Here is a 111459-nt window from a genome sequence, read left to right on the forward strand (position 1 = left end):
ACCCGGCCCGCGAGATCGATCGCGAGAAGATCGGCCTGTTGATGGCCGGCACGGCCGAGGAGCGCCCCCATGCGGCTTGAACTCGTCCCGCGCGGGGACGTCTCGCCCTGGGCCCGCGTGCTCGCCCCCGTGGCGGCCGTGATCGCGGCCGTGCTGATCGGCGGGGTCGTGATCGCCATCATGGGCCGCTCGCCGGCCGCCGCCTTCCAGGTCTACTTTGTCGACACCCTGTCGGAGAGCTGGGGCCTGCAGGAGATGGCCGTGAAGGCCACGCCGCTGCTGATCATCGCGGTCGGGCTCTCCTTCTGCTTCCGCGCCAGCCTGTGGAACATCGGCGCCGAGGGGCAATTCATCATCGGCGCGCTGGTCGGCTCCATCCTGCCGCTCTACACGGCGGGCTCCGGCGCGGGCTTCTGGGTCATTCCGCTGGCGCTCGTCATGGGCGCGCTGGGCGGGCTCGCTTATGCGATGATCCCGGCGATGCTGCGCGTGGCCTTCGGGGTCAGCGAGATCCTGACGAGCCTGATGCTGGTCTATGTCGCCGACCTCGTGCTCGACTATCTCGTGCGCGGCCCCTGGCGCGACCCGAAGGGCTTCAACTTCCCGCAGACCGTCAACTTCGACGCGACGTTGCCCTTTCTGGCCGAGGGCGGGCGCCTGCATGCAGGCGTGCTCGTTGGCCCCGTGCTGGTGCTGGTCGCCTGGTTCGTGATCAGCCGCACGCTCTTTGGCTTCGGCGTGCGCGTCGCGGGCGAAGCCCCCAAGGCGGCGCGCTTCGCCGGGTTCGACGCCAACCGCATGGTGCTGGCCGCCTTCGCGATCTCGGGCGCGGCCGCCGGCCTCGCCGGCGTGCTGGAGGTCCTGGGCCAGATCGGGCAGCTCAAGCCCGGCATCTCGTCCGGCTATGGCTTCACGGCCATCACGGTCGCGTTCCTGGGGCGGCTGCACCCGCTCGGCATGGTGTTCGGCGCGCTCGTGGTGGCGCTGACGGTGATCGGCGGCGAGAGCGCCCAGATCGCCCTGAAGCTGCCTCTCGATCTCACCCGCACCTTCCAGGGCGTGCTGCTGATGTGCGTGCTCGCCGCCGACGCGCTGGTGTCCTACCGCGTGCGGATCGTCACCATGGCGAGGGCCTGACATGGACATCTGGCAGGCCGTCCTCATCACGGTGATCACGGCGGCGACGCCGCTGCTTATCGCCGCGCTGGGCGAACTGGTGGTGGAGCGCGCCGGCGTGCTCAATCTCGGCATCGAGGGCATGATGGCGGTGGGCGCGGCCTGCGGCTTCGCGGCCGCGACCCTGAGCGGCTCCTCGCTGCTGGGCGTCGTCGCCGCCGTGGCGGCGGGCGTGGCGCTCTCGGCCGTGTTCGCGCTGCTGACGCTGGGGCTCGCCACCAACCAGGTGGCGACCGGGCTGGCGCTCACCATCGTGGGGCTTGGCCTCTCCGGGCTGATCGGCGCCGGCTTCGTCGGCACGAGCCGCGAGGCGATCCCGGCCATCCGCATCCCGGGCCTCACGGACCTCCCCGGCGTAGGGCGGCTCCTCTTTGGCGAGGATCCGTTCGTCTACCTCTCGCTGGCGCTGGCGGTGGCCGTGCTGTGGTTCCTGAACCGCAGCCGGGCGGGCCTCACCCTGCGCTCCATTGGCGAGAACCACACCTCGGCGCATTGGCTCGGGCTGCCGGTGATGCAGGTGCGCCTGCTCGCCATCCTGTTCGGCGGCGGCTGCGCCGGGCTCGCGGGCGCCTACCTGTCGCTCGTCTACACGCCGTTCTGGTCGCCCGGCATGACGGCCGGCCGCGGCTGGATCGCGTTGGCGCTCGTGGTGTTCGCGTCGTGGAAGCCCCTGCGGGTGCTGTTCGGCGCCTACCTGTTCGGCGGCGCGACGGTCCTGCAGCTTCACGCCCAGGCGGCGTCGCTCGGCTTCCCATCGCAGGTGATGTCGGCCTTCCCCTACGTCGCCACCATCGTGGCGCTGGTGATCATGTCGGCGGGCCGGCGCAAGGCCGCTGCCGCACCCGGGTCGCTGGGGACGTCCTTCGTGCCGGATCGCTGATCCGATTGATGTTTTCGGGAACGACCGGGTCGGGTACGGTCCAACCTGCTTATTGATTACCCGGGAGTGGAGACGAGAATGCGCACATTGTTCAAGGTCGCGGGCGCGATCGCCATCGCGGCCGGGCTGGCCACCCCGGCCCCCGCCGCTGACAAGCTGAAGGTCGGCTTCATCTATGTCGGCCCCATCGGCGATTTCGGCTACAGCTACCAGCACAACCAGGGCCGCCTCGCGGTCGAGAAGGCGCTCGGCGACAAGGTCGAGACCACCTTCCTGGAGAACGTGCCGGAAGCCGATTCCGAGCGCTCGATCGAGCAGCTCGCCCGCACCGGCCACAAGCTGATATTCACCACTTCGTTCGGCTTCATGGAGCCGACCGTGAAGGTCGCCAAGAAGTACCCGAACGTGCTCTTCGAGCACGCCACCGGCTACAAGCGCGAGAAGAACCTCGCGACCTACTCGGCCAAGTTTCACGAGGGCCGCTACGTCCAGGGCGTGATCGCCGGCAAGCTGACGAAGTCCAACACCATCGGCTACGTCGCCTCGTTCCCGATCCCGGAGGTCGTGTCCGGCATCAACGCCTTCATGCTGGGCGCGCAGTCCGTGAACCCGGCCATCAAGGTCAAGATCGTCTGGGCCAACACCTGGTTCGACCCCGGCAAGGAAGCCGACGCCGCCAAGGCGCTGCTCGACCAGGGCGCCGACATCATCACCCAGCACACCGACAGCCCGGCCCCGCTGCAGCAGGCCGAGGCCCGCGGCAAGCTCGCCTTCGGGCAGGCCTCCGACATGATCCGCTTCGCCCCCAAGGCGACGCTGACCTCCATCGTCGACAACTGGAACGACTACTATGTCGCCCGCGTGAAGGCCGCGCTGGACGGCACCTGGAAGTCGGAAGACACCTGGGGCGGCTTTGCGGCCAACCTGGTCAACATGGCTCCCTTCACCAACATGCCCGACGACGTGAAGAAGCTGGCGACCGACACGGAAGCCGCCATCAAGTCCGGCGCGCTGAACCCGTTCAAGTGCCCGGTCGTCGACCAGGACGGCAAGACGGTCGAGTGCAAGGGCGGCGCGAACCTGTCCGACGAGCAGGTGCTCGGCATGGCCTTCTACGTGAAGGGCATCGACGACAAGCTGCCGAAGTAAGGCGCGCTCCTCCGGAGGCGACTGGCTCGCCTCCGGAGATCATCCTTCCCGATTTCGATTCTGAGATGACACTGGCCCGCAGCGGGCTCAGCCGCTCAAGCGGCGCTGAGCGTCGGGATGGCCGAAACATCCATGCGCTGCGCGCGCCACTCGTCATGGGCCGCCTGCATCCGCAGCCAAAGTCCCGGCCCATTGCCAAACAGCTTGCCGAGACGCGCGGCCAGTTCGGCCGTGACGCTCTGCTCCTCCCGCAGAAGGCGATACAAGGTCTCGCGGGATATCCCGAGAAGCCCGGCGATCTCCGTTTTCGACTTGGCGACCGACGGAAGAATATCCTCACGCAGGAGAGCGCCCGGATGCGTCGGGCAGCGGTCGGGCGATCGTGCGCTAGCCATGGTAGTCCTCCAGATCGATATCCGCCGCGATTCCGTCCTCGAACGCGAAGGTGATCCTCCAATTGCGTGAGACCGTGACGGCAAAGCGGCCTTTCATGTCTCCCGTGAGTGCGTGAAATCCCAATCCGGGCAGGTTCAATTCGGCAGCCGCCTCCGCCTGGTCCAAGGCGTCCAGAATGCGCCCCACGCGACCGACCCAATCCGGCCTGAGGCCGCGCGAGCGGCCGTCTTCCCAGAACTGGCGTAAAATCTTGGAGCGAAAATGGCCGATCACAACGGCCGAAGCGTGCTACTCCGGCGCTGATCTGTCAACACAGTGTTGACAGCCTTACACCGCCACCCCGTGCAGGTCATACGCGTCCGCGCGCTCGATCTTCACCGTCACGATGTCGCCCGACCGCAGCGGCCGGCGGCTGGCCACGTAGACGTTGCCGTCGATCTCCGGCGCGTCCCACTGGGAGCGCCCTTTGGACACGGTGGGGCCGGGCTGGTCGATGATCACCTTGATGCGCCGGCCCACGCGCGAGGCGATGCGCTTGGCGCTGACGGCCTGCTGGCGCGCCATGAAGCGATCCCAGCGCGACTGCTTCACCTCGTCAGGCACCACCGCGAGGCCGAGATCGTTGGCGGTCGCGCCGGTCACGGGCTCATATTTGAAGCAGCCGACGCGTTCCATCTTCGCCTCGTCCAGGAAAGACAGCAGCGTCTCGAAATCCTCCTCGGTCTCGCCCGGGAAGCCGACGATGAAGGTGGAGCGGATGGCGAGGTCCGGGCAGATCTCGCGCCAGGCGCGGATGCGCTCCAGCGTCTTGTCCTGGTTGCCGGGCCGGCGCATCGCCTTGAGCACGGTCGGGGAGGCGTGCTGGAACGGAATGTCGAGATAGGGCAGCACCTTGCCCTCGGCCATCAGCGGGATGACCTCGTCGACATGCGGGTAGGGATAGACGTAGTGCAGCCGCACCCAGGCGCCGAGCTCGCCGAGTTCCTTGGCGAGGTCGTAGAAGCGCGTGCGCACCTCGCGGCCCTGCCAGGGGCTCGGGGCGTAGCGCATGTCGACGCCATACGCGGAGGTGTCCTGAGAGACGACCAGCAGCTCCTTGACGCCCGCCTTCACGAGCTTCTCGGCCTCGCGCAGCACGTCGCCCACCGGCCGCGAGGCCAGGTCGCCGCGCAGCTTGGGAATGATGCAGAAGGTGCAGCGATTGTTGCAACCCTCTGAAATCTTGAGATAGGCGTAGTGGCGCGGCGTGAGCTTCACGCCCTGCGGCGGGACCAGGTCCATGAACGGATCGTGCGCCGGCGGCACAGCCTCGTGCACGGCGTTGACCACGCTCTCGTAAGCCTGAGGCCCCGTGATCGCCAGCACGCCCGGATGCGCGGCGCGGATCTGCTCGGGCTCGGCGCCCATGCAGCCGGTGACGATGACCTTGCCGTTCTTGGCCAGCGCGTCGCCGATGGAGGCCAGCGACTCCGCCTTGGCGCTGTCCAGGAACCCGCAGGTGTTGACGATGACGGCGTCCGCGCCCTCATGCGTCTTCACCAGCTCGTACCCCTCCGCCCGCAGCTGCGTGATGATCCGCTCGCTGTCCACCAACGCCTTGGGGCAGCCGAGCGAGACAAAGGAGATGCGGGGCTGAGCCGTCATGTCGGTCCGCGATGTTGGAAAAGGGATGGGCCGGCATCGCGTCGCGCGTCCGGCCCTCGGGCGCTCTCATACTCCCGCGCGGCCCTCGCGGCAAGGCGCACGCGCCGCGCCGCCGAAACCGGCAAAGCCCGGCGACGATGTGCGCTGGCGCACATGCAGATGTCGCCGTGATGGATTGAACACGGTTCTCATCTTCTGACGAGAACCAAGGCTTAGATTCTTGACCGTGGGCGCTACTGTCAGAAAAGTGCAAAACAAAGCGGCACAGCCGATGCGCGTCTCATGCGCGACTATCCGTCTGTGCCGGCCTGCTCTTCGGGTTTCGCTGTTGAAGCCTGGCCGGGCGCTTGCGGGGTGGTGAACATGTTGCGTGGGGCTGTCACCCTGCTTGGCGCTGGTTTTGTTTTGCTTGGCGAACTCGATGTCGCCGGCGCCCAGCAACCGGCTCCGCGGCAAGCGTCCGCGCTCGGCTCCATCGTGGCTAACAAGGGCGGCGAGGAACTTCGCTTTGTGCGCGAGGATGGCTGGCGCCCGGCCGAGGTCAGGCAGGACCTGTTGGGCGGCGACACGCTGCGCACCAACACGATCGGCAATCTCGGCATCCTGTTCTCCGACCAGACCCAGATCCGCGTCGGCCCGCGCTCCACGCTGGTGCTCAACGACATCGCGTCCGGCGACAAGCCCACCACGGTGGAGCTCCCCTCCGGCAATGTCTGGGCCCGCGCGGCCCGTGGCGGGACGGGCGTGGTCGTGAAGACGCCGGCGGCGGCCGCGACCATCCGGGGCACCGACTGGTCGCTTGCCGTCGACGGAAACCGGACGACGCTGATCGTGCTCGAAGGCGTCGTGGAGCTGACGAACCCGCAAGGCTCCGTCACCGTGCGCCAGGGCGAAGGCGCGGTCGCGACGCTGGGCTCGGCGCCCACCAAGATCATCCTGGTGCAGCGCAAGGAGCGGGAGCAGATGCTCCTGCATCTCAATCTGCGCGACGCTTTCAACTGGATGCCGACGACGCCCCTCCAGGGCCCGGCGCTCAGGGCCGAGCGAACCCGCATCGTCGCGACCCCGCCGGAGCGGCGCACGGCTGAGCAGTGGCTCACGCTCGCGGAGGTCTCGCTGGGCCGCGACACCCGCCAGAACGCCACTCTGGCGCTGGAGCAAGCGAGGGCGCGCGGCCTCTCCCCCAGCCAGCGTGCGCGCGCCACCCTTGTGGAAGCCACGCTCGCCGCCATGGGCCGGCGTTGGGCCGAGGCGGCCCGGCTGTTCAAGGCCGCCGAAGCCGGCGTCTCCGGCCGGCGGCGCGTGACGGCGGCTTATGGCGCCTATATCGCGGGCTCGCTCGCCGATCCCCGCAAGCGCCTGCCCGAGCCGCGCATCGACTCGCGTGATGGCTACGGCGCGATGGTGCGGGCCTTTCTGTCCGGCTTTACCAAGGACTTGCAGGAGGCCGCCCGCCAGGGCGAGGCGGCCGAGCGGGACCACCCGGACGATCCGCTGCTCACCGCCTTCTCGGCGCAGGTCGCCTATGCGCTCGACCGGCGCGACGGCATGCGGGCGCGCGTCGATAAACTCGCCAGGCTGGATCCGGACGATCCGCTCGTGCTGCTCACCCGCGCCATGCTGAAGGGCGACGTGGACAGCGACCTCGAAGGCGCCCAGAAGGACCTTGAGCGCGCCGCCGCCGAAGCGCCCGGCGACGCCCAGGTCTGGAACGCGCTCGGCCTCGTGCACGACGCCCGCGACGCGCCGTTGGAGTCCGAGGCAGCCTTCCGCCGCGCCATCGCGGTCGACCCGGATGATCCTGTCGCCTACGCCAACCTGGCCATCCTGCTGCTCGACCAGAGCCGCGTGGACGAGGCCGCGATCCTGGTCGACAAGGCCCTGGAGATCGATCCCTCGCTCTCGGCCGGCTACACCGCCAAGGGGCGCGTGCTGCTGCAGCGTGGCGACAGCAAGAAGGCGATCGAGTATTTCCTGGCCGGCACGGCCGCGAACCCGTCCTACGGCAACGGCGTGCTGGCCGCCGCCGTTGGCTACTACATGGACGGGCAGGTCGACCTTGCCTTGCAGCAGTTCGACGCCGCCGACCGGCTCGACCCCAACGACCCGATTACGTCGCTGTTTCGCACCGCGATCGCGATCGACCAGTACCAGGCCGACGACGCCATCGAGAACGCGCGCGAATCCGTGCGCCGCTTCCGCGCGCGCGGCGGCTATTACTCGCCGCTCGCCGTCACCAAGTCGGGCGGCTCCTACATGGCGGACGCCTACCGGCTGATCGGGCTGGATGGCTGGGCGCGCTACTATGGCGACCGGGTTTTCGATCCCTTCACAGCGAGCGGCTATTTCGACGCCGCGAACGCCCGCACGCTGCCTTCCATCGCCAACACGGTGCCGGACCTGCGCAACGAGGCGTCCAGCGCCGACCCGCAGGCGTTGAGCCTCATCATGCAGGGCCTGCTGTTCGATCCGCTCGCGGTGGCCGGCCGGGCAGGGCGCATCGACGTCATTCGCCGGCCGTTCCTTGATACCGAGGTCACGGCCGGCACATTCTCGCGCGACGGGCGCACGGGGTTCCTGTCGGGCGTCACCGTGCAGGGTTTCTCGAACCTGCCGTTCCCGACCTCGTTCGTGGCCGCCGCCAACAGCTTGCGCACGCCGGGGCCGCGGGCCCGCGAGTGGGACACCGGCCACAGCGCCAGCGTCTTTGTCGGCGCGACGCCGACCCCGCAGAACCATGTCGTCGGCTTCGCCAGCTTCGCCGCGCAGGACCCGCGCTATGATTCCAGGCTGCAGGGCCCGAACGGTCGGCAGGTCGACTCGGCCGCGACCGGACAGGCTGCGCTGGAGTGGAGCCATGCGTTCTCACGCCGGAACGTCGTCAACGTCGCGGCCTTCGGCGGCTCGACGAAGACGACGGCCGGAGCGACGGTGAACACCGAGATAGACCTGTTCCGGGTCGGTGTTCCGCTCCCCGCCGTTCTGGCCGACGTGCAGCGCCGTCGGACGTCCTACGGAACGCTGGCCGTCAACCACGTGATCGGCACGGACGACTTCACGTTGCGCTATGGATTCGAAGGGACCACCGGCCGCGTGACCGGCTACGAGACCGTTGATGCGCGCATCGACGTTCTCGGCCTGGCGACGGTGGGCGGCGCCGGCGCATCCCGCGAGAATGCGAGCTTCCGCTCGGGCCTTGCCTATGTGGACGCCTTCTGGCGTCCGTCCGACCGCTTCGAGATGCAGGCCGGCCTTTATGGCCGGGCCACAACCACCCAGGCGCGCGGCGCCGGGGACGTGGTCGGCGCCACGATATTCGGCTCGCCGCTGGATCGCCCCTTCGTGGATCGGGATCGCCGCCTCGCCGCGCCGCGCATCGGCTTCGCGTTCTCGCCGATCGAGGGTCATTGGCTGCGCGCCGCCTACCGGCAGGACATGGACCCGCCGACCGCGCTCACGCTCAGCCCGGTGAACACGGTCGGGCTGTTTCCCCAGTCGCTGCCCACCAGCGTCGGCAGCCGCACCGACTCGGCGATCGCCCGCTGGGACGCCGAGTGGACCAAGCGCTTCTTCACGGCCGTCGAATACCAGCGCCAGAAGGTGACGGACCTCAGCTTCGACATCCCCTATTCCCAGAACACGCTCGGGGTGGAGCGGGCGCGGATCGATCGCGTCACCGCGACCGCCAACCTCTGGCTGGGCTACGGGATCGGCGTCTTCGCCTCGGTGGGCGGGGCCGACAGCGAGGTGACGCGCGGCTTTGGAACGGGCCTGCCCGTGCCCTTCGTGCCGGAGCGATTCGCCCGCGCGGGCGTCACCTTCGTGCACCCGTCCCGGATCAAGTTCACGCTGGCCGAAACGGTCGTGAGCCGCAGGCGCGGCGACCTCGCGGGCACGCGGCTGGACGATTTCGCCACCACGGACGCGACCCTGAGCTGGGAGACCCAGGACCGGCATCTGCAGGTGGGCGTCGGCGTGTTCAACATCTTCGACGAAAAAGCGGAGCGCGTCAGCGGCGTGGTCGGCGCGCGGCGCACCATCACGGCGACCGCCACGGCGCGGTTCTAGCGATGGTCCGATCCCGCCTGCCGCTGCAACGCATCCTGCGTCGGCGGGCCGGACCCGACAGCGCTGGCCGCCCGCATTTCCTGGCGCTCGCGCTGGCGGCCGCCCTCGGCCTCCTCTTCCTGCTGGAGCCGTTCCGGCTCGTTGAAAATCGGCTATTCGACATCCTGTCCACGGTCGCGCCGCCCATGCCGGACGAACCCGGCGTGGTGATCGTCGCCATTGACGAGCCGTCCTTCGCCGAACTCGGCCAACGCTGGCCCTGGCCACGCGCACTGCACGGAAAGCTGATCCGGACGCTGCGGAAAGCCGGGGCCAAGGCGGTCGCGGTCGACATCCTGTTCGCCGAACCATCGGGCGCGCAGGACGACCAGGCGCTCGCGGCCGCCATGGGGCCGGACGTGGTGCTCTCGGCCGAGGAGGCCGTGATCGCCATGCCGCAAGGCGTCCAGACGAGCCGCGTCGAGCCCCTGCAGGCGCTGCTCGACGCCGGCGCTCGCTCCGGCTCCACCTCGGTCGACCTCGACGCGGACGCCTATCTACGCCGCCTTCCCGAAACGCCGGACAGCTTCGCCGCCAGGGTTCTCGAGGCGGCAGGGCTGCGGCCCATGACGCCGCCGGAGGGCGCGCTGATCCAGTATTTCGGACCGGCGCGGACCTATCCGACCATTTCCTACTACCAGGCGCTGGAGCCGGAGCGCTTCCTGCCGCCCGGGCGCTTGCGCGGCAAGACCGTGTTCGTCGGCCTCAGCCTCAGCCATTCGGCGACGGCCAACAGCGGCGCGAGCGACGCGTTTCCAACCGCCTACACGGTCCGCGACCGGACGCTGACGTCGGGCGTGGAGGTGCAGGCCACCCTCTACGACAATCTCCGCACCGGCCTGTTCGTCACGCCGCTGCCCTGGGCGGCGACGTTTATGGCGGGGCTCGCCTTTGCGGCCGCGGCCTCGCTCGTGTCCGGCCAGCGCAGTTCGTGGCGCACGGCCCTGATCGCGGCCGTGTGGTTTCCGGCGATCGTCGCGCTGTCCTGGGTTCTCTTGCGCCATGGCCGCGTCTGGGCGCCGCCGGCGCTGCCGCTTGCGACCTCTCTGGCCGCGTTCGCAAGCCGCGTCGGCCTCGATTACGCGCGCGAGCGGCGGCTGCGCCGCGCGGTCTCGGACGCCTTCTCGCGTTATCTCTCGCCCGCCATGGTCGACGAACTGTCCCGCAACCCGCAGGCGCTGCGGCTGGGCGGCGAGCGCCGGACGCTCACCATCCTGTTCTGCGACGTGCGTGGCTTCACGGAGATCTCCGAGCGCCTGCGCGAGCAACCGGAGCGCCTGACGAGCCTCATCAACCGGCTGCTGGAGCCGCTGTCCGCCGCCGTACTCCAACAGGGCGGCACAATCGACAAATATATCGGCGACTGCGTGATGGCGTTCTGGAACGCGCCGCTGGCCAGCCCCGACCACGCCGTGCGCGCCGTGCGGGCCGGAGAGAGCATGCTCCGCGCCGTGGATGAGCTCAACGCCGTGCTGCTGGCCGAGGAGGGCCCCGGGGCGCCCAGCTTCGCCGTGGGCGTCGGGGTCAACACGGGCGACTGCGTTGTCGGCAATTTCGGCTCGCCCTGGCGCTTCGACTACTCGGTTCTGGGCGACCCCGTGAACCTGGCGTCGCGGATCGAGGGCCTGTCCAAGGCGTTCGGGGCGCCGCTGCTGGTTGGCGAGGAAACCGCAAGGGCGGCGGGCGCCGAGTTCGTGTTCATTGAGCTCGACCGCATCGCCGTGAAGGGCCGGCAGGAACTGTCGCCCATCCTGGCCGTGGTGGGCGAGCGCGCTGCGCTCGGTCCGGCGGCCGACGCCTTCGTACGCGACCACGCCCGCTTGCTGGAGGCGATGCGGGCCGGTGAATGGCGCCAGGCGTTGTCGCTGGCGTCGCGGCTGCGCGGCGAACACGCGCATCTCGCCGGCTATTTCGACCGGATCGAGGCGCGCGTGCTGGCGGATTTCGGCGGGGAAGCCTGAAGCGTCAGCCCGGCGGGATGGTGGCGACCATGGAGGGACGGGCCGCGAAGGTCTCGTACCAGGCCGCGAGCCGGTCGTTGCCGTTGCGCCAGGCCATGTCGCCGAAGCGGAAATCGAGATAGCCCAGCGCGCAACCGACCGAGATCGAGCCGATCGTGATCTCGCCCGTGAGCTCCTCGATCCAGCGTTCCTCGAGCTGCGCCACCGAGGCGACGATCTTGCCCTTGGCGCCGTTCAGCCACGCGTCCCAGCGCAGCGCCTCAGGCCGCATCGTGGTCTCGTAGCGGGCGAGCAGCGCCGCATCCGTCATCTCGTCCGCGAGGGACTGCAGGCTGAGCGCCGTCCAGCGCGCCTTGCCGGCGGGCGGGAACAGCTTGGGGCCGTTGATGGCGTCGATATATTCGGCGATCACGCGGCTGTCGAACAGCGCCGACCCGTCGTCGAGCACGAGCGTCGGCACCTTGCCGGCCGGGTTCTGCGCCACGATCTCGCGGTTGGGATCGATGGGGCTCGCCTGAGCCGGAACCAGCGTCAGCTGGTCGAAAAGCCCGCGTTCACGCGCGACAATAACGACCTTGCGCACGAAAGGGGAGGTCGCCGCAGAATAGAGTTTCATGGATGTCCCGAGTTCCCGAGGAAAGCGGCCGCATTCTCACGGGTTTGCGGACAAAGTAAATCGCCGCCAAGCGGATCGGCGGCGTTCCCCGCGCGTCCGGGACGCTCAATGCATCGAGCAGAGATCCGCCAGCACGATGTCGGTCATCCGCTCGTGCAAATGCGTCAGACGGCGCTCAAAGGCCAGCCGCTCGCGCTTGCGCTCTTCTTCGAGAAGCCGGCGCATCTGGCCCCGCGTGGACTCCGGCCCATCGAGACGCGCGAGGCGGGCGCGTTCCTGCTGGTAGCGCAATTCGATGTCGGCCAACCGGCCGAGCGTCTCCTGCACCTTCGGCAGAAGGTCGGCGGGATAAAATATGGCTTCCTTGGCGGCGCGCTCGGGGCCGCACGGCATCATCCGCGTCATTGGTGGCCTCCACGATTCTCCCTGTTTCAGCAGAGTACCGTGCGACTGTGACGCTGGAAAGACACGAACGCATTTTATTGCGAAAACGTAAGCCGAGACATCTTGACAGAATTGAAACGTTCAAAATCGAACGAGCGCTCCAAGCCAGAGCGGCGCGGCGCGCTTGTCGATCGTTTCAGGCGTTTTAGCCCGTTCAGGCCTGGTCGGAGGCGCGATACTCGGCTGCCCGGAGCAGATCGAGCGGCCGCCAGGGCTTCGGCAGAAACGTCACGGCGTCGTCGGGCCGGCGCGGCGGCTGGCGCCCGGAGGTGACGATGACCCGGACCCACGGCCAATGCTCTGCGCAGCGCTGCCCGAGCGTGAAGCCATCGAGGTCGCCCGGCGTGTTCACGTCCGTGAACAGGATGGCGATTTCCTCGGGACGCGAGCGCATGTAGTTCCAAGCTTCGTCGGCGCGCTCGAATTCCTGGACCCGCAACTCGGCCTCTTCAAACAACGTCGCGGCGAGCGAGCGAAGGTCGGCTTCGTCCTCGACGACAACGATGGTGTTCGGACGGATTGCGCGTCCCATGGTGCATCTCCTGTGCTTGTCCAGAGGTGAGGCAACGGGTCGCGGCACGGGTTGTTCCCGAGATGCTGAACTTTTCCAGCAGCCTTGAAGAAGCAAGGATTCAGCCCGGAATCGGCGCTGCGGCAGGGGCGCGATCCCGCTGGAAGATGGGCGTCACCCGCGCGAGATCGGCGACCGGGATATGGCACGCGATCATGTGCCCATCCGGCGCGACCTGCTCGGGCGGCGGAGTCTCGTCGCAGACGGGGCCGAGCTTGCGCGGGCAACGGGCCGCGAAGCGGCACCCGAGCGGCACGTTGATCGGGCTCGGCGGTTCACCCTCCAGCCGCAGGTGCTTCTGCTTGACGGTCGGGTCCGGCACCGGCACGGCGGCCAGCAGCGCCTCCGTGTAGGGGTGGTAGGGCGGGGAAAAGATCGACGAGACCGGCCCCATCTCCATGACCCGGCCGAGATACATCACCACCACCCTGTCGGCGAGGTGGCGCACCAGCGCGAGGTCGTGGCTGATGAACACGATGGTCGCCCCGTTGCGGGCCTGGATCTGCAAGAGCAGGTTTACGATCGCGGCCTGCACGGAAACGTCCAGCGCCGAAACCGGCTCGTCCGCGACCAGGAGCTTGGGGTCCCCCGCGAAGGCCCGCGCAATGGCGACGCGCTGCTTCTGCCCGCCCGAGAGCCGGCCCGGGCGCTGGCGCGCCAGATGCGGCGACAGCCGCACCATGCCGAACAGCTCCTTCACCCTCGCGTCGAGGTCCTTGCGCGACTGGGCGATGCCGAACTTCTTCAGCGCCCGGCCGATCGAGAAGCCGGCCGTATGCGACGGGTTAAGGGTGGCGTCCGGGTTCTGGAAAACCATCTGGACGGCGGCGAGCTGCTCCAGCGTGCGCTTGTGGGCGGGCATGCGCGACAGGTCGTCCCCGAGCACCATCAGCTTGCCAGCGCTGGCGTCCTGCAGCCCAGCGAGAATGCGCGCGAAGGTCGATTTGCCGGACCCGGACTCGCCCACGATGGCGAGGATCTCGCCCTTGTTGGCCTGGAACGACAGGTCCTCGTTGGCGATCAGCTGCCGCGACGAGCCGAATCCCATGAAGGCGTTGCCGAGCTCGTAGACCTTGGAGAGGTCGGCGGAACGCATCACCTGCTCGACGCCCGGCGTCGCCGGGGCGACATGCTCGGCGTCGGTCTTTTCGAACTGGTCGAGCTCGCGCCAGCGCACGCAGCGCACGCCATGGCCCGGCCCCGCCGGTTCTTCCGGAATGGGCGCGACCCCGCAACGCGGCGCGTCGAACCCGGCGCAGCGCGGCCCGAAGCTGCAGCCGCGCGGCCGGCCCGCGAGGGAAGGGGGCTGCCCGGGGATCGGCAGGAAGGTGGTCGTGTGCTTGTCCGTGTCGAGCCGCGGCACGCAGGCTAGGAGACGCCGCGTATAGGGATGGCGCGGGTTGGCGAAGAGCTCGTGAACGGGCGCTTCCTCGACGAGGTCGCCCAGATACATCACGCCGACACGGTCGCAGACCTTCGCGATCACGCCGAGGTTGTGGGAGATGTAGAGCAGCGTGGTGCCGTACTTCTCCCGCAACTCGTTGACGAGGTCGAGCACGGCCGCCTCGACGGTGACGTCGAGCCCGGTGGTCGGTTCGTCCAGTAGCAGCAGCTTCGGGTTGGCGAGCAGCGCCATCGCGATCACGACGCGCTGCTTCTGACCGCCGGAGAGCTGGTGCGGATAGCGGTCAAGCACGGCGTCCGGATCGGGCAGGTGCACGTCCGTGAGGATCTGCCTCGCCTTGGCGTGGGCCGTCTTCGCGTCGACGCCCTCGTGCAGCATCGGCACCTCGATCAGCTGCTTGCCGATGGTCAGCGTCGGGTTCAGCGCCGCATTCGGGTCCTGGTAGACGATCGAGCAGCCGCGGCCGCGGATCCTGGCCAGCAAGGCGGGGTCGGCCGCCGAGACGTCCGCCCCGTCGAACACGATGCGCCCGTTGGCGATGCGCCCCGTGGGGCCGAGATAGCCCATGATGGCCATCAGCAAGGTCGACTTGCCGCAACCGGACTCGCCCACGAGGCCGTAGCTTTCGCCGGCCCGGATGGTGATCGACAGATCCGGGATGGCCGTGACCGCGCCGACCGAGGACACGTACTCGACCTTGACGTGGTCGAGAACGAGGAGGCCGTCAGGGGCGGGCGGGGCGCTCATCTCAGTCCCTCAGCGAGAGTTCGCGCACGCCGTCGGCGAGCAGGTTGAAGCCCAGGATCAGGCTCACGATCGCGATGGACGGAAACAACGACATGTGCGGGCGCACCGAGATCATGGCCGTGCCCTCCTTCACCATCGTGCCCCAGTCGGGATCGGGCGGCGGCAGGCCGAGGCCCAGAAAGCCCAGGATGCCTATCGTGATGATGGTGTAGCCCACGCGCAGGCAGAAATCGGTGATCAGCGGGCCCCGGCAGTTCGGCAATAGCTCGATGAACATGATGTAGAGCGCGCTCTCGCGCCGCAGCTGCGCGGCCGCGATGTAGTCGAGATGGCGCTGCTCCAGCGTCAATCCGCGCACGATGCGGGCGATGCCGGGCGCGGCCGTGAGCACCACCGCGAGCACGATGTTGAGCGCCGACGGGCCGATATTCGCGATCAGGATCACGTAGAGGATGATGATCGGGAACGAGAGGATGATGTCGGAGATGCGGCTGATGATCGTGTCGACCTTGCCGCCATAGTAGCCGGCCGCGAGCCCCAGCGGGCAGCCGACCATGTAGGCGGCCAGGGCGGCGAGAGGCGCCACGCTGAGCACCGTCCGGGCGCCCCAGATCAGGCGCGAGAGGATGTCGCGGCCCTTGAAGTCCGTGCCCAGCCAGTGCCGCGCCGAGGGCCGCGGATCGGCGAGCGCCATCAAGTCCTGCTTGTTGGGCGGATCCAGCGGCAGCAGCGGGGCCAGCAGCGCCAGCGCCACCCAGAACAGGATCAGCGCCAGCCCCACCATGGCGACGCGCGACTGCGGCAGCCTCCGCAGCAGGCTCGGCGGCGCCTTGTCGACCGGCACGGTCGGCGAGGTTGCGGCGACGGTGTCGATGATCGCGCTCATGCCAGCCTGATCTGCGGATTGAGGACGGCGTAGCCGACGTCGCTGACCAGCTGGGTCAGGATCGCGATGGTGAGCGCGATCAGCGTGGCGGCCTCGATCAGCGCGATGTCGCCGAACAGCGACGCGTCCAGGATCATGCGGCCGAAGCCCGGATAGGCGAACACCATCTCGGTCACCACCACGCCGGAGATCAGGAAGTTGATCTGCAGCAGGATCACGGTGAAAGGCGCGATCATGGCGTTGCGGACGGCGTGGCGCACCACGACGTCGCGCATCGGCAGGCCTTTCAGGATCGCGGTGCGGATATAGGCCTTGTTCATGACCTCGGCCATGGAGCCGCGCACCATGCGCACCACATAGCCGGCGTCATACAGAACCAGCACCGTCACGGGCAGGATCATCTGGCTCCAGATCGGCCATCCGCCGCCCGAATCCAGCGGGCTGGTGCCGGGCAACCAGCCGAGCGTCACCACGAAAAACGCCACAAGGAACACGCCCGAGGCGAACTCGGGCACCGAGGTGGCGATGATGCCGAAAACCGAGATGGTTCGGTCGAGCCCGCTGCCCTCGCGCATGCCGGCCAGCACGCCGAACAGCAGCGACAGCGGCACGATCAGCGCGAACGCGATGCCGGCCAGCGCGGCGGTCGCCTTCAGCCGCGACCAGATCACGTCGTTCACGGGGGCTTTGTAGAGCGTCGAGTAGCCGAAATTACCGAAATACTTGTCGCCGCGCGGGTCCTTGAACTGAAGGCCCAACGCCGGGTCCTGCAGCGGATCGGCCTTGAGGCCCAGCAGCACGCCGAGCCAGCGGGTGTAGCGCACCGCGAGCGGGTCCTGCAGACCCAGCTTCTCGTAGAGGATGTCGACCTGGCTTTGCAGCGCGAAGGGGCCCAGCGTCTTGCGGGCCACGTTGGAGGGCGAGAACTCCGTCACGGCGAACACAAGGAACGACGCCGCGAACAGCGTCAGGATCAGGCTCGCCCCGCGCTTGATGATGTAGCCGCCCAAACCGCCTCCTGTGCCCGCATCCGGGTCGAATGGCGGCGGCCGGAACAACCCGGCCGCCACCGTTGAGGCTTTTAGGCGTCGACCGAGAGCTTCCAGGCGAACATGTAGTTCGTCGGATGCATCGAGAAGCCCTTCACGCGCTTGTCCATGAACGTGAAGGTCGAGCGGAACACCGGCTGCACCAGCGGTCCGTCCTCCTGCATGATCGTCTCGAGCTTGGCGACGAGCTCCTTGCGCTTGGCCATGTCGAGCGTGCCCTCGGCTTCCGTCAGGATTGCGTCGAACTCCTTGTTGGAATAGCCCGACTCGTTCCACGGCACGCCGGTGCGGTAGGCGAGGCCAAGGCACATGATGGCGAGCGGACGATGGTACCAGATGGTGGTGCCCATCGGCACCTTGGTCCACACGTCCCAATAAGCCGCGCCCGGCATCGGGGTCAGCTTGATGGTGATCCCGGCTTCCTTCCACATCTCCACGCAGGCCTCCGCCTGGCTCTGGAACCAGGCGTGGTCGTTGGGGACGATGAGCTCGGAGGAGACGCCGTTCGGGAAGCCGGCCTCGGCCAGCAGCTTCTTGGCGCCCGCCACGTCGCGCTTCATCGGCGGGATCTGGGCGTAGTCGGGGTGGGCGGGCGAGCAGTGGTGGTGCTCCGCCGCGACGCCGAGGCCGCGTAGCGCCACCTTCAGCACCACGTCCGGGTCGATCGCCATGCGCATGGCCTTGCGCACCTTCGGGTTGTCGAAGGGCTTCTGGTCGCAGCGCATGCGGATCACGCCGGTCTCGGCGGTGGGCACATCGTAGAAGTTGAGGTGCGGCAGCGCCTTCAGGGCGTCGTACTGGCCGGGATCCGCAAACACGAGGCCGTGGATCTGCTTGGACGCCAAGGCGGCGATCGCCGCGCTGGCGTCATCGCCGACGTCGATCTGCTCCATGGTGTCGATGCCGACGGCGCCGCCCCAGTAATCCTTGCGGGCCTTCAGCACGGCCTTCTTGCCAAGCTCGAACTCGGTGAGCGTGAACGGCCCGGTGCCCAGCGAGCCGACCTCGAACACGCCTTTGGAGTCCGGGTGCATGATCGCCATCGGGTAGTGGAAGAGGTGCTCGGGCACCGCCACCTGCGGGGTCTTGCAGTTCAGCCGGACCGTGTAGTCGTCGACCTTCTCGATGGCCTTGTCGGACCAGATCTTGGTGCTCGCCTTGCCGTCGACCGTGACGTCGTCGAGCATGTAGCCCTTCATCAGGCCGATCATCGAGGAGCCGACCGCCGGCTCCAGCACGCGCTTCAGGTTCCAGATCACGTGGTCGGCGGTGAAATCCTGCCCGTTGGACCACTTCACGCCCTTGCGGACGTTGAACGTCCAGGTCTTGAGGTCCGGGCTCACGGTCCACTTCTCGAAGAGGTAGGGCTGCGTCACGCCCTTCTCGTCCGTGAAGGTCAGGTATTCGAGCACCTGCCGCGACACGTTGGAATCGTAGCCGCCCCACGAATAGGTGTGCGGGCTCTTGATCTCCTTGACGCGGGTGCCGATGCGCAGAAGACCGCCCTTGGCGCCCTGCGCCTTGGCGGGCGTCGCCATCGGGACGCCGGCCAGCGCATAGGCGGAGGCGGCCGAGATGCCGACGAGGCACGCATGGCGGATGAACTCCCGCCGGTCCATGCGCCCGTCCGCGAGCTGTTTCGTCAATGTTTTCAGATGCGGATTGTCGCGATCGTCCGTCATATCCCCGCCCTCCCGACGTGGCTTCGCCACGGTTGCAACGTCCTTGACGAATGTTGCGCGTTGGCCGGGATCCCGCAATGGCGGAAGCGTCAACGATGCGGGAAGCCGCGCGCGGCCGCCGGCGTCATTCCGTTCCGTCGTCGCTCCCCGCCATGCGCCAGTCTCTCCGTTTCGGATCGGGCCCTTCGCGCCGGCGCCGTTCCCGCGGTCGCCAGCGCAACAGCGCCGTCACGGCATGATGCGGCTGCGAGCGACCGGCCCGCCAAGTCTGCATGCGACGCTAACGTGGCCAGCACCGACATCAGGCCGATCAGCGTCCGATCCTCGCACGCGCGAATGCGGCTTCGGCGGAACCATAAGGTTGGCATCCCCGTTCTTCTGCAACCTGAAGCTTGGGAGACCAGCATGGACAGCGATCGGATCAAAGGGGCCTTCAATCAGGCCAAGGGGAAGGTCAAGGAAGCCGCCGGCGAGATCACCGGCGACGCGAAGCTGAACGCCGAAGGCAAGGCCGACCAGGTCAAGGGCAAGCTCCAGAACGCGGCCGGCGGCGTCAAGGACGCCGTGCGTGACGCCGACGCCAAGTCCCGGGGGATCTGACCATGATCCGTTGGGCCATCATTTTCCTCGTCGTCGCCCTGATTGCGGCGGCTCTGGGCTTCGGCGGCGTGGCGGGCACCGCCATGGAGGGCGCCAAGCTTCTGTTCTACGTGGCGATCGTCCTGTTCGTGATCTCGGCCGTTGTCGGCCTGATGCGCGGACGCAGGCCAACGATCTAGCGTCTCCATTCTGGTGAGACCGCGCGGCGCCCTCCGGGGCGCCGCTTGCGTTTGGGCGTCAGCGCCGCCGCGGGAACGTTCTCGGATCAAACCCCGTTGGCCGGGTGCAAGGCACAAGCTGAAGGTTCGGGAAAGCACGATGGCGTCTGGGCATGCAGCAAAACCGGCAGTCTACGCCGCCCTGTTCGGCAACCTCGCGATCGCGGTGGTGAAGTTCATCGCGGCCGGATGGACGGGCAGCTCGTCGATGCTGAGCGAGGCCGTGCACTCGCTGGTGGACACGCTGAACGAGGTGCTGCTGCTCTACGGCATCCACCGCTCAGGCAAGAAGCCCGACCCCGACCATCCGCTCGGCCATGGGCGCGAGCTCTATTTCTGGAGCTTCGTGGTCGCGCTGCTGGTCTTCGCGGTGGGGGCCGGCGTGTCTGTGTACGAGGGCGTCATCCATATCCAGAACCCCGAGCCGATCGAATCGCCGCTCGTAAGCTATGTCGTGCTGGGGCTCTCGCTGGTTTTCGAGGGCATCTCCTGGACGGTGGCCTATCGCCAGTTCCGCGGCAGCAATCCGGATCGCAGCGTCTTCAGCGCCATCAGGCGCAGCAAGGACCCGGCGACCTTCACGGTGCTGCTGGAAGACAGCGCCGCCATGCTGGGACTCGTCATCGCGCTCGCGGCGACCTTCGCGGCCGACCGTGCCGGCGCGCCCGAACTCGACGGCGTCGGATCGCTGGCGATCGGCGGATTGCTGGCCGCCACGGCGCTGCTGCTCGCCCGCGAGACCAAGGGCCTCCTGATCGGCGAGGCGGCGGACCCGCAAACCAGCGAGCTCATTCTGCGCATCGCCCGCGAGCAGCCGGGCGTCGTGAACGCCAACGGGGTTCTGACGACGCATCTCGCGCCGGACCAGATCACGGCGTCGCTGAGCGTGGAATTCGATGACGATCTGCGCACGCCCGACATCGAGCGGGCGGTGGACGCGATCGAGAAGCGGGTCAGGGCCGAGAACCCGGCCATCACGACCTTGTTCGTGAAGCCTCAAACGGCGGGCAGCTTCGCCCGGGCGCGGCGGATCCGGTTCGGATTGCCCGAGCCGGAGGCGGACGAGCCGGCGTCGCGGCCGGCGTGAGGCGGCAGGCCGCCCGGCCGGCGCAGGGCGCTCGGCCGGGTTGGTCGCGGCAGATCAGCCGGCGTAGTCGCCAAACTTGCGCGAGATTTCACGCTCGAGGTCGTCCGTGAGGCGGCCGCCATTCAGCTGGATGTAGTTGGCGACGACCTGCTCGGCCTGGCGGCGGCGGGAGGCCTTGATGCCTTCGATGATCATGGACAGCAGTCCCGCGCGGGGCTGGCGATCCGAACCCACATGCGCGAGGGCGTTGAGGGCGAGAGCCGAGTTGGCCATTGGGTAATCTCCTGTTGCGAGATCCCCGAGCGCTTCCTGTTCTAGACGTTGAGCTTGGAATACACCCTTTGCTGCACTGCAGCATCGGTGATTTCAACAGCCCGGCCATGATCGCGCTGCATGCGTCCGGAAACGAATCAGCAAGGAACCTCAACACTCTTGGGCATGATGCTGATTATTTGGGCGATTGCGGCCCGATCTGCATTTTCTCTTCGCAACACGCCGCCGCGCCGCTACGGTCCCGTCGCATCGAGGGGGATTTTTGACATGGTCGTTTCGCTGGAAGCGCGGCTCGCGCGCGCCGTTGAGGTCGCCCGCGAGGCCGGCGCCGTGTTGCGTGAGCGCTTCGGGCGGCGCGAGGCGCGCGCCTACGTCATGAAGGGCAGCCAGGATTTTCTCACCGAGGTCGACGGCGAGATCGAGACGCTCGTCTCGCGCCTCCTCCAGGCGAGCTTTCCCGACGACGGGATCATCGGCGAGGAGCACGGGGCCACGGGCCGCCTCGATGGCGTGTGGGTGATCGACCCCATCGACGGCACCTCCAACTTCGCCCGCGGCATCGCGCATTTCTGCATCTCGATCGCCTATGTGGCGGGCGGCGAGCCCGTCGTCGGCGTCATCTACGATCCCATCAAGGACGATCTCTTCGCGGCCGCGACCGGCCTGGGCGCCACGTTGAACGGCGAGCCCATGCAGGTCTCGGCCGCGACCGACATCCGCGCCGCCTCCATCGAGTGCGGATGGAGCATGCGCCGCCCGGTCGCCGACTACATCGCGCTCTGCGGCCGCGTCATGGAGCGCGGCGGCGGGCTCTACCGCTGCGGCTCGGGCGCCCTGGGCGTTGCCTATGTGGCGGCCGGCCGGCTCGACGCCTATGTGGAGTTGCACATCAACGCCTGGGACGTGCTGGCCGGCGTCGTGCTGGCGCGCGAGGCGGGCGGCGTCACCAACGACTTCATGGGGGAGGGCGGCCTCCTGAAGGGCGCCCCGATCCTCGCCTGCGCGCCCGGCCTCGCATCCGTCCTGGCGGAGATCACGGGCCTGCGGCTCCCTGTCCACGGCTAGAAACCGCTACCGACCGCAACCGCAGTTGACGCGCCGCTCTGGCTCGGCGCAAACTCCCGTAAAATAATGGGTTTCGGGAGGAATATGACATGTTTCTGACACGCCGCGCGCTGGGCGTCGCCCTTTCTGCTGGCTTCGCGACCATTCTCGCCGCCGGCCCGGTCGCTGCGCAGGGTCAGCTCACAGTCTACTGCTCCGTGCAGGAAGAGTGGTGCCGCCCGATGATGGCCGCCTTCGAAAAGGAGACCGGCATCAAGGTCTCGATGACCCGCAAGAGCTCCGGCGAGACCTACGCGCAGGTCAAGGCCGAGTCGGCCAACCCGCGCGGCGATGTCTGGTGGGGCGGCACGGGCGATCCCCACATGCAGGCCGCCGAGGAAGGCCTCACGGAGGAGTACAAGTCGCCCAAGCTCACCGAGCTGAACGACTGGGCCGTCCGCCAGTGGGAAGGCTCCAAGGGCCGTACCGTCGGCATCTATTCGGGCGCGCTGGGCTTCGCCTACAACACGAAGCTGATCGCCGAGAAGAAGCTGCCCGAGCCCAAGTGCTGGGCCGACCTGCTGGACCCGAGGCTGAAGGACGAAGTCCAGGTCGCGGACCCGAACTCGTCGGGCACGTCCTACACGATGCTGGCCACCATGGTGCAGATCATGGGCGAGCAGAAGGCCTTCGACTACCTCAAGGCCCTGCACAAGAACATCAACCAGTACACCAAGTCCGGCGCCGCGCCCGCCAAGGCGACGAGCCTCGGCGAGACCACGATCGGCATCGCGTTCCTGCATGACCACGTGATGATGATCGTCGACGGCGCCCCCATGAAGGCGGTCGCGCCTTGCGAGGGCACCGGCTACGAGATCGGCTCCATGTCGATCATCAAGAGCGCCAAGAACCTGGAGAACGCCAAGAAGTTCTACGACTGGGCGCTGACCCCGGCCGCTCAGGCGCTGGCCGCGCCCGCTAAGTCCTACCAGGTGCCTTCCAACAAGGCGACGCCCATCCCCCCGCAGGCGCCCAAGCTGGCCGACATCAAGCTCATCAACTTCGATTTCGCCAAGTACGGCTCCTCCGACGAGCGCAAACGCCTGCTCGCCAAGTGGGACGCCGAAGTGAAGAACCTGCCGAAGTGAAAGCCGGATCGGGATCGGCCCGCATGGGCCTGACCACCACCCTGTGAAGGTTCACGCATGACGGCGATCACGGAAGCGGCGGGCGGTCCCTCTCGCCCGCGCTCGGCGGGCGAAGGACGCGGCAAACGCCGCACGGGCGCTGAATCGGTGCGCAGCGGCCCCTTGCTGCTCGCCGCCTGGATCGCCTACGCGCTCCTTCCCTGGTACTGGCTCGATTTCCAGGCTCCCGCCGGCGTGGCTGGCTATCCGCTGGGCCCGGCCGGCAGCGGGCTCGCGCTCGCTCTGTCCGGCAAGGCCTGGTGGCTGGCCCCGATCCTGATCCCGCTCCTCGTCGCCATGGTGGCGTGGCGCACTGCCGATCCGCTGCGGCGGAACGGCCTGCTCGTGTTCGCCGGCGCGCTCGGGCTCTGGGCGGTCCTGAAGCAGGGCTTCGTAATCGGCCTCAAGGGCTGGAACTTCGCCTGGGTGGCGGCCCTGATGGGCGGGCCGGGGCCAAGCCAGGCAGGCTTCGGCCTCGGAGCGGGGCTGCTGCTGCTCTGCTTCCTGCTGATCATGTGCCAGGGGCTCGCCGGGCGCGGCTGGTGCCGCGGCGACGCCTTCATCGTCAGCGCGGTCGGCGTTGTGGTGTCGCTGATCCTGCTGTTCGTGTTCTTCCCGGTGTCGACCATCCTGGCCAGCGCCTTCCAGGACAATGCCGGCCATCTCGACCTCGCGCTCTTCGTCGCCAAGTTCACCGACCAGTCTATCTGGGGGCTGGACTGCGTCACCGGGCAACTGCGTTGCGGCGTCGCCTGGAACACGCTGTTCCTCGGCGTGCTGGTCGGCGTCGCCACCACGGCGCTGGGCCTCGCCTTCGCGCTCATCGCGACGCGCACGGATTTTCGCCTCAAGGGCGCGCTGCGCATTCTCTCGATCCTGCCCATCATCACGCCGCCCTTCGTGATCGGCCTGGCGCTGATCCTGCTGTTCGGACGCTCCGGCGCAGTGACGGCCTGGCTGTCCGAATGGTTCGGCATCCCGCGCTCGCGCTGGATCTACGGCCTGCCGGGCATCTTCCTCGCCCAGGCGCTCGCCTTCACGCCCATCGCCTACATGGTGCTGGTGGGCGTCGTGCAGGGCATCGCGCCCTCGCTCGAGGAAGCGTCCCAGACGCTGCGCGCCAGCCGCTGGACGACGTTCCGCACCGTCACGCTGCCGCTGTTGCGCCCCGGCCTCGCCAACGCGTTCCTGCTCGGCTTCGTCGAGAGCCTCGCGGATTTCGGCAACCCCCTCGTGCTCGGCGGCAATTTCGAGGTGCTGTCCACCAAGATCTTCTTCGCCGTGGTGGGCTCAGCCACCGACCAGGGGAGGGCGGCCGTGCTCTCGCTCGTGTTGCTCGCCTTCACGCTGCTCGCCTTCTGGGCGCAGCAGATGTGGATCGGCAAGAAGGTCTACGTCACGGTCGGCGGCAAGGGCGACGCCGGCCTGCCGCTGCCTTTGCCGAAGCGGGTCGCGTTCGCCTGCTACGCGACGGCGCTGCCCTGGGCGCTGTTCACCGCCTCGGTCTATGTGCTGATCCTGGTCGGCGGCTTCGTTCGCAGCCTCGGGCGCGACTACACGATCACGCTGGATCACTACCTCTCGGGCTTCAGGATAGAGCAGGGCGCCGGCGGCCTGGTGTTCTCCGGCGGCGCCTGGGATTCCTTCTTCGCGACGCTGGAGGTCGCCGCCATGGCGGCGCCGCTCACGGCCGTGATCGGCCTTCTGACCGGCTACCTGCTCACCCGCCAGCGCTTCGCGGGGCTGCGCGCCTTCGAGTTCAGCACCATGCTGAGCTTCGCGATCCCCGGCACCGTGATCGGCGTGAGCTACATCCTGGCTTTCAATGTGCCGCCCTTCGAGCTCACCGGCACGGCGCTGATTCTCGTGATCTGCTTCGTGTTCCGCAACATGCCGGTGGGCGTGCGCTCGGCCGTCGCCACGCTGAGCCAGATCGACAAGTCCCTGGACGAGGCGTCGCTCACGCTCGGCGCCCGCTCCTGGACCACCCTGCGGCTCGTGGTGCTGCCGTTGCTGCGGCCCGCCATCCTGGCCACGCTGGTGTATTCCTTCGTGCGCGCCATGACGGCGGTGAGCGCCGTGATCTTCCTGGTCTCCGCCAGGTACAACATGGCCACCACCTACATCGTCGGGCGTGTCGAGGCCGGCGAGTTCGGCATCGCGATCGCGTATGCGTCGGTGCTGATCGTCGTGATGCTGGTCGCGATCCTCGGCTTCGACCGGCTGGTCGGCAAACGCAAGCTCGGCCGCCGCGAGGCGCCTCCCGTCACGGTCGCGGCCGGCGGCTGAACCCCAGGGATCCATCCGCATGTCCAAGGCGCCGGCCTCCGTCACCTTCCGCAACGTCAGCAAGCGCTACGGCCTCGTCACGGCCGTGGACGCCGTCAGCTTCACGATCGAGCCCGGCACGCTGGTGACGCTGCTCGGCCCCTCGGGCTGCGGCAAGACCACGACGCTGCGCCTCATCGCCGGGCTCGAGATGGCCAGCGAAGGCGAGATCCTGATCGGCGGCGCCGACGTCACGCGCCTGTCGGCGGCGGATCGCGACGTCAGCATGGTGTTCCAGTCCTACGCGCTCTTCCCGCATATGAGCGTGATCGAGAACGTCGCCTATGGGCCCACCGTCCAGGGCCTTCCAAAGTCCCGCGCCCGCGAGATGGCCGCCGAGAAGATTGCGGTGGTCGGCCTCGCCGGGCTGGAAAACCGCTCGCCGTCGGAGCTCTCCGGCGGCCAGCAGCAGCGCGTCGCCGTCGCCCGCGCGCTGGTGCTGGAGCCGCAGGTGCTGCTGTTCGACGAGCCGCTCTCCAACCTCGACGCCAAGTTGCGCCGCCGCGTCCGCGAGGACATCCGCGCCCTGCAGCAGGACCTCAACCTCACGGTCGCGTATGTGACGCACGACCAGGAGGAGGCGCTGGCGGTGTCGGACCGCATCATCGTGATGTCCAACGCCCGCATCGCCCAGACGGGCACGCCGCGGGAACTCTACGAGCAGCCGGCCGACCTCTTCGTGGCCGACTTCATCGGCGACGCCAACATCCTCGACGGCGTGCTGGAGGAAGAGCGCGGCGACCGCGGTCTCATCCGGCTCGGCTCCATCCAGCTCGAACTCGCCCGGCGCGGCGCCAAGGCCGGCCCCGTCAAGCTCGCGGTGCGCCCTGATGCGCTCGCGATCACGACGGTCGCCAATGGCCGCGCCAGCGTCGAGGGCGTGATCGAGCACAGCTCCTATCTGGGCCGCAGCCTTGAATACCGGGTGTCGAGCCCGCTGGGCGAGCTCTTCGTGGTCGACAACGGCCGCGCCGCCGTGCACGCGCCGGGCTCCAAAATTCAGGTCGGGTTCTCGGAAAGCGGCATCGTGGTGCTGCCGAACTGAACGAGCGGAGCGCGGCTCAGCCGGCTTCCTGCGCACGCGCCACCGCGGCCAGGAAAGCCGCGCCGTAGCGGTCGAGCTTGGCTTCGCCCACGCCCTGCACGGCCGCGAGTTCGGCGCGGTTCCGGGGTCTGATCATCGCCATGTCGCGCAGCGTGGCGTCGTGGAACACCACATAGGGCGGCACGCCCTGTTCGCGCGCGATGCGCATGCGCTCGGTCCGCAGCGCCTCGAACACCTTCTGCGCATCCTCGTCGAGATTTGCCACGGCGGCGGCGCGCTGCGACTTCTGCGTGATCCGCTCCGCCTTGAACACCTGGTCCTTGCGCATCTGCACCGGGCGCTCGCCCTTCAGGATCGCGCGCGCCGAGTCGCCCAGCGTCAGCGCCCCATAGGCGTCGTGATCCACCACAATCGCCCCCATGGCGGCGAGCTGCCGGATCACCGATTGCCAGACCTTCTCGTCGAGATCGGCCCCGACCCCGAAGGTCTTGATCTGGTCATGCCCGGCCCGCACCACCTTCTCGGACGCGATCCCGCGCAAAACCTCGATCACATAGGCGGCGCCATAGCGCTCGCCGGTCCGGTAGATGGCCGAGAGCGCCTTCTGCGCCGCCTCGAGCCCGTCCCACGTCTCGACCGGGTTGAGGCAGTTGTCGCAATTGCCGCACGCGCCGAGGTGGCTCTCGCCAAAATGCGCCAGGATGGCCTGGCGACGGCAACCGGCGGTCTCGCAGATGCCGAGCAGGGCCGAGAGCTTGGCCCGCTCCACCCGCTTCACCTCGGCCGGCGCCTCGCCCTCGTCGATCATGCGTCCGCGCTGCACCACGTCGGCCATGCCGTACGTCATCCAGGCGTCGGACGGCAGCCCGTCGCGGCCGGCGCGGCCGGTTTCCTGGTAATAGGCCTCGATGGAGCCCGGCAGGTCGAGATGGGCTACATAGCGCACCGAGGGCGAATCCACCCCCATCCCGAACGCGATGGTGGCGACCAGCGCCAGCCCCTCGTCCCGCAGAAACGCGTCCTGGTTGGCGTCTCGCACGGCCCGGTCCATGCCCGCATGGTAGGGCAGGGCGCGCACGCCGTGCTCGTTCAAATACTGGGCGATGTCCTCCACCTTCTTGCGGCTGAGGCAGTAGATGATGCCGGCGTCGCCGCGGTGGCGCTGGAGGAAGTCGAGCAGCTGCCGGCGGGGGTTCTGCTTCGGCACGATGGAATAGCGGATGTTCGGACGGTCGAAGCTCGTCGCATAAACCGGCGCTTCCTCCAGCCTCAGCCGGCGGCGGAGGTCCTCGCGCGTCTGCGGGTCGGCGGTCGCGGTGAGCGCCATGCGCGGCACGCCCGGGAAGCGCTCGGCCAGGATCGAGAGCTGCATGTATTCGGGCCGGAAGTCGTGCCCCCACTGGCTGACGCAATGCGCCTCGTCGATGGCGATCAGCGCGATGCGGCCGCGCGACAGGAAATCCAGGAACGCGTCCGAGACCAGCCGCTCCGGCGTCACATAGAGAAGCTTGAGCTTGCCCGAGAGGTAGTCCTGCCGCACCGCGTAGGCGTCGGCGGAGCTCAGCGTGGAGTTCAGCGCCGCCGCCGAGACGCCGGCCTGCTTCAGCGCTTCCACCTGGTCGCGCATCAGCGCGATCAGCGGCGACACCACGATGCCGGTCCCCTCGCGGCAAAGCGCCGGGACCTGGTAGCACATGGACTTGCCCGCGCCGGTCGGGAACAGCACCACGGCGTCGCCACCGCCCACGACCTGGCGGACGACCTCTTCCTGCCGTCCGCGGAAAGCCTTGTGGCCGAACCAGCGCTGCAGAACCTCGAGCGGCTCGTCAGCCACCGGCGAATCTCTTTTGCATGATGGCGCGACGCTGCCCCCGCACGGTCTCTCTTGCAAGCTGCGCCATGGCGTCCCGGCGGCTTTTCGGGGGAGTTGTGGGCCGGGCGCCCCGGCGCTACATGAAGGTCCCAACCCCGACCCGAGCCGCCTATGACCCGAATCGTTCACCTGATCCGCCATGGCCAGTCCACCTTCAACCACCATTACGAGGTCACCGGCGAGGACCCCGGGCACATCGACGCACGGCTGACGGAGCTCGGCCTCTCGCAGGTCGAGGAGGCGCGCCGGCGCATGGCCGAGGAGCCGGTCGACCTCGTGATCGCGTCGCCGCTCACCCGCGCCCTGCAAACCGCCCACGGCGTGTTCGGCGACCGTGACGTCCCCGTGCTGGTGACCTGCAAGCACCGCGAGCGGCTGGAAAGCAGCTGCGACGTCGGCCGCAGCCCGGCGCTGCTGGGCGCGGACTTCCCGCACTGGAGCTTCGACCATCTCGCGGATCCGTGGTGGCACGCCGGAGAACTCGACACCCGCGGCTTGCCTTACGAGCCCGAGGACGTGTTCCAGGAGCGCGTCCGCCACTTCGCCGAATGGATCGACGCGCGGCCCGAGACCGCCATCGCGGTAGTCGGCCACGGCACATTCTTTCGCCATCTCACCGGCCGCTCGATGAACAATTGCGAGGTCGTGACGCTGCGCGGCCCGCTGGTGGGCGCCGCCGAAACCGTCGTTTGACGCGTGTGCTCGCGCACGCCGCTTGTGCGCGCCGCACCATAGGGTGATGTTGTTTCGACCATCCGGAGGGTTACGCCATGTCCGACCCCCGCAGGCCCGGCCTTGACCACCGACTAAATCTCCTTGTGTCGCACCCTTTCTTCGCGGCGCTCGATCCGCAGGACCTGGAACGCCTCGCCTCCTATGCGCGCACGCTGCATGTGGAGCGCGGAGCCTTTCTGTTTCGCAAGGGCGATCCTGGCCAGAGCCTCTTCGTCGTGCTGCGCGGCCTGATCAAGATCGGCGTTCCCGCGCCGGACGGCCGCGAACTCGTGCTCAACCTCATGCGGGTCGGCGACGTGCTGGGCGAGATCGCCCTGATCGACGGCGCGCCTCGCTCGGCCGACGCCGTCGCGATGATGGACACGGACCTCATGGTGGTGGAACGGCGCGACTTCCTGCCGCTGGTCGAGGATCGGCCGCAGGTCGCGATGCGCATCATCAGCCTGCTGTGCCACCGGCTCCGCGCCACCAGCGAGCAGATCGAGGACGTCGCCTTCCTGGACGTGTCCAGCCGTCTCGCCAAGGCGCTGCTGCGGCTCTCGCCGGAGGGCGGCTACATCGCGATCACGCAGCGCGAGCTCGGCCAGCTCATCGGCCTTTCGCGCGAGAGCACCAACAAGCAGTTGCAGGTCTGGCAGCGCCAGAAGCTCCTGCGGCTGGTGAAGGGCGGCGTCCACGTGCTCGACCTCAGCACCATCCAGGAGCTGGCCTCGTCCGTTGAACGGCGCCGCGAAACCCGAGAACTGCTTCCCGAGCACGCGTGAGCGATAGCACTTCCAAATACTGTGATAAGGCCGCGCGCTAACCCGCGGCGCTCCAGCTTTGTTTTCCCGCGGCTGCGAAAAATGCCGTCTGAGAAATTACGGCCGACGAGGTTGAAAATTGGGCCATATGGTCGTAGATTAAACCCATCGACATTTGGCCGGACGACTGGGCCGCATCGCCTGAACACGGGCGCACGCTGCGACAATCTCTCCAAACATCGACGAACCGGAGAACGGACGCTCTCGCGGCCGCGCCTCCACGTGCGTTTGCAGTTCAAGAAGGACGATCGAAAATGGCTACCGGAACCGTGAAGTGGTACAACGATCAAAAGGGCTACGGCTTCATTCAGCCGGATGAGGGTGGCAAGGACGTGTTCGTTCACGTGTCCGCCATCGAGCGCGCTGGCATGCGCGGCCTCGTCGAAGGCCAGAAGATCTCGTACGAGCTCGAGACGGACCGCCGCACCGGCAAGCAGTCCGCCGGCAACCTCCAGGCCGCGTAAGCGTTCCTGATGGGAGGCGGCCGAGGTCCCTGGGGCCAGGCCGCCAGAGAATTTGGGGGAGCCGTTCCATGCGGAACGGCTTCTCGCTTTTTTCGGGGCAGACGCCCTCGCCAGGGCCCGACGCCCTGGCCCATGCAGGCGGGAGACGGCCGCGACGCCGCCGAGAAGACCCGCCCTCAACCCCTGAGGATTGATGGCTAAAGAAGAACTCATGGAATTCGAAGGTCAGGTCACCGAGATCCTGCCCGACGCCCGCTTCCGCGTCCGCCTCGAAAGCGGTCACGAACTGATCGCCTACACGGCGGGCAAAATGAAGAAGTTCCGCATCAAGACCCTGACGGGCGATCGCGTGACCGTCGAGATGTCGCCCTACGATCTCGACAAGGGCCGCTTGATCTACCGCCACAAGGACGAGCGCCCGGCCGGAGCCGGCGGCGCGCGCCGACCGAATTTCCGCCGCCGCTGAGGCGTAGAACTGTTTGCGATTGGCGCAAGGCCCGGCATCGGGCCTCACCGCCGGTCGCGCGTAGCCCGTTTTCAAAGGAGCCGTTCCCATGCGCATCTTCATGTTCTCGTCCCAGACCAAGGACGGCCTGAACGCCTTTGCGGGCGATGCGGAGGGATCGAAGCTGCCGCAGCGTTACGCGCCGTGGGGCATCGTCGGCGTGCTGCAGGCCCGCCAGAACCCGCCCCACAACTTCTCGCGCCGGGCCATCGAGGCCGCGATCGGCGACGCCGGCTTCCAGCTCTGGCGCACCAAGGCCGGGACCGAAGCCGCCCACGCCGCCGCCGCCGCCCGCGAGGCGGCCGTCTGAGGATCACGCATGCCCCACCAGAAGCGCTGGACCTTCGAGGCCGGCGCGACGGTGCCGGACTGGTTCATGCGGGGAGAAAACTGCGTCCTGACCTTCGGTCGTGACGCCGAGATCGTCGAGATGGTAGAGGCTTACGCCCTCTATCCGATGGAGGACATCGACAAGGACGATTGCATGATCGTCGCCGAGGTCATCGATCGGCTGGCGGACGTGGAGGTCGAGCCCGTCCTTCCCATCGCCCCGCACACCCAGCCGCGCGCCCTGTCGCGCCACTGAGGCCATTTCTATTGCGCCGCCCCGTTCGGAAGAACGCGGGCGGCGTTTTCGTTCGTTCACGTCGGACGACAGGGGCGGCGAGACTGTCATCGTCGTGTCACAATGGCGTCGCGCCCCGATTCCCGCTCGGCGCCCAGCGCCGGCGCTTCGGATGACACTGCCTGTCTTTTTCGCCGTTCTGACCGCCGCGGCCCTGCATGCCGGCTGGAATGCGGTTCTCAAGATCCGCATCGAACCTTTTCTGGCCATGGTGCTGATCACCGGCGCGGGCAGCCTGTTCGGGCTGATCGGCGTCGCGGTCGTGGGCTGGCCCATCGCGGCCGCATGGCCGATGCTGCTTGCTTCAACGGCAATCCACTTCGGCTACCACCTGTTTCTGGTCGCGGCCTATTCGCGGGCCGACATGGGAATCGTCTACCCCATCGCGCGCGGCTCGGCGCCGTTGCTCACCGCCATCGTGTCGCTGTTCTGGCTGTCCGAGCCCGTTTCGCCCCTGGGCATGGCCGGCGTCCTGGTGCTCGGCTGCGGCATCGCCAGCATCGCGATCGCGGGCCGCAAGAGCGCCGCCGATCCCCGCGCGCTCGGCTATGCGGCGCTCACCGCGGTGACAATCTGCCTCTACACGCTCACGGACGGAACCGGCGCGCGTGCGTCCGGCAACCCTCACGCCTACACGGCCGCGCTTTTCGTGCTGGACGGCGTCTGCCTCACCACGCTGGCGCTCTGGCGGCGCGGTTGGAGAGGCCTCGCGCCGCTGTGGCGCTTCAAGGGCCCGGGCCTCGCCGGCGGGGCCATGTCGGTCGGGGCCTACTGGATCGCGATCTGGGCGATGACGATCGCCCCGATCCCACTCGTGGCGGCCGTGCGCGAAACCAGCGTCCTGTTCGCGACGCTGATCGCGGTTGTCTGGCTGAAGGAGCCGCTCAGCCGCAACCGCGTCCTGTCGGCGCTCCTGATCGTGGCCGGCCTGGCGTTGATCCGCCTCGCTTAAAGGTTAGCGGCAGCCGACCTCGCCGCATTTGCGGAGCGCCGCGATCATCTGCGACGTCGTGCGGGGGCCCGGATAGCCGAACACGCCAAGCCCGCCAAGCACGAAGGTGGGCGTCGCGATGAAGCCCAGATTGGCCGCGAGCCGGAGCTGCCCATCCACCTGCGCCTTGGCTTGGGGCGACGCGGCCAGCCGCTCAAGGTCGGCCGCCGCCTTGCCGCTCGTCTCGGCGCCGATGCGAACCGCTTTGGCGCGGTCGGCCCGCCCGGCTTCAGCGAACATGCGCTGGTGAAAGCGGCCGGCCGCCTCGTCGCCCGCGAGGTTCTGCACCGCGGCCTCGACCGCCGCAGCGTCCTTGGACCCCGGCGAAAGGATGGGGTTGCCGATCAGCAGGACGCGCAGATCCGCATCCGTCTCCACCAGCGCGCCGATGTCCTGGGCGGCCTTGCGGCACCACGGGCAGTTGTAGTCATAGAACTCCGCCAGCACGACGTCGGGGCTGCCCGAGCCGAGCGTGATCCGGCCCGGCGTCGCGTCGATCTGGCTCACCAGCTCCACGGGCAGGCGGGCGTTGCCGACCGGCTGGCCCTCGTCACCCTTCAGCTTGAGCCACTGGTTCTGGCCTTGCGCCGCAACGAGGCCGGGCACGGCCGCCAGGGTTGCGCCAAGAAGAAAGATTCTGCGGTCGAGGATCATCGAACGGCTCACGATAACAGGAGCGGGCGTCGTCGCAGGCCCGCAAGGCGAAACCGTGGCCGGAGCGTCGGCCTTTGTCCCTCAGGAACCGCGGGCAGGGCAGGGCATTGGTCTTTCGAACCAGGAGGCCCTCAATGGACGTGACCCGTGATGAACTCGATGGCCCGGCGCGCCTGCGATTCTGCAAAATGAGCGAAGGGCTGCTCAAGCCGGAAGATTGGGAGGGCGCCCGCCAGTTCGCCTCCCTGCGCGAAGCGCTGCACGTAGCCGCCAACGAGGAGGCGCCGCCCGGAACGGAGGCGTTCATCGTCACCAACACCGGCCGGACGCTGAAGCCCGAGCAACTGGCAGTGACCTGGGATGCGATGCAGGGGCCGTAGGCCCCTTAGCCGTTCGCGCGCCGTCCGGCCGGAAACGCGACGACGTTGCCGCCGAGCAGTTCGGCCGCAACGGCCGGCGTACGCTTGGGAAGGTCGGTCGCGAGGCGCTCGATGCCGTCGCGCGCCGCGTGCAGCATGGCGGTGAGGCGCTCGACGCGCGGCGCCGTGATCGGCCCGGTCGCGACCTCCTCGATGGCGAGGTCCACGAGCGCGGCGAGCCGCATGGCGATGTCTTCGTGCGTCAGCTTCATTCCAGCCCCCCAGAAATCACGCTGATCACAGGTGAGTCGCCGGGGACTGTCGATGACGCGGGCGCCACAGGGGTGTCACAAACTCAAGGTTGAGCCGCGCATCAGTCCATCGTCCATTCGGCGTCGCGACGGCTGTCCTGCGCGGAAGCTTGGGCGGCGAGACGGATCGGCGTGTTCGCAGCCCCGAACAGGTCATAGGAGCGGCGCTCCAGGATCTCGAAGAAGAACCGGTTTCGGTAGGTCTCGGTGTAGATGTGGAAGAACTCGCCGTCGCCGGCGCGGTCATACAACACCCCGAGGCCGCGCATGCGCTCCAGCAGCGCCGGATCGAGATCGAAACGGGCGGCGAGGTCCTCGTAGTAGTTGTCCGGAATGTCGAGGAAGCGCATCCCGCGAGCCCGGGCCTGCTCCACGAAAGCGAGGAGGTCCGTCGCCTCCAGGGCGATCTGCTGGACGCCTGCGCCGCCGAATTCCTCGATGAAGCGCGATACGCTGGTGGATCCGCCATCCGCGATCGCGATCGGGATGCGCACGGCGCGGTCGGGCGAGCTGACGACGCGGCTGTAGAACGCCCCGTAGGGATCGAAGAGCTCCACCTGCGGCTCGTCACGGAAGCCCAGCACGGCCTTGTAAAACAATGTCCAGGTCAGGAATTCCGAGCGCCGCACGACGTTGGAGAGATGGTCGATCCGCGTGATCCCACCCCCGGCCGCCGGGACCCCCTGAAGCTCGAAGTCCTGCGCCCAGAAATCCTGCCCCTCCTTCACGAAGTAGAGCAGGCTTCCTTCCACGCCGCGCACGGCCGGGATGGTGGCTTCGCCCGGCCCGACCCGGCCCGAATAGGCGCCCGCGCCAAGCGCCTCGGCCCGATCCAGCGCCGCCGGGACGTTGTCGACGTTAAGCGCGAGCGCGCAGACCGATGGGCCGTGCACGAGCGAGAATGAGTGGGCGAAACCCTCTTTCTCGCGGTTCAGCACGATGTTGACGTCATTCTGGCGGTAGAGCGTGACATCCTTGGAGCGATGATGGCCGACGGGGCTGAAGCCGAGGCCGGTCAGCACCTCGGCAAGCGGCTCGCTATCGTCCTCTCCGGTCGCGAACTCCACGAAGGACACGCCGCGCACCACCGGCGCAGGCGGCAGCGTCGCAATCCCGGCGATCGGGCGTTCGCCCGCCGCGATCCGGCCGGCGTTGAGCCGCTCGCCCATGGTCTGCAGGGACCGCATGCCGTCGAGAGCCATGGCGGCCGCGCTGGCCCCCCGGAACTGGTCATTGAAGATCTCGAGAGACACCGGTCCCCGATAGCCGGACCTCGCCACCGCCGCCATGTAGGCGTCGATCGGCAGATCGCCCTGGCCCGGGAAGCTGCGATAATGCCGCCCGAGCGACAGCGGGTCCATCAGGATGTCGGGAGCGTCCGCAACCTGGACGAGCGCAATGCGATCGCCCGGCACTTCGGCGATGAGGTCGAGCGGGTTCTTGCGCACGCAGGCGTGGAAGCTGTCCAGCACCAGCCCGCAATTGGTGCGGTCGGCCAGCTTCACCAATTCCCAGGCCTGCATCCACTCCTTGACGTGGCGACCCCAGGCCAGGGCCTCGAACCCGATGCGCAGGCCCCGCTGCGCGGCTTCGTCGGCCAGGTTGGCGAGGTCCTCGGCCGAGCGCTCCGCGTCCGGCAGGCAGTCCGGCGATGTATTGGAGCAGACGGAGAGGAGAGGGGCGCCGAGTTCCTCCATTAGGTCCAGCTTGCGCCGCGCCCGGTCCATGTTGCGGGCGCGGGCGGGGTCCGGCATGCCCTCGAAATCGCGCATGGGCTGCAGCGCGATGATCGACACGCCGAGGTCGTCCGCCATGCGGCGCACGTCGCGCGGCTTGCCGCTGAAGAAGGTCAGGTCATTCTCGAAAATCTCGATGGCCCGAAAGCCTGCCCGCGCGGCGGCGGCCATCTTCACCTCCAGCGTGCCGCCCATGCACACCGTCGCGATCGACCATTTGAACATCGCCAAAATCTCCGAGATTTCGTATGGTGTCATACGAAAGCGCGGGCGTCTCTACAACTCGCTTTCGGCTTTGCGCGATGGGGAACGCATGGACACGGACATTGGCAGCGCGCCCGAGAGCGGCGGCGGCACCCTGACCGAGATCATCCAGGACAGGATCCGCCAGGACATCATCCTCGGCGCATTGCAGCCCGCCGCCAAGCTGCGATTGGAGCAGCTCAGCCGGGCCTATGGAGCCAGTGTCGGAACCTTGCGCGAATCGCTCTCGCGGCTGGCCGCTGACGGCCTGGTGGTGGCGGAGGGCCAGCGCGGCTTCGCGGTGCTGCCCGTCTCGTCCGAGGACCTGCGCGAGATCACCGAAATGCGCCAGCTTCTCGAATGCCACGCCCTGCGCCAGTCCATCGCCAACGCGGACCTCGACTGGGAGGCCCGCGTAGTCGGGGCCTATCATAAGTTGTCCAAGGTTGAGGCGCAGGTCGAAGAACGACCCGACGAGTTCGGCGACGTCTGGGAGCGCTACAACGAGGAGTTCCACGCCGCCCTGATCTCCAACAGCGCCTCGCGCTGGCTGACCTTGTTCCACAAAGCCATGTACGACCACAGCAAGCGCTACCGCATGCTGTCGCTGAAGACGCGCCCGTTCCCGCGTTCCCAGTCCGCCCAGGAGCACCGCCAGCTCCTCGACGCCGCGCTGGAGCGCGACGCCGACCGGGCCGTGGACGTTCTCGCCCGCCACATTCTCAAGGGCGCCGAGATCACCGGGCTGACGCCGGACCGGGAAGGCGCCGCCGCTCCGCGCAAGCGCCGGAAGACCGGCTAGAGCCGCGCCAACGACGGCGCGCCGTGGAGCACGAAGCGCAGCTGGGCGTCGGTTTCGATCGCGCCAGGCCGCGCCGCCCGGACGCGCTCCACCGCCAAGGCCGGCTCCACGCCGCTCTGCACCAGCAAGGTGGCCGCCATGGTCCCGGTGCGTCCCAGCCCGGCGGCGCAGTGGATCGCCACCCGGCCACCGGCGGCAAGCGTCGCGAGCAGATCCGGAGCGAGCCGCGACCAGGCCGCCAGAGTGGCGGCGTCCGGCGGGTGCATGTCGGGGATCGGCGCGTGGCGCCACCGTAGACCGGCTGATTCGGCCGCGGCCGGCAGGTCGGCCTCTCCAAGCCGCGCCCACTCGGCGCGTTCGGCCAGCGTCACCAGCCAGGTCGCGCCCCAGTCGCGCAGCGCCCGCAGGTCGGCAGCCGACGCTCCATGCTCCGGCGCGGGCCGACGCCCCGGAAAAGCCGTCATGGCGATCAACCCGCCGCCCGGCGTGGCGACGCAGTCAATCGGCGAAACGCGGGATGGCGGCATGCGGACGGCTCTGGGCGTCCAGCACGCTATCGCGCCGCAGCGGGCGTCGTCCAGTTGCCCGAAGCCGCCTGTCAGGACTGGTCGTGGCCGTCCTGGTCCAGCTCCGGCGGGGTCGGGCTCGTGGTGACGAGCGGCTTCGACTCGGCCGAGAGAGTGGTCGCGTAAGCGTTGGCCTCCTGCGGCGAGGCGAACTCGCGGGCGGTGGCGCGCTCATAGTGAGGCTCGCCTTCGCCACGCTCGAGAAAGTGCACGTAGTATCGCGTTTCGGCCGCGGGGCGGTCGCGCAGGTCTGTCGTCATGAGGGAACCTCCTGCCGAGGCAACGCCCGCTGCCCGTCGCCGTTCCGCGACACGGCTCCCCTTGCGGGGCGAGCCGGCAATTGTCGGCCGCCGCGCCCCTATGCTAAACAACCGCCGCGCGGTTCCGTAGCTCAGCCGGATAGAGCAGCGGTTTCCTAAACCGAAGGTCGGAAGTTCGAGTCTTCCCGGGACCGCCAGCCATAGGCCTCCAGCACGGTCGCGGCGAATACGGCCGCCAGCACCAAAGCGGACGCTCCGATTCCGAATATGTTCAGATACACGAGCACGCATGGCGACAGCCACGCGGCCGCGTAGAGCGCCTTGAGCGCGAGCGCGGGCTGGTCGGGGCCATCGTCGAGCAACCGCCAGACCAGGATGGCCGAGAGCGCCGTCAGGTCGTAGAAGAAGATGTAGGGCGTGATCAGAGGCGCCGCGGCGGCGACGATCTGCGTGCGCAGGATTGGCGTTCCTGCCTTGCGGAAGGCGAGCAGCGCGAATGCGATCGTCGACACGCTGGCCAAAGCCTGCCCGAGCCAAGCGGTCCCACTCCCGACGCCGGACGTTCGAAGGCTCGTGTAGACCGACCCCATCATCAGCGGAAAGAACCCGGTGAACCGCTCCAGCGCCTGCAGGGTGTAGCGGCTCGTCTCGCCCAGATACTCGCGCCAGGGATCGACCCCGAACAGCGCGACCGACACCAAGGCGAGCAGCGCGCTGACGATCAGGGCCGCCGCCATCGCCCGCCAGGCGCGGGACATCGCCATGAGCAAGGGAGCGAGCAGCGCGAGGTGCGGCTTGATCGTCAGGACGCCGAGAAGCGCGCCGCCCGCAAGCGGCCGGTCTGGCATCAGTCGGAACGACCCGAGCAGAAGCGCAGCCGTCAGAAAGCCGTTTTGCCCGCCCAGGATGTTGATCAGGCTCGCCGGGCCGAGCGCCAGCATCAGCAGCGCTCCCAGCCGCCGGGACCGCCGGACCGGCTCGAGCCCGACCGCCGCATAGGCCAAGAAAGTCAGGCCAAGCCAGGCTGCCAGCGCGGCGAAATAGGGCAGGGCCGAAAACGGCGCGAGCGCCACGAGCGCGCTTGGCGGGTAGCTCCAGTTGTGGAACGGCAACGGAGCGCCGAACAGCTCGCCGATCGCCCGCACATAGGCGGACCGATCGTAGATCTCGTCCACGCGGCCGCCGAACGCCAGCCGCGGCGCCGCCCAGACATTCAGGAAGTCGCGCCCGATCGGATGACCGCGGATGTCGAGACCATCGCCGGCCGGCCAGTAGTAGAACCGCAGCAGCGGGCAGGCGAGCACCAGGCTCGCGGCGGCTCCAGTGAGGGTCCACAGGCCCCAACCCGCAAGAGATGCACGGGCGGGGGCGGCGGACGAAACGGAACTGGCAGCAGACACGACGCTCGGCTCGGGATGGATACGCAACCAATGGTTGCATCACGTCCCTAACAATCTACTCCAACCAAAAAAGCGCCCCCGCGGCAGGGCCGGCGGGGGCGTCAAGACGAACCTGGAGTGTCTCGCCTGAGAACCCTCTGCGCGACAACCCGATCGCACCATAAAGGCGGCCATCCGGCGAATCACAGATTGTTGCATTGCGAAACCATCGCGTTCATGGCCGCAGGAACTCCGGCCGGCGCGCCCTGATTTCCTCGATGTTGGCCACCGTGCCGGCGAGGTGCTTGCGCATTGCGACCTCCGCGCCGGCTGGGTCCGCCTCGGCCACCGCGCGGGAAATGGCGAGGTGGTCCGCCAGGATGGCCTCGCCCTTGCCGGGGCTCGGGAGATGCAGGCGGCGCAGGCGATCAAGGTGTCCGCTGCGGCTGCGCGCCAGCGCCCAAAGGTCAGGCGCGCCCGCGGCTTCGAAGAGCCGGCGGTGGAAGGCTTCGTCCTCGGCCGAGAACCCCGCGAAATCCTGGATGGCGAACAGCGCCCGCATCCGAGCGACGCTTTGGTCCAGCGCCTGCGCCAGGGCGGGGTCGGGCTGGCGCGCCGCGATGCGGACGATCTCGGTCTCCAGCGCCCGCCTCAGGATGTGCGCCTGGTGCGCGGCCGCAACGTCGATCCGGCTCACCACCGTCGCATGCTGGGGGAAGACCTCGACCAGCCCTTCCTCCTCGAGCCGCATCAGCGCGTCGCGAACCGGCGTGGAGCTCACCCCGAACCGCCGCGCCAGCTCGGCCCGCGACAGCGGCGCGCCGGGGGGCAGGGAGAGGTCCATGATGCGCAGCCGCAGGCGTTCATACACCTGCGGGGCGGCCTGGCGGCCTCGCTCCAGAACGGCGAAATCGGGGAGGGCCGCATCGGCGGCGTCCTGCGCGGTCATCGCGAAACCATAGCATCAGGGTTGCCGCCCGACCACTGATGCATTAGTGCATGAAGGGCGCAACGACGCATCGGGAAACGCTCGACCGCTCGCCAGAAGGCCTGCCCTCTAGCCGTCCCGCTCCCCTCGACACGGCTAAGCGCAGGACCGCAGCGATGACCCAAGCACCCCGCAAGACCTATGATGAGCTGCGCAGCGCGCGCTGGTTCGCGCCCGACAATCTGCGCGCCTTCGGCCATCGCTCGCGCCTGATGCAGATGGGCTACGCCCCGGCGGACTGGGTCGGGCGGCCGGTGATCGGCATCCTGAACACCTGGTCGGACCTGCAGCCCTGCCACGTCCACTTCAAGCAGCGCGTCGAGGACGTGAAGCGCGGCGTGCTGCAGGCCGGCGGATTCCCGGTCGAGTTGCCGGCGCTGTCGCTCTCCGAGAGCGCCGTGAAGCCGACCACGATGCTCTACCGCAACATGCTCGCGATGGACGCCGAGGAGCTCATCCGCTCCCACCCGATCGACGGCGTGGTGCTGATGGGCGGCTGCGACAAGACCACGCCCGGCCTGCTGCTGGGCGCCACCAGCGCCGGCGTGCCGGCCATCTTCATGCCGGCCGGCCCCATGCTGCGCGGCAACTGGAAGGGCAAGATCCTGGGCTCGGGTTCCGACGCCTGGAAATACTGGGACGAGCGGCGCGCCGGCACCATCACGGACGCCGACTGGGAGGCCATGGAGGGCGGCATTGCCCGCAGCTACGGCACCTGCATGACCATGGGCACCGCCTCCACGATGACGGCCATCGCCGAGGCCATCGGCATGACGCTGCCCAACGCGTCCTCGATCCCGGCCGCCGACGCCAACCACATCCGCCTCGCATCCGATTGCGGCCGCCGCATCGTCGAGATGGTGTGGGAGGACCTCACCCCCAAGAAGATCCAGACGCGCGAAGCCTTCGAGAACGGCATCGCGGTCGCGATGGCGATGGGCTGCTCCACCAACGCGATCATCCACCTGATCGCGCAGGCCCGGCGCGCCGACTGCGACATCGGCCTCGACGATTTCGAGAAGGCCAGCCGCAAGGTGCCGGTGATCGCCAACGTCCGCCCAAGCGGCGATACGTATTTGATGGAGGACTTCTTCTACGCCGGCGGCTTGCCGGCGCTGATGAACCGCATCACCCAGCACCTGCATCTCGACTGCATGACGGTGACCGGCAAGACCATGGGCGAGAACATCGCCGGGGCCGAGGTCTACAACGACGACGTCATTCGCACGGTGGAGACCGCCATCTACCAGGAGGGCGCGCTCGCGGTGCTGAAGGGCAACATCGCGCCCGACGGCTGCGTCATCAAGCCGAGCGCCTGCGCGCCGCAATACCTGAAGCACACGGGCCCGGCGCTGGTGTTCGACAGCTACCCGGAGATGAAGGACGCCATCGACCGCGACGACCTCGACGTCACGGCCGACCACATCCTGATCCTGCGCAACGCCGGCCCGCAGGGCGGCCCCGGCATGCCCGAGTGGGGCATGCTGCCCATCCCCAAGAAGCTCGTGAAACAGGGCGTGCGCGACATGCTGCGCATGTCGGACGCGCGCATGAGCGGCACCAGCTACGGCGCCTGCATCCTGCATGTCTCGCCGGAGAGCTATATCGGCGGGCCGCTCGCCTTCGTGCGCACCGGCGACATGATCTCGGTGGACGTCGACGCCCGCACCATCAACCTCGACATCAGCGACGACGAGATGGCCCGCCGCAAGGCCGCCTGGGTCGCGCCTGAGCCGCGCTACCATCGCGGCTATGGCTGGATGTTCTCCAAGCACATCAAGCAGGCCAACGAGGGCTGCGACTTCGACTTCCTGGAAACTGCCTTCGGCGCGCCCGTCGCCGAGCCCGACATCTACTGAGTGGAGCGCGTCATCATGAGCCTCAAGCCAGAAACCCGCGAAAAGCTGAAAACCGTCAGCAGCGCAACGATTTGTACCGCATTGTTCAAGCGGGGCTTTCGCAATCAGTACATCCAGGACGTGCGGCCGCTGAACCCCAACGTCAAGCCGATGGTCGGCGAGGCGTTCACGCTGCGCTACATCCCGGCGCGCGAGGACCTGAACCAGATCTCGGTTTTCCAGGACCGCGCCCACCCGCAGCGCAAGGCCGTCGAGGATTGCCCGCCCGGCGCGGTGTTCGTGATCGACAGCCGCAAGGACCCGCGCGCCGCCTCGGCCGGCTCCATCCTGGTGACCCGCCTGATGAAGCGCGGCGTCGCCGGCGTGGTGACGGACGGCGGCTTCCGCGACAGCCCCGAGATCGCCGACCTCGACATCCCGGTCTACCACAACCGCCCAGCCGCCCCGACCAACCTCACGGTGCACCAGGCGCTCGACATCAACGTCCCGATCGGCTGCGGCGACGCCCCGGTTTGGCCCGGCGACGTGATCGTTGGCGACCGCGAGGGCGTGGTCGTGATCCCGGCCCACATCGCCGACGAGATCGCCGACGAGGCGGTCGAGATGACAGCCTTCGAGGATTTCGTGACCGAGAAGGTCAACGAGGGCCGCTCCATCCTCGGCCTCTATCCGCCCACGGATGAGCAGAGCAAGGTCGATTTCGCCGAGTGGCGGAAGGCCAAGGGGCGGTAAGAGCCACCGATCCGGGTTTCCGGCCGGGGAGGGCGCGTACCGCGTTCTTCGGCAGCGTGGCGCATGCGCCGCGTTGCCGTTCTGACGCCCAGACGCCTAGATGGATCGACAACGCGGCGCTGCAGCGGCGCGCGCACGACGCGGGGCGACGGGTTGCGCCGCCGCCCGCATCGGCGCGTCTTCGACGGTGCCCCGCAGAACACGCTCGTGCGCCAGCAGGATCTCGGCGCGCACGCTCTCCATCATGGCCTCGGTGTCGTCCGCCGCCGGAACGACGCGCGGCGCGAGACACGCCATGCCGCGCCGGCAGCGGCGCTCCCGCCTGCAGGCCCCGCGCCCGCAACGCCGCCAGACGCCGCTTTGCGTGTTGATGGCGCGAAGGCACCGTTCCAGCTCCGCCTCGGCCTCGTCCGGCCCATACTCGGGCTCCTCGGCGGGGTCGGCGAACGCGGCGGTGGGTGAGGGTGATCGGCGGGCGGGCATGGCGGATGGCCTCTCGCTTCGGGTGGTGGAGTGGGATGGCAAAGCAGGGCGCGCGAAAGCGGCTCCGCGTTGGCGCGCGAAGATCGGGCAAGCTGGTGGAGGGGCGCCGCGAGGCGCCGGCCCATCGATGTTTTTACGCGTAGGGTTCGGACGGGCCGACGCCCCGCGACCGGCGATTTTGAACCTTTCCGACCCGCGCTCCTTCCTCGTGGCCGCTCCTTGTGGGCAGCAACCACGAGGGTGTTAAGGTGGCCGCGTCCACGGCCCCACCGTAGTGTGGGGCGGGCGGGCTGACTGCCGGGTGATGAGTTTGTGCGGGCTGTGACCCCCGCGCCCACCCTCCGGCCGCTCCGGAAAGGCCTCCCGGAGGGTGGGTCCGGTATCCCCACCCGCGCAGGCGCCGCGCCCCGACCCCGCAACGGACCGCTCCGGAAGCGCCCCCTCCCTGGGTCGAGAGTAGGCGGAAGGTGCGGGAAACGGGACGAATTGTCAAGGATTATTTTCTTAGTAAGTTCGCCTCGCCGTCATTGCGAGCGCAGCGAAGCAATCCAGGCGGTTGGGAGCAGCCCCGGCGCCGGGCAGAGCGCCCGGCATCAGCTGGATTGCTTCGCTGGCGCTCGCAATGACGGAGAAATGCAGGGGTACCCGGCGCCCTCACCCCTGCCCCTATCCCGAGGGGAGAGGGACGCGCACCACGATTGAGCCCCTCGCCGTCATTGCGAGCGCAGCGAAGCAATCCAGATGGTTGGGAGCAGCCCCGGCGCCGGGCGTAGCGCCCCGCATCAGCTGGATTGCTTCGCTGTCGCTCGCAATGACGGCGAGGCGTTGATGGTTTGTCGATCCTCCCGTCATCCCCGGCGGCGCGGGGCGGCGGGAGGGGGATCCAGGGGTGAGCGCCTTTGCTCTGGATCCCCTTCCCGACCTGCTGCGCAGGTCGCCGGGGATGACGGCGAGGCGATGACCGCGACGCGCAACCTCCGCCGTGAACCCTTGCGCCGCTCACGCCGTTCTTCATCCAAACGGGGAGGATTGGCATGCAGGGCGCGCATCTCACGGGGGAAGTGGTCGAGACCGACATTCCGGCGCGGCTCGACAGGTTGCCGTGGGGGCGCTTCCACAAGCTCGTGATCGCGGCGCTTGGCGTCACCTGGATCCTGGACGGGCTGGAGGTCACGCTGGCCGGCTCCCTCGCAGGGGCTCTGAAGGAAAGCCCGACGCTGCATCTCGCCAACACGGATATTGGCCTCGCCAGCAGCGCCTATCTGGCGGGCGCGGTGCTCGGCGCCCTGTTTTTCGGGTGGCTCACCGACCGGCTCGGGCGAAAGAAGCTCTTCTTCATTACGCTGTTCCTGTACCTGGTCGCCACGGCGGCCAGCGCCTTTTCGTGGGACGTGTGGAGCTTCTGCTTCTTCCGGTTCCTCACCGGCGCGGGCATCGGCGGCGAGTACACGGCCATCAACTCCACCATCCAGGAATTGCTGCCGGCGCGGGTGCGCGGCTGGAGCGACCTCGTGATCAATGGCAGCTTCTGGATCGGCGCGGCGGTAGGCGCGGCGGGATCGGTCGTGGTGCTGAACCCGGCGATCTTCGCCATCGACACCGGCTGGCGCGTCGCCTTCTTCATCGGCGCCGTGCTCGGGCTCGTGATCCTGTTCATGCGCCTCTGGATCCCGGAGAGCCCACGATGGCTGATGACGCATGGCCGCGCCCGCGAGGCGGAGGAGATCGTGGCCGGCATCGAGGCGCGGTTCCGGGCCGAGGGGCACGCGCTGGAGGAGGGGCCGTTCCCGAAGAACAAGCTGCGGGCCCGCAGCCATACGCCGCTCTCGGAGGTATTCACGGCGCTGTTCCACACCCACCGCAGCCGCGCCGTGGTGGGGTTGAGCCTGATGGCCGCCCAGGCGTTCTTCTACAACGCGATCTTCTTCACCTACGCGCTGGTTCTGACGGACTTCTACAACGTGCCGTCGGATCATATCGGGCTCTACATCCTCCCCTTCGCGGTCGGCAATTTCATGGGGCCGCTGCTGCTCGGGCGGATGTTCGACACCGTCGGACGGCGCCCGATGATCGCCTTCACCTATGTGGCGTCCGGCGTGCTGCTGGCCGTCAGCGGCTACCTGTTCCAGCAGAACGTGCTCACGCCAGTGACGCTGACGCTGTGCTGGGTGGTGGTGTTCTTTTTCGCCTCGGCGGCGGCGAGCTCGGCCTATCTCACGGTGAGCGAGACCTTCCCGCTGGAGATCCGGGCGCTCGCGATCGCGGCGTTTTACGCGGTTGGCACCGGCATCGGGGGCGTGGCGGGGCCGGCGGTGTTTGGCCATCTGGTGCAGACGGGATCGCGCGAGACGGTGTTCGCCGGCTACCTGTTCGGCTCCGTGCTGATGATCCTGGCGGCCGGCGTTGTGTGGAAATGGGGCGTCGCGGCGGAGCGGAAATCGCTGGAAGCCGTGGCGCGGCCGCTGGCCTTCGCCGACTGAAACGCTCGCCGGGGCGGCCGCGTTATCGTCCCGACAACAACCTGACGGAGGTGAGCATGGGCGCCTTGCTCGACAAGGACATGGAATGGGCGATCGCCGAGACGGATCGCACCTGGGCCGAATACCGCGAACACCTGCGCGCGCGGGCGATCCCGAACTCGTTCGGCGGCACGGACGTTGATACGCCGGACCCAAAGCGGCTCGACAATCTGCGCGACGCGCATCGCCAGGCGCGCGAGCGGCTGGAGCAGATCCTGTCCAGCAGCGAACAGCGCTAAGGGGAGGGCGGCGCCCCGCCGCTCAGTCCATGACCCCGAGCGCGTCCTCGGCGGGCGCGCTCATGCCGGATTTCAGCCCTTCGGCCATGGCCCTGAGCGGCGCCATGGCTGACTCCGGCCGCACCGACCTGCCCGCGACCTTGCGGACCATCATATGCACGGCGCTGAGCTTACTGATGGCGGGCGGCGAGAGCTGGAACGGGTAGAGGTCTGGCATGCCCATGCTGCGGTTCATCAGGTTGAGCGCGAAGGCGAGCCGCATCCAGGCGCTCACCATCCGCTCGAAGCGCGGCTCCGTGTAGGCGTCGAAGTCGATCGGGACCGCGCCCGCGCCGCCCGTGACGAAGATCTCCAGGCAGGAGGCGGTCTCGAGCGTGTCGACCATGTGGAAGTAGTGCGCCCAGGTCTCGGCGAAATCCTCCCACGGATGCGAGCTCGCATAGGCGCTGATGAAGAAGTCCTGCCAGCGCTCGGGCGGACCGTCGCCGTAGTAGCGCTGGAGGGCGAGGCCGTAGTCGGGCCGCTCGTCCCCGAAGGCGTCGCGAAACACGGTGAGCAGCTCGGCGTCGCGCGTCATCACGCCCCAGAAATAATGCGCGATTTCGTGCCGGAAGTGGCCGAGCAGCGTGCGGTAGCTCTCGCCCAGCGCCTCGCGCCGCCGCTCGCGCTCGACGTCGTCGGCCTCCGCGATGTTGACCGTGATGAGGCCGTTGCTGTGGCCGGTCATCACCGGCTTGGTGGGGTCCGGCGGGTCGGCCAGGAAGTCGAACACCAGCCCGTCCGGCGCCTCGTTGCGCGTCTCGGGGCGCAGCCCGAAGCGAAACAGCGAGTAGAACAGCCGACGCTTCGCCACCTCGACGCGCTGCCAGCGCTCCTGATTGCGGCCGAGCGAAAGGTCGGGAATCGTGCGGTTGTAGCGGCAGGCCGCGCAAAACGCCTCGCCGGGTTCGGCCAGCCAATTGCACCCGCCGCTCTGGGCGTTGACGCAACGGAACTCGCCGCGGCCCGGGGTTTCGGCCGGCACGAGCGCCATGGCGAGGTGGTCGAGCCCTTGCGGCGTCCCGCAGCTCTCGCACTGGGAGGTTTCGAATTGCAGCGGATGCCCGCAGACCGTGCAGGAAAAAAGCTTCATCGGTAATGTCCGGCTGGAGATCCAGAAAACCTCGATCCCTGGGTGCAAACGGCCCGGCCTTCGTCAAGTTCCAGCTCAAAAAAGCGTCAGCGCTCGGCGCCCGGAACGAAGCCGCCGGTCCGGCGCTTGAATCGCCGAGTTGGAGCCCACCATGACACGCGTTTCCGCCGATGCCGCCCTGCTGGCGATCCCGCTCGACCTCGAGCCCATGGAGGCGAAGTCCGCCGATGAGCTGCCGCAGGGCGGCGACTGGCTGTTCGAGCCCAAATGGGACGGCTTTCGATGCGTCGCGTTCCGCTGGGGCGACACGGTGGAGCTGCGCGCCAAGTCGGGCAAGCCGTTGACGCGCTACTTTCCCGAGGTGGTCGCCGGGCTGCGGGGATTGCCGGTGGACCGCTTCGTGGTGGATGGCGAGCTCGCGATCGCGCAGGGCGACAGCCTCTCCTTCGACGCGCTGCAGATGCGGCTGCATCCGGCCGAGAGCCGCATCCGCAAGCTGGCGGCCGAGACGCCGGCCTTCCTGATCCTGTTCGATTGCCTCGCCGCGCCCGGCCACGACGACCTGCGTGGCGAACCGCTCACGGTACGCAGGGACGCGTTGGAGCAATTTCACGCCGCCTGCGACGACGCCCCGGTGCTGCGCCTGTCGCCCTTCACGGCGGATCGCGACGAGGCGGTCGCCTGGCTCGACAAGGTCGGAGCCGCGCTCGACGGCGTCGTGGCGAAGCGCCGGGACGATCACTACCAGCCCGGCGAGCGCGCCATGATCAAGGTGAAGCGGCTGCGGACGGCCGACTGCGTGGTGGGCGGCTTTCGCTACGAGAGCAAGTCGCGCGAGGTCGGCTCGCTGCTGCTCGGCCTCTTCGACGACCAGGGGCGCCTCAACCATGTCGGCTACACATCGACCATCACCAATGCTGAGCGCCCGGAGCTGACCCGCAAGCTCGAGGCGCTGGTCGGCCCGCCGGGCTTCACCGGCGATGCGCCGGGCGGGCCGAGCCGCTGGAGCACCGAGCGTTCGACCGAGTGGAGTCCGCTCAGGAGCGAACTCGTCGTGGAGGTCCGCTACGATCACGTCACGGGCGGGCGCTTCCGGCACGGCACGAAGCTGCTGCGCTGGCGGCCCGACAAGGCGCCGCGCCAGTGCACGAGCGAGCAGCTGGAGAGCGAGGCGCGGCCCGGGCGCCTCCTCGGCGCAATGATGGAGGCGGCCCATGGCTGACAAGGACGACATCGAGATCGCCGGCGTGCGCCTGTCGAGCCCCGACAAGGTGCTGTTTCCCGAGCAGGGGATCACCAAACGCGAGCTGGCCGAGTACTACGTGGCGGTCGCCGACGTCATGCTGCCGCACATCCGCAACCGCCCAATCACGCTGGTGCGCTGCCCGGCGGGGCGGCAGAAGAAGTGCTTCTACCAGCGCCACGCCGGCTCGGGCGTGCCCGAGCAGCTCGGGCAGGTGGACATCCCGGGCTTCGAGGAGCCCTACCTCTATCTCCGCGACCTGCCGGGCCTGATCGCGATCGTCCAGATGGGCGTGCTGGAGCTGCACCCCTGGGGCGCCTGCAAGGACCGCCCTGACCGGCCCGACCGCATGATCTTCGACCTGGACCCGGGGGAGGGGCTCGCCTTTGCGGATGTCGCGCAGGCCGCGCTTGACCTGCGCGACCGGCTGGCCGCGCTGGGCCTTCAGAGCTTCGCCAAGACCACGGGCGGAAAGGGCATCCATGTGGTCGTCCCGCTGGAGCGCCGGCACGAATGGCCGGCCGTGAAGCAGTTCGCGAAGCGCTTCTCGGACGAGCTGGCGGCGGCCGAGCCCGACCGGTTCCTGACGCGCATCTCCAAAGCCGAGCGCCAAGGCAAGATCTTCATCGATTACCTGCGCAACGACCCGACTTCCACGGCCGTAGCGCCCTATTCGAGCCGCGCCCGGGCCGGCGCGCCGGTCTCCATGCCGCTCGACTGGTCGCAGGTGACCGCAAAGCTGGATCCCGCTTCCTTCACCATCAGGACCGTCCCGCAGCTCATCCGCGCCCGCGGCGAGGACCCCTGGGCGACGATCTCCACCGTAAAGCAGCGCTTGCCGGAGGGCACTGCGAAAGAGCAAGGCGCGACTCCTCGAAAGAGGAAGCCGCGAAGCGCGGTGGTAGGCCAACCGATCTAGGTTGTGATGAGGATATAAGGGCGAAAAAACGCGGACTAAGCTGTTTCTCGTCCTTGCCAGCCTCAAGGACGGTCCTCTCCCTGAGGACATGCGAAGCCCCAAAACCCTTTGGCGAGCGCTTGCGTCACAGCAAGGCTCGCCTTTTCTTTTGAAGGCTAAAACGGGCTTTAGGCAGGGTTTTTCTGCGCGTTATCGCCCGATGTTCCACCCGTTGAACGATCCGCGAAGTTCGCCGTTGTCCGACGCTCACGTTCTCCCTCCCGAGCGTGCGACAGCCTGGCCCTCGGCTCCCCGCCGGGGGCTTTCTTTTGCTCAGGCCCGCAGCGCCGCCGTGTTGACGCGGGACTTCACCGCCACCGCGCTCGCGATGGTGGCCAGGAGGCCGCCGGCGATGAACGCAAACGCCGCGCGGGGCGCGCCGTGGTCGATGAAGGCGCCGATCGCCAGCGGCGCGATGGTGGCGCCGATGTCGAGGCCCGAATACACGAAGCCGAACACCTTGCCGGTGGCGCCGGGCGGGGTGGCGCTGCGCACCAGCATGTCGCGCGACGGGATGGTCGCCCCGGTCAGGAAGCCGGCGGCCCCCAGCATGAGCAGGAGCGCCGGCCCGCCCAGCGCCACGAACCCGACCACGAGCGTGAGCGCGCCCGCGGCCAGGAGGCCCGCGCCGACGATGCGCTCGTGGTTGGGCGTCCAGTCGGCCAGGTAGCCGCCCGCGAGCGACCCGATGGCGCTGCACACAAGATAGAAGGTGGTCGCCTGGGCGGCGAACGCCAGCGTCGATCCCTGCGCCATGGGCAGCAGGCTGGGCAGGAAGTTCTGCGAGCCGATCTGCGCGATGGCGAGCAGGATGAAGTAGACGAGGCAGGCCAGGATCGGACCGGCGAGCAGGAGGCGCCAGTCGCTCTTTCCGCCGGCCGTCGAGGCGACACGCTCCACCCGCAAGGTCTGGTGCGCGGCCGCGACCAGGGCCGCCAGAATGAGCCCGGCGACGCCGACCTGCACCAGCGCGGTGCGCCAGCCGAAGCTCTGCGCCAGGAGCAGCATGGTGACGGGCGCGCAGGCCCAGCCCAGCGTGCCCAGCACCGTGTGGACGCTGTAGGCCCGGCCGATGCGGCTGCGGGCGATGCGGCCCGTCAGAATGGCGTAATCCGCCGGGTGAAATACGCTGTTGCCCATGCCGGCCAGCGCGGCGGCGGGCAGGAGCCCCCAATAGCCCGGAACGAGGCCCGCCAGCGCCACCGCCCCGCCGCACAGCGCGATGCCGAAGGGCAGCACGATCTGCGGGCCGATGCGGTCCACCGCGAAACCAGCCGCGACCTGGCAGATCCCGGACGCCGCGAAGAACGCCGCCATGACGGCGCCCAGCTCCGTGAAGCTGACGCCGAGGTCCTTCTGGATCAGCGGAAATAGCGGCGGCAGCACGAGCTGGAAGAAGTGGCTCGCGAAATGCGCCACGCCCACGAGGGACATCACGCGGACGTCGCGTCCGAGCGGGGCTGTGGCGTCGGTCATGCGATCTGCTCTTTCGGTGGGCGGTCTGGCTTTCCTACAGGCAAACGCGCCTTCGAGCCATGCAGGGCGCCGCAAGGCTGTGCTGCGGCGGCCTGCGATGCCCTTGCTCTTTCTCAAGCGTCATCACACAGCCGAGACTTACTGGAATTTAACTTGGAAAACGATACTCGGGAGTTCATATCCCCTCGGCCATGAAACTCGCCGGTTCACTTTCAGCGACAGCTCTCCGACGCGCCCACATCGTGGATGCGGCGCTCAAGCTGTTTTCCGAAAGCGCCTATGACGCCGTCCAGATGGACGACGTGGCGCGCGCGGCCGGCGTCGCCAAGCCGACCCTCTATCGCTACTTCCACACCAAGGAAGACCTGTTCCTAGAGGGTCTCGAGAAGGCGCTGGGCGACCTTGAGACCGAGGCCGAGCAGGCGGCGGCCCGGGCCGGCACGGCCAAGGAGGGCCTCACCCTCGTCATACGTTGCGTCATCGCGTCGCTGGGCCGCTGCACGGCCGCCATTCGCGCGTTTGACGGCGCGGACACACGGTTGGGCGAACGCGGCCGCGCGGTCATTCGCCGGCGCGTGAAGCAGATCCGGACCACGCTTTCGACCCTGATAGCGCGCGGCGTCGCGAGCGGAGAGTTTCGCGATCTCGATCCCGACCTCGTCGCCCTCGCGCTTCTGGGCGCCATGCGGATGACGGCGGCCCACACCACGGCGCGGCAGCAGGCGGGCGCGGCCCGCTTGTTGGCCGACCTGATCGAAAACGGACTCGTCGCAGGCGAGCCGTCGCAAGACGCAGAAGCGGCGGACCGCTCCGACGACCTGATGGACATGACGGTGGAAACACGATGAGCCGAACCAGCCTCCTGATCACCGCCGTCGCCGTCGTGGCCGCCGGCTACGGCGCCTGGCGCTACTACGGGCAGCCGGATCTCATGGCGCTGGCGCGCGGCGAAGGCCTGAAGCAGACCCAGTCCGCGGAGGCGCGCCCGCAACCCGCGGCCGCGCGGCAGGGCGGGGGAGGCGGAGCCGCCGTCGTCACGGCCGCGGCCGAGCAGATGGATTTCCCCATTCGCCGCCGCTCCATCGGCAATATCGAGCCCAACGCCACCGTGGTGGTGAAGTCACGCGTCGACAGCCAGCTCCTGCAGCAGCACGTCAAGGACGGCCAGTTCGTGAAGGCGGGCGACAAGCTGTTCACGCTCGACGACAAGGAGCTGCGCGCCACCATCGCGAAGGACGAGGCGAACCTCGCCCGCGACCAGGCCAACCTGACGCGCGCCCAGACCGACCTCGCCCGCAAGCGCGAGCTGCTCGCCGCCAAGTCGGGCGCGCAGCAGCAGGTGGATCAGGCCGTGGCGGACGCCAAGGCGGCCGAGGCCCAGCTCGCCGCCGACCAGGCGACGCTCGACACCGACAAGCTGCGCCTCTCCTACACGCAGATCACCGCGCCCATCGACGGCCGCCTCGGCGTCATCCAGGTGACGCCCGGCAATCTCGTGCGGGCTTCCGACAACAGCTCCTCCAGCAATGCGGGCCTCGTCACCATCACGCAGGTGAAGCCCGTGCGGGTGACGTTCTCGATGCCCGAGCGCGAGCTCACGGCCGTGCGCCAGGCCATGGCCTCCGCCGCGCCGCCGAACGTCCGGGTGTTCCCGAGCGGGGGCAAGACCCAGCTGGCGAGCGGTCCCCTGACCTTCGTGGACAGCGGCGTCGACGTGGCCTCCGGCACCTTCACGTCCAAGGCGACCTTCGCCAACGAGGACCTGGCGCTGTGGCCGGGCCAGTATGTCGACGTCGAGATCGAGCTCGGCAAGCGGCCCGACACCGTGGTGCTGCCGACCGTGGCGCTGCAGCCGGGGCAGGACAGCCCTTATGTGTTCGTGGTGAAGCCCGACAGCACCGTGGAGCTGCGGCCCGTGAAGGTCGCGGCGTCGGATGGCGACCGCACCGCCTTGTCGGAAGGCGTAAAGGCCGGCGAGCGCGTCGTGATCGACGGGCAGTTGCGGCTCGCCAACGGCGCCCGGGTACGCGACACCACCGCCGCCGCCCAGGCCCGCAACGACAAGGCCGTCGCCCCGTCGCCGGCGGCTCCGGCCGCCGAAGCGGCCCCGCAGGCGCAAGCCGGCGCGTCCCGCTCCTGACCGGCCCTTGCTGAAACAGCCCCCCGAAACCCCCATCGAGGGACACACGACGTGAACATTTCGGAATTCTGCATCAAGCACCCGGTCGCCACGACGCTGATGTCGATCGCGATGGTGGCCGGCGGCCTGTTCGCCTACAGCTTCCTGCCGGTCGCGGCTTTGCCGCGCACCGAGTTCCCGGTGGTCAACGTCTCCGCCTCCTTGCCGGGCGCGTCGCCCGACACCATGGCGACGTCGGTGGCGACGCCGCTGATCAAGCAGTTCACCACCATCGCGGGCATCGACACCATCACGTCGTCGAGCGCGCAGGGCTCCACCTCCATCGCGATCCAGTTCAACCTGGACAGGAGCATCGACGCCGCCGCGGCCGACGTGCAGGCCGCCATCGCGCGCACCCAGCGCCAGCTGCCGGCCGAGATGACCGAGCCGCCGAGCTACCGCAAGGTGAACCCGGCCGACGCCCCCATCCTGCTGATGTCGATCAAGAGCGACACGACCCCGCTCTCCAAGCTCGACGCCTTCGCCCAGCAGGTGATCTCGCCCGCGCTCTCCACCATCGAGGGCGTCGCGCAGGTGCAGATCTACGGCTCGCAGAAATATGCCGTGCGCGTGCAGCTCGACCCGAACGCGCTGGCGTCGCGCGGCATCGGCGTCAACGAGGTGCAGGCCGCGATCACGGCCGCCAACGCCAACACGCCCGTGGGCTCACTGCAGAACCCGGACCAGCGCCTCACCATCCAGGCCGAGACGCAGCTCGCCAACGCGGCGCAGTTCGGCAACATCATCATCTCGGTGCGCAACGGCCGCCCGGTGCGCCTGGGCGACGTCGCCAAGGTGATCGACTCGGTCGAGAACTTCCAGCAGGCGAGCTGGTATGACGGCACGCGCTCCATCGTGCTGGCCGTTCAGCGCCAGCCGGACGCCAACACCGTGGAGGTGGTGGACCGCGTGAAGGCGCTGCTGCCGACCTTCGAGAGCCAGCTCCCCGCCAACACGACGCTGCACACGCTGAACGACCGCTCGCTCTCCATCCGCCACGCCGTGGAGGACGTGAAGTTCACGCTCGGGCTTACCATCGTGCTCGTCATCATGGTGATCTTCGTGTTCCTGCGCCGGATCTCGGCGACCCTCATCCCGAGCCTGGCGGTGCCGATCTCCATCGTGGCGACGCTCGGCGCGATGTACCTGTTCAATTTCTCGATCGACAACATTTCGCTGCTGGCGCTGACGCTGTCGGTGGGCCTCGTGGTCGACGACGCCATCGTGATGCTGGAAAACATCGTCCGGCACATGGAGGAGGAGGGGAAGGGCCCGCTGGAAGCCGCGCTCGACGGCAGCCGCGAGATCGGCCTCACCATCATCTCGATCACGCTGTCGCTGGTCGCCGTGTTCCTGCCCGTGCTGCTGATGGGCGGCGTGATCGGGCGCATCTTCAATGAGTTCGCCGTGGTGGTGACGGCCTCCATCGCGGCCTCGGCCTTCGTGTCGCTGACGCTCACCCCGATGCTGTGCTCCATCATGCTGAGCCGGCCGGACCCCGGCCACGACTCGCGCAAGGGTCTCGGCGGCTGGCTGGAGCGCGGCTTCGACAAGTTCCTGGCCGGCTACGACTGGGGGCTTCGCCTCAGCCTGCGCCACCAGCCCGTGATGCTGCTGGTGTTCTTCGCCACGCTGGGCGGCACCGTGTGGCTGTTCACCGCCATTCCGAAGGGCTTCTTCCCGCAGGAGGACATCGGCCAGCTCAGCGTCACCACCGAGGCGCGCCAGGACATCTCGTTCGACGCCATGGTCCTGCTGCAGAAGGACGTAATGGCGGTGTTCCAGAAGTCGCCCTACGTGGCGCACGTGGCCTCAACGGCCGGCGTCGCCACCACGGGCGGCGGTGCGAACAGCGGCATGAATTCCGGCCGCCTCTTCGTGGAGCTAAAGAGCCAGGAGGAGCGCCCGCCGCTCTCGGTGATCATCCCCGAGCTGCGCCGCCAGCTTGCCCAGGTGCCCGGCATCACGACCTACATGACGCCGGTGCAGAACCTGAACATCGGCGGCCGCGCCTCCAAGAGCCAGTACCAGTTCGTGATGCAGGGGCTGGACCAGAACGAGCTCTACGCGTGGTCGCAGAAGATGTCCGACGCCATGCAGAAGGACCGGGCCTTCGCGGACGTCTCCACCGACCTGCAGAACAACGCCCTGCAGGCGACCCTGAAGGTGGATCGCGACAAGGCCAACGCTCTCGGCGTCTCTTCCGACCAGCTGCGCTCGACGCTGTATTCGGGCTTCGGCGCCCGGCAGGTCTCCACCATCTACACGGCGGGCGACAGCTACAGCGTGCTGATCGAGTTCGATCCCACCATCGCGTGGACGTCCGACCGGCTGGACGTGATCCGCATCCGCGCCTCCAACGGCACGCTGGTGCCGCTCAGCGCCATCGCCCGGGTCGAGCGCACGGCGGGTCCGCTCACCGTGAACCAGCTCGGCCAGCTCACGGCCGTGACGCTGTCGTTCAACCTGCCCAACGGCGTATCGCTGGGCGACGCGCTGACCCGGATCGACCAGATCAAGGGCCAGCTCAACATGCCGGCCACGATCGCGACGAGCTTCGCCGGCACGGCCAAGACCTTCCAGCAGTCGCTCGCCAACCAGGGCATCCTGCTCACGGCCGCGATCGTGACGATCTACATCGTGTTGGGCATCCTGTACGAAAGCTTCGTCCACCCGCTCACAATCCTGACGGGCCTGCCGTCGGCGGCGCTTGGCGCTTTGCTGACGCTGAAGCTCTTCGGCATGGACCTGAGCGTGATCGCGATGATCGGCCTTCTGATGCTGATCGGCATCGTGAAAAAGAACGCCATCATGATGATCGACGTGGCGCTCGTGATGCAGCGGGACGGCAAGTCGCCGCAGGAAGCGATCTACGAAGCCTGCCTGATGCGTTTCCGGCCCATCATGATGACCACCTTCGCGGCCATCATGGGCACGCTGCCGATCGCCGTGGGGGCGGGGGCGGGCGCGGAGCTGCGCCAGCCGCTCGGCGTCGCGGTGGTGGGCGGCCTCGTGGTGTCGCAGGCGCTGACGCTGTTCATCACGCCGGTGCTCTACCTCTACATGGACCGGCTCTCCAACGCCCTGACGGCAGCGGTTGGCTGGTTCCGCAAGCCCCGGCAGGAGCGTCCCGAAGACGTGCGCGCGCCGCAGGGGGCCGAGCGCCCGATGCCGGCCGAGTAATCGCGGCCGGCGACGCGCGGGGACGACGGCTCAGTCGAGCTTGACGTCGTCCTCGTCGTTGTCGTCGTCCTCGTCGTCGTCGACCGGGGCCGCCGGCCTGGCGGCCGCCTCGGCGGCGAGCGCCTGGTCGATGGCGCCGGCCAGCACCTCGGCCGGCTGCGCGCCCGACGCCGCCACGCGGCCGGCGAAGATGAAGAACGGCACGCCCTCCACGCCCACATCCTGCGCCTGCCGGATCTCGCGGTGCACCTCGGGCGCGGACTCGTCCGACCGCAGAAAGCTTGCCGCCTCCTCGCGGTCCATGCCCACCAGCGCGGCGCGGTCGGCCAGCACCTCGACGTCGCCGATGTCGAGCCCTTCGGTGAAGAAGGCGCTGAACAGCGATTCAACGAGCGCGTCCTGCACGCCCCATGTCCACGACCAGCGGATCAGCCGATGCGCGTCCAGCGTGTTGGGCGAGCGCTCAATGGCGTCGAACGCGAACGGGATGTCTACTTCCTTGCCGATGTCGATCAGCCGCTGGTGCACGTCCGCGACCCGGTCGCCGAACTTGCGGGCCATGTAGGCCTTGCGGTCATGCCCGCCGGCCGGGATCGTCGGATCAAGCTGGAACGGGCGCCAGCGCACCACCACGGGCTGCTCGGGGCGCAGTTCCAACGCCTCGGCGAGGCGGCGTTTGCCGACATAGCACCAGGGGCAGACGACGTCCGAGATGACGTCGATGGTGAGCGGAGCGGGCTCCTGAGGCGCGGATGCGGCGGCGTCCGTCATGGCGGATCTCCGGAATGCGAAAGGTCGAGAAGGGTTGATCGCCGCAAATTAGCGCAATCGGGCGAAATGGCGACCCTCTCAGGCGGGGTCGAGGCTCACGATGCGGTCGCCTTCCAGCTTGGCGACAAGGCCGGGGTCCGCCCAGCCGGTCTCCGGCGAGCCGCCGCTGACGCCTTCGCCGCGCACCTGCAGTCGGCCGCGCTCCACGCGCGCTTCCGTGACGAGCGCCCCGTCGGTGGCGTCGGGCACGCGCAGCGACGCGAGCGACACGTCGGCCGCGCCGTCCTCGCGCCGAGGGCCCAGCAGCAGCGCGGTTTCGCGAAGCGCCAGCACGTCGATGATAGGCGACGCCTTGGCGCGGGGCCGCTCGCGCTGCTGGAGGCGCGCCGGCGCCCGGTGGACCAGGACGGCGGAGCTCAGCGCCGCGCCGCCCAGCAACTCGGCCTGATGCAGCCCCCGCTCCAGCGCGGCGGGCGCGACCAGATGCGGCCGCACCATCATGGAGAGCTGCTGCAGCAATCCGCCGGCGTCGAACGGGCCATGCAGGTGAAGCGTAGCGCCGGTGAGCAGCGCCGGGATCAGGCCGGTGGCCAGACCCGCGAGCGTCAGGGGCGCGAGCGTGGTGAGGATGGGATCGGCGGCGCCCAGATCGCCGCGCGTGACGACGCCGAGCGCGCTGGCGATCAGCATCTCCTGCGCGTGCGTGGCCCAGATCGGGCCGGCGGGCGTGAGATCGAGCGTCAGCACCGGCCGGGGGCCCGGGCGGGCGTTCTCGAAGGCGTTCACGAAACCGGTGTCGCGGCTGTGGATCAGCGCGTCGGACAGCGGCGTCACCCCGGCCGGCAGCCTGTCGCCGAAGGCGAGCAAAAAGCGCGGCCCATCGGGCAGCATCGCGGCGGCGGCCCGTAACGCCTCGGCCGGCCGCACGTCTCCGACCGCGCCCACTGACACGATCGCGCGCGCGCCGAGCAGACGGAGCGCTTCGGACAGGGCCTCGCGCGGCAGCCATGTGGGCGTGAGGCAAGGCGTCATGCCGGCCTTCAGCACCGCCAGGATGGCGAGCGGCGCCTCCACGGACGCCCCCATCGCGACCGCGACGCGGCTGCCAGGCTCCAGGCCAATCTCGTCGATGCGATGAACGATGTTGTCGACGGCCTGCGCGGCTTCCGCATAGGTGCGGCGCATGACGCGTCCGCCGCAGTCGAACCCCGCAAAGGCGAGCGCCTGGCCATTGAGATTCGCGGTCGAAACGAAGAGGTCGACCAACGTCACGCCCGACCACGGCGCGGGCGCGGCGCTCTCGATCTCTTCGGCGTGGCTCACCCCGTCCCCCGGCTCGGCTCCTCAACTCAGGAGTGTGCAACAATCAAGGCGATTCCCGCCAGAGCGTATCCGGTAAAAAGCCGAACAAAGGCGCCGGCTCCGGTCGTTTCACCGCCGCCGCGCGCGCTACCCACTGGTCCGGCTGATTGAACAGCGGAATGACGTAGAAGCCCGACAGCAGCACCCGGTCGAGCGCCCGGACGGCGTCCACGAAGGCGCCGCGCTCCCGGGCGGCCAGCATCGCCTCGATGGCGGCGTCGACCGCGGGGGAACGCGCGCCCGCATAGTTCAGCGATCCCGGCCGGTCGGCCGACTGCGAACCCCAGCGGCCATACTGCTCGTTGCCGGGCGAGGGAGACGCGCCCCAGCTGTACTGGATCATGTCGTAGTCGAAATGGGAAAGCCGCCGCCAGTACTGCACGTCGTCGACGAGGCGCACCGCCATGGTGACGCCGATCCGCTGCAGCGCGCTGGCGAAATTGAGCGCGAGGCGCTCCTGCACCCGCGTGGAGGCCAGGAACTCGAAGGCCAGAGGCTCGCCGACGCCGCCCTTGCGCAGCACGCCGTCCCGCAGCGCGTAGCCGGCGGAGGCCAGCAGCGCCAGCGCCTTGCGGGCGTTGTCCCGGTCCCGGCCCGAGCCGTCGGCGCCGGCCGGCCGCCAGCCGCCGTCGAGAATGTCCGGCCGCACCGCGCCCGGGAAAGGCGCGAGAATCGCCCGCTCGCCGGGCGACGCATCGCGGGCCGTGGAGGCGAGGTCCGATCCCTCGAAATAGCTCGTGGTGCGCCGGTACACGCCGGCGAAGAGGTTACGGTTCACCCAGTCGAAATCAAACAGCAGCCCCAGCGCCTCGCGCACGCGCGGGTCGGCGAAGAACGGCCGGCGCGTGTTGAACACGAAGGCGTTCATGCCCTTGGGCGTGCGCACCGGGACGGGATCCTTCACCACCCGCCCGTCGCGCACGGCCGGAAAGTCGTAGCCGGTCGTCCAGCGGGTAGGGCTGTCCTCCGACCGCACGTCGTAGAGCCCGCCCTTGAAGGCCTCGAACAGCGCGTTGGCGTCGCGGTAGTAGTCGAAGCGGATCTCGTCCGAATTGTAGAGCCCGCGCGAGATCGGCAGGTCCTTGGCCCAGTAATCCGGATTGCGGCGGTAGGTGATGCTCTCGCCCGGCTTGGCCTGCGCGACCACATAGGGGCCGGTGCCCACCGGCGGCGCCAGCGTGGTCTGCTCGAATGTCGCCGGATCGGTCGCGTGCTTCGGGAGCACCGGCATCAACGCCAGGATCAGCGGCAACTCGCGGTCCCCGCCCGCGTCGAGGTCGAACCGGATCGTGCGCCCGTCCACCGCTGAGGCGCGCGAGACCTTGCCGTACCAGCTTCGCAGGTTGGGCTTGCCCTTGGTCTTCAGCAGGTCCCAGGTGAACAGCACGTCCTCGGCCGTCACGGCAGCGCCATCCGAGAACCGCGCCTTCGGGTTGAGGCGAAACACCACCCAGCTGCGATCATCCGGCGTTTCGATGCTCTCGGCCACGAGGCCGTACAGCGTGAAGGGCTCGTCGAAGGACCGCGCCATCAGGGCCTGGAACACGAGCCCGGTCGGCGGCGCGATGCCCTGGGCCGCGATGCCGCGCACCACATAGGGGTTCAGCGTGTCGAAGGAGCCCTGGACGCCGAACACGATTCGCCCGCCCCTGGGCGCATCGGCGCGCACATAGGGCAGGGCGGCGAAATCGGGCGGCAGGGCTGGCTCGCCATGCATCGCGATGCCGTGGCGAGGCTGCGCGTTTGCGCTTGCGACCGACGAGGCGACGAGAGCCAGGGCGCAAACCGCCGCCGTTGCGGCGTGGCGGGCGATGATTCGAAGCGATCTCACGCGCCGAAGATACCATGTCCGTTAGGGCATGATGCCTACCCAGATCGGCGATTTCGGCTGGAAAGCCGCGGGGTAAAGCGATATGAGGCAAGCGGCCTCGTCATTCTCACGCCTCATTCCGCGCCGATGCAGCGGGCGAGATCCGTGGGAGGGCAGGGGCCTTCCTGGTGTGCCTGGCCCTTTGTGGGCTGGACGTCCTTGTCGGGACGGCTGGGCGCGCTCTTTCGGTCTTCCGTCGGCGCCTGCCGTCGTCCCAGCCAATCGAGAAGGATTTGTCCTGATGTCTTTCGACCGGTGGTCCGCTCTGCGCCCGAGCCGGATGGCGCTCCTCGCCGCCGCCTCGCTCTCTCTTTCCGCTCCGGCCTTCGCGCAGACGCAGCCGCGTCCGGCTGCTCCCAAGCCCGCAGCTCCCGCCCCGGCCCAGCCGGCCGCCCCGCAGGGCCAGGCCGCGCAGACCGGCCCGACCGTCGTGCAGGTGAAGCCCGAGCCATCCCAGGCCGACTGGGTGAAGGTGTGCGGCAAGGATCCGCAGGCCGGCAAGGAGATCTGCTACACGACCCGCGACTTCGTGTCGGACCAGGGCCAGCCGGTGCTCGCCGTCGCCGTCTATGACGTGAAGGGCGACCCGAACAAGATCGTCCGCTTTCTGATGCCGCTCGGCCTGCTGCTGCAGCCCGGCATCCGCTACGCCGCCGACTCCGGCGCGCCGCAGGCCGGCAAGTATGCGATCTGCTTCCCGAATGGCTGCTTCGCCGAGGGTCCCGTCAAGGAAGACGTGATCAACGGCATCAAGAAGGCCACGAACCTCAACATCAGCGTCCAGAACCAGTTCACCCGCGAGGTGACGTTCCAGGTGCCGATGGCCGGCTTCGGCAAGGCCTATGACGGCGCGCCGATCGACCCGGCGGTGCTCGAGCAGCAGCAGAAGCAGCTGCAGGAGCAGATGCAGAAGCAGGCTGACGAGATGCGCAAGAAGCTCGAGCAGCCCGGCGCGGCCCCGGCCCCCGGCGCGGCCCCGGCTCCGGCCCCGGCGGCTCCCAAGCCCTGATCGGCGAAGCAGATCCGAATATGAACGGGCGGTCCTGAGGGCCGCCCGTTCCATTTTCAGCATCCTCGATACCCTCATCCTGAGGAGCAGGTCTGCGGCGTGCGTCTCGACGGACGAGGGATTCCATCTCGCGGGACGGATTCAGCCTTCTGGATTCCTTTGTCCTTCGAGACGCCTCGCTGCGCGAGGCTCCTCAGGATGAGGGGGAATGAGAGACTGGAAGGCCACGCGTTAGGGGCTCCGGAATTCGTTCGTACACCCTCGATCCCCTCATCCTGAGGAGCAGGCCGTCTTCGGCCTGCGTCTCGAAGGACGAGGGATTTCAGCTCGCGGGACGATTCAGCCTTCTGGATCCCGTCGTCCTTCGAGACGCCTCGCTGCGCGAGGATCCTCAGGATGAGGGGGGATTGAGCGTAGGGAAGGCCTGGCTCGAAGGGGCCGCCCGTCTGCCTGAAGCCCAAGACCTCAGCTGCCCGGCGGCTTCAGCGCCTGCGCGATGGCGGCTTCGATGCGCTCCGCGGCCGCTTGCGTCAGGTGCGAGCCATCCCAGAACGAGCGCGGGTCGCGCGTGAGCGGCGTGTCGCGCCGGAAATCCAGCAGGGTGACGTTGGAGCGGGACGCCGCTGCCGCGATGGCCTCCTTGCAGGCAGTCTCGGCCTTGTCGGCCGGCCGCCCGGGCCGGGGCCTCAGCTTGGCGTAGACGGGCGTGAGCACCAGCGCGACCGGCGTGGCGGGCGGAATGACGTCCAGCATTTCGCGCAAAACGGCGAGGCCCGGGAACGGCCCGGCCTGCTCGGCCAAGGGCAGCGGGCCGCCGCCTTCCACGTCGGGTCCGCGCCACCGACGTCCGACCTCGTAGTTCCAGTAGCCGTCCCGCCCGGCCAGAACGGCGGGGTGCTCCGCGCCGACCAGCATCGCGACGGCGTCCTCCAGCACGTCGGCCCGGAACGCCCCGCGCGCATAGGTCCAGAAATCCGCGGCGTAGAGCCAGAACGGAAACGGCCCGCCTTGCAGGCGCCGGGCGGCCGCGGGCCCGGCCCGGCACGTGTACTCGTCCAGCCCGATCACCACCGCGCGGGTGGGCTCGCGGCGGTGAAGGAGAAACCAGGTCAGCACCGCCTTCTGCTCGGGCAGCCCCGACCCCGGGATCGCCAGCGACATGAACCTCGCCCCGGTGGCTGCGTCGAGCCTCGCCGGGCTGAAGAGCTGCGCATGAGAGTTGCCGATGATGGCGGCGTTGAAGGAGGGGTCCCGAGCCCGGCTCGCATGGGCGGTGCGCGGCGCCTGCTCGCGCGTGAAGCCGAAGCCGAGGCCGGGAACCCGGCCGGTATCGTAGGGATCGACGGCCAGGATCAGCAAGGCCGCGCCGGCCGCGCCAAGGGTGGCCGCAAGGGCCCAAATCCGCAGAACGCTCCGCCAAGCAGTGTCCATTCCGCGGGTGTTAGGGCGTTCGGCGTTGCGCTTCAACGCCGCCGGGCGTGCGGCCGAGCGCCCGGCGCGTTGTATTCGGCAACTTTCCGCGCGAGCCTGTGTTGTTGGATCGCACAGGAGAACGGCGCTATGGGCTTGCTCGACAACATTCTGGGTGGCCTGACCGGCGGCGGTCAGGGGCAAACTTCTTTTCCGGGCAGCTCGAGTTCGCCGATCACTAAGGCGCTCCTGATGCTTTTGGCCGCGAAGGCCTACCAGCACTACACCTCCAGACCCTCTGCGGATGCAGGCCTCGACCCGGCGTCCGGCGGCGTTGCGCCCCAGACCGGACACGGCGGCGGGCTCGGCGACATTCTGCGCGGCGGAGCCGGCGGCGGGCTGCTGGGCGGCCTCACGGGCGGCGGCGGGCTCGGCGGCGGCATGCTCGGCGGCGGCCTTGGCGGTCTGCTGGGCGGCCTCGTCAGCGGCGGCGGGTTGAACTCCATTCTCGACCAGCTGCGCAACAGCGGCCATGGCGACGCGGCGAACTCCTGGGTAGGAACCGGCCAGAACCAGCCGATCGCGCCGCACCAGCTCGGCCAGGCGCTCGGCCCCGACACCATCAACGAACTCTCCCAGCAGACCGGAATGAGCCAGGACGACGTGCTGCGCGAATTGTCCGAGCAGCTTCCCGCCGCCGTCGACCAGTTCACGCCCGATGGGCGCGTCCCCACTCCCGAAGACGTGAAAGAGCGCTGGGTCTAGTCACCACAATCTCCCCCGAACGCCAACGAAAGGCGACACCATGAGCATTCTTTGGACCATCCTGATCGGCTTCGTTGCGGGCGTGATCGCGAAGTTCATCCATCCGGGCTCCAACGAGCCGGCCGGCTTCATCATGACGGCGATCCTGGGCATCATCGGCGCGTTCGTGGCGACGTTCCTGGGTCAGGCGCTGGGCTGGTACCGGGCAGGCGAGGGCGCAGGCCTCATCGGCGCGGTCGTGGGCGCGATCATCGTGCTCGTGATCTGGGGCATGGTGACCGGGCGCCGCAACACCACGCCGCTCACCTGAACGGACGGGAGGTTCGACCGCTTCGGCTTACCGAAGGTCGGTCTTAACCCGCCCATGCGATGCTGGCTTCATGCAGCCGGCATCGCGAACCGCTCACGCTGATACGTCCCTCCCGGCCCGTATCGACTTCGTCGACTACGCCAAGGGCCTGTGCATCGTGATGGTCGTCATGATGCACACGACCCTGGGCTTGGGCGAAACGCTCGGCCGCGAGGGCTTCATGCACACGGCCGTGGCCTTCGCCCGGCCGTTTCGCATGCCGGACTTCTTCCTGATCTCCGGCCTGTTCCTGTCGCGCGTCATCGACCGGCCCTGGCGCGGCTATCTGGACGCGAAGGCGCTCCATTTCGCCTATTTCTATGCGCTCTGGGTGCTGGTTCAGTTCGCCTTCAAGGCGCCTGCGGCGCTCGCGACCGGCGACGAGGCGACGCTGCGCGAATTCATGCTTGCCCCCATCGAGCCGTTCGGCACGCTCTGGTTCATCTACCTGCTGCCCATCTTCTTCGTGCTCGGCAAGGCGCTGCGCGGATTTCATCCGCTCGTGGTGTGGCTCGCGGCGGCGCTGCTGGAGACAGCGGGCTTCCACACCGGCTGGACCGTGATCGACGAGCTCGCGGGCCGGTGGGTGTATTTCGTCACCGGCGCGGTCGCGGCCCCGGCCGTGTTCGCGCTGGCGCGGGCCGTCGTCGCGCATCGGCTGGTCGCGCTCGCCGCGTTGGTAACCTGGGCGGCGCTGAACGCCGCCGCCGTGTTCACGCCGGCGCCGGCTATAGGCGAAGCCTCGCTCGCCCAGGCGCCCGGCCTGCGGCTGGCGCTCGGGCTCGTCGGGGCGGGCGCGGTGGTGACGGTTTCGGCCCTGCTCGCCAACTCCGGACGATGGCCGTGGCTGCGCGTGCTCGGCGAGCGCTCGATCGTGATCTACCTCGCCTTCTTCCTGCCGATGGCGGTCGGCCGCGCCGTGGCGGTGCGCCTGTTTCCGGATGGGGACGCGGGCTGGCTGGCGCTCGGCGTGTCTGCCTTCGCGATCGCCGTGCCGGTGTTGCTGGATCTCGTGACGCGCGGCACGCGCCTCGGCTTCCTGTTCACCCGTCCGGCCTGGGCGCGCCTCGATCGCGAGCCCCGGCCCCGGGTGCGCGCGCAGCGGGACCCCACGGCGGCGTAAAACCTCGTCAGGCGAGCATCTGCGTGTCGCCGCAGATCGAGATGGCCTGGCCCGAGATGGTCCGGCCCCGCGGACTGGCCAGAAACACGATCTGATCCGCAAGCTGCTGCGGCGTCACGTATTCCTTGATGGACGTGTACGAGAACGCGATCGCCTCCATCTCCGCAAATCCAATGCCGCGTTGCTGCGCCTTTGCCTCCAGCACCCGGCGCTGCCGATCGCCCGCCACGAGGCCCGGCAGGATGGCGTTGACCCGGACGCCGTCGCCGCCGAGCTCGATCGCGAGCGACTTGGTGAAGCCGATCACGCCCCATTTCGCGGCCGCATAGGGTGAGCGCATCGAAAAGCCGAGCCGCCCGGCCAAGGAGGACAGGTTCACGATCGAGCCGTTCTGGCTGTGGCGAAGATGCGGGGCCGCCAGGCGGGCGCAGTTGAACTGTCCCGTGAGGCAGACCGCCAGGCAGCGGTCCCAATCTTCGGGATGGATCTCGTCGACCTTGCCGGTCGGCCCGGCGATCCCGGCGTTGTTCACCAGCGTGTCGAGCCCGCCGAGCGCGCCCAGCGCGTCTTCAAACAGGCGCGCCACCGAGGCGCGGTCGGCGACGTCGCACACCGACCAGGTAAGCGCCGGGTCGCTCGACCCCAGCATCGCGAGGGCCGCCTCGTCGACGTCGCAGACATGCACCCGGGCGCCCTCGCGCACGAAGGCGCGCGCGATCTCGAGCCCGATGCCGTTGGCCCCGGCCGTCACGATGACGCGCAGGCCGTTGATGCCCAGATCCATGATGGTCCCTCCGCTCCGTGTTTCGGGGCTCAGGGCGCGAGCGCGCCCCGGCTGATGATGAAGTCGGCCGCGCCGGTGATGTCCGCCGCGATCGCCGCCCGGGCCGCCGCGCCGTCGCGGGCCCGGATGGCCGCCAGCGCGTCGGCGTGGAACCGCAGCGCGCCGCCTTCGCGAAGGCGATCGGGACTGGCGCGCAGGTCGAGGTTGATCACGGGCCCGGCTTTCAGCCACAGGCCCCGGATGATCTCCACCAGCAGCGGCGAGCCGGCGGCCGCATAAACGGCGAAGTGGAAATCCTTGTTGAGCCCGACCGTCTGCCCGGAATCCGGAGCGGGGAGGGCGCTCTGGCGCCGGAAGGCCGCCTCCGCGGCCTCGATCTGCGCGAGGTCGTGGTCGCTGCGCCGCAGGGCGGCTTCGGCCGCCGCATGTCCCTCGATGGCGATGCGAACGTTGGCGAGTTCGCGGAACTGGGCGGCGCTCATCACCGGAACGCGGATCGCCCGGTTGGGCGTCACCTCCAGCGCCCGGTCGGCGACCAGCCGGCTGACGGCCTCGCGAACCGGCATCATCGACACGCCGAGCGCTCCGGCGGCGCCGCGCAGCGACACTTTCTCGCCCGGCGCCATTCGCCCCGACACCAGCAGCTCGCTGAGCCGCGCATAGGCGCGCTCGCCCAGCGTCTGCCGGTCCAGCGGTTCGATCTGCTCGAGAGTGTCCCGATTGTCCAAGCGCAGCCCTGGCTTTGGCGCCAGCCCGAAACAAGGCTGGACAAGCGTCGTCATCAGCGGCAACTTAACTGTGATCACAGATCACGGCAAGGCGCGAGGGCTCCGCAGAGAGCCCGCCCCGGATCGGCTGGTCGAGGAAACGCGTCGACGAAACCGTCGCAGGAGGATCTCCACCATGGACACCCGTGTTCCGCTGTCACGCCGCGGCCTGCTCAAGACCGCCGGCGGCGTCGCCATGCTCGCCGGCATCGGCGCCCCGGCCATCGTGCGCGCCCAGAGCGAGGCGATCCGCATCGGCCACCTCACGCCCCGCACGGGATTCCTCGGGCCGCTGGGCGAATACGGCGTGATGGCCATCGACCTCGCGGTCGAGGAGCTGAACGCGGCGGGCGGCGTCAACGGCCGCAAGATCGAGCTCCTGAAGGAAGATTCGGTGAACCCGCAGACAGCCTCCACCAAGGCCGAGCGGATGATCGAGCGCGACAAGGTCGCCTGCATCATCGGCGAGATCTCGTCCGCCTCGTGCCTGACGATCGCGCAGGTGGCCCAGCGCAACAAGATTCTCTACGTCAATACCGGCGGCAACTCCGACGCGCTGCGGGGCGCGGACTGCAAGAAGTTCATGTTCCACGTCGAGTCGCAGAACTCGATGTATGTGAAGTCGGTCGGCCGCTCGTTCCTGTCGGCCGGGCTCGTCAAGGGCAAGTCCTGGTACTCGCTGACGGCCGACTACGCCTTCGGGCACGACCTCCTGAAGGTCGCCAAGCGCTTCATGGAAGGCAATGGCGGCAAGTTCTCAGGCGACGAGCTGGTGCCGACCGACGCCACCGACTTCTCGGCCTACCTGCTGAAAATCCGCAGCGCCAAGCCGGACCTCGTGGTGCTAAACCTCGCCGGCAACCAGATCACCAACTTCCTAAAGCAATACGCCGAGTTCGGCCTCACCTTCCCGGTCGGCGGCTTCGGCTTCGATACGGCGCTCGCCTGGGCGGCCGGCAAGGGCAACTTCGTCGGCACGTGGCCGGTGGTGTGGCACCACCTGCTCGACACGCCCGGCACGAAGAGCTTCGTGGGCGCCTTCACCAAGAAATACGGCAAGCCGCCCGAGAACCAGGCCTGGGGCGACTACATCGCGATGAAGATCGTGGCCCAGAGCATGAACGAGCTGAAGACGCCCGACAGCGTCAAGCTCATCGAGCATTGGGAGAAGGGCGCGAAGTTCGACCTCCTGAAGACCCGCCCGGGCTATTTCCGCGCCTCGGACCACCAACTCATGCACGAGATGTACGCCGTCACGGCGTTGCCGGCGGACCAGGTGAAGAACCAGTGGGACATCTTCACCTCCACGGGCCCGGTGCCGGGGCCGAACGAGGATCTCGAGGTCATCGCGTCCACCAAGGACGAGGCGAGCTGCACCTTCGCGTAGGCCGCGCCCGGCCTCACCCACGGGCGTTTGACGGCGACCGGCGGCGACGCCCGTCGCCGTCCGCCGCCCGTCCGGCGGCTCGATCGTCTTGTCGCCACGCGCGGACCACAGGGAACACGCCATTGACGCTCGTGCTCTTTCTCCAGCAGGTGCTGAACGGCCTTCTCGACGGCGTCTACTACCTGCTGATAGCGCTGGGGCTGTCGCTCATCTTTTCGCTGGGCGGAATCGTGAACCTCGCGCATGGCGCGTTCTACGCCATCGGGGCCTACCTCACGCTGGTGATGTCGCCCTATGTGGGCTTCGGCGGATCGCTGATCCTGTCGCCGGTCGCCGTGGCGCTGCTCGGCGTCGCCATCGAGCGGCTGCTGTTCCGGCGGTTCTACCGGTCCGACCCCATCCTGTCGCTGCTGCTCACCTTCGGGCTGGCGATGGTGGCCGAACAGGCGCTGCGCATGATCTTCGGCGCGCCGCCGCTCAGCTACTCGATCCCGCAGGCGCTGCGTGGCCAGATCTTCCTCGGCGACTTCGTGTATTCCTACTACCGGACGGTGCTGCTCCTGATCGCGATTGGCTGCGTGGCCGCCCTCTGGCTGCTGCTGCACAGAACCGCCTTCGGCCGGGTGGTGCGCGCCGGCGTGCAAAACCCCGACATGGTGGGCGCCCTCGGCATATCGCTCGAGCCCTACATGGCCGCCGTCGCTGCGCTCGGCATCGGCCTTGCCGGCCTCGCGGGCGTGCTGCTGGCCCCGATTTACGCCGTGCACCCCGCCATGGGCGCGGAGATCATCACGCCGGCCTTCGTGGTCGTGGTCATCGGCGGACTGGGGTCCTTCTGGGGCGTCGTGCTGGCGGCGCTGCTGGTGGGGTTGGTCAAGGGCATGATGGTGGCCGTCGGCTACTCCGCCGGGTCCACGGCCGCGATCTACCTGCTCATGCTCCTCGTTCTGCTGTTCAGGCCGCGCGGCCTGCTCGGCGAGCGCATCACCCGGTTCGAGTGAGGCGCGCCATGTCCAAGCCGTCCGCTTCCACCCTGGCGCGCGTTCCATTGCCGCTCGTCTCCGCCGCTGTCGCGCTGGTGCTGCTGCCGGCGGCGCTGCTGGCGCTCGGGCTCACGATGACGTCCGCCACCGAGGTAGTCGTCTACGCGATGGCGTGCATGGCGCTGAACGTGCTGGTCGGGCACACGGGGCTCGTCTCCTTCGGCCACGGCGCCTGGTTCGGGCTCGGCGCCTATGCGGCCGGCCTCATCCAGCGCCACTGGATGCCGGGCGCGTTTTTCGGCCCGACCCTGCTCGCGCTGGCGCTGGTCGGCCTTCTGGCGGCCGCCTTCGGGTCACTGATCCTGCGCCGGCGCGGCGTCTACTTCTCGCTGCTGACCCTCGCTCTGTCGGCCATGATGTATGTGGTCGCATTCCGCTGGACCGAGGTTACGGGCGGCGAGAACGGCCTAGCGGGCATCACCCGGCCGGTCATCCTGGGCGTCGATCTGGAGGCCTCCGCGCCCTATTACTGGTTCGTGGCCGCGCTTGCCTTCGCGGTGCTGGTCGGCCTCTGGCGCTTCCATCATTCGCCCGTCGGAACCGTGCTGGTCGCCATCCGCGAAAACGAGCAGCGCGCCCGGTTCCTCGGCTACCCCACCAACCGCTACAAGCTCGCCGCCTTCGTGCTCTCGGCCGTGCTCACTGGCTTGGCGGGCGTGCTGCTGCTCTACAAGAACCGCATGACCTCGGCCGAGCCGATCTCGGTGACGTTCTCGGGGGAGCTCCTCGCCATGGTGGTCATCGGCGGCATGAGGAGCTTCCTGGGGCCGGCGATCGGGGCGCTTTTCTACATCCTGTTTCGCGAGTTCCTGTCCATCTACACCGAGAACTGGCTGTTCTGGTTCGGCCTCGTCTTCGTCAGCTTCATCGTGTTCTCGCCGTCCGGGCTGGTGGGCGTCGCGGAGCGCCTGCTCGCGCCGTTCCGCAAGACCGTCGTCGAGGACGCCGCCATGTCGGCGCGCCGCACCGAGGACATGCCGCTGCCGGACTCACTGCGCCCGAAGGAGCGCATCGAGGGCGCTGTCCTCGCCGCGACGGGGATCTCCAAGCGCTTCGGCGGAATCAACGCCGTGCGGGATGTCACGATCGCGATCCAGGACCGCACGTTGCATGCCCTGATCGGCCCCAACGGAGCGGGCAAGACGACGGCGTTCAACCTGCTGTCCGGCATGTTCGCGCCCGACAAGGGCGACGTGCTGCTGCTGGGCCGCTCGGTGGTCGGCCGGTCGCCCGAGGCGATCGCGTCGGCCGGCATCGGGCGCTCGTTCCAGATCACGAACCTCTTCGCGGGCCTCTCCGTGGAGGAGAACCTGCGGATCGCCGTCCAGGCCCGGCATTCCGGCCGTTTCGGCTTCTGGAAGCCCGCAACGGCCCTGGCCGGGATCGCGGACGAAACGCAGCAGATGGTGCGCTATCTGGGGGTCGCCGGCATCGAACGCGCCGAGGCCGGATCGCTCTCCTATGGCGGGCAGCGCCTGCTCGACATGGGTCTCGCGCTGGCGACCGCCCCGCGCATCTTGCTGCTGGACGAACCACTGGCCGGCCTCGCGGCGGCCGAGCGCCAACGCATCGGCGCCATCATCAAGCGCATTTCCGCCGATCTGCCGGTGCTTCTGGTGGAGCACGACATCGACCGCGTCTTCCAGCTCGCAGACCATGTGACGGTGATGAACGACGGGGCCGTACTGCTCGACGGCACGGTGGAGGATGCTCGCACGAGCCCGCGCGTGCAGGAGGTCTATATCGGCTCCGGCGCGGCCAGCGTCGCCGCCAAGCCGCGCGAGACCGCGGCCGAAAAGGCCGAGCTGCTGACGCTGCGGAACGTCGACACGTTCTATGGCAAGAGCCACATCCTCCGGGATGTCTCGCTCACCGTGCACGAGCACGAGGTCGTCGCCCTGCTGGGGCGCAACGGGGCTGGCAAGTCGACGCTGCTGAAGACCTTGACCGGGATCGCGCCGGCGAAGTCGGGCTCCATCCGGCTCTCCGGGGCCGAACTGGTCGGCCGGCCCTCGGCGCAGACGGCGCGGCTCGGCGTCGGCTACGTGCCGCAGGGCAGGGGGCTTTTCGCCGGCATGACGGTGGCGCAGAACCTCGAGCTCGGCCGGCTGCGTCGCCAGACCGGCAATGGCGTCCATTGGGAGCTGGAGCGGATTTACGAATATTTCCCGCGCATCCGCGAGCGGCTGGACAGCCCCGCCGACTATCTGTCGGGCGGCGAGCAGCAGATGGTGGCGGTGGCGCGGGCGCTCTCGGGCGACGTGCGGGTGCTCCTGCTGGACGAGCCCTTCGAAGGTCTCGCGCCCGCCGTGGTGGAGCAGCTCTTCGAGGCCTTCGACCGGCTCCGGCGCGAGGTCGCGATCATCATCGTCGACCACCACCTCGACCTGGCGCTGGCGCTGTCGGACTCCACCGTCGCGCTTGAACGCGGGCAGGTGATCCACACCGGTCCTTCCAAGGCGCTGCGCGACGATCTCGACTTGCGCCGCAAGGTGCTCTGGCTCTGAAACAACGCTGAGGTTCGTGATGCCGAACGCTGCAGACCAAAACATTGTCGCCATCGTGGGCGTGGGGCTCATCGGACGCGCCTGGGCGGCCATCTTCGCCCGAGCAGGATGGCAGGTGCGCCTCTGGGACCCGCACGCACCGACGCTGGCCGCCGCTTCGGGGCAGATCAGCGAGGAGCTCGGCAAGCTGGCCCGCCACGGGCTCGCGGACGACCCGGATGGAGCGGCGGCCCGGATCGCCGTCGCGGCCTCGCTTGCGGACGCGCTGGCGGGCGTCTCCTTCGTGCAGGAGAACGGGCCCGAGGTCGTGGAGCAGAAGCAGGCGATCTTCGCCGAGCTGGACCGACTGGCGCCGCCTGACGCCATCCTGTGTTCCTCCACCTCCGCGATCGTGGCGTCGCGCTTCACCGAAGGGCTGCCCGGCCGCGCCCGCTGCATCGTCGCGCACCCGGTGAACCCGCCCCACCTCGTGCCCATCGTCGAGCTCTGCGGCGCGCCATGGACCTCGCCCGAGACCGTGGAGCGCGCCCGCGCGGTGTTCAGCGCCATCGGCCAGGCGCCCATCACGGTGAAGAAGGAGGTCGACGGCTTCATCCTCAATCGCCTGCAGGGCGCGCTGCTGGCCGAGGCCTTCCGGCTGGTGGGGGAGGGCTATGTCTCGGCCGAGGACCTCGACCACACGGTGAAGGACGGCCTCGGCCTGCGCTGGTCCTTCATGGGTCCGTTCGAGACGATCGAGCTGAACGCGCCGGGCGGCATCCCGGACTACTGCGCCCGCTACACCGGCTTCTACAAGGGGCTGGCGCGCGACGCCGCCGGGCCTGAGGTCTACGAGAGCCCCAACATCGACCGGGTCGCGGCCGCGTGGCCGCATGCCGCCACGCCCGAGCGCGTCGCCGAACGCACGCGCTGGCGCAACGAGAGGCTCGCCGCGCTGGCGGCCCACAAGCGCGCCGCGCCCGACCCCGCCTGAACGCCCCCTCGAACACGAGAACAGCCATGAGCCGCAAAGTCATCATCACCTGCGCCGTCACGGGCGCGATCCACACGCCCTCGATGTCGCCGGCCCTGCCGGTGACCCCGGAGGAGATCGCGGACGCCGCCATCGGGGCGGCGGAGGCGGGCGCGGCGATCGTGCATCTTCACGCGCGCAATCCTACGACAGGGCAGCCCGACCAGACCCCCGAGGCGTTCGCGCCATTCCTGAAGGTCATCAAGCAGCGCTCCAACTGCGTCATCAACCTGACGACCGGCGGCGCCCCGACCATGACCGTGCAGGAGCGGGTGCGCCCCGCCGCGACCTTTAAGCCGGAGGTGGCCTCGCTGAACATGGGCTCGATGAATTTCGGCCTGTTCGGGATGCTCGATCGCTTCAAGACCTTCAAGCACGAGTGGGAGCCGAAATACCTCGGCAACAAGGACATCCTGTTCCGCAACACCTACCAGGACATCGAATACGTTCTCACGACCTTGTCGGAGACCGGAACGCGCTTCGAATTCGAGTGCTACGACACCTCGCACCTCTACAACCTGGCCTATTTCCTGGACCGCGGGCTCGTGAAGACGCCGCTCTTCGTCCAGACCGTGTTCGGCCTGATGGGCGGCACCGGAGCCCATCCGGAGGACGTCATCCACATGAAGCGGACGGCGGACCGGTTGTTCGGCGACAAGTACCGGTGGTCGGTGCTGGGCGCGGGGCGCCACCAATTGCCGATCGCCGCCATGTCGGCCGCCATGGGCGGCAACATCCGCGTCGGGCTGGAGGACTCGCTATGGGCCGGTCCCGGCAAGCTGGCCCAATCCAACGCCGAGCAGGTGGCGTCGGCGCGGCGAATCATCGAGGGCCTCGGCCTGCAGGTCGCGACACCGGACGAGGCGCGCGAGATCCTGTCGCTCAAGGGCGGCGACAAGGTCGACGTCTGACGCCGGAGCAAAGCCGCGCGCAGGCGAAAGGCGACGACGCGAAGGCGTCGAAACAGCCCGGCTTTTGGGGTCAGGGATGCCTGACTCCCGCAGTTCGGCGTCCAAGGTATCATGCGTGCAAACCCGCATTTGCTTGGTTCTAAACGGGTTTTTAACCTGGATCAGCCATTTCCCTTCTAAGTTGTTTTCAGCGGGAACATCCGCGGGGGTGGTAAGCCATGCGGCTGATCGTCGGCACAATTCTCGTTTTCGCCTGCGTCTTCGGCAGCTACGCGGCCATGGGCGGCCACCTCGAGGTTCTGTGGCAGCCCTTCGAGTTCGTGATCATCCTCGGCGCGGCGATCGGCGCCTTCATCATCGGCAACCCCGCGCCGGTGCTGAAATCTGTGCCTTCCATGCTCGGCGCGCTCGTCAAGGGCCCCAAATACAAGCAGGAATGCTATGTCGAGCTGCTCGGGATGCAGTTCACCCTGTACAAGCTCGCGAAGCAGAAGGGCATGACGGCCATCGAGCCGCACATCGAAAATCCGAGCGAATCCTCCCTGTTCAACGCCTTCCCGACCTTCGCGGCGAACCATCACGCGGTGGAATTCGTCTGCGATTACATGCGCATGGTGACGATGGGCGCGGACAACGCCTACGAGATCGAAGCTCTCATGGACGAAGAGCTCGAGACGCATCACCAGGAGCAGGAGCGCATCATCACCGCGATGCAGTCGCTCGCGGACGGCACGCCGGCGCTCGGCATCGTCGCGGCCGTGCTCGGTGTCATCAAGACCATGGGCGCCATCTCGGAGCCGCCGGAGGTGCTGGGCCACCTGATCGGCGGCGCGCTGGTCGGCACGTTCTTCGGCGTGTTCGTAGCCTATGGCTTCTTCGCCCCCATGGCGGCCTCGCTGAAGAGCACCTTCGAGGCGGAGTCCAAGTATTACTCCTCGCTCAAGGCGGGCCTGCTCGCCCATATCGGCGGCCAGCCGCCTGTGATGTCGATCGAGTTCGCCCGCAAGGCGCTCTTCAGCGAGGTCCGCCCGACCTACAGCGAAGTGGAAGCCGCGACCGCCGATCTGCCCGCCGCCGCCTGATCCAAATTCCAGCAGGAACTCGATGGCCAACAATTCCATCCGGCCGATCATCGTCAAGAAGGTCAAGAAGTCCGCGCACGCGCACCATGGCGGCGCCTGGAAGATCGCCTATGCGGATTTCGTGACCGCCATGATGGCGTTCTTCCTGCTGATGTGGCTGATCAGCATGACCACCCAGGAGCAGAAGACCGGCCTCGCGAACTACTTCTCGCCGCCAAACGTCAGCCCCACCACCAGCGGCTCCGGCGGCATCCTGATGGGCGCCGCCATCGACAAGCCGGGCAGCAAGGCGTCGGACATTCGCGACGCGCCGGTGGGTGGAACGGGCCGCGTCAGCGACCGCGAGCCCAGCCCGCCGACCGCGCTCATCCGGGATCCCAGCCGCCCGATCGCCAGCGGGGCCAACCAGAGCGCCGCCGCAAGCATCCGCGAAGCGCTCCAGAAGATGCCCGAATACACCGAGCTGTCGCGCAACATCGTGGTCGAGGCGACCCGGGAGGGCGTGAACGTCTCCCTCACGGACCAGGACGGCCGCTCGATGTTCCCCGAGGGCTCGGTCAACCCCTATGAGCGCACCCGTCTCGTGCTGGTGGCGCTGGCGCCCACCCTGCGCCGGCTGAACAACCGCCTCTCCGTCACCGGCCACACGGCCGCCACGCGCCCGGGCTCGCAGAGTTCGGACTCCTGGGGCCTCAGCGCCGGGCGCGCGGTCGCGGTGCGCGAGATCCTGTCGACCGCCGGTTTCCCGAGCAACCGCTTCACTTCCGTTGCGGGACGCGCCGACACCGAGCCGGTGTTCCCCGACAACCCCCACCTCGCGTCGAACCAGCGCTTGACGATCACGCTGATCAACGAAGCGCCGCCGATGCCCCCGGGCGCCTTCCGCTAACCGCGGGAGCCTCGGCTCGCCCGGGTGGAACGCTGGATTTGGGATGCAGCGTAGCGGAAAGGGCGCCAGTCGCGAGTGTCCGCCAAGCTATTCGGAAACCTCATTGTTCCCCTCAGAAATCGCACCATCGGTTTCGCTTGCAACCATAAGCGCTATGCCTTCCTTGGGCGCGAGCTGAGCTCATAGCTCGGCGCCATCAAGCCCAGTGGCGTGTACAAGTAGCTGATCACGAGTGATGGCACGCCACGGCTGCCGACCTCGAGCAGCCTTCCATGCTCGGGGTGTTCGGACAGGTCTGCCGTGATGTGCGCCAGCCCTTTGTTTGTCATGTGAAACACCGCCACCAGGGCTTCCTCTGCTTCCTGCCTACCGCCCTCGTACCGGCTCAGCGCCGTTTCAGGATCGACCGTCTTCAGCGGCCCATCGGCGTTGCTGAAATGCTCGATCCCGACGTCGTCTGGCTTTCGCTTTCGATTGCCGAGGAGGCGACCGTTCTTTTCGCGCAGGCCCAAAAACTCGAGCAGCGCCCGGCAGTGCACTAGCCCGGCCTCGATTGCTGGGTTCGTGAAGGCATTCAGGTTGCCTTCCATGATCTGGTTGCCGTCGACGTACATCGTTAGGGAAGGTGAACCAGCCCAGTTAGACCGGAGGCGCAGCGCATAGTTGAGAGTTTCCACCGCCTGCATCCGGTACGGGATCAGGTTCTGCAGGAGCTTATCGTCGTTCATCGTCAGTTCGATTGAGGCGGGGCAGGGGAGCGCGGTTTCGCAGACCTTTTCCGGTCAGAACAGAAATGGAAGCCAATAATTTGGCGGAAGGGGTGTCCGTCAAATTTACCTAACAAGCTGCGGATAATCTTGCGTATTTTTTTTATTTTGAGGCTCTACCCCAGCGGTAACCCCAGCTCGCGGTGGTCAGCGCTCGAAGGGGGGCGTCCTACGCCGGTCTCGTACATTCCCGAACTGGGTGGCTTTTGCTGATCGCAAGGTGATCTTCCGCCGACGGATGCGAGACGGTGGACTGGACCGCTCTTGGCGAGCTGAGGCGGTCGGTCCGGGAATACCTGGACACGCTCGACCAATCGGTTTGGGGCGCCCCCAGCGAGGTGAAGCCGAAGATCGTGTCCAAGTCTGATCCAGCGGCGCAATGGACCGCGGCCATGAAGGGGCACGCCTTCTTCGCCTATGCGACCAACTACCTGATCGACCTCCAGCACGCCGTCATCTTCGATTTCGAAGCCAGCCGCGCGATCCGGCAAGCCGAGGTCGGCGCAGCTCGCACCATGATCGAGCGAACGCAGGACCGCTTCGACCTCTGGCCGGCCCGCCTCGCCGCAGACAGTGCCTACGGCTCGGCCGAGAACCTTGCCTGGCTCGTCCACGAGCGCGGGATCGAGCCCAATATCCCGGTCTTCGACAAGTCGGAGCGCCAGGACGGCGCCTTCAGCCGGTCGGAGTTCACCTACAACCACGGCCAGGACGCCTATGTCTGCCCCGCCGGCAAACTGTTGCGACAGCGACAGAGAACCTTCCGGAACGCTCGTCCGCTGGCCGACGAGGACGGCATGATGCGCTACCGCGCCAGCAAACACGAATGCCGACGCCTGCTTCATGAAGCCTCGGTGCTGCCCCAACACGCCGGCCCGCAAGATCCCACGCTCGATCCAAGAAGGGGCTCGCGATATGGCTCGCGCCATCGCCACCTGAGGAGTACGTCACCTCACGCCGGCAGCGGAAAAAGGTGGAGGTGCTGTTCGCGCATCTGAAGCGCAACTTGGAGGCTCGACCGATTGCGCCTGCGCGGGCCCCAAGGAGCCCGAGACGAGTTCCACCTTGCAGCCGCCGCGCAGAACCTCAGAAGGCAGCCAAGCTCCTGCCCAACGGATCGCAGATGATGCCGGCCTGAGAAAGAAGATGCTTCGCGCCCTGGGTGGCCCGCGTCTCTGTTCGGGCCACGAGGCGTCTTTTTCAACGACATCGGCTCAAAGGCGACTGAGCTGAACGGGCGCTTCTGACCCACAGCGGACATCGCCAAAGTCCGCTCAGGGGAGTGACTTGAAATTGGCAATGAGCAGCTGGAGCTGAAAGCTGACATTCGCGGTGATGCGTTGCGTGTGTTCCAGCCTGGCTGTGGTTGGGCGATTACTTCACGACCGCACCCCGCTCAGCTCGACGGGCGCGCAACGACAGGAACATAGTCTTCCAGGTCCTCATCGTCGAAACTGACCGTGCGGCCCAGTTCCGCGGACCGATAAAGCGCCATCAACATTCGTACGACTTCGACGCCGTCCGTGAACGTCTCCATCGGGGCTGTTCCCTTTCGGAAAGCCTCGACGAAATGGCGGTTTTCGAGCGTGTAGCCGTAGATTCCGGCTTCATCCTCGAGCACGGGCATCAGGCCCTGTTCGGCGTTCTGTTTCTCGACAAGGTCTTCGCCGGCGCTACCCGTGACCGCCCGCGACATGAACACCTTGAGGCCGGAGCCAAGGGAGTTGAACTCCATGGCGTATTCCGGACCCAGCAATTCCAGCGTGATGCGCAGGCCGGCGCCGACATAGGCCCAGGACGTCGTCGCCTCGATGATCAGTTCATTCCCTTCGGCGTCCTGCAGGGTGATGAGCCCGCGGGCGAAGTCCTCCGCGGGGCGGCGGCCATAGTCCACTCCGGCGCCCATCGAAGCCTTCAGCCGCTCCGCATAGGCCGGCCGCGTCCATTTCAGGTTCGCCACCGTCGCGCTCGCCGAAACGAGCTTCAGCGCGTCGCGCGGTTCTCCCGGCGCGGCGAGCATGAAGCGGGCGACCTCCACGCTGTGGCACATCATGTCGGACAGCACGCCGCCGCCCTGCAACTCACCCTGCCAGAACCAGGGCTCGTGCGGGCCGCTATGCTCCTCGGTGGCGCGGGCTATATAGGGGCGGCCGGTCGTCGGCACGGCCCGCCGCCAGATAATGTCGCGCCCTCGCAGCACGGCCGTCGAGAACAGCTGGTTCTCCAGGTAGCCGTGTAGCAACCCGCAATCCTCGATCAGGGCGAGCATACGCCGCGCCTCGCGCAGAGTTCGGGCCAGGGGCTTCTCGCAGGCCACGGCCCGAAGTCCCGTCGCGCCCTGCTTCACAAGGCGGTGGATTTCGGTCATGGCCTCGATGCGGGCGTGGTTGGGATTGACCAGCCACACGGCGTCCACCTGGCCGGAGGTGAGCATTTCCTCGATGCTCGGAAACGCGACGCAGGCGCCGAGCTCCTGCTCGCGCGCCTTGGCCGCCAAGGCGTCCCGCCGTCCGGGGCTGGGAGCGTAGACCCCCGTGACCTCCACGTTGCGGACGCCCACCAGAGACGCGAGATGGAAGTTCGCCATGAACCCGGCTCCGATGAAGCCGATCCGGAGCGTGGAAAGCTGGTCGCGCAACACCGTCGTCTTCTCCTTTGTGCGTTGTCCGCCGGCCGAGGACCGATGTTCAGTCATGCGGGTTCAGGGCATCGTTCAAGGCGTCGCCGAGCATGTTGAACCCGATCACGACGACCACGATCGCCAACCCCGGCCAGACCGCCATCCAGGGCGCCTCCACCAGGAACTGCCGAGCCGAGTCGAGCATGCTCCCCCAGGACGGCGCCGGCGGAAGCTGGCCGAGACCGAGGAATGCGAGGCTGGCTTCGGCCAGAACCGCGATGGCGGTCGTCAGCGCCGCCTGCACGATGATCGGCGGCAAGATATTCGGCAGAATATAGGCGGTCAGGATCTTGGGGTGGGACAGCCCGACCGACCACGCCGCGCTGACGTAATCTTCTTGTCGCACGGCCAGCGTCTGCCCTCGCGCGAGCCGGACGAAGACCGGCATCGCCGAAATCCCGATGGCGATCATCGCGTTCTGCAAGCTCGGGCCGAGAAACGCCGCGAGCGCGATCGCCAGCACCAGAAAAGGGCAGGCCAGCAAAGCGTCGGTCAGGCGCGAGATCACGAGGTCGGCTATGCCGCCGAAATAGCCTGCGATCATGCCGAAGGGCAGGCCGACCGCGAGCGCGATGCCGACGGATAGGAAACCCGCCGCCAGGGACGCGCGCGCGCCGTAGATCACGCGCGACAGGACGTCCCGGCCGAGATCGTCCGTGCCGAACCAATGCGCCGCCGAAGGCGCCTGCCGAATGGCCATCCAGTCGGAGGCGTTGGGATCATAGGGCGCGACTGCGGGCGCAAGCAGGGCAGCGAGCATGAAGCCGAAAATGATGAGGCCGCCCAGGATTGCGGCAGGCTCGCGGATGAGGCGCCCGGCGATGGTCTTGCGTCCTATCCAGCCTCGGCCGACGTATTCCGCGGCGACCTCCGGTGCGCTCATGTGCGAATCCTGGGGTTCAGGGCCGCATAGGCGAGATCCGCCAGGAGGCTCAGCAGGAGAAAGAACGCGGCCGCGCACATCACTACGGCCTGAACAACCGCGTAGTCACGGCCGAACACGCCGTCGACGATCATTTTGCCGAAGCCCGGGATGCCGAACACCTGCTCGGTCAGCACGGCGCCCGAGAGAAGCTGGCCCAGTTGCAACGTCGCCAGCGTGACCACGGGAATGAGGCCGTTCCGAAGGGCGTGCCGGACCACCACGGTGCGCTCGGGAAGTCCCTTCGCCCTTGCGGTTCGCACGAAGTCTTGGCGCAGCACCGTCAGCATCGAGCTTCGCGTGTGGCGCATGATGATGGCCGCCGACGCCGATCCCAGCACGATGCTGGGCAGCAGCATGGTCTTGAGGTTGCCCCAGGGACTCTCGAAAAAGGGCGTGTAACCTCCCGACGGCAGCAAGCCCATCGTGACCGAAAATAGGAGGATGAGCATGATGCCGAACCAGAAGCTCGGGATAGAAAGGCCGGCCAGCCCGAGCACGCCGACGAGGTAGTCCACGATCGTGCCGCGGTTCAGCGCCGCGGCCACCCCGGCCGGCACCCCGATCCCCAACGCAATGAGCATGGACAGGATGGAGAGCTCGATCGTGACCGGAAGCTTGTCCGCCACCATGGCGCCGATCGGCAGGCCGGTGCGCACCGACGTGCCCAGGTCGCCCGACGCGAAGGCCTTCAGCCAGATCCAGTACTGGACCAGCAAGGGCTGGTCGAACTGGTACTTCTGACGAAGAAACGCGATGACTTCCGGGCTGCGGTCCTCGCCCGCGAGGGCCAGCGCCGGATCGCCCGGCAGCAGCTTCTGTAAGCCGAAGACGAGCACCGAGACCAGGAGCAGCGTGGGGATCGCCACCGCGAGCCTACCGGCCAGGAATCGCAACATCTCGGATCCTTGGAAACGAAAGCGGGGCGGCCTCGTGACCGCCCCGGCGGATCAGGAGGCGGGCTTGACGTCCTTCAAGCGCAACAGTCCGTCCGGGTACACGACGACGCCGTCCACCTTGGCGCGGGCGGCGAAGAACCAGTTGGGGTGATAGATCGGAATGGTCGGGAGGTCGGCGAGGTAGATGCCCGTCGCCTTGTCGTAGAGCTGCTTGCGCTTGGCGACGTCGCCCTCGGCCCGTGCGGCGTTCAGCACGCCCTCGAGGTCCTTGTTGCAGTACTTGTTGACGTTCTGGCCGCCATTGCAGGCGAAAAACGCGTAGAGCGTCGGGTCCGGATCGGCGCGGCCGCTCCAGTTTCCGATATACATCTCGAAGTTACCCGCCAGGTAGCGCTGGATCGCGGTGGCGGTTTCGAGCGGCAGGAGCTTCACGTCGAAACCCGCCTCCTTCGCCATCGATTGAACAATCTGCGCCACGCGGGCGTCCGTGAGGGCGTTCTCGAAGGTGATCTCGACCGGAACCGTGGTCGCCCCGGCTTCGGCCATCAGCTTCTTTGCGGCCGCGACGTCGCGCGCGGGCGCCGGATGGCTTTTCGGATAAAACGGGTCCGAAGGCGGGATCATCTGGTTGTCGGCCGTATACTCGCCGTTGAACGCCACCCTGTTGATGACGCTGCGGTCGATCGACAGCTCGAAGGCCCGGCGCAGGCGCGCATCCTTCTGCAAGGGCGAACTCGCCTTCTCGGGCTCGCCGACCTTGACCATCAGGTGAGAGACCGCGAGCCCGGGCGCGCTGTGCAGCTTGAGGTTCTTGTCGTCGCGCACGGTCTTCAGGTCGGTCGGCGCGATGCGCTCGGCGATATCGAGGTCGCCGGCCCGCACGCGCGCCAGTCGAACGGTGGAGTCGGGGATGTAGGAGTAGAGAATCTCGTCGTAGCCATAGCGGCCCGCATCCCAGTAGGAGGCGTCCTTCTGGAGCCGGATCAGATCGCGCGACTTGCGCTCGACGAACTTGTACGGACCGACGCAGACGGGATTTGCGGAGAAATCCTCTTTCGCGCCGGCCGCCGGCGAGACCATCATGCCGGCTCGGTCGCTCAGCACCGACATCAGCGGCGCGAAGGGCTCCTTGAGATTGAACCGAACCTGGTCGGGCGCCAGCACGTCCACCGACGCGACGGCGGCCAGTTCCGCCTTGCGGCGCGAATCTTTCATCGTCTGCATGCGGTCGATGTTGAACTTCACGGCCGCCGCGTCGAAGGGCGTCCCATCCTGGAAGGCGACCCCCTTGCGCAACGTAAGAACGACCGACTTCTGGTCGTCCGCAAAGGTCCACTTCTCGGCAAGCTGGGGAACGATGCTCAAGTCCTGCCCGATGTCGACGAGCTTGTCGCACATCGCGGCGAACACGAAGCGGCCCATATAGGTGCCGCTCGTGGCCGGGTCGAGCGCGTCGGGATCGTCCTGGATGCCGACCCGCAAGGTGGTCGCATGGGCGCTTGAGAGAGCGAGGAGCGGCGCCACCGCTAAGGCTGCGAACAGGGACCGGCGCAAGCGCATGAGATTGTTCCTCCCGTCCGCCATGTTGGATGTCGGCGGTCGTCTTTCGATGTGTAATGGATGCATGCGGCAGGTCCTTTGTAAAGGAACCTGACGAATGTAGATCGTACGATGTTTCGCGAGGGCCGCAACCAGTCAAGAAGGCAAGCTTCAGGTTGACATCGCCAGGCGATCAGTTCCAATTTGTCTGCCACCTTGACGAATTAGGTCCGCATGACAGACGCTATGACAACACCGCTGGCGCGCCAGATGTCAGTTCGCGCCGTCATGGAGGCGCTGATGCGGGCCGGCCCCATCTCGCGAGCCGAACTGGCGCGCGCGACGGGCCTGTCCAAGCAGACGGCGTCCGAAGTGGTCCGCGAGCTGGAGACGAATGGCTGGATCCGGGAACGGGGCCAGACGCAGGGCCTCGTCGGGCGCAGCGCAACGACCTATGAGCTCGACGCAGGGCGCGCCTATGTGCTGGGGGTCGATCTCGGCGGCACCAAGGTGCATGTGGCGCTCGCCGACCTGTCCGGCGCCATAGCGGCGGAGGAGGTCGAAGCGACCGACCGGCGCGGCGGCCATCACGTCATCGAGCAGATTGCGGCGCTCACCCGCAGCGCAGCGGCTCGCGCCGGAGCCGACCCTCGACGGATCCGGCATGGCGCCATGGGCAGCCCCGGCGTATTCCAGCCCGGGTCCGGCCGCATCATCATCGCACCCAATATTCCGGACCTAGACCGAATCGACGTCGTCAAGGCTCTGCGCGATTCGCTGGGTTTCGGCGTGGCGGTCGAGAACGACGTCAATCTGGCGGCGGTGGGCGAGCGTTGGCGCGGATGCTGCCGGGAGGCCGCCACCTTCGCGTTCGTGGCGCTCGGCACGGGCATCGGCATGGGCCTGATGGCCGACTGCAGGCTCATCCGCGGCGCTCGCGGGGCGGCGGGCGAGATCGCGTACCTACCCCTGGGCGGCGACCCCTTCGACTCGCGCGGGTATCGCTTGGGCACGCTGGAGAACGCCATCGGGAGCGTCGCCATCATGGAGCGCTATCGGGGCCTGGGCGGACAGGGCGCCGAGGACGTGCGTGGCGTTTTCGATCGCCTAGTAGACGGCGACGCCACGGCGCGAACCACGATGGACGAGGTGGCCCGCGTGCTCGCGCAGGCCCTCATGGCGATCCGAGCCATTCTGGACCCGGAGCTGGTGGTACTGGGTGGCAGCATCGGGGCGCGACCGGAACTGGTGGAGCGCGTGCGCGCGCTTCTGAACGGGTTAATGGCGGAGCCGCTTCGGGTCGAGGCCAGCCCGTTGGGCGGCCGCGCCGCCCTGATGGGCGCGGTGGGAACGGCCCTGTCCACACTCTACGACTCGGTTTTCGGGATGACGGATCTCCCTGGGGAGCAGGCGCGGACCACAGGCGCAGAAACGGCGGCCTGATCAGGCGGAGCAACGACGATGCGCGATTTCATGAAGCCGGGCCGGTCCGTGGCCATCGCCGAGAACGGGATGGCGGCGACGTCGCATCCCGCCGCCACGCTGGCCGCGCTGGAGATCCTGAAGGCGGGCGGCAACGCCTTCGACGCCGCGATCGCGGCGGTCGCCCTGCAGGGCGTCATCGATCCGCACATGACGGGGATCGGCGGCGACTGCTTCGTCCTGTTCAAGCCGGCGGGCGGAGCCCCTGTCGCGCTCAATGGGTCGGGTCGGGCCGCCGGCCGCGCGGACGCCGCGTGGTTCCTCGAGCGCGGCATGGACGTGATTCCGGACGGGTCGGCCCATGCGGTTACGATCCCTGGCGCGGTCGACGCCTGGCTCCGCCTCTCGGCCGACCACGGCCGCATGAGCCTCGACGAGGTCTTCGCTCCCGCGATCGCCGCCGCCGAGGGCGGCTACGTGGTGACGCCGCGCGTGGCGCTCGACTGGGCCCGCTACGCCGGCCGGGTCGCGGCCCACGCGGCGGCGGCAAAGATGTTTCTGCCCGGCGGGCAGGCGCCGATCGCGGGCGACCGGATGGCCGCCCCGGCCCTGGGCGGAACCCTGCGCCGGATCGCCCGGGAGGGCCGCTCCGCCTTCTACGAAGGCGAGGCGGCTGAGGAAATGACCGCCGTGCTGAACGCCGCTGGCGGCCTCCACGCAGCCGAAGACTTCGCCGCGCAGGTCTGCGACTATGGAGAACCGATCCGCGCCGCCTATCGCGGTTACGACCTGCTGGAATGTCCGCCCAACGGCCAGGGCCTCGCGGCCCTTCTGATCGCCCGCATCCTGGACGGGTTCGATCTCGCGGGTTCGGACCTGAGCGAGGCCGACCGGATCCACCTGCTGGCGGAAGCCACCAAGGCGGCCTACGGGTGGCGCGATCTGCTGATCGCCGACCCGGCGCACCATCGCCTGGACATCGACGAGATCCTGTCGGAGCGCTCCATCGCGCGCCTGCGTGCTCCCATCAGGCTGGACCGGGCCTCGGAGGCCGGCGCTTTCGACGGTCCGGTCCACCGCGACACGGTCTACGTCACCGTGGTCGACCGGGATCGCAACGCCGTATCCTTCATCAACTCCCTGTTTTTCGCGTTCGGCAGCGGCATCTACGCCCCCCGGTCGGGCGTTCTGCTGCAGAACCGGGGCGCGGGGTTCAGGGTGGACCCCAAGCATCCCAACTGCATCGCGCCGGGCAAGCGGCCGATGCACACCATCATCCCCGGCATGCTGATGCGCGACGGCGAGGCCGTGATGTCCTTCGGCGTCATGGGCGGCCAGTACCAGGCCGCCGGGCACGCCCATATCGTCTCGCGCGTGGTCGATTTCGGGGATGATCCGCAGGGCGCCTCCGACCGGCCCCGCAGCTTCTGCTTTGACGGCGTGCTTTCGCTGGAGCCCACGATCCCGGACGCCGTGCGGGCGGACCTGGCCGCGCGCGGGCACAGGACCGCATGGGCGGACGAGCCGTTGGGCGGGTGCCAGGCGATCTGGATCGACCATCGAAGGGGCGTGCTTCTCGGCGGAACTGACCACCGCAAGGACGGCGTCGCGCTCGGTTATTGAGCCTGTCGAGCCCAAGGAGTGCATCGCGTGACCGAGCCCCTGCTTTCCGTCGACGGCCTCACTCTGGCGCTGCCCGAGGATGCGGACCGCGCCAACGCGGTCACGGACGTGTCCTTCTCGGTCGCGCGAGGTGAGATCGTCTGCCTCGTGGGCGAGTCGGGGTCGGGCAAGTCGATCTGCGCGCAAACCCTGATGGGACTGCTGCCGCCGGCCATCCGGAGGGCCGGCGGGGCCGTCACGTTCGAGGGCCTCGACCTTCTGGCGCTCGAACCGGAGGCGTGGCGAACGCTGCGCGGCCGCCGGATCGCGATGATTTTTCAGGAGCCGATGACGGCGCTGAACCCGGTCATGCGCATTGGCGACCAGATCGCCGAAACCTTCGAGGCGCATGGCGTGCACACGCCTGCGGAGAGACGCGAGCGGGCTCTGGCTCTCGCCGGCGAGGTGGGCCTGCCTGATCCCGCCCGCATCCTGCAGGCCTATCCGCACGAGATCTCCGGGGGACAAAGGCAGCGGGCGATGATCGCCATGGCGCTGGCGCTCGAGCCGGCCTTGCTGGTCGCCGACGAGCCGACCACCGCGCTGGATGTGACCACCCAGGCGCAGATCCTGAAACTCATCCGCGAGCTCCAGCGTCGCCGCCAGATGGGCGTGGTCTTCATCACGCATGATTTCGGCGTCGTGCGCGAGATCGCCGACACCGTGGTGGTTCTCGAAAAGGGCAGGGTGGTGGAGACCGGCTCGGCCGCAGAAGTGCTGACGAGGCCGCGTCACCCCTATACGCGTGCGCTCCTCGACGCCATTCCGTCCCTCGATCCCGCCGGCTCGAGGCTTGCTGAAGACCAGATCGTCTGCGATGTCGCCGGCTTGACGAAGACCTACGCCAGCCGGTCAGGCCTCTTCGGGGACATGCGGGTCGTTCATGCGGTGAAGGATGTCAGCTTCAACATCCGCCGTGGAGAGACGCTCGGGCTCGTCGGTGAATCCGGGTCCGGCAAATCCACCGTCGCGCGCCTCGTGATGCGTTTGCTCGATCCCGATCGCGGAGTTATCCGGATCGGCGGCGCCGACCTCGCGGGCGCGAGCGGCGCTGCCCTGCGAACGGCGCGGCGTCGGGTGCAGATGGTGTTCCAGGATCCCTTCGCGTCCCTCAATCCGAGGCGCAGGATCGGACTTAGCATCGCCGACGGGCCGATCGCCAGCGGAACGCCTCGAGCCGTGGCCTTGGAGGAGGCGCGGGATTTACTTGCTCTCGTGGGCCTCGATCCGCGCGCGGCGAACCGGTATCCGCACGAGTTCTCGGGCGGCCAGCGCCAGCGCATCGGCATCGCGAGGGCGTTGGCGCTCAAGCCGGATTTGATTGTGGCAGACGAACCTGTCTCGGCGCTGGACGTCTCGGTGCAAAAGCACGTGCTTGAGTTGCTGGACGAGCTCAAGACACGGCTGCGGCTTTCGATGCTGTTCATCACGCATGACCTGCACGTAGCCGCCCAGGTCTGCGACAGGATCGCGGTGATGCGTCGGGGCGAGATCGTGGAATTGCGCCTGGCGCGAGATCTCTTCGCGTCGCCCGAGCACCCCTACACGCGCGAGCTGCTCGCCGCCGCGCCACGGTTGCCCCACGTAGAGAGGGATTCGCAATCTCAGCTGTAGGTACGCTTCTGACCCAAAGCAGCTGATGGGCACGTCCGCTTCGTGTGTGATCGCATCTCACGCCCGAGTGCGTGCGCCGGTTTGATGTTCTAATCGGCGTTGCGTTTGTCGAAATCCCAGACCCGCTCGAACCCGATCATGCGGACGAAATCCGAGAAGCCGGCCAGCTCGCCGCTCCATGCTCGCGTCGAGCCCGTTTCGCGAATGTGCCCGTAGACCGACGACAGCGCGGCCGACGCCGCGAGAAGACCCGCGACCGGGTAGATGGCGACCTTGTAGCCAAGCCCTTCAAGCTCGGCTCGGGACATGATCGGCGTGCGCCCGCCTTCCACCATGTTGGCCAGCAGCGGCACGTCGAAGGTCGATCCGATCTTGCGCATCTCCTCCTCGCTCTCGGGAGACTCGATGAAGAGGATGTCGGCGCCGGCCTTCAGGAAGGCCTCGCCCCGCCGCAACGCCTCGTCGAGGCCGTGGGCGGTTCTGGCGTCCGTTCTGGCGACGATCTTGAAGTCGCGCGACGATCTCGCCTCCGAGGCGACGCGGATCTTGTGCGCCGCGTCGCCGATCGGGATCACGCGCCGGCTTGGCGTGTGGCCGCACTTCTTGGGAAATTCCTGGTCTTCCAGCTGGATCGCCTGCGCGCCGGCCGCCTCGTAGCCGCGCACGGCATGGTCGACATTCAGGAGGCCGCCATAGCCGGTGTCGCCGTCCGCGATCAGCGGCGTCGAGACACCCTCGGCGATCTGCCGGACGCGGCCGACCATGTCCGTATAGGTTGCGAGCCCCGCGTCGGGGTAGCCCAGATGCGATGCGACGACGCCGAAGCCCGTCATGTAGAGCGCATCGAAGCCGGCCGCGTCGGCGAGCTTGGCCGAGACCATGTCGTAGACGCCGGGCGCGACGAGGAGGCCCGGCTGGGAAAGGCGTTGGGAGAGACTGGCGGGCATCGCGGTTCCTCGTGCGAAATCCCGGCGGCGCTGGCCGCCGGGCAGAGCCAAGGCTCATCAGGGAGCCGGGTAGGTGATCTTGGCGGCGGCCTTTTCGGCCGGCCAGATCACTTCCTGCCCGCCGTCGGGCCTGTACTGAACGGCGATCATGCTCTTGTCGGTGATGAGCTGGTGCTTGCCGCCCATCTCGGAGGGCGTATAGGCGACCTTGCCGTAGGGCGTGTCGAAGGTCATGGACCCGAGCTTATCCAGGATCTTGGCCCGGTCCCACGATCCCGCCGCCTTGGCGGCTTCGGTGAGCGTCTGCATGGCGACGTAGCCCTGCACGGCGCTCGACACGACCTCGCCGCCACGCTTCGCCTCGGCCTTCTTGACCCATTCGGCCAGGCCAGGCGTCGTCTGCTTCGAGGACCACAGGTCGATCACCACCACGTTGTCGCCGGCGGCCGCGAAGTCGGAGCGCTTCTCGCCGGCGCCCTGGGTGACGAGCAGCTTCGGCTTGATGCCGAGTTGTGCCGCCTGCCGGGCGATCTGGATGTTGTCGCCCGAGTAGCCGATCAGGAACAGCACGTCGGGATTGAGCCCCTTGGCGCGGTTCAGGATCGGCGAGAAGTCGGGCGTTCCGGCGCGGAACGGCTCCTTCATGACGACCTCGAGGCCGGCTTCCTTGGCGTATTGCTCCGTGAACTTGGCGCCGTCCGTGCCGTAGAGCTTGTCCTCGTAGGCGATCGCGAGCGTCTTCACGCCGGGGATGCTCTTGAAAAAGTTCACGGCCGCCTTCTGGCGGTGATAGTCCCAGATATAGACGTGGTAGTACCAGTCGTTCTTGCCGAAGGTTTCCTCGAGGCGGACCGACGACGAGCCCGGGTGCACGAAGATCGGGTCGTAGCGCTGCAGGGCGCTCAGGAGCGCGAAATCGGCGGTGCTGCCGAAGCCGCCGACCACCGCGTCGACCTTGTCCTGGGTGGCCAGCTTCGCGGCGATGCCCGCGGAGGTATTCGGCTCGCCCTTGGTGTCCTCGACGATCAGCTCGATCTTGCGCCCGAACAGGCCGCCGGCCTCGTTGACCTCTTCGGCGGCGTACTGGACGCCCCACAGGATCTGGTTGCCGCCGCCCGCAAGGGCGCCGGTCAGCGGCAGTGGCACGCCGATCTTCAGCGGCGCATTCTGCTGCGCGACCGCCGGCGTCAGAGACGCGATGGCGGCTACCGCGGCGGTCGCCAGCAGGCGACCCAGTGTCTTCATCATCATGGTCGTTTCCTCCCTCGGTGTCCGATCTTGGTCGTCGGACGTGCGTCGAACGGGGCTCGGGGCGACTCGGCGTTGCTCAGAGTCCCAGATAGGCTATCCTCAACTTCTCATTGTTCCGCACCTCCTCGACCGTGCCGCTCAGCGCCAGGCGACCCTCGTCCAGGACGAGGCAGTTGTCCGCGACGCTGACCGCCGCGGCGAAGTTCTGCTCCGCCATCACGACTGCGCAGCTGCTCGTCGCCTTGATGCGCCCCAGCGCCTCGAAGAGCTCCTCGACGAGCTTGGGCGAGAGCCCGGCCGAGGGCTCGTCCAGCACCAGCACGCGCGGCTCGATCATGAGCGCGCGGGCGATCGCGAGCATCTGCCGCTGGCCGCCGCTCATGGAGCCGGCAAGCTGGCCCAGCCGCTCCCGCAGGACGGGAAAAAGCTCAAAGGCCAGGTCGAAAAGCCGGCTGCGCTCGCCGGGCCTCGATGGCCGTCCAGTGGCATCGAAAGCGCCCCTGAGGTTCTCCTCCACGGTGGCGTTGCTGAAGCAACGCGCTCCATCCGGCACATAGGCGACGCCGGCGCGGGCCAGGCCCCATGGGGGCAGGTCGGAGAGATCTGCGCCGTCCAGGCTGATGCCGCGGCGCTCCGCATCCACGGTTCCGACCAAGGCCCGCAGCGCCGTGGTCTTGCCCGCCCCGTTGGGCCCCAGCAGGACGAGGAGTTCGCCGCCGGACGCCGAGAAGGACAGCTTGGGGATGACGACGAGCTCGCCATAGCCGGCCCGCTCCAGGCTGACCTCGAACCTGTTCAAAGCCTGAACCCCTTCCCGAGATAGGCTTCGCGCACGTCCGGGTCCGTCAGCACCGCCTGGGGCGGGCCCTGCGCCAGCACCTTGCCCTGGTTCAGCACGACAGCGTGGCCGCACAGGCGCGCGATGATCTTCATCACGTGTTCGATCACCACGATGGTGACGCCCGACGCGTGGATCTCCCGCACGAGGCCGATTACCTGGTCGGTGTCCTCCAGGCTCAGCCCTGCCATGGACTCGTCGAGCAGCAGCACGCGCGGGCGGCAGGCCAGCGCCCGCGCAATCTCAAGGCGGCGAAGGTCCGACACGGAGAGTTGGCCGCAGCGCGTTCCGACCTCCGGCCGAAGGCCGCAATAGCGGGCGAGGTCCGCCGTGTTGCGGGCGCCGCCGGGCAGCGGGCGGTCCGACCTGGCGTAGAGGAGCGGGACGGCGATGACCTCCGCGATCGTGAGGTCCTTCGGCACGCGGGGCACCTGGTAGGTTCGCGCCAGCCCCTTGTGGACGATCTTGTCAGGGCGAAGCCCCTGCACGGGCTCGCCGCCCAGCAGGACGCCGCCACGCCGTGGCGGGATCTGGCCCGAGACCATGTTGACGAAGGTGCTCTTCCCGGAACCGTTCGGCCCGATCAGGGCCGTAATGGCTCCATCCGGGATATCGAGACTGACATCGTCGATCGCGCGCAGGCCGCCGAAGGCCACCGTGCATCCGTCAATCCGGAGCGCTGCGCTCATGCGGCCGCCCTCGCCTTGACGGGGATGCCGCCCTTGGCGCCGCGCCGGCCGCGCAGCAGCTTGCGGCCGAACCCGACGAGGCCTTCCGGCATGCCGACGATGAACAGGATGATGACTGCGCCGTATACGACCTGATAACCCACCCCGCCGACGAAATGGCGGGCGAGTTCCTCCAAAAGCCGCAGCACAACCGCGCCGACAACGGGGCCTAGCGTCGTGTCCATGCCGCCCAGGATCGTGACGGCGAGCGGCAGGACGTTCCAGTTGGTGGTGAACACGTCTTCGGGGATGACGTAGCCGTAGAGCCCGCAGTAACAGGCGCCCGCGAGGCCGGCCACCATGCCGGATACCGCGAAAGCCAGGATCTTCAAGCGCGTCACCGGCACGCCGGAGGCGGCCGCGAGGTCTGGATTGTTGCGGATCATGAAGAATGCCGGACGGAAACGGCGGCCGAGAAAGATGTCGCTCACCAGCGCGGCCGCGACCAGACAGCCGGTGATGAACAAAAGCTGCCGAGGGGGCGACCCGCCCGCGATCACGGGCGGCATGATGCCGGTCGAGCCTCCGGTGATCCCGGGAGTCACCAGGATCAGGACCTGGATGGACAGGCTGAACGAGAGCGTCGCGATGGTGAAGTAGAGGCGCCGAAGGCGCAGCGTGATCGCGCCCAGCACAACCGCCACGACGGCGCAGAGCAGGATGCCGAGGGTCCAGCCGAGCACCGGGCCGACGATCGGCGTCAGCAGGCCGGAGCCGTAGCCGCCGATGCCGAAAAACGCCGCATGGCCCAGCGAAACCTGGCCGGTGCGGGACAGGATGTCCCACGCGAGCGCCAGGATCGCCGAAATCAGGGTGCCGATCGCGACCTGGATCAGGAACGGGTGGTCGGCGGCCAGGATCAACAGCGAGGGGGCGGAGATCGCCACATAAACGCCGAGGCGGGTCAGAACGGTCCTGCTCATGGCTGGGCCTGCCTTCCGAACAGCCCGCTCGGCCGGACCACCAGCACGAGAAGCAGGATCAGGAACGCGACGCCGAAGCCCCAGCTGCCGCCCTGCGGCACGAAGTTGCTGGTCAGGCCCTCGGCCAGCGCTAGGACGGCGCTGCCGATCAGCGCGCCCGGGATGTTGCCCAGCCCGCCCAGCGTTATGATCGCGAAGGCGCGGATCACGAGGTCGACGCCGACGGTGGGCTGAACATAAAGGATCAACGCCACGAGCCCGCCCGAGACCCCGGCCGCCGCTCCCCCGATCACGAACGAGAGCTCGAACACCCGGTCCACGTTGATGCCGGCATGCATCGCCAGGGCGGGGTCGTCGCTGGCGAAGCGCATCTGCGTCCCGTAACGCGTGTGATTACGGATGGCGTACATCGCCACGAACATCAGCAGCCCCACAAGCGCGACCGCGATGTTGTTGCCGGGCACCGTGACGCCGGCGAAGTTCAGGGTGGGCAAAAGCTGCGGCGCCTGCATGACGCGCGGGTCCGGCGACCAGGCGATTACCGCCAGGTTGAGGATCAGGATGGACAGGCCGAGCGTGGCGAGCAGCTGGTTGTGCTCGTCCTGCTTCAGGACCCGCGCCAGGAAGCCGCGATAGACGAGGGCCGAGAAGGCGCCGAGCGCGATCCCGGATGCGGCCATGCCGAGCCACGGCGAAACGCCGTAGCGCGTATGCAGCCAGTAGGTCAGAAACGCGCCCAGCATCACGAACTCGCCGTGGGCGAAGTTGATGATGCGAGTGACTCCGACCGTGAGCGTGAGCCCGGCCGCCACGGCGGCATAAAGCCCCGCCATCGAGAGCGCCAGCAAGATGGCCTGAACGACGGAGGCGACCATCATCGCCGGTCTCCGGGGCCGGGAGGGGCGCCGGCCCGCTCAATCATCGACCGCCTCCTCGGTGGCTTCGGAAAAATCGAGCAGGCGCGACTTGTATTCGCTCCGCGGCAGGGATCCGTATTCCACGAGATGCACCTGGGTGGTGACCACCAGGGTCGCCCGGATGTCATGCTCGATGCGCTGCCGCAGCGCGTCGGCCGCTGTTTCGTTTTCGGCTAGCTCGACGATCACCTTCAGCGGCGGCGCCTGCTTCACGCCTTTTGCGCCGGGACGGACCGAGACGACGCCGGTGACGGCCGGCGCCTGGCGGTTGACGACCTCGCGTATCGCGGAAGGAAACACGTTGACGCCGCGCACTATCAGCATGTCGTCGGTGCGCCCGATGCAGCGCACACGGGGCGACGTGCGCCCGCACGGGCAAGGACCCGTGTGGACAACCACGTGGTCGCGGCTGCGGAAGCGCAGTTGAGGCGCGCCGCGGTGGCGCAGATGCGTATAGACGAGCTCGCCCCGTGCGCCGTCCTCCACCGGGACGGCCTTGCCGCTCTCGGGCTCGATCAGCTCGAAGTGGACAAAGCCGCGGCCGGAGAAGTGCATGCCGTGCTGCTCCTCGCACTCGCCCCAGAGCGAGACCGAGATGTCGCCGATGCCCATCGCCTCTGTGACCTTGGCGCCCCAGGCGGCTTCAAGCTTCGCCCGCATGGCGGGTTCGCCGCCGCCGGGCTCGCCCGCCACCATGATGCGCTCGATGCTGCTGTTGGGCAGGTCGAGTCCGCGCGCTTCCCCGATTTCGGCGAGATGCAGCGCGTAGGAGGGCGTGCAGGCCAGCACCTGCGGCTTCAAGAATTTCACGGCCGTGAGCAGGCGCTCGGTGTTGCCGGTGCCGACCGGGATATGGCAAAGGCCGAGGCGGGGAAACGCGTCCAGAGCCGCGCCGGCCACAAAGGGCCCGGCGTTATAGGTGGAGATGAGGCGCTGGCCTGGCGCAAGGCCGGACGCGCCGTAGCTGCGCGCCGAGGTGCGCACCCAGTTCTCGAGGTCGCCTGCCGTGAGCGGAATATAGCTCGGCACGCCGGTGGTGCCGCTCGTGGAGAAGATGCGCACGACCTCCTCGAGTGGCGACGCCAGATGGGTCCCGATCGGATCGGCGTCGCTGCGGCTGGCCCGCAGCTCGTCTTTCTCGGTGAGCGGCAGCGCCGCGATGTCGTCCAAACCGCCGACAGATTCGGGCGTCCGGAAGCCATTGCTCTCGAGCTTCTCGCGAAAGAACCGCGAGCGCTCGAAAAGGTAGCGGACCTGCTCGCGATAGAGCGTATCGTCCTGCGGCTGTTGCTGCGCCCAGGGCAGCGTCTCGATAGCGGGTTCCTGCAGCATCTTGGGTCCTCGCTCAGCCGGCCGGGTCGTACGCGATGGCTTCCTCGGCGTAATGCGCCAGCAGGAAGCCGATCGGCCGACGCTGTTCTTCGGCGAGATGGCCCAGCAACCCTGCCGTGCGCGCCAGGATGGGGATCGCCTTGGTCATGGTGCTGGGAAAGCCGAGATCCATCAGGACGGCTGCGATGGGGCCGGAAACGTTGAGCGGCATGGGCCGGCCCCAGGCGTGCTCGACCGCGGTCCTGAAATGCTTGAGGAGCTCAACGTTTCGGCCCGCAACGCCGCGCTCGTCCGCCAAGGCGAGGATGCGCTCCGAGCGCGGATCCACGGGATGGTGGATGGGGTGCCCGAAGCCCGGCATTTTTTCGCGCCGGCCGCGGATTTCGGTCGCAATCTGCAGCGTCGCCTCGGCTGGTGTGGCCCCGCCGTCGACGCGCCGCCCCGCATCCGCGAGAATCTGGGCGCAAAGCTCGGAACTGCCCAGCACAACCGTGCCGCAGCCGAGGATACCGGCCGCGACGGCGCTTTGCAGGCTGTCCGGCGCGGCCGCGAGCGTCATCCTAGCCGCCTGGGCGGTTGGGGTGAGGCCATGCTCGGCGATCGAGACCAGCAGCAGATCCAGAAAGAAGCGCTGCTGCTCCGACGGCTTTTGTCCCGTGACCAGGAAATAGAAGAAATCCGTGAAGCCGTAGTGGCCCATCAGGTCGTTCGCGAGGTCCAGGCCGCGGATTTCGATCCGGTCGGGGGTGGAGGTGCAGATCCCGCTCACAGCCGGGGCGGATTTGCCGATCAACATGGGGCCTCTCCTGCGATCGCGCATGCGGGAGCGCCCGGCCGCTCCGGTAGAGCGACAGTTAAGGGGGTGTTCCTCCGCGCGCATTCGGCGCTTTTGTTTCCTTATCTTGTAGGACAATATTGCCGGGCGAACCGTTGTCAACCTGGACTTGCGCTGATAGGCAGTTCCCATGCCGGTCGATGTGATCACCCCACCCGTCGCTCCCGAAAGCGAAAGCGGTCGCCTCCGAGGAGGCACGGTCGACTATGTTCTGGACCAGTTGCGCACAGGTGTGATGCAGGGCCGCTACGCCCCCGGCCAGCGGCTGATCGAAGCGGACCTCACCCGCGATCTTCGTGTCAGCAGAGGACCGCTCCGCGAAGCTTTCCGCCGCCTGTCGGCGGAAGGCATTCTCGAGATTGTCCCCCATCGGGGAGCGCTCGTCAGGCGCCTCACAATGCGCGAGATGAAGGAGTTCTTTCAGATCCGCGTAGGTCTGGAGACGCTTGCGGCCCAGCTCGCCGCGGACGCGATGGGCGATCCGCAGCTGCGGCGTCAGTTCGAACAGGACATCGCGCCCATCTGGAATGAGACGGTGCGCGTCGCGGGGCCGGACTATCTGGACGAGAACCATACCTTCCACGACGCCATAACAAAAGCCAGCGGCAACGACCAGTTGCTACGGCTGACTCGGCAGTTGCGCCTCACGGCTCTGATGTACCAGCTCGTCGGCACTCTGAAGGCCGAGAACATTGCGGCGTCCCTCACCGAGCATCGGCTCATCGCGAAAGCTATCCTCGACCGCGATGGCGAGGCGGCGCAGCGCCAAGTCAGGGCGCACCTAACACGGGCATTAGACGTTGCGGAGAGCATGCCCAACGGAGCATTTTCGCCCTGAGGAGTTCGTCTCGGCCATCGGTCGGCTGCGTGTCCGCGCTACCTAAAGGATGGCGAGCGGCACTTCGAACGTCGGCTGTCCGATACGGCGTGCAAGTCCGCACCTGGCGCGAAGCGGACTGAGCTGAACGGGTGCTTCTGACCCCAAGCGGTATCTCGCAACCTCCGCATTGGGCAGCTTGACCTGGCCGGGATCCAAGGGCCAAATGGGTGTCTGGGGATTGCGATCTCCCCACGAGGCTTCGGCCGAAGTATCGCGTCCAGGTCAAATATCACCAAGGACGCGCCATGCCCTCCATCAACTCCATCGCTATCGATAAGCTTGTTCGCCTGATCGGCACCCCTGCATGCCCGGCGCTTGTGGATGTCCGCACAGGCGAGGACTTTGACGCCGATCAGATGCTGGTTCCCGGTTCGGTGCGCCGCTCGCATAAGGATGTTGCAGCTTGGGCCGGAGCCTATACGGGCCGCTCAGTTGTTGTGATCTGCCAAAAGGGCTTGAAGCTCAGCCACGGCGTAGCAGCTTGGTTGAGGCATGCTGGCATTCCGGCCGAAAGCTTGGACGGCGGCACGGACGAATGGGGCCGAACTGGCCAGCCCTATGTCCCGGTGGCCAAGATCCCGCCGTGTGACGCCCTCGGTCGTACTGTTTGGGTCACCCGAGAACGCCCAAAAATCGACCGCATAGCCTGCCCATGGTTAATCCGCCGCTTTGTTGATCCACAGGCTGTGTTTCTGTTCGTGAAGGCTGCGGAGGTTTTGGGCGTGGCCAGCCGCTTCGATGCCACCCCATTCGACATCGATGACGTGTTCTGGAGCCATCGGGGAGAGCTGTGCACCTTTGACGTCATGGTCGAGGAGTTCGGCCTGGCATCGCCTGCTCTTAAACACCTGGCTTTGATCGTACGGGGTGCCGATACCGCGCGACCAGATCTTGCGCCCGAAGCACCCGGGCTGCTTGCCGCCTCCCTTGGGCTTTCGCGTATCTACTCCGACGACCTGGCGCAGCTTGAGGCCGGCGTGACGCTTTACGATGCGTTCTATCGATGGTGCCGGGACGCCACGGAAGAAACCCACAACTGGCCTTCAACCAAGGCCGGAGCCTGACATGACGGCTGTGCTCGACCATCCCGACGCCACCACTTCCGCGCCCGCCCACCCGTCGTTTCGAGAAGCTATCCCCGTCTGGGCTCGAATTGCAGCGCTGTCCTTCGGCGGACCTGCCGGTCAGATCGCGGTCATGCATCGCATTCTGGTCGATGAGAAGCGCTGGATCTCCGACAATCGGTTCCTGCATGCCTTGAACTACTGCATGCTCCTGCCCGGTCCCGAAGCGCAGCAGCTGGCGACCTACGTGGGCTGGCTGATGCACGGCACCCGGGGCGGCGTCGTCGCCGGTGGGTTGTTCATCCTGCCTGGCATCCTCGCCATCATGGCGCTGAGCTGGATTTATGCGGCCTTCGGCAACGTCGGTTTCGTCTCCGCGCTGTTCTTCGGGCTGAAAGCGGCGGTGCTTGCCGTGGTGCTCCAGGCCGTGCTGCGGGTGGGGTCGAAGGCGCTCAAGAATCGCCTGATGATCGCGCTCGCGGCGGCAGCCTTCGTCGCGATCTTCTTCTTTGGTGCGCCATTCCCTGCCATCGTTCTGGCAGCCGGCCTCATCGGTTATTTCGGTGGACGGGCTGGCCTGAAGCAGTTTGCTGTCGGCGGAGGCCATGGCCCCAAAAAGACCGCGGATGGCTCGCAGGTCGCCTACCTGCTCGGCGACGATGGCTCAGGCCCGCCAACGCCAAGCCGAGCCGCCTCCATGCAGGCTGCTGGCGTCTCGGCGCTGCTCTGGCTAACTCCGGTCATTGCCCTCCTGCTGGCCCTTGGCCCATCGAACGCTTTCAGCCAGATCGCCTTGTTTTTCTCCAAAATGGCGATGGTTACATTTGGTGGGGCCTACGCCGTGCTGGCCTATGTGGCGCAGCAAGCGGTCGAAGGTTTCGGATGGCTCAGACCCGGCGAAATGCTGGACGGCTTGGGCATGGCCGAGACCACGCCAGGCCCGCTGATCATGGTGCTGCAGTTCGTGGGCTTCATGGCGGCGTTCCGCGATCCGGGGAGCCTTTCCCCAATGCTGGCCGGGACGTTGGGCGGCCTGCTGGCGACTTGGGTCACCTTCGCGCCCTGCTTCCTGTGGATCTTTCTGGGAGCGCCTTACATCGAGGTTCTGCGGGGCAACACGGCGTTGGCGGGAGCGCTGTCGGCTATCACGGCGGCCGTGGTCGGCGTGATCCTGAACCTAGCAATCTGGTTCGCAATCCACGCGCTCTTCCGTGAGTTGCGGCCAATCAGGTCGCTTGGGCTCCAATTCGACATGCCGGTGTTGGCCAGCGTCGACCCGTGGGCGCTTGCCCTCTCAGCTGCCGCTATCGTGGCCATGTTCCGGTTCAAGGCCGGCATGATCACCACACTCGCGGCGTGCTCGGCCGCAGGTGTGGTTCTCTACATCGCAGGAGCGATCCGATGAGAGCGCTTCTGTGGGCGATCGTGGTCCTCGCGGCACAACCCTGCGCCGCCGAGACCATCACCTTCCCGTCTGGCGGCGGTGTTCAGCATCGACTCCTTCGCGGGCGGGTTCGCGGTGCAATCGCTACTCGCGTTGTGGCTGTTCAACCGCTTTGGCCTGTCGCTCTCGCAGGCCGGCTTCTTTTCCTTTGGGCCGGATCAATATTGCCCTGGGGCTGCTGCTGGTGCGCTCGGCCCTGTCCCAGATGGATGTGCCCACGCGCTCGTCCTACGTCATGGCCGTGGTGACCCCGCCTGAGCGCGTGGCGGCCGCCAGCGTCACCTCCGTGCCCCGCAGTCTTGCATCAGCGGCCAGTCCGGCTCTAGCCGGCGCGCTCTATGCCGCCGGCCATGAGGCTTGGCCCTCCGTGATCTGCGGAAGTTTGAAGATCTTCTACGACCTGCTGCTGCTGTGGATGTTCCGACACGTGCGTCCGCCAGAGGAACAGGGCCGGAGAAGCTAGGGAGACTGGGGGCAAAACAGGAGGAGCCCAATGCGCGCGCACATCGCACTCTGCGTCTCTTTTGCGATCCTTAACGCCACAGCGGCACTTGCCGCCCCGGATTGGAAGGCTGTTGGCCAGGCCCTTGGGCGCGAGGGCGCCACGCAGGGCGAAGTCTACCGCGTCGGCCTGCCCCGATCCGATCTCAAGGTGCGCCTCGACGGAGTCGACATCAAGCCGGCCCTGGCGCTCGGCTCCTGGCTGGCATTCCAGCCTATGGGCGACGGCGCAATGGTGATGGGGGACCTCGTCCTCACACAGGACGAAATCAACTCCGTCATGAAGAAGCTCAGCGACGGCGGAATCGCAATCACAGCCATTCACAATCACCTGCTGCGGGCTGAGCCGTTCACCCTCTACATGCATGTATCGGGGCACGGGGACCCGGTGAAGCTCGCGACCCTGCTGCATGACGGTTTAGCGCTGAGCAAGACGCCGCTGGGCCCCTCTGCCCCAGGCGCAGCTCAGTCCCTGGATTTCGACCAGCCGGCCATCGAGAAGGCCCTTGGCCAAGCCGGAAAGGTTAACGGCGGCGTGCTCCAGTTTTTCCGTTCCACGCGGCGATCCGGTCAAAGACACCGGCATGAATCTTCCCGAGGCGATGGGTTCAGCGATTGCGATCAACCTGCAATCGTCCGGCAATGGAAAGGTCGCGGCGACCGGAGATTTTGTGCTTACCCGCGACGAGGTGAACCCTGTGCTGAAAGCGCTGCGCGCGAATGGCATCGAGGTAACAGCCCTGCACAATCACATGCTCGATGACGAGCCCCGAATGTTCTTCATGCACTTCGGGGCCAATGATGAGGCGGACAAAGTCACCCAAGGGCTTCGCTCAGCGCTCGACCAAGTGAAGCTGGCCGGATCAGAGCCCAAAAAGGGCATGACGCCGGGATGCAAGGACATCTTGGCAAACCAGGCTGCGCACTCAAAAGACGAGGTGGCCAAGTGCGGGACGTCGGCAGAGTGATGCCGCTCCGCGACTGAGGCGGTCTGAGAGGAAGCGACCGCCTTCGCCCTCAATGGCTATGCCGGTGGTGGAGATCAGGGAAGTGCGGGTGCTTGTGCCGCATGGGCTCGTGCCGGTGCCAATGGCTATGAGGCTCCTCTAAACGTTCCCCGGGGCCGTGTTCGTGCTGATGATGTTCATCGTGCGAATGGAGGTGCTCGTGCTCTATTCCCTCATGGAAGTGCTCGTGGAAGCCTCGGCGAGCACATGCTCGCCGGGGATCTCCGCCAGGACTTATTTCACGCCGGCGAGCACCAGGTTCAGGTACATGCGGCCATCCGGCCGCGCCTTGTAGGACAGGCGGTCCGAGACGCCGTACAGCGTCGGCTCGGTGAACATCCAGATCACCGGCGCCTGCTCGGCCACATAGGCTTCCGCCGCCCAGCACATGTCCTGCCACTTGGCCTCGTCGAACTCCTCGTTGAAGGCCTTGAACATAGCCTCGAACTTGTCGTCCACCCAGCTCATGCGGTTGGAGCCGGAGTCTTTTTGCACCAGCAAGAGGTCGCCCTGGCAGGTGTAGTCGGGGCCGGACGAGCTGTTCATCAGGTCGCGGTAGCCGGCGCCCTGCTTGGCGCGCATCTGCGAGTTGATGGCGTTGTCGATGACCCGGAGGTCCTTGATCTCGATCCCGACCTGCTTCCAGCTGTCGGCCATCACCTGGGCGATCTCCTTGTCCATCAGGTAGGAGCCGTTAGTGGTGTCGAAATCGAGCGACAGGCGCTTGCCGTCCTTGGCGCGCACGCCGTCTTTGCCGAGCGTCCAGCCGGCCTCGTCCAGCAGCTTGCCGGCCTTGGCGGGGTCATACGCGAGGGGCTTGAGCTTGGGGTTGCTGTAGGGCGTGTTGATCAGGTCGATGTTGCACTTCGCCATGCCGCCCAGCAGCGCGCCTGCGATCTCCTCGCAGTTCACGGCGTGGTTCATGGCCTGGCGCACCCGGACATCCGCCAGCGCGGGATGGCGCCCCTGCTTGATGGCGACGAACAGGCGCCGGTAGCTCGGCGCCACGATCACCTTCACGCCGGGCGTCTTTTCCAGGCTGGCCTTAAGGTCGGCCGGGACGCCGACCATCAGGTCGGCCGAGCCCGCCTTCAGCTCGCTGATGCGGGTCGCGACCTCCGGGACCGCCTTGATCACCACATCGTCCACCGGCGGCTTGCCGAGGCGGTATTTGTCGAACGCCTTCAGGATGAGGCCTTGGCCGGCCTTGTAGGACACGAACTTGTAGCCGCCAGCGCCGACTGGCGCGAACGCGACCTTCTCGGGCGGGTTCTCGGTGTAGTAGCGCGGCGGCAGGATGGAGAGTTCGGGGTTGACCATGTGGGAGGTGATGATCGGGTCCGGCTGCGTCATTACGAGCTTGACCGTGAGATCGTCGATCTTCTCGACGTGGTCGTATTTCAGGGCGCCTAGCGCGAAGGTGAGGTCGCCCTTGCCGGCCGCGAAGAGCTTCTTGGCCCGGTCGAACGTGAACACCACCGCGTCGGCGTTGATGGGCTCGCCATTGTGGAAGGTGAGGCCGGAACGGACCTTGATCTCCCAGTTCAGCGGATCGAGCTTGCGGATGGATTCCGCCACGGCCGGAACGACCTTGCCGTCGTTGTCGAGGCGAAACAGCGTCTCGTGAATGGACAGGATCGCATTGGCATCAGCCTGCGTGAACATCGGGTCGAGGCTGACGGGTTCGGCGTTCAGGAGCACGACCACCGGCTTGTCGGCCGCCACGGCCGGAAGGGCGCAGAACGCCGCGGCGCCGACTGCGGCCGACAGCATCGCCTTGCGAAACATAGTTCTGCTCATATCGATCACTTCCCCTGCCTGAACTGCACATATCGGATCAGATGCCTCTGGCGACCGTTTGGGCGATACCCCCGGACAATCAGAGGATGTTCTTGAGGCGCGGGTCGAGGAAGTCCCTCAGCCAGTCGCCCAGGATGTTGATGGACAGCACCGTCACCGAAATGGCGACGCCGGCCGGAAGCGTGAGCCAGTCTGCGACGCCCACATACTGGCGTCCATCAGCAAGCATCGTGCCCCAACTCGGCACAGACGGCGGCACGCCGACGCCCAGGAAGCTCAGCGAGGCCTCGGCCACGATGTTGCTCGCAACCGTGAAACTCGCCATCACGATGATCGGGCTCCAGAGGTTCGGCAGGATGTGCTGGAACAGGATGCGCCACTGCGCTTCGCCTGTGGCGCGCGCCGCCAGCACAAACTCGTCCTGCTTCAGGGAGAGCACCTGGCCGCGCACAATGCGGCCATACTGCACCCAGCCGGTCAGCCCGAGCACGAGGATCAACTTGTCCAGCCCGCCGCCGAGCACCGCCATGATGGTGAGAGCCAGCAGGATCGTGGGGAAGGAGAGCTGGATGTCGGCGATCCGCATCACGACGTCGTCGATCAGGCCGCCGAAATAGCCGGCCACGAGCCCGACCAGAAGCCCGATCGCGCCCGAGATGGCCAGCGCCGACAGCCCCACCACCAGCGACACCCGCGCGCCGAAGATCAGTCGGCTCAGCACGTCGCGGCCGAGCGCGTCCGTGCCGAGCCAGAAGGTCACATGGGCGCTGTTCGCGTGTCCGGGCGGCTTCAGCCGCTGGATCAGGCGGATCGCGTAGGGGTCGTTTGGCGCCAGCCAGGGGGCGGCGGCCGCGGCCGCGGCGACGGTGGCGAAAACGAGCAGGCTCACCATGGCGGCCTTGCTGCGCAGGAGCCGCGGGATGATCTGGCTCTTGCGCGCCCGGAGCGCGCCGGCGGGTGCCGCGCCGGTGGTTTCCACCAGCGCGCCGGCCTCCGTGATGGCCTGGGATGGCTCGCTCATGCGTCGAGCCTGATGCGTGGGTCGATCCACACATAAGCGAGGTCGATCAGCAGGTTCACGCCGGCGAAGATGAGGGCCAGCATGATCACGCCCGCCTGCACGACAAAGAAGTCCTTGGAGCCGATCGCCGACACGATTTCGCGGCCGACGCCCGGCCAGCCGAAGATCGTCTCGGTTATCACAGATCCGCCAAGGAGGAAGCCGAGCTCCAATCCGATCGCGGTGACGATGGGCAGCAGCGCGTTGCGCAGCACATGCGCGTAGACAACGCGCGTTTCGGTGATGCCCTTGGACCGCGCCGTCCGAACGAAGTCGCGCTGCATGAAGTCCAGCATCGACGAGCGGGTCAGCCGCATGTTGCGGGCGATCGGGAACGCCGCCAGCGTGACGCCCGGCATGATCATGTGCGCGAAGGTCCCGCTGCCCGAGATGGGGAGCCAGCGCAGATGCACCCCGAAGGTGAGGATGAGCAGGATGCCGAGCCAGAAGCTCGGGATTGACTGCCCGGCCAGCGCCAGCACGGTTGCGGCCCGGTCCACCGCCGAGTTCGGCCGCGTCGCCGAAAGAACCCCGAGCGGGATGGAGACGAGGATCGACAGCACGAAGGCGAAAGCGGCGAGTTGCAGGGTCGCGGGCAGCCGCTCGGCGATGACCTCATAGGCGGGCTGGTGGCGGATGAACGAATAGCCGAACTCGCCCTGCAGGGCGTTGCCGACAAAGCTCGCATATTGGACGTACCAGGGTCGATCGAGCCCCATCTTGACCCGGAAGTCTTGGATCTGGGTCACGCTCATCCGGTCGGCGCTGTCGCCGAGGATGACCTCCGTCGGGTCGCCGGTGAGAAACAGCAGCCCAAAGGCCACGATGCTGACGCCGAACACGACGAACACGGATTGGATCAGGCGGCGGGCGATGTAGCGCATCGGCTCAGGCCCGCCCGGGGCGTTGGACGGTCGCGCCGGTGATTACGTGGCTGGGCGGGATCAAACGAGGTGGCATGCGACCCAGTGTCCTGAGGCGGCTTCCCGAAAGGCGGGCTCCTCTTCGCGGCAGCGCGCCGTCGCGAGCGGGCAGCGCGTGCTGAAGCGACATCCGGCCGGCGGATGGGCGGGGCTCGGTAGGTCGCCTTCCAGCAGAATGCGCTGGCGTTTCCGCTCCAGCGCCGGATCCGGGATCGGGATCGCGGAGAGCAGCGCCCGCGTATAGGGGTGAAGCGGATTCTCATAGAGCTCGTCGCTGGAGGTGAGCTCCATCAACTTGCCGAGATACATCACGGCCACGCGGCTCGAAATGTGCCGCACCATCCCGAGATCATGCGCGATGAACAGATAGGTGAGGCCGAGCTCGTGGCGCAGCTCCTCCAGCAGGTTCACGATCTGGGCCTGGATGGAGACGTCCAGCGCCGAGATTGGTTCGTCGCAGACGATGAAGTCCGGGCTGGTCGCAAGAGCCCGCGCAATGCCGATGCGCTGGCGCTGGCCGCCCGACAACTCGTGCGGAAACCGCTCGCGCCAGGTGGGATCGAGCCCGACCCTGGCCATCAGGTCCACCACCATGCGGCGCTCGTCCGCGCCCGTGCGGGCCACGCCATGCACCCGCAGCGGCCGGGCGATGATCTCGCCGACGCGCATTTGCGGGTTCAGGGATGCATAGGGATCCTGGAAGATCATCTGCATCCTGCGCCGGGCGCGCCGCACCTGCGCGGGCGGTTCGCGCACGAGGTCGACGCCGTCGAGCGTCACGGAACCGGCCGTGGGCTTGTAGAGCTGCAGGATCGCGCGGCCGGCCGTGGTCTTGCCGCAGCCGCTCTCGCCCACCATCCCGAGCGTCTCGCCGCGGCGGATGTCGAACGAGACGCCGTCCACGGCCCGGATTGCGCCGGTGACGCGCCCGAGGATTCCGGACCGCGTCGGGAAATGAACCTTGAGATCGCGCACGCCGACCAGAACGCCGGGCTCGCTCATGCGGCCCTCACGGCCTGCCAGGGGTGGAAACAGGCGGCCCGGTGACCCGCGCCGACATCCGCCAGAACCGGCCGCTCCTCCCGGCAGCGCGCCGTCGCCAGGGCGCAGCGTGGCGCGAAGGCGCAACCGCGGCGCTCGCCGAGCAGCGACGGCGGCAGCCCCCCGATGGCGTGCAGGCTGGCGCGGCCGCGCGCATCGATGCGGGGCAGCGAGTTCAGGAGCCCGACCGTGTAGGGATGGGCCGGGCGCGCATAAAGCGCATCCACTGGCGCATTCTCGACGATCGCGCCCGCATACATCACCGCCACCGCGTCGGCGATGCGGGCGACCACGCCGAGATCGTGCGAGATCCACAGCACGGCCGCTCCCGTTTCGGCCTGCAGCCGCTTCACCAGTTCGACGATCTGGGCCTGGATGGTGACGTCCAGCGCGGTGGTGGGTTCGTCCGCGATGATGAGACGGGGCGAGCAGGCGAGCGCCATCGCGATCATGACGCGCTGGCGCATGCCGCCCGAAAACTGGTGCGGGTAGTCGTCGAGCCGCGTCGCCGGGCGGGGGATGCCCACCATCCCGAGCAAATCCGCCGCCTTGGCGCGCGCCTGGGCGCGGCTCAGCGGCTCATGGGCGGTGAGCATCTCGGTGATCTGGGCGCCGATGCGCATCACCGGATTGAGCGAGCTCATCGGATCCTGGAACACCACGCCGATGCGGCCGCCGCGAACGGCCCGCAGCGCGGCGGGCTCGAGCGACAGCAGGTCGACCCCCTCGAACAGCACGCTGCCGCTGACGATGCGGCCGGGCGGCGACGCGATCAGCCGCAGGATCGAGAGCACGCCCACCGTCTTGCCGCTGCCGCTCTCGCCCACGATCGCGAGGCATTCGCCGCGGTCGACCTCGTACGAGATCCCGTCCAGCGCATGCACGACGCCGTCCACCGTCTCGAATCGGGTGACGAGATCCCGCACTTCCAGGAGCTTCGGCAAAGGAACCTTGGGGTTGCGGGACTTCGGAAAGGGCGGGCCGCCCGACGGGCACGAACCATCGCGAGCTAAGCACTCCAGGTTGCAGCCGACAAGACGTTCCACGCGGGAGGAAACGCTGGTCCGTCATGCATTTACAAAGGCTCGATCAGGTGGCGAGCGCCGCCTGGTCCTGCCACTATGGCGGCCCTCCGCATCGTCCGACCAGGAAGCCCATGCCCCCCGCCAGCGAACCCGTCTCCATCCTGATCGCGTCCTATCTGGAGGACGAGCACGTGGCGCGCATTCGCTCCTTTGCGCCCGACCGGGTGCGCGTGCTGCACGAGCCGGACCTGCTGGCGCCGCCGCGCTACGTCGCGGATCACGTCGGCCACCCGCGCGAGCGCACGCCCGAGCAGGCGCAGCGCTGGGCCGCGCTGCTGCGCGAGGCGGACGTGATGTTCGATTTCGACCGCGGCGGCGCGGCGGACCTGCCCACCACGGCGCCGCGGCTGCGCTGGGTCCAGGCCACGAGCTCAGGAATCGGCGAATTTCTGCAGCGCACGGGGCTGGATCGCTCGCCGATCGCGTTCACGACGGCGGCTGGCGTCCATGCGCGGCCGCTCACCGAATTCGCGCTGCTCGGGCTGCTCTACTTCTTTCGCGACCTGCCGCACCTGCAGGCGTGCAAGGCCGCCCGGCACTGGGAGCGCTACACGGTCGATGGCCTCGACGGCAAGCGGGTGCTGGTCGTGGGCCTTGGCGCCGTCGGGCGCGAGGTCGCGCGCCAATGCGCGTCCTTCGGCATGGAGGTCTGGGCCTCCCGCCGCCGCGAGGGCGAGGAGACGCCAGAAGGCGTCGTGCGCTGGGTGAGGCAGGACGACCTGCGTTCCGCCCTGCCGCAGGTGGACGCGCTGGTGCTGGCCTGCCCGCTGACGCCCGAAACGCGGCTGCTGATCGGCGAGGCCGAGATCGCGGCCCTGAAGCCCGGCGCGGTGCTGGTCAACATCGCGCGCGGCGGCGTGGTGGACGAGCCGGCCCTGGTGCGCGCTTTGACCTCCGGCCATATCCGCGGCGCGGCGCTGGACGTGTTTGCGACCGAGCCCCTCCCGGCCGACAGCCCGATGTGGGACCTGCCGAACGTGATCGTCTCGCCGCACTCGGCGAGCACGGTCTCGGCCGAGAACCGCCGGATCGTCGATATCTTCCTCGACAATCTCGGCCGGTTCCTCGCCGGTGAGCCGATGATCAACGCTTACGAGAAAAGCCGGGGCTACTGAGCAGCCCCCACCAACTGGCCCACGCCCGCCCGCCCGGAGGGACCCCGCCGTGACGACCAGCATCATTCGCGCCGCCCGGATCATCCGGGGTTTCGACGACGGCGATCAGCCCCGGATCGACGCCGACGCCGCCCTCCTGGTTGAGGACGGCGTGATCCAGGCGATCGGGCCTGCGGCCGAGATCGTGGCGGGTCGCCCCGATGCGCCGGTGTTCGGCGGCGAGGGCTTCGTGGTCACGCCCGGTTTCGTCAACGCGCACCACCATGTCGGGCTGACGCCGCTGCAACTGGGTTCGCCGGACCATCCGCTCGAACTCTGGTTCGCGAGCCGGCTCGCCTTGCGCGACGTCGACCTGCATCTCGACACGCTCTATTCGGCCTTCGAGATGATCGCGAGCGGCGTGACCACCGTGCAGCACCTGCACAGCCGGGCGCCCGGGACGCCGAGCGAGATCGTAGCGGCGGCCGAGAAGGTGATCTCGGCCTATCGGGCCATCGGCATGCGGGCGTCCTACTCGATGGCGCTGCGCGACCAGAACCGCCTCGTCTACGAGGACGACGCGGATTTCGTGGCGCGGCTGCCGGACGATCTGAAGCCCGCCCTGCAAGCCTATTTCGCTCGGTTCACCGTGCCGCTCGCCGACCAGATCGCGGTTTCGGAGGAGCTCTTGCGCCGCTACGCGCGGGATCCGCTAATCCGCGTGCAGGTCGCGCCGTCGAACCTGCACTGGCTGAGCGAGACGGCGCTGGAGGCGGCCGGCGATCTCGCCCGGCGCCACGACGTTCCGCTGCACATGCACCTGCTGGAGACGCCTTACCAGAAAGCCTACGCCCGCAAGCGCACCGGTGGCTCGGCGATGCGGCATCTGGAGCGCATGGGCCTGCTCGGCCCGCAGATGACGATCGGCCACGGCGTCTGGATGACCGAGGACGACATCGCGCTCTGCGCCCATACGGGCGCGCGCATCTGCCACAACTGCAGCTCGAACTTCCGGCTGAAAAGCGGCGTCGCGCCCGTGAACCGGTTTCTGGCGGAGGGTATCCCGGTCGCGATCGGCATCGACGAAGCCGGCGTCAACGACGATCGCGACATGCTGCAGGAGATGCGCATGGTGCTGCGCACGCATCGCGAACCCGGGATCGACGCGCCGCATCCGTCGCCCGCCGCCGTGATGCGCATGGCGACCGAGCATGGCGCCGCCACCACGCCCTTCGCGGGCTCGATCGGCCGGCTGGAGCCCGGCATGGCGGCCGATCTCGTGCTGTTCGACTGGAAGGCCGTGACCTACCCCTACCAGTCGGCCGATCTCGGCGTCGTCGAGACGCTGGTGCAGCGCGCCAAGTCAGGCGCGGTGCATTCGGTGATGATCGGCGGCGCGTTCGTCTACCAGGACCGGCGCTTCACCCGGGTGGACCGGGACGCGACGCTGGCCGAAATCGCGGCGCGGCTGGCGTCGCCGCTGACTCCGGCCGAAGAAGCGCGCCGGGTCATGGCCCGCGAGGTGATGCCGCATGTACGGCGCTTCTACGACGGCTATCTCGACGGGCTCGGCGACGAGCCGCACTACCGCACCAGCGGGCGCTTCTGATTGCCCGCTAGGCCGGCGGAACCTGCGCGGCGAACGCCGCCGCGATGTCGCGCCGACGCGCCAGCCAGAGCGCGTCCTTGTGCCGGGCGAGCAGCGCCAGCGTGTCGCGGAAGGCGGCGAACCGGCCGGGCCGCCCGGCGATGCGCAGGTGAAACCCGACATTGAGGAGGCGCGGCAGGCCGCGCTCGGCCTCGGCCATCAGCACCGACAGGGCGTCCGCCACATACTCCACCATCTCGCGCGAACGCACGAAGCCGTTGGGGTGAAAGAACTTCATGTCATTGCTGTCGAGCGAGTAGGGCGTCACCAGCAGGGGCGGGGAGCCGTCCCTGTCCCAGTAGGGCAGGTCGTCGTCGAACCCGTTGGACGTGTACGCAAAGCCGCGCTCGCGCAGGAGGTGGCGCGTCCACCGGCTCTCGCCTCCGCGGCAGAAAAAGCCGACCGGTTGCTGCCCCGTGCTGGCCCTGATGGCCTCGACGCAGCGGTCGAGATCGCGCGCCTCTGCCTGCCTGTCCGTGTAGTCGGCGTGCGGGCGCCAGCGCCAGCCATGCACGGCGAATTCGTGGCCCCGGCCGGCCGCCTCGGCGGCCACCTGTGGCGAGCGTTGCACGGCCTGGCCGCAGGCGAAGAACGTGGCGGGCACGGCGTGGTCGTCGAGCGCGTCCAGCATGCGCCAGATTCCAGCCCGCATCCCATAGGCGAAGATCTGCTCCTGGCCCTGGTCGCGCACGCCGGGCGGCACCACGCTCACGACTTCGCCCATGGGCTCGGACCGGGCGTCGCCATCGCCGACCTGATACTCGGAGCCTTCCTCGAAATTCACCACCACCGAAACGGCGAGGCGCTTGCCGCCCGGCCATGTCACGTCCGGCCATCGCCCGCCATAACCGAGGAGGTCGCGCGTCACGGTTCTTCGTCCCGGGCGAAATCGGCCGGCGTCGGGCGCGGCGACCACGGCGGCGCACCGACGCCCTTCAACCACGCATGCGCGATGGCGTCGCGTCGGGCGAACCAGACGCCGGGCCTGGCGGCGATGTGCTCCAGCAGGCGCTCCAGACCGCCGATGCGCGCCGGCCGGCCGATGATGCGAAGGTGCAGCCCGATCGACAGCATGCGGGGCGCGTCGGCACCCTCGGCGTAGAGCCGCTCGAAGGCGTCGATGCAGTAGCGGGCGAAGTCGTCCGCGAACACGAAGCCGCCGCCGTTGTAGAAGCGCATGTCGTTGGTGTCGAACGCATAGGGCAGCACCACGTGCCGCCGGCCATCCTGCTCCACCAGATAGGGAACATCGTCGTTGTAGGCGTTGGAATCATACAGGAAGCCGCCATGCTCGATCAGCAGGCGGCGAGTGTTCACCGAGGTGGCCGAACGCGTGTGCCAGCCCACCGGCGGTGCGCCCGCGGCGGCCTCGATCGCCTTTGCGGCGCGCGCGATCACGCGGCGTTCGGCGGCTTCCTCCATGTGGACCTGCCGCTCCCAGCGGTAGCCATGCGAGGACACCTCGTGGCCATCCAGCACGGCCTCGCGGGCGATCCACGGCGAAATCTCCAGCGCCCGGCCATTGGCGTTCAGGGTGGCGGCGACGCCGTAGCGCTTCAGCAGGGCGCGGATGCGCGGCCAGCCGGCGCGGACGCCATATTCGAAGTGGCTCTCCATGCACAGGTCGCGGGCGCCCTCCACCTTCTCGACCGCCTCGTAGATGAACTCGTTGCGCTCGTCGCCCATGCCGAGCGAGAGCTCCGCGCCTTCCTCGATGTTGACCACGACCGACACGGCGAGCCGGGCGTCGCCGGGCCACCGCACAGATGGCGCGCCCGCACGATAGCCTTCGAAATTCCTGTCGTGGGCGACGCCCTTCAGGCCGCCCTGAGAAGCCTCAGGTCCGCTCATGACCGCTTCGCCGCGATGTCGCGCACCTGGTCCATGAACCGGCGCGTCTTGTCGGCGTCCCAGCGCAGCAGGTCGCCCTCGCGCGACCCGTCCAGCATCAGCGAGGTCGACACCACGGCCCCGTCCGCGACCGCCAGCGCCTCCGCCACGTTGCCGTCCGTGACGCTGCCGCCGATCAGAAGCGGACGGCGAACGCCGGCCGCCTTGGTCCGGCGCACCCGGTCGAGGCTGTCCGCGAAGGTCGCGCCGGTGAGCACGAGCCCGTTCGCGCCGAAGTTCGCCGCCGCCCTGGCGGCCTCCTCCACGGGAGCGGCGATCATGGGTTCGCTGGTCCGGTCATAGACGTCGGCCAGGATGGCGATGTCGTCGCGCCGCAGCGCGTGCCGATAGGTCCGGGCCGGAACGGCGAGCGCGGTTTTCGCTCCCTCCATGGTCATGGCGGCGGCCACGAACACCTTCAGGCGGACGAAGCTGGCGTCGGCCGCATGCGCGATCGCGAGCGGCGCTTCGGCGTCGTGCGCCTGCACGATGATGCCGAGCTCCATGGCGGGAAACGCCTTGCGGATCTGCCGCCCGAGCGCCGCCGTCACCGCGACCGTGGCGGGCGCGGCCGGGCCGACCTGCCGGGTCTGGTCCTGCAGCATCATGGCGGGCACGCCGGCGTCCGCGAAGACGCGCGCATTCGTGAGCGCATAGTCTTCCAGAAACGCCATCGAGAGGTCGCGCGCCACCGAGAGGTCCGGCAGATGCAGGGCGGCCACGATGGCCGGGGCGGGCCCCTGCAGGAAGCGGGCGGAAGTCGTTTGGCTCATCATCACTCTCGAAGCAGTTGCTGGATGGCGGGAGCGGCGTCTGCGGCCGCATCGTGGGGCAGGCGGGCGGCGAGCGCCACGAGTCGCGCGCGGGCCTCGCTCCGGTCGGCACCGAGCAGGCGCCAGGGGCCGAAATCCTCCACCGCGAACGAGGCCGACACGGCGCCGAGGCAGGCCGCCGCGACCGGATCGCCCGTCCGGATCAGCCCGGCCAGGAAGCCGCCGCAAAAGGCGTCTCCCGCGCCGGTGGGATCGAGCGCCTGCACGGGCGCGACCGGAATCGTAACAGGCCCCGCCCTATCGCGCCCGGCCAGCAACGCGCCTCGGCTCCCGAGCTTGAGCGCTACGAGGGGCGCGCCGGCCGCGACGAGCCGCGCTGCGGCGACCTCCGGCGCTAGCAATCCAACCAACGCGGCGGCTTCCCTTTCGCTCGGCAGGAACGCCGCCATCGGCGGCAGGCGACCCTGCGCGACGTCGGGAGCCATCGCGGCGGCGTTCGAGCCAGGATCGAGCGAGACCAGGAGGCCCCGCCCGGTGAGGTCCTCCGCCATCCGCCGCTGTGCGTCGGTCAGGTTGGCGCCGAGATGCGCGCCCATGGCCGCCACGTAGGAGGTCGGCGCATGTGCAGTTAGCACGGGATTACGTCGCCGAAACGCGCCGAAGCCGGCGGGCGGATCGGGTTGCGCTCCAAGCCAGGCCATGAACCGGGCCGCGTCCGGCGCGCTGATGCGTTCGCCCGCGAGGCTGAAGCGCTCAAAGGCGTCCTCGTCGGCGTGGAGATGGTCCGTCCGAGCGCCGTCCGGCCTGTAGAAGAACCATTCGGAGGAGAACACCTCCTCGTCGACCTCATGGACCCCGTCGAGATCGAGCCCGGCCGCCCGCGCGGCGTCGAGCCAGCGGGCGGGGTAGTTGCGCGGCACGACCCCGACCACGCCCACGGCGTCGAGCCACAGGCGCGCGCCGGCGGCCGAGTAGATCGCGTTGCCGCCCATCTGCCCGCGGCGGACCCGGCCGTCGGCCGCCACCACATTGTCGATGATGATGCCGCCCGCCGTGAAGCACTGCACCATGGCGTCAGGCCGCGCCCAGCCCGAGCGCGTCGCGGTGCCTGGCGAAATGATAGGCGAAGAGATGCATCGC

Annotated in this window: 102 protein-coding genes, 1 tRNA gene and 2 pseudogenes (2 of these 105 only partly in view); 54 read left to right on the plus strand and 51 right to left on the minus strand. The window is 68.1% G+C overall.

What is annotated here, in order from left to right:
• The 4 genes from AC1DSZ_RS01010 to AC1DSZ_RS01025 all read left to right on the plus strand — a co-directional run.
• On the plus strand, positions 1-80 hold the end of the coding sequence (locus tag AC1DSZ_RS01010; RefSeq protein ID WP_476836542.1) for an ABC transporter ATP-binding protein. It extends 1477 nt beyond the left edge of the window; 80 of the gene's 1557 nt are visible here — the last part of the coding sequence; its start codon lies off the left edge, out of view; the stop codon is at positions 78-80.
• Complete coding sequence (locus AC1DSZ_RS01015) at positions 70-1137, plus strand: ABC transporter permease (RefSeq protein ID WP_476836543.1); 1068 nt, start codon at positions 70-72, stop codon at positions 1135-1137. Before AC1DSZ_RS01010 ends, AC1DSZ_RS01015 begins: the two co-directional genes overlap by 11 nt.
• Position 1138: 1 nt before the next feature.
• Positions 1139-2056 carry an ABC transporter permease gene (locus tag AC1DSZ_RS01020; protein WP_476836544.1) on the plus strand — a complete coding sequence of 306 codons (918 nt, stop codon included), beginning with the start codon at positions 1139-1141 and terminating at the stop codon, positions 2054-2056.
• Between the two features lie 78 nt (positions 2057-2134).
• Positions 2135-3205 (plus strand): BMP family ABC transporter substrate-binding protein, encoded by a 1071-nt coding sequence (locus AC1DSZ_RS01025; protein WP_476836545.1) that lies wholly within the window; start codon positions 2135-2137, stop codon positions 3203-3205.
• A 95-nt stretch (positions 3206-3300) separates the two neighbouring features.
• Here AC1DSZ_RS01025 and AC1DSZ_RS01030 read toward each other — a convergent pair whose 3' ends face one another.
• The 3 genes from AC1DSZ_RS01030 to rimO are packed head-to-tail and all read right to left on the minus strand — an operon-like array spanning position 3301 to position 5245.
• Complete coding sequence (locus AC1DSZ_RS01030) at positions 3301-3600, minus strand: HigA family addiction module antitoxin (protein WP_476836546.1); 300 nt, start codon at positions 3598-3600, stop codon at positions 3301-3303.
• Complete coding sequence (locus AC1DSZ_RS01035; protein ID WP_476836547.1) at positions 3593-3874, minus strand: type II toxin-antitoxin system RelE/ParE family toxin; 282 nt, start codon at positions 3872-3874, stop codon at positions 3593-3595. The genes AC1DSZ_RS01030 and AC1DSZ_RS01035 overlap by 8 nt, the downstream gene beginning before the upstream one ends.
• A 54-nt stretch (positions 3875-3928) precedes the next feature.
• Complete coding sequence (gene rimO, locus AC1DSZ_RS01040) at positions 3929-5245, minus strand: 30S ribosomal protein S12 methylthiotransferase RimO (protein WP_476836548.1); 1317 nt, start codon at positions 5243-5245, stop codon at positions 3929-3931.
• A gap of 363 nt (positions 5246-5608) precedes the next feature.
• Between rimO and AC1DSZ_RS01045 the strand changes: the two genes are divergently transcribed.
• Both AC1DSZ_RS01045 and AC1DSZ_RS01050 read left to right on the plus strand, forming a co-directional pair.
• Positions 5609-9313 (plus strand): FecR domain-containing protein, encoded by a 3705-nt coding sequence (locus AC1DSZ_RS01045; RefSeq protein WP_476836549.1) that lies wholly within the window; start codon positions 5609-5611, stop codon positions 9311-9313.
• Positions 9314-9315: 2 nt separating this feature from the next.
• Positions 9316-11313: a CHASE2 domain-containing protein gene (locus tag AC1DSZ_RS01050; protein WP_476836550.1), complete on the plus strand. Its 1998-nt coding sequence runs from the start codon at positions 9316-9318 to the stop codon at positions 11311-11313.
• Positions 11314-11317: 4 nt separating this feature from the next.
• On the opposite strand, the gene AC1DSZ_RS01055 is transcribed toward AC1DSZ_RS01050, so the two are convergent.
• The 7 genes from AC1DSZ_RS01055 to AC1DSZ_RS01085 all read right to left on the minus strand — a co-directional run bounded on the left by AC1DSZ_RS01055 (position 11318) and on the right by AC1DSZ_RS01085 (position 18713).
• On the minus strand, positions 11318-11929 hold the full coding sequence (locus AC1DSZ_RS01055; RefSeq protein WP_476836551.1) for a glutathione S-transferase: 612 nt from the start codon (positions 11927-11929) through the stop codon (positions 11318-11320).
• A 105-nt stretch (positions 11930-12034) separates the two neighbouring features.
• Positions 12035-12334: a hypothetical protein gene (locus tag AC1DSZ_RS01060; RefSeq protein WP_476836552.1), complete on the minus strand. Its 300-nt coding sequence runs from the start codon at positions 12332-12334 to the stop codon at positions 12035-12037.
• A 193-nt stretch (positions 12335-12527) separates the two neighbouring features.
• Positions 12528-12905 carry a response regulator gene (locus tag AC1DSZ_RS01065; protein WP_476836553.1) on the minus strand — a complete coding sequence of 126 codons (378 nt, stop codon included), beginning with the start codon at positions 12903-12905 and terminating at the stop codon, positions 12528-12530.
• 100 nt (positions 12906-13005) lie between these two features.
• Complete coding sequence (locus tag AC1DSZ_RS01070; RefSeq protein WP_476836554.1) at positions 13006-15096, minus strand: ABC transporter ATP-binding protein; 2091 nt, start codon at positions 15094-15096, stop codon at positions 13006-13008.
• A gap of 1 nt (position 15097) precedes the next feature.
• Positions 15098-15982, minus strand: coding sequence for an ABC transporter permease (locus AC1DSZ_RS01075; RefSeq protein ID WP_476836555.1), 885 nt, complete (start codon positions 15980-15982; stop codon positions 15098-15100).
• Positions 15979-16992 (minus strand): ABC transporter permease, encoded by a 1014-nt coding sequence (locus AC1DSZ_RS01080; protein ID WP_476836556.1) that lies wholly within the window; start codon positions 16990-16992, stop codon positions 15979-15981. Before AC1DSZ_RS01080 ends, AC1DSZ_RS01075 begins: the two co-directional genes overlap by 4 nt.
• Positions 16993-17063: 71 nt before the next feature.
• Positions 17064-18713 carry an ABC transporter substrate-binding protein gene (locus AC1DSZ_RS01085; protein WP_476836557.1) on the minus strand — a complete coding sequence of 550 codons (1650 nt, stop codon included), beginning with the start codon at positions 18711-18713 and terminating at the stop codon, positions 17064-17066.
• Positions 18714-19118: 405 nt separating this feature from the next.
• Between AC1DSZ_RS01085 and AC1DSZ_RS01090 the strand changes: the two genes are divergently transcribed.
• The 3 genes from AC1DSZ_RS01090 to AC1DSZ_RS01100 all read left to right on the plus strand — a co-directional run bounded on the left by AC1DSZ_RS01090 (position 19119) and on the right by AC1DSZ_RS01100 (position 20618).
• Positions 19119-19313, plus strand: coding sequence for a CsbD family protein (locus AC1DSZ_RS01090; protein ID WP_476836558.1), 195 nt, complete (start codon positions 19119-19121; stop codon positions 19311-19313).
• Between the two features lie 2 nt (positions 19314-19315).
• Positions 19316-19492, plus strand: coding sequence for a DUF1328 domain-containing protein (locus AC1DSZ_RS01095; RefSeq protein WP_188517909.1), 177 nt, complete (start codon positions 19316-19318; stop codon positions 19490-19492).
• Positions 19493-19631: 139 nt separating this feature from the next.
• Positions 19632-20618: a cation diffusion facilitator family transporter gene (locus AC1DSZ_RS01100; RefSeq protein WP_476836559.1), complete on the plus strand. Its 987-nt coding sequence runs from the start codon at positions 19632-19634 to the stop codon at positions 20616-20618.
• 54 nt (positions 20619-20672) lie between these two features.
• Here AC1DSZ_RS01100 and AC1DSZ_RS01105 read toward each other — a convergent pair whose 3' ends face one another.
• Positions 20673-20891 carry a hypothetical protein gene (locus tag AC1DSZ_RS01105; protein WP_188517911.1) on the minus strand — a complete coding sequence of 73 codons (219 nt, stop codon included), beginning with the start codon at positions 20889-20891 and terminating at the stop codon, positions 20673-20675.
• A 267-nt stretch (positions 20892-21158) separates the two neighbouring features.
• On the opposite strand from AC1DSZ_RS01105, the gene AC1DSZ_RS01110 reads away from it, so the two are divergent.
• The 4 genes from AC1DSZ_RS01110 to AC1DSZ_RS01125 all read left to right on the plus strand — a co-directional run bounded on the left by AC1DSZ_RS01110 (position 21159) and on the right by AC1DSZ_RS01125 (position 26495).
• Complete coding sequence (locus AC1DSZ_RS01110; RefSeq protein WP_476836560.1) at positions 21159-21956, plus strand: inositol monophosphatase family protein; 798 nt, start codon at positions 21159-21161, stop codon at positions 21954-21956.
• Between the two features lie 89 nt (positions 21957-22045).
• Positions 22046-23083, plus strand: a complete 1038-nt coding sequence (locus AC1DSZ_RS01115) for an ABC transporter substrate-binding protein (RefSeq protein WP_476836561.1) — start codon at positions 22046-22048, stop codon at positions 23081-23083.
• A 57-nt stretch (positions 23084-23140) separates the two neighbouring features.
• Positions 23141-25411 carry an ABC transporter permease gene (locus AC1DSZ_RS01120; protein ID WP_476836562.1) on the plus strand — a complete coding sequence of 757 codons (2271 nt, stop codon included), beginning with the start codon at positions 23141-23143 and terminating at the stop codon, positions 25409-25411.
• A gap of 19 nt (positions 25412-25430) precedes the next feature.
• Positions 25431-26495, plus strand: coding sequence for an ABC transporter ATP-binding protein (locus tag AC1DSZ_RS01125; protein ID WP_476836563.1), 1065 nt, complete (start codon positions 25431-25433; stop codon positions 26493-26495).
• Positions 26496-26511: 16 nt separating this feature from the next.
• Here AC1DSZ_RS01125 and recQ read toward each other — a convergent pair whose 3' ends face one another.
• Positions 26512-28329: a DNA helicase RecQ gene (gene recQ, locus AC1DSZ_RS01130; protein WP_476836564.1), complete on the minus strand. Its 1818-nt coding sequence runs from the start codon at positions 28327-28329 to the stop codon at positions 26512-26514.
• 150 nt (positions 28330-28479) lie between these two features.
• On the opposite strand from recQ, the gene AC1DSZ_RS01135 reads away from it, so the two are divergent.
• The 7 genes from AC1DSZ_RS01135 to AC1DSZ_RS01165 all read left to right on the plus strand — a co-directional run bounded on the left by AC1DSZ_RS01135 (position 28480) and on the right by AC1DSZ_RS01165 (position 32452).
• A complete protein-coding gene (locus tag AC1DSZ_RS01135) occupies positions 28480-29061 on the plus strand; it encodes a histidine phosphatase family protein (protein ID WP_476836565.1) in 582 nt (193 codons plus the stop codon).
• Between the two features lie 77 nt (positions 29062-29138).
• Positions 29139-29867: a Crp/Fnr family transcriptional regulator gene (locus tag AC1DSZ_RS01140; protein WP_476836566.1), complete on the plus strand. Its 729-nt coding sequence runs from the start codon at positions 29139-29141 to the stop codon at positions 29865-29867.
• Between the two features lie 293 nt (positions 29868-30160).
• Entirely contained in the window at positions 30161-30370 is a 210-nt protein-coding gene (locus tag AC1DSZ_RS01145) for a cold-shock protein (protein WP_188517919.1), read from the plus strand.
• A 193-nt stretch (positions 30371-30563) separates the two neighbouring features.
• Complete coding sequence (gene infA / locus AC1DSZ_RS01150; RefSeq protein ID WP_188517920.1) at positions 30564-30836, plus strand: translation initiation factor IF-1; 273 nt, start codon at positions 30564-30566, stop codon at positions 30834-30836.
• Between the two features lie 88 nt (positions 30837-30924).
• On the plus strand, positions 30925-31185 hold the full coding sequence (locus AC1DSZ_RS01155; protein WP_476836567.1) for a hypothetical protein: 261 nt from the start codon (positions 30925-30927) through the stop codon (positions 31183-31185).
• A 9-nt stretch (positions 31186-31194) separates the two neighbouring features.
• Complete coding sequence (locus tag AC1DSZ_RS01160) at positions 31195-31461, plus strand: hypothetical protein (RefSeq protein WP_476836568.1); 267 nt, start codon at positions 31195-31197, stop codon at positions 31459-31461.
• 151 nt (positions 31462-31612) lie between these two features.
• Positions 31613-32452: an EamA family transporter gene (locus AC1DSZ_RS01165; RefSeq protein ID WP_476836569.1), complete on the plus strand. Its 840-nt coding sequence runs from the start codon at positions 31613-31615 to the stop codon at positions 32450-32452.
• 3 nt (positions 32453-32455) lie between these two features.
• On the opposite strand, the gene AC1DSZ_RS01170 is transcribed toward AC1DSZ_RS01165, so the two are convergent.
• Positions 32456-33145: a DsbA family protein gene (locus tag AC1DSZ_RS01170; RefSeq protein WP_476836570.1), complete on the minus strand. Its 690-nt coding sequence runs from the start codon at positions 33143-33145 to the stop codon at positions 32456-32458.
• Positions 33146-33279: 134 nt separating this feature from the next.
• Between AC1DSZ_RS01170 and AC1DSZ_RS01175 the strand changes: the two genes are divergently transcribed.
• Positions 33280-33525, plus strand: coding sequence for a hypothetical protein (locus AC1DSZ_RS01175; protein WP_476836571.1), 246 nt, complete (start codon positions 33280-33282; stop codon positions 33523-33525).
• 5 nt (positions 33526-33530) lie between these two features.
• On the opposite strand, the gene AC1DSZ_RS01180 is transcribed toward AC1DSZ_RS01175, so the two are convergent.
• Both AC1DSZ_RS01180 and AC1DSZ_RS01185 read right to left on the minus strand, forming a co-directional pair.
• Positions 33531-33776: a hypothetical protein gene (locus AC1DSZ_RS01180; RefSeq protein ID WP_476836572.1), complete on the minus strand. Its 246-nt coding sequence runs from the start codon at positions 33774-33776 to the stop codon at positions 33531-33533.
• Between the two features lie 101 nt (positions 33777-33877).
• The gene (locus AC1DSZ_RS01185; RefSeq protein ID WP_476836573.1) at positions 33878-35776 is read right to left on the minus strand and encodes a bifunctional sugar phosphate isomerase/epimerase/4-hydroxyphenylpyruvate dioxygenase family protein; all 1899 of its coding nucleotides are present in this window, start codon (positions 35774-35776) and stop codon (positions 33878-33880) included.
• 88 nt (positions 35777-35864) lie between these two features.
• On the opposite strand from AC1DSZ_RS01185, the gene AC1DSZ_RS01190 reads away from it, so the two are divergent.
• Entirely contained in the window at positions 35865-36596 is a 732-nt protein-coding gene (locus tag AC1DSZ_RS01190; RefSeq protein WP_476836574.1) for a GntR family transcriptional regulator, read from the plus strand.
• Here the strand turns inward: AC1DSZ_RS01190 and AC1DSZ_RS01195 are convergent.
• Together AC1DSZ_RS01195 and AC1DSZ_RS01200 are read right to left on the minus strand one after the other, a co-directional pair.
• Positions 36593-37123 carry a cyclin-dependent kinase inhibitor 3 family protein gene (locus AC1DSZ_RS01195; protein ID WP_476836575.1) on the minus strand — a complete coding sequence of 177 codons (531 nt, stop codon included), beginning with the start codon at positions 37121-37123 and terminating at the stop codon, positions 36593-36595. The two genes, AC1DSZ_RS01190 and AC1DSZ_RS01195, sit on opposite strands and share 4 nt — an antisense overlap.
• A 71-nt stretch (positions 37124-37194) precedes the next feature.
• The gene (locus tag AC1DSZ_RS01200) at positions 37195-37422 is read right to left on the minus strand and encodes a hypothetical protein (protein ID WP_476836576.1); all 228 of its coding nucleotides are present in this window, start codon (positions 37420-37422) and stop codon (positions 37195-37197) included.
• Between the two features lie 120 nt (positions 37423-37542).
• On the opposite strand from AC1DSZ_RS01200, the gene AC1DSZ_RS01205 reads away from it, so the two are divergent.
• A tRNA-Arg gene (locus AC1DSZ_RS01205) sits at positions 37543-37619 on the plus strand.
• Here the strand turns inward: AC1DSZ_RS01205 and AC1DSZ_RS01210 are convergent.
• Together AC1DSZ_RS01210 and AC1DSZ_RS01215 are read right to left on the minus strand one after the other, a co-directional pair.
• The gene (locus AC1DSZ_RS01210) at positions 37578-38822 is read right to left on the minus strand and encodes a glycosyltransferase family 87 protein (RefSeq protein WP_476836985.1); all 1245 of its coding nucleotides are present in this window, start codon (positions 38820-38822) and stop codon (positions 37578-37580) included. The two genes, AC1DSZ_RS01205 and AC1DSZ_RS01210, sit on opposite strands and share 42 nt — an antisense overlap.
• Before the next feature lie 214 nt (positions 38823-39036).
• Complete coding sequence (locus AC1DSZ_RS01215) at positions 39037-39750, minus strand: GntR family transcriptional regulator (protein WP_476836577.1); 714 nt, start codon at positions 39748-39750, stop codon at positions 39037-39039.
• A 155-nt stretch (positions 39751-39905) separates the two neighbouring features.
• On the opposite strand from AC1DSZ_RS01215, the gene araD reads away from it, so the two are divergent.
• Entirely contained in the window at positions 39906-41648 is a 1743-nt protein-coding gene (gene araD, locus AC1DSZ_RS01220; RefSeq protein WP_476836578.1) for an L-arabinonate dehydratase, read from the plus strand.
• 15 nt (positions 41649-41663) lie between these two features.
• Positions 41664-42380 carry a ribonuclease activity regulator RraA gene (locus AC1DSZ_RS01225; RefSeq protein ID WP_476836579.1) on the plus strand — a complete coding sequence of 239 codons (717 nt, stop codon included), beginning with the start codon at positions 41664-41666 and terminating at the stop codon, positions 42378-42380.
• Positions 42381-42476: 96 nt separating this feature from the next.
• On the opposite strand, the gene AC1DSZ_RS01230 is transcribed toward AC1DSZ_RS01225, so the two are convergent.
• On the minus strand, positions 42477-42863 hold the full coding sequence (locus tag AC1DSZ_RS01230) for a hypothetical protein (protein WP_476836580.1): 387 nt from the start codon (positions 42861-42863) through the stop codon (positions 42477-42479).
• 1034 nt (positions 42864-43897) lie between these two features.
• On the opposite strand from AC1DSZ_RS01230, the gene AC1DSZ_RS01235 reads away from it, so the two are divergent.
• Complete coding sequence (locus AC1DSZ_RS01235) at positions 43898-45343, plus strand: MFS transporter (protein WP_476836581.1); 1446 nt, start codon at positions 43898-43900, stop codon at positions 45341-45343.
• A gap of 56 nt (positions 45344-45399) precedes the next feature.
• The gene (locus AC1DSZ_RS01240) at positions 45400-45621 is read left to right on the plus strand and encodes a hypothetical protein (protein WP_476836582.1); all 222 of its coding nucleotides are present in this window, start codon (positions 45400-45402) and stop codon (positions 45619-45621) included.
• A 22-nt stretch (positions 45622-45643) separates the two neighbouring features.
• Here AC1DSZ_RS01240 and AC1DSZ_RS01245 read toward each other — a convergent pair whose 3' ends face one another.
• Positions 45644-46753: a zinc-binding metallopeptidase family protein gene (locus AC1DSZ_RS01245; RefSeq protein WP_476836583.1), complete on the minus strand. Its 1110-nt coding sequence runs from the start codon at positions 46751-46753 to the stop codon at positions 45644-45646.
• 151 nt (positions 46754-46904) lie between these two features.
• Here AC1DSZ_RS01245 and AC1DSZ_RS01250 point away from each other — a divergent pair, with 151 nt between their 5' ends.
• A complete protein-coding gene (locus tag AC1DSZ_RS01250) occupies positions 46905-47975 on the plus strand; it encodes an ATP-dependent DNA ligase (protein WP_476836584.1) in 1071 nt (356 codons plus the stop codon).
• Complete coding sequence (gene ligD, locus AC1DSZ_RS01255; RefSeq protein WP_476836585.1) at positions 47968-48915, plus strand: non-homologous end-joining DNA ligase; 948 nt, start codon at positions 47968-47970, stop codon at positions 48913-48915. The genes AC1DSZ_RS01250 and ligD overlap by 8 nt, the downstream gene beginning before the upstream one ends.
• Positions 48916-49227: 312 nt before the next feature.
• Here the strand turns inward: ligD and AC1DSZ_RS01260 are convergent, their stop codons facing one another.
• Positions 49228-50430 (minus strand): MFS transporter, encoded by a 1203-nt coding sequence (locus AC1DSZ_RS01260; RefSeq protein WP_476836586.1) that lies wholly within the window; start codon positions 50428-50430, stop codon positions 49228-49230.
• Between the two features lie 242 nt (positions 50431-50672).
• Here AC1DSZ_RS01260 and AC1DSZ_RS01265 point away from each other — a divergent pair, with 242 nt between their 5' ends.
• The 3 genes from AC1DSZ_RS01265 to AC1DSZ_RS01275 all read left to right on the plus strand — a co-directional run bounded on the left by AC1DSZ_RS01265 (position 50673) and on the right by AC1DSZ_RS01275 (position 55792).
• The gene (locus AC1DSZ_RS01265; protein ID WP_476836587.1) at positions 50673-51278 is read left to right on the plus strand and encodes a TetR/AcrR family transcriptional regulator; all 606 of its coding nucleotides are present in this window, start codon (positions 50673-50675) and stop codon (positions 51276-51278) included.
• Entirely contained in the window at positions 51275-52570 is a 1296-nt protein-coding gene (locus AC1DSZ_RS01270; RefSeq protein WP_476836588.1) for an efflux RND transporter periplasmic adaptor subunit, read from the plus strand. The genes AC1DSZ_RS01265 and AC1DSZ_RS01270 overlap by 4 nt, the downstream gene beginning before the upstream one ends.
• 99 nt (positions 52571-52669) lie before the next feature.
• A complete protein-coding gene (locus AC1DSZ_RS01275) occupies positions 52670-55792 on the plus strand; it encodes an efflux RND transporter permease subunit (protein ID WP_476836986.1) in 3123 nt (1040 codons plus the stop codon).
• Positions 55793-55822: 30 nt separating this feature from the next.
• Here AC1DSZ_RS01275 and AC1DSZ_RS01280 read toward each other — a convergent pair whose 3' ends face one another.
• From AC1DSZ_RS01280 to AC1DSZ_RS01290, 3 genes are all read right to left on the minus strand, one after another.
• The gene (locus AC1DSZ_RS01280) at positions 55823-56563 is read right to left on the minus strand and encodes a DsbA family oxidoreductase (RefSeq protein WP_476836589.1); all 741 of its coding nucleotides are present in this window, start codon (positions 56561-56563) and stop codon (positions 55823-55825) included.
• 78 nt (positions 56564-56641) lie between these two features.
• Positions 56642-57886, minus strand: coding sequence for an AMP-binding protein (locus AC1DSZ_RS01285; protein WP_476836590.1), 1245 nt, complete (start codon positions 57884-57886; stop codon positions 56642-56644).
• A gap of 43 nt (positions 57887-57929) precedes the next feature.
• A complete protein-coding gene (locus AC1DSZ_RS01290) occupies positions 57930-59756 on the minus strand; it encodes an extracellular solute-binding protein (protein ID WP_476836591.1) in 1827 nt (608 codons plus the stop codon).
• A 280-nt stretch (positions 59757-60036) separates the two neighbouring features.
• On the opposite strand from AC1DSZ_RS01290, the gene AC1DSZ_RS01295 reads away from it, so the two are divergent.
• Positions 60037-60804 (plus strand): invasion associated locus B family protein, encoded by a 768-nt coding sequence (locus tag AC1DSZ_RS01295; protein WP_188517946.1) that lies wholly within the window; start codon positions 60037-60039, stop codon positions 60802-60804.
• A gap of 465 nt (positions 60805-61269) precedes the next feature.
• On the opposite strand, the gene AC1DSZ_RS01300 is transcribed toward AC1DSZ_RS01295, so the two are convergent.
• Entirely contained in the window at positions 61270-62235 is a 966-nt protein-coding gene (locus AC1DSZ_RS01300) for a hypothetical protein (protein WP_476836592.1), read from the minus strand.
• Between the two features lie 231 nt (positions 62236-62466).
• Here AC1DSZ_RS01300 and AC1DSZ_RS01305 point away from each other — a divergent pair, with 231 nt between their 5' ends.
• The 3 genes from AC1DSZ_RS01305 (at position 62467) to AC1DSZ_RS01315 (ending at position 64451) form a co-directional block, all read left to right on the plus strand.
• Entirely contained in the window at positions 62467-62979 is a 513-nt protein-coding gene (locus AC1DSZ_RS01305) for a YidB family protein (RefSeq protein ID WP_476836593.1), read from the plus strand.
• A 40-nt stretch (positions 62980-63019) separates the two neighbouring features.
• Positions 63020-63289, plus strand: coding sequence for a GlsB/YeaQ/YmgE family stress response membrane protein (locus tag AC1DSZ_RS01310; RefSeq protein WP_476836594.1), 270 nt, complete (start codon positions 63020-63022; stop codon positions 63287-63289).
• A gap of 70 nt (positions 63290-63359) precedes the next feature.
• Positions 63360-64451, plus strand: a complete 1092-nt coding sequence (locus AC1DSZ_RS01315; protein WP_476836595.1) for an acyltransferase family protein — start codon at positions 63360-63362, stop codon at positions 64449-64451.
• A 7-nt stretch (positions 64452-64458) separates the two neighbouring features.
• Here AC1DSZ_RS01315 and AC1DSZ_RS01320 read toward each other — a convergent pair whose 3' ends face one another.
• Positions 64459-65235, minus strand: a complete 777-nt coding sequence (locus tag AC1DSZ_RS01320; RefSeq protein ID WP_476836596.1) for an SDR family oxidoreductase — start codon at positions 65233-65235, stop codon at positions 64459-64461.
• Positions 65236-65264: 29 nt separating this feature from the next.
• Positions 65265-65963 carry a GntR family transcriptional regulator gene (locus AC1DSZ_RS01325; protein WP_476836597.1) on the minus strand — a complete coding sequence of 233 codons (699 nt, stop codon included), beginning with the start codon at positions 65961-65963 and terminating at the stop codon, positions 65265-65267.
• 175 nt (positions 65964-66138) lie between these two features.
• Here AC1DSZ_RS01325 and AC1DSZ_RS01330 point away from each other — a divergent pair, with 175 nt between their 5' ends.
• From AC1DSZ_RS01330 to AC1DSZ_RS01360, 7 genes are all read left to right on the plus strand, one after another.
• Positions 66139-67389, plus strand: coding sequence for an ABC transporter substrate-binding protein (locus tag AC1DSZ_RS01330; protein WP_476836598.1), 1251 nt, complete (start codon positions 66139-66141; stop codon positions 67387-67389).
• Positions 67390-67511: 122 nt separating this feature from the next.
• The gene (locus tag AC1DSZ_RS01335; protein WP_476836599.1) at positions 67512-68390 is read left to right on the plus strand and encodes a branched-chain amino acid ABC transporter permease; all 879 of its coding nucleotides are present in this window, start codon (positions 67512-67514) and stop codon (positions 68388-68390) included.
• 8 nt (positions 68391-68398) lie between these two features.
• The gene (locus AC1DSZ_RS01340) at positions 68399-70939 is read left to right on the plus strand and encodes a branched-chain amino acid ABC transporter ATP-binding protein/permease (protein WP_476836600.1); all 2541 of its coding nucleotides are present in this window, start codon (positions 68399-68401) and stop codon (positions 70937-70939) included.
• A gap of 19 nt (positions 70940-70958) precedes the next feature.
• Entirely contained in the window at positions 70959-71912 is a 954-nt protein-coding gene (locus AC1DSZ_RS01345) for a 3-hydroxyacyl-CoA dehydrogenase (protein ID WP_476836601.1), read from the plus strand.
• Between the two features lie 26 nt (positions 71913-71938).
• Positions 71939-72862 carry a 3,5-dioxohexanoate:acetyl-CoA acetone transferase gene (kce, locus tag AC1DSZ_RS01350; RefSeq protein WP_476836602.1) on the plus strand — a complete coding sequence of 308 codons (924 nt, stop codon included), beginning with the start codon at positions 71939-71941 and terminating at the stop codon, positions 72860-72862.
• A 218-nt stretch (positions 72863-73080) separates the two neighbouring features.
• Positions 73081-73944 (plus strand): flagellar motor stator protein MotA, encoded by an 864-nt coding sequence (motA, locus tag AC1DSZ_RS01355; protein WP_476836603.1) that lies wholly within the window; start codon positions 73081-73083, stop codon positions 73942-73944.
• Positions 73945-73966: 22 nt separating this feature from the next.
• A complete protein-coding gene (locus AC1DSZ_RS01360; protein ID WP_476836604.1) occupies positions 73967-74833 on the plus strand; it encodes a flagellar motor protein MotB in 867 nt (288 codons plus the stop codon).
• A 152-nt stretch (positions 74834-74985) separates the two neighbouring features.
• Here AC1DSZ_RS01360 and AC1DSZ_RS01365 read toward each other — a convergent pair whose 3' ends face one another.
• Positions 74986-75561: a hypothetical protein gene (locus AC1DSZ_RS01365; protein WP_476836605.1), complete on the minus strand. Its 576-nt coding sequence runs from the start codon at positions 75559-75561 to the stop codon at positions 74986-74988.
• A gap of 266 nt (positions 75562-75827) precedes the next feature.
• On the opposite strand from AC1DSZ_RS01365, the pseudogene AC1DSZ_RS01370 reads away from it, so the two are divergent.
• Positions 75828-76738, plus strand: a pseudogene (locus tag AC1DSZ_RS01370) (transposase); the annotation flags it as partial.
• 258 nt (positions 76739-76996) lie between these two features.
• Here AC1DSZ_RS01370 and AC1DSZ_RS01375 read toward each other — a convergent pair.
• The 4 genes from AC1DSZ_RS01375 to AC1DSZ_RS01390 form a co-directional block, all read right to left on the minus strand.
• Positions 76997-78187: a Gfo/Idh/MocA family protein gene (locus tag AC1DSZ_RS01375; RefSeq protein ID WP_476836987.1), complete on the minus strand. Its 1191-nt coding sequence runs from the start codon at positions 78185-78187 to the stop codon at positions 76997-76999.
• A 100-nt stretch (positions 78188-78287) separates the two neighbouring features.
• Positions 78288-79163: an ABC transporter permease gene (locus AC1DSZ_RS01380; protein ID WP_476836606.1), complete on the minus strand. Its 876-nt coding sequence runs from the start codon at positions 79161-79163 to the stop codon at positions 78288-78290.
• A complete protein-coding gene (locus AC1DSZ_RS01385; RefSeq protein WP_476836607.1) occupies positions 79160-80101 on the minus strand; it encodes an ABC transporter permease in 942 nt (313 codons plus the stop codon). The genes AC1DSZ_RS01380 and AC1DSZ_RS01385 overlap by 4 nt, the downstream gene beginning before the upstream one ends.
• A 51-nt stretch (positions 80102-80152) precedes the next feature.
• Entirely contained in the window at positions 80153-81661 is a 1509-nt protein-coding gene (locus AC1DSZ_RS01390) for an ABC transporter substrate-binding protein (protein WP_476836608.1), read from the minus strand.
• A gap of 249 nt (positions 81662-81910) precedes the next feature.
• Here AC1DSZ_RS01390 and AC1DSZ_RS01395 point away from each other — a divergent pair, with 249 nt between their 5' ends.
• Genes AC1DSZ_RS01395 through AC1DSZ_RS01405 form a run of 3 tightly spaced genes read left to right on the plus strand, consistent with a single transcriptional unit; the run spans position 81911 to position 86338 of the window.
• On the plus strand, positions 81911-83083 hold the full coding sequence (locus tag AC1DSZ_RS01395; RefSeq protein ID WP_476836609.1) for an ROK family transcriptional regulator: 1173 nt from the start codon (positions 81911-81913) through the stop codon (positions 83081-83083).
• 18 nt (positions 83084-83101) lie between these two features.
• On the plus strand, positions 83102-84685 hold the full coding sequence (locus tag AC1DSZ_RS01400; RefSeq protein ID WP_476836610.1) for a gamma-glutamyltransferase family protein: 1584 nt from the start codon (positions 83102-83104) through the stop codon (positions 84683-84685).
• Between the two features lie 27 nt (positions 84686-84712).
• Positions 84713-86338 carry an ABC transporter ATP-binding protein gene (locus AC1DSZ_RS01405; protein WP_476836611.1) on the plus strand — a complete coding sequence of 542 codons (1626 nt, stop codon included), beginning with the start codon at positions 84713-84715 and terminating at the stop codon, positions 86336-86338.
• An 89-nt stretch (positions 86339-86427) separates the two neighbouring features.
• On the opposite strand, the gene AC1DSZ_RS01410 is transcribed toward AC1DSZ_RS01405, so the two are convergent.
• The 8 genes from AC1DSZ_RS01410 to AC1DSZ_RS01445 form a co-directional block, all read right to left on the minus strand.
• Positions 86428-87285: an isocitrate lyase/PEP mutase family protein gene (locus tag AC1DSZ_RS01410; RefSeq protein WP_476836612.1), complete on the minus strand. Its 858-nt coding sequence runs from the start codon at positions 87283-87285 to the stop codon at positions 86428-86430.
• A 57-nt stretch (positions 87286-87342) separates the two neighbouring features.
• Entirely contained in the window at positions 87343-88536 is a 1194-nt protein-coding gene (locus tag AC1DSZ_RS01415; protein ID WP_476836613.1) for an amino acid ABC transporter substrate-binding protein, read from the minus strand.
• 76 nt (positions 88537-88612) lie between these two features.
• Positions 88613-89335, minus strand: coding sequence for an ABC transporter ATP-binding protein (locus AC1DSZ_RS01420; protein ID WP_476836614.1), 723 nt, complete (start codon positions 89333-89335; stop codon positions 88613-88615).
• Positions 89332-90063: an ABC transporter ATP-binding protein gene (locus tag AC1DSZ_RS01425; protein ID WP_476836615.1), complete on the minus strand. Its 732-nt coding sequence runs from the start codon at positions 90061-90063 to the stop codon at positions 89332-89334. Before AC1DSZ_RS01425 ends, AC1DSZ_RS01420 begins: the two co-directional genes overlap by 4 nt.
• Positions 90060-91025, minus strand: a complete 966-nt coding sequence (locus AC1DSZ_RS01430; protein WP_476836616.1) for a branched-chain amino acid ABC transporter permease — start codon at positions 91023-91025, stop codon at positions 90060-90062. Before AC1DSZ_RS01430 ends, AC1DSZ_RS01425 begins: the two co-directional genes overlap by 4 nt.
• A complete protein-coding gene (locus tag AC1DSZ_RS01435) occupies positions 91022-91903 on the minus strand; it encodes a branched-chain amino acid ABC transporter permease (RefSeq protein ID WP_476836617.1) in 882 nt (293 codons plus the stop codon). Before AC1DSZ_RS01435 ends, AC1DSZ_RS01430 begins: the two co-directional genes overlap by 4 nt.
• 36 nt (positions 91904-91939) lie before the next feature.
• A complete protein-coding gene (locus tag AC1DSZ_RS01440) occupies positions 91940-93274 on the minus strand; it encodes a phenylacetate--CoA ligase family protein (RefSeq protein ID WP_476836618.1) in 1335 nt (444 codons plus the stop codon).
• 13 nt (positions 93275-93287) lie between these two features.
• Positions 93288-94259 (minus strand): citryl-CoA lyase, encoded by a 972-nt coding sequence (locus AC1DSZ_RS01445; protein ID WP_476836619.1) that lies wholly within the window; start codon positions 94257-94259, stop codon positions 93288-93290.
• Between AC1DSZ_RS01445 and AC1DSZ_RS01450 the strand changes: the two genes are divergently transcribed.
• The 5 genes and pseudogenes from AC1DSZ_RS01450 to AC1DSZ_RS01470 form a co-directional block, all read left to right on the plus strand.
• Entirely contained in the window at positions 94240-94947 is a 708-nt protein-coding gene (locus tag AC1DSZ_RS01450; RefSeq protein ID WP_476836620.1) for a GntR family transcriptional regulator, read from the plus strand. The genes AC1DSZ_RS01445 and AC1DSZ_RS01450 overlap by 20 nt on opposite strands.
• Positions 94948-95234: 287 nt before the next feature.
• Positions 95235-96053, plus strand: a complete 819-nt coding sequence (locus AC1DSZ_RS01455; protein WP_476836621.1) for a chromate resistance protein ChrB domain-containing protein — start codon at positions 95235-95237, stop codon at positions 96051-96053.
• Between the two features lies 1 nt (position 96054).
• Positions 96055-97458: a chromate efflux transporter gene (gene chrA / locus AC1DSZ_RS01460; protein ID WP_476836622.1), complete on the plus strand. Its 1404-nt coding sequence runs from the start codon at positions 96055-96057 to the stop codon at positions 97456-97458.
• Positions 97459-97645: 187 nt separating this feature from the next.
• On the plus strand, positions 97646-97960 hold the full coding sequence (locus AC1DSZ_RS01465) for a hypothetical protein (RefSeq protein WP_476836623.1): 315 nt from the start codon (positions 97646-97648) through the stop codon (positions 97958-97960).
• Between the two features lie 30 nt (positions 97961-97990).
• Positions 97991-98858 (plus strand): annotated as a pseudogene (locus AC1DSZ_RS01470) (DUF1259 domain-containing protein); the annotation flags it as partial.
• Positions 98859-99239: 381 nt separating this feature from the next.
• Here the strand turns inward: AC1DSZ_RS01470 and AC1DSZ_RS01475 are convergent.
• From AC1DSZ_RS01475 to AC1DSZ_RS01495, 5 genes are all read right to left on the minus strand, one after another.
• Complete coding sequence (locus tag AC1DSZ_RS01475; RefSeq protein ID WP_476836624.1) at positions 99240-100805, minus strand: ABC transporter substrate-binding protein; 1566 nt, start codon at positions 100803-100805, stop codon at positions 99240-99242.
• A gap of 79 nt (positions 100806-100884) precedes the next feature.
• Entirely contained in the window at positions 100885-101826 is a 942-nt protein-coding gene (locus AC1DSZ_RS01480) for an ABC transporter permease (RefSeq protein WP_476836625.1), read from the minus strand.
• Entirely contained in the window at positions 101823-102749 is a 927-nt protein-coding gene (locus AC1DSZ_RS01485) for an ABC transporter permease (protein ID WP_476836626.1), read from the minus strand. The genes AC1DSZ_RS01480 and AC1DSZ_RS01485 overlap by 4 nt, the downstream gene beginning before the upstream one ends.
• A 60-nt stretch (positions 102750-102809) precedes the next feature.
• The gene (locus AC1DSZ_RS01490) at positions 102810-103790 is read right to left on the minus strand and encodes an ABC transporter ATP-binding protein (RefSeq protein ID WP_476836627.1); all 981 of its coding nucleotides are present in this window, start codon (positions 103788-103790) and stop codon (positions 102810-102812) included.
• Positions 103787-104773 (minus strand): ABC transporter ATP-binding protein, encoded by a 987-nt coding sequence (locus AC1DSZ_RS01495; protein ID WP_476836628.1) that lies wholly within the window; start codon positions 104771-104773, stop codon positions 103787-103789. The genes AC1DSZ_RS01490 and AC1DSZ_RS01495 overlap by 4 nt, the downstream gene beginning before the upstream one ends.
• Before the next feature lie 212 nt (positions 104774-104985).
• On the opposite strand from AC1DSZ_RS01495, the gene AC1DSZ_RS01500 reads away from it, so the two are divergent.
• Complete coding sequence (locus tag AC1DSZ_RS01500) at positions 104986-106029, plus strand: D-2-hydroxyacid dehydrogenase (protein ID WP_476836629.1); 1044 nt, start codon at positions 104986-104988, stop codon at positions 106027-106029.
• Positions 106030-106078: 49 nt separating this feature from the next.
• Positions 106079-107617, plus strand: coding sequence for an amidohydrolase family protein (locus tag AC1DSZ_RS01505; protein ID WP_476836630.1), 1539 nt, complete (start codon positions 106079-106081; stop codon positions 107615-107617).
• A 7-nt stretch (positions 107618-107624) separates the two neighbouring features.
• Here the strand turns inward: AC1DSZ_RS01505 and AC1DSZ_RS01510 are convergent, their stop codons facing one another.
• The 5 genes in view from AC1DSZ_RS01510 to AC1DSZ_RS01530 are tightly spaced (at most 4 nt apart) and all read right to left on the minus strand, a layout consistent with a single transcriptional unit that may run on beyond the window.
• Complete coding sequence (locus tag AC1DSZ_RS01510; RefSeq protein WP_476836631.1) at positions 107625-108524, minus strand: polysaccharide deacetylase family protein; 900 nt, start codon at positions 108522-108524, stop codon at positions 107625-107627.
• Entirely contained in the window at positions 108521-109507 is a 987-nt protein-coding gene (locus AC1DSZ_RS01515; protein ID WP_476836632.1) for a polysaccharide deacetylase family protein, read from the minus strand. Before AC1DSZ_RS01515 ends, AC1DSZ_RS01510 begins: the two co-directional genes overlap by 4 nt.
• Complete coding sequence (locus AC1DSZ_RS01520; protein WP_476836633.1) at positions 109504-110319, minus strand: BtpA/SgcQ family protein; 816 nt, start codon at positions 110317-110319, stop codon at positions 109504-109506. Before AC1DSZ_RS01520 ends, AC1DSZ_RS01515 begins: the two co-directional genes overlap by 4 nt.
• A gap of 2 nt (positions 110320-110321) precedes the next feature.
• The gene (locus tag AC1DSZ_RS01525) at positions 110322-111389 is read right to left on the minus strand and encodes a carbohydrate kinase family protein (protein ID WP_476836634.1); all 1068 of its coding nucleotides are present in this window, start codon (positions 111387-111389) and stop codon (positions 110322-110324) included.
• Positions 111390-111393: 4 nt separating this feature from the next.
• Positions 111394-111459 carry the end of an SIS domain-containing protein gene (locus tag AC1DSZ_RS01530; RefSeq protein WP_476836635.1) on the minus strand. 1035 nt of this gene lie beyond the right edge of the window, so 66 of the gene's 1101 nt are visible here — the last part of the coding sequence; the start codon falls outside the window, past its right edge; it ends in the stop codon at positions 111394-111396.

Source organism: Alsobacter sp. P4_H11, assembly GCF_056400925.1.

Bases quoted from the DNA above. Each gene is read 5' to 3' on its own strand.
- AC1DSZ_RS01015 (WP_476836543.1), top strand. From the start codon at position 70: ATGCGGCTTGAACTCGTCCCGCGCGGGGACGTCTCGCCCTGGGCCCGC.
- AC1DSZ_RS01020 (WP_476836544.1), top strand. From the start codon at position 1,139: ATGGACATCTGGCAGGCCGTCCTCATCACGGTGATCACGGCGGCGACG.
- AC1DSZ_RS01025 (WP_476836545.1), top strand. From the start codon at position 2,135: ATGCGCACATTGTTCAAGGTCGCGGGCGCGATCGCCATCGCGGCCGGG.
- AC1DSZ_RS01030 (WP_476836546.1), bottom strand. From the start codon at position 3,600: ATGGCTAGCGCACGATCGCCCGACCGCTGCCCGACGCATCCGGGCGCT.
- rimO (WP_476836548.1), bottom strand. From the start codon at position 5,245: ATGACGGCTCAGCCCCGCATCTCCTTTGTCTCGCTCGGCTGCCCCAAG.
- AC1DSZ_RS01045 (WP_476836549.1), top strand. From the start codon at position 5,609: ATGTTGCGTGGGGCTGTCACCCTGCTTGGCGCTGGTTTTGTTTTGCTT.
- AC1DSZ_RS01050 (WP_476836550.1), top strand. From the start codon at position 9,316: ATGGTCCGATCCCGCCTGCCGCTGCAACGCATCCTGCGTCGGCGGGCC.
- AC1DSZ_RS01055 (WP_476836551.1), bottom strand. From the start codon at position 11,929: ATGAAACTCTATTCTGCGGCGACCTCCCCTTTCGTGCGCAAGGTCGTT.
- AC1DSZ_RS01060 (WP_476836552.1), bottom strand. From the start codon at position 12,334: ATGACGCGGATGATGCCGTGCGGCCCCGAGCGCGCCGCCAAGGAAGCC.
- AC1DSZ_RS01065 (WP_476836553.1), bottom strand. From the start codon at position 12,905: ATGGGACGCGCAATCCGTCCGAACACCATCGTTGTCGTCGAGGACGAA.
- AC1DSZ_RS01070 (WP_476836554.1), bottom strand. From the start codon at position 15,096: ATGAGCGCCCCGCCCGCCCCTGACGGCCTCCTCGTTCTCGACCACGTC.
- AC1DSZ_RS01075 (WP_476836555.1), bottom strand. From the start codon at position 15,982: ATGAGCGCGATCATCGACACCGTCGCCGCAACCTCGCCGACCGTGCCG.
- AC1DSZ_RS01085 (WP_476836557.1), bottom strand. From the start codon at position 18,713: ATGACGGACGATCGCGACAATCCGCATCTGAAAACATTGACGAAACAG.
- AC1DSZ_RS01090 (WP_476836558.1), top strand. From the start codon at position 19,119: ATGGACAGCGATCGGATCAAAGGGGCCTTCAATCAGGCCAAGGGGAAG.
- AC1DSZ_RS01095 (WP_188517909.1), top strand. From the start codon at position 19,316: ATGATCCGTTGGGCCATCATTTTCCTCGTCGTCGCCCTGATTGCGGCG.
- AC1DSZ_RS01100 (WP_476836559.1), top strand. From the start codon at position 19,632: ATGGCGTCTGGGCATGCAGCAAAACCGGCAGTCTACGCCGCCCTGTTC.
- AC1DSZ_RS01105 (WP_188517911.1), bottom strand. From the start codon at position 20,891: ATGGCCAACTCGGCTCTCGCCCTCAACGCCCTCGCGCATGTGGGTTCG.
- AC1DSZ_RS01110 (WP_476836560.1), top strand. From the start codon at position 21,159: ATGGTCGTTTCGCTGGAAGCGCGGCTCGCGCGCGCCGTTGAGGTCGCC.
- AC1DSZ_RS01115 (WP_476836561.1), top strand. From the start codon at position 22,046: ATGTTTCTGACACGCCGCGCGCTGGGCGTCGCCCTTTCTGCTGGCTTC.
- AC1DSZ_RS01120 (WP_476836562.1), top strand. From the start codon at position 23,141: ATGACGGCGATCACGGAAGCGGCGGGCGGTCCCTCTCGCCCGCGCTCG.
- AC1DSZ_RS01125 (WP_476836563.1), top strand. From the start codon at position 25,431: ATGTCCAAGGCGCCGGCCTCCGTCACCTTCCGCAACGTCAGCAAGCGC.
- AC1DSZ_RS01135 (WP_476836565.1), top strand. From the start codon at position 28,480: ATGACCCGAATCGTTCACCTGATCCGCCATGGCCAGTCCACCTTCAAC.
- AC1DSZ_RS01140 (WP_476836566.1), top strand. From the start codon at position 29,139: ATGTCCGACCCCCGCAGGCCCGGCCTTGACCACCGACTAAATCTCCTT.
- AC1DSZ_RS01145 (WP_188517919.1), top strand. From the start codon at position 30,161: ATGGCTACCGGAACCGTGAAGTGGTACAACGATCAAAAGGGCTACGGC.
- infA (WP_188517920.1), top strand. From the start codon at position 30,564: ATGGCTAAAGAAGAACTCATGGAATTCGAAGGTCAGGTCACCGAGATC.
- AC1DSZ_RS01155 (WP_476836567.1), top strand. From the start codon at position 30,925: ATGCGCATCTTCATGTTCTCGTCCCAGACCAAGGACGGCCTGAACGCC.
- AC1DSZ_RS01160 (WP_476836568.1), top strand. From the start codon at position 31,195: ATGCCCCACCAGAAGCGCTGGACCTTCGAGGCCGGCGCGACGGTGCCG.
- AC1DSZ_RS01165 (WP_476836569.1), top strand. From the start codon at position 31,613: ATGACACTGCCTGTCTTTTTCGCCGTTCTGACCGCCGCGGCCCTGCAT.
- AC1DSZ_RS01170 (WP_476836570.1), bottom strand. From the start codon at position 33,145: ATGATCCTCGACCGCAGAATCTTTCTTCTTGGCGCAACCCTGGCGGCC.
- AC1DSZ_RS01175 (WP_476836571.1), top strand. From the start codon at position 33,280: ATGGACGTGACCCGTGATGAACTCGATGGCCCGGCGCGCCTGCGATTC.
- AC1DSZ_RS01180 (WP_476836572.1), bottom strand. From the start codon at position 33,776: ATGAAGCTGACGCACGAAGACATCGCCATGCGGCTCGCCGCGCTCGTG.
- AC1DSZ_RS01185 (WP_476836573.1), bottom strand. From the start codon at position 35,776: ATGTTCAAATGGTCGATCGCGACGGTGTGCATGGGCGGCACGCTGGAG.
- AC1DSZ_RS01190 (WP_476836574.1), top strand. From the start codon at position 35,865: ATGGACACGGACATTGGCAGCGCGCCCGAGAGCGGCGGCGGCACCCTG.
- AC1DSZ_RS01195 (WP_476836575.1), bottom strand. From the start codon at position 37,123: ATGCCGCCATCCCGCGTTTCGCCGATTGACTGCGTCGCCACGCCGGGC.
- AC1DSZ_RS01200 (WP_476836576.1), bottom strand. From the start codon at position 37,422: ATGACGACAGACCTGCGCGACCGCCCCGCGGCCGAAACGCGATACTAC.
- AC1DSZ_RS01215 (WP_476836577.1), bottom strand. From the start codon at position 39,750: ATGACCGCGCAGGACGCCGCCGATGCGGCCCTCCCCGATTTCGCCGTT.
- araD (WP_476836578.1), top strand. From the start codon at position 39,906: ATGACCCAAGCACCCCGCAAGACCTATGATGAGCTGCGCAGCGCGCGC.
- AC1DSZ_RS01225 (WP_476836579.1), top strand. From the start codon at position 41,664: ATGAGCCTCAAGCCAGAAACCCGCGAAAAGCTGAAAACCGTCAGCAGC.
- AC1DSZ_RS01230 (WP_476836580.1), bottom strand. From the start codon at position 42,863: ATGCCCGCCCGCCGATCACCCTCACCCACCGCCGCGTTCGCCGACCCC.
- AC1DSZ_RS01235 (WP_476836581.1), top strand. From the start codon at position 43,898: ATGCAGGGCGCGCATCTCACGGGGGAAGTGGTCGAGACCGACATTCCG.
- AC1DSZ_RS01240 (WP_476836582.1), top strand. From the start codon at position 45,400: ATGGGCGCCTTGCTCGACAAGGACATGGAATGGGCGATCGCCGAGACG.
- AC1DSZ_RS01245 (WP_476836583.1), bottom strand. From the start codon at position 46,753: ATGAAGCTTTTTTCCTGCACGGTCTGCGGGCATCCGCTGCAATTCGAA.
- AC1DSZ_RS01250 (WP_476836584.1), top strand. From the start codon at position 46,905: ATGACACGCGTTTCCGCCGATGCCGCCCTGCTGGCGATCCCGCTCGAC.
- ligD (WP_476836585.1), top strand. From the start codon at position 47,968: ATGGCTGACAAGGACGACATCGAGATCGCCGGCGTGCGCCTGTCGAGC.
- AC1DSZ_RS01260 (WP_476836586.1), bottom strand. From the start codon at position 50,430: ATGACCGACGCCACAGCCCCGCTCGGACGCGACGTCCGCGTGATGTCC.
- AC1DSZ_RS01270 (WP_476836588.1), top strand. From the start codon at position 51,275: ATGAGCCGAACCAGCCTCCTGATCACCGCCGTCGCCGTCGTGGCCGCC.
- AC1DSZ_RS01275 (WP_476836986.1), top strand. From the start codon at position 52,670: ATGTCGATCGCGATGGTGGCCGGCGGCCTGTTCGCCTACAGCTTCCTG.
- AC1DSZ_RS01280 (WP_476836589.1), bottom strand. From the start codon at position 56,563: ATGACGGACGCCGCCGCATCCGCGCCTCAGGAGCCCGCTCCGCTCACC.
- AC1DSZ_RS01295 (WP_188517946.1), top strand. From the start codon at position 60,037: ATGTCTTTCGACCGGTGGTCCGCTCTGCGCCCGAGCCGGATGGCGCTC.
- AC1DSZ_RS01300 (WP_476836592.1), bottom strand. From the start codon at position 62,235: ATGGACACTGCTTGGCGGAGCGTTCTGCGGATTTGGGCCCTTGCGGCC.
- AC1DSZ_RS01305 (WP_476836593.1), top strand. From the start codon at position 62,467: ATGCTTTTGGCCGCGAAGGCCTACCAGCACTACACCTCCAGACCCTCT.
- AC1DSZ_RS01310 (WP_476836594.1), top strand. From the start codon at position 63,020: ATGAGCATTCTTTGGACCATCCTGATCGGCTTCGTTGCGGGCGTGATC.
- AC1DSZ_RS01315 (WP_476836595.1), top strand. From the start codon at position 63,360: ATGCAGCCGGCATCGCGAACCGCTCACGCTGATACGTCCCTCCCGGCC.
- AC1DSZ_RS01320 (WP_476836596.1), bottom strand. From the start codon at position 65,235: ATGGATCTGGGCATCAACGGCCTGCGCGTCATCGTGACGGCCGGGGCC.
- AC1DSZ_RS01330 (WP_476836598.1), top strand. From the start codon at position 66,139: ATGGACACCCGTGTTCCGCTGTCACGCCGCGGCCTGCTCAAGACCGCC.
- AC1DSZ_RS01340 (WP_476836600.1), top strand. From the start codon at position 68,399: ATGTCCAAGCCGTCCGCTTCCACCCTGGCGCGCGTTCCATTGCCGCTC.
- AC1DSZ_RS01345 (WP_476836601.1), top strand. From the start codon at position 70,959: ATGCCGAACGCTGCAGACCAAAACATTGTCGCCATCGTGGGCGTGGGG.
- kce (WP_476836602.1), top strand. From the start codon at position 71,939: ATGAGCCGCAAAGTCATCATCACCTGCGCCGTCACGGGCGCGATCCAC.
- motA (WP_476836603.1), top strand. From the start codon at position 73,081: ATGCGGCTGATCGTCGGCACAATTCTCGTTTTCGCCTGCGTCTTCGGC.
- AC1DSZ_RS01360 (WP_476836604.1), top strand. From the start codon at position 73,967: ATGGCCAACAATTCCATCCGGCCGATCATCGTCAAGAAGGTCAAGAAG.
- AC1DSZ_RS01365 (WP_476836605.1), bottom strand. From the start codon at position 75,561: ATGAACGACGATAAGCTCCTGCAGAACCTGATCCCGTACCGGATGCAG.
- AC1DSZ_RS01375 (WP_476836987.1), bottom strand. From the start codon at position 78,187: ATGGCGAACTTCCATCTCGCGTCTCTGGTGGGCGTCCGCAACGTGGAG.
- AC1DSZ_RS01380 (WP_476836606.1), bottom strand. From the start codon at position 79,163: ATGAGCGCACCGGAGGTCGCCGCGGAATACGTCGGCCGAGGCTGGATA.
- AC1DSZ_RS01385 (WP_476836607.1), bottom strand. From the start codon at position 80,101: ATGTTGCGATTCCTGGCCGGTAGGCTCGCGGTGGCGATCCCCACGCTG.
- AC1DSZ_RS01390 (WP_476836608.1), bottom strand. From the start codon at position 81,661: ATGCGCTTGCGCCGGTCCCTGTTCGCAGCCTTAGCGGTGGCGCCGCTC.
- AC1DSZ_RS01395 (WP_476836609.1), top strand. From the start codon at position 81,911: ATGTCAGTTCGCGCCGTCATGGAGGCGCTGATGCGGGCCGGCCCCATC.
- AC1DSZ_RS01400 (WP_476836610.1), top strand. From the start codon at position 83,102: ATGCGCGATTTCATGAAGCCGGGCCGGTCCGTGGCCATCGCCGAGAAC.
- AC1DSZ_RS01410 (WP_476836612.1), bottom strand. From the start codon at position 87,285: ATGCCCGCCAGTCTCTCCCAACGCCTTTCCCAGCCGGGCCTCCTCGTC.
- AC1DSZ_RS01415 (WP_476836613.1), bottom strand. From the start codon at position 88,536: ATGATGATGAAGACACTGGGTCGCCTGCTGGCGACCGCCGCGGTAGCC.
- AC1DSZ_RS01425 (WP_476836615.1), bottom strand. From the start codon at position 90,063: ATGAGCGCAGCGCTCCGGATTGACGGATGCACGGTGGCCTTCGGCGGC.
- AC1DSZ_RS01430 (WP_476836616.1), bottom strand. From the start codon at position 91,025: ATGAGCAGGACCGTTCTGACCCGCCTCGGCGTTTATGTGGCGATCTCC.
- AC1DSZ_RS01435 (WP_476836617.1), bottom strand. From the start codon at position 91,903: ATGATGGTCGCCTCCGTCGTTCAGGCCATCTTGCTGGCGCTCTCGATG.
- AC1DSZ_RS01440 (WP_476836618.1), bottom strand. From the start codon at position 93,274: ATGCTGCAGGAACCCGCTATCGAGACGCTGCCCTGGGCGCAGCAACAG.
- AC1DSZ_RS01450 (WP_476836620.1), top strand. From the start codon at position 94,240: ATGCCGGTCGATGTGATCACCCCACCCGTCGCTCCCGAAAGCGAAAGC.
- AC1DSZ_RS01455 (WP_476836621.1), top strand. From the start codon at position 95,235: ATGCCCTCCATCAACTCCATCGCTATCGATAAGCTTGTTCGCCTGATC.
- chrA (WP_476836622.1), top strand. From the start codon at position 96,055: ATGACGGCTGTGCTCGACCATCCCGACGCCACCACTTCCGCGCCCGCC.
- AC1DSZ_RS01475 (WP_476836624.1), bottom strand. From the start codon at position 100,805: ATGAGCAGAACTATGTTTCGCAAGGCGATGCTGTCGGCCGCAGTCGGC.
- AC1DSZ_RS01480 (WP_476836625.1), bottom strand. From the start codon at position 101,826: ATGAGCGAGCCATCCCAGGCCATCACGGAGGCCGGCGCGCTGGTGGAA.
- AC1DSZ_RS01485 (WP_476836626.1), bottom strand. From the start codon at position 102,749: ATGCGCTACATCGCCCGCCGCCTGATCCAATCCGTGTTCGTCGTGTTC.
- AC1DSZ_RS01490 (WP_476836627.1), bottom strand. From the start codon at position 103,790: ATGAGCGAGCCCGGCGTTCTGGTCGGCGTGCGCGATCTCAAGGTTCAT.
- AC1DSZ_RS01500 (WP_476836629.1), top strand. From the start codon at position 104,986: ATGCCCCCCGCCAGCGAACCCGTCTCCATCCTGATCGCGTCCTATCTG.
- AC1DSZ_RS01515 (WP_476836632.1), bottom strand. From the start codon at position 109,507: ATGAGCGGACCTGAGGCTTCTCAGGGCGGCCTGAAGGGCGTCGCCCAC.
- AC1DSZ_RS01520 (WP_476836633.1), bottom strand. From the start codon at position 110,319: ATGAGCCAAACGACTTCCGCCCGCTTCCTGCAGGGGCCCGCCCCGGCC.
- AC1DSZ_RS01525 (WP_476836634.1), bottom strand. From the start codon at position 111,389: ATGGTGCAGTGCTTCACGGCGGGCGGCATCATCATCGACAATGTGGTG.